This window comes from Methylosinus sporium (genome assembly GCF_003113265.1).
GTDB lineage: Bacteria > Pseudomonadota > Alphaproteobacteria > Rhizobiales > Beijerinckiaceae > Methylosinus > Methylosinus sporium.
The window spans coordinates 1-85,569 of sequence record NZ_PUIV01000014.1 but is presented as its reverse complement, the minus strand read 5'-3'; the positions used below and the strand labels follow the sequence as shown (position 1 = coordinate 85,569).

Annotated in this window: 81 protein-coding genes, 3 tRNA genes and 2 pseudogenes; 32 read left to right on the top strand and 54 right to left on the bottom strand. The window is 65.4% G+C overall.

What is annotated here, in order from left to right; all coding sequences use genetic code 11:
- Positions 1 to 140: 140 nt before the first annotated feature.
- Both tnpC and C5689_RS10880 read left to right on the top strand, forming a co-directional pair.
- Positions 141 to 1,754: an IS66 family transposase gene (tnpC, locus tag C5689_RS10885; protein ID WP_108917293.1), complete on the top strand. Its 1,614-nt coding sequence runs from the start codon at positions 141 to 143 to the stop codon at positions 1,752 to 1,754.
- A 2-nt stretch (positions 1,755 to 1,756) separates the two neighbouring features.
- Positions 1,757 to 1,989, top strand: a pseudogene (locus tag C5689_RS10880) (hypothetical protein).
- Between the two features lie 43 nt (positions 1,990 to 2,032).
- On the opposite strand, the pseudogene C5689_RS10875 reads toward C5689_RS10880, so the two are convergent.
- The 3 genes and pseudogenes from C5689_RS10875 to C5689_RS10865 all read right to left on the bottom strand — a co-directional run.
- Positions 2,033 to 2,290 (bottom strand): annotated as a pseudogene (locus C5689_RS10875) (AAA family ATPase); the annotation flags it as partial.
- Between the two features lie 22 nt (positions 2,291 to 2,312).
- Entirely contained in the window at positions 2,313 to 3,176 is an 864-nt protein-coding gene (locus tag C5689_RS10870) for a polyphosphate kinase 2 family protein (RefSeq protein WP_108917291.1), read from the bottom strand.
- 4 nt (positions 3,177 to 3,180) lie between these two features.
- Positions 3,181 to 5,838, bottom strand: coding sequence for a plasma-membrane proton-efflux P-type ATPase (locus C5689_RS10865; RefSeq protein WP_244594668.1), 2,658 nt, complete (start codon positions 5,836 to 5,838; stop codon positions 3,181 to 3,183).
- Positions 5,839 to 6,078: 240 nt separating this feature from the next.
- Here C5689_RS10865 and C5689_RS10860 point away from each other — a divergent pair, with 240 nt between their 5' ends.
- Together C5689_RS10860 and C5689_RS10855 are read left to right on the top strand one after the other, a co-directional pair.
- The gene (locus C5689_RS10860; protein ID WP_108917290.1) at positions 6,079 to 7,995 is read left to right on the top strand and encodes a glycosyltransferase family 2 protein; all 1,917 of its coding nucleotides are present in this window, start codon (positions 6,079 to 6,081) and stop codon (positions 7,993 to 7,995) included.
- Positions 7,996 to 8,008: 13 nt separating this feature from the next.
- Positions 8,009 to 9,256 (top strand): glycosyltransferase family 4 protein, encoded by a 1,248-nt coding sequence (locus C5689_RS10855; protein ID WP_108917302.1) that lies wholly within the window; start codon positions 8,009 to 8,011, stop codon positions 9,254 to 9,256.
- 330 nt (positions 9,257 to 9,586) lie between these two features.
- Here the strand turns inward: C5689_RS10855 and C5689_RS10850 are convergent, their stop codons facing one another.
- Positions 9,587 to 10,435, bottom strand: coding sequence for an outer membrane protein (locus C5689_RS10850; RefSeq protein WP_167398712.1), 849 nt, complete (start codon positions 10,433 to 10,435; stop codon positions 9,587 to 9,589).
- A gap of 353 nt (positions 10,436 to 10,788) precedes the next feature.
- Here C5689_RS10850 and C5689_RS10845 point away from each other — a divergent pair.
- The 6 genes from C5689_RS10845 (at position 10,789) to C5689_RS10820 (ending at position 17,485) form a co-directional block, all read left to right on the top strand.
- A tRNA-Ser gene (locus C5689_RS10845) sits at positions 10,789 to 10,882 on the top strand.
- A 163-nt stretch (positions 10,883 to 11,045) separates the two neighbouring features.
- A complete protein-coding gene (locus C5689_RS10840) occupies positions 11,046 to 12,347 on the top strand; it encodes a FecR domain-containing protein (RefSeq protein ID WP_108917288.1) in 1,302 nt (433 codons plus the stop codon).
- Positions 12,348 to 12,490: 143 nt separating this feature from the next.
- Positions 12,491 to 13,618, top strand: coding sequence for an FtsH protease activity modulator HflK (gene hflK, locus C5689_RS10835; protein WP_108917287.1), 1,128 nt, complete (start codon positions 12,491 to 12,493; stop codon positions 13,616 to 13,618).
- The gene (gene hflC, locus C5689_RS10830; protein WP_108917286.1) at positions 13,615 to 14,526 is read left to right on the top strand and encodes a protease modulator HflC; all 912 of its coding nucleotides are present in this window, start codon (positions 13,615 to 13,617) and stop codon (positions 14,524 to 14,526) included. The genes hflK and hflC overlap by 4 nt, the downstream gene beginning before the upstream one ends.
- Positions 14,527 to 14,713: 187 nt before the next feature.
- Complete coding sequence (locus C5689_RS10825; protein WP_108917285.1) at positions 14,714 to 16,219, top strand: Do family serine endopeptidase; 1,506 nt, start codon at positions 14,714 to 14,716, stop codon at positions 16,217 to 16,219.
- Positions 16,220 to 16,324: 105 nt separating this feature from the next.
- Positions 16,325 to 17,485, top strand: a complete 1,161-nt coding sequence (locus tag C5689_RS10820; protein ID WP_108917284.1) for a DUF3611 family protein — start codon at positions 16,325 to 16,327, stop codon at positions 17,483 to 17,485.
- Between the two features lie 3 nt (positions 17,486 to 17,488).
- On the opposite strand, the gene serB is transcribed toward C5689_RS10820, so the two are convergent.
- The gene (serB, locus tag C5689_RS10815) at positions 17,489 to 18,388 is read right to left on the bottom strand and encodes a phosphoserine phosphatase SerB (protein ID WP_108917283.1); all 900 of its coding nucleotides are present in this window, start codon (positions 18,386 to 18,388) and stop codon (positions 17,489 to 17,491) included.
- Positions 18,389 to 18,417: 29 nt separating this feature from the next.
- Here serB and miaA point away from each other — a divergent pair, with 29 nt between their 5' ends.
- Complete coding sequence (gene miaA / locus C5689_RS10810; RefSeq protein WP_108917282.1) at positions 18,418 to 19,341, top strand: tRNA (adenosine(37)-N6)-dimethylallyltransferase MiaA; 924 nt, start codon at positions 18,418 to 18,420, stop codon at positions 19,339 to 19,341.
- On the opposite strand, the gene C5689_RS10805 is transcribed toward miaA, so the two are convergent.
- A complete protein-coding gene (locus tag C5689_RS10805) occupies positions 19,328 to 20,491 on the bottom strand; it encodes an MFS transporter (RefSeq protein WP_108917281.1) in 1,164 nt (387 codons plus the stop codon). The two genes, miaA and C5689_RS10805, sit on opposite strands and share 14 nt — an antisense overlap.
- Positions 20,492 to 20,516: 25 nt before the next feature.
- Entirely contained in the window at positions 20,517 to 21,350 is an 834-nt protein-coding gene (locus C5689_RS10800) for an RMD1 family protein (RefSeq protein ID WP_108917280.1), read from the bottom strand.
- Between the two features lie 113 nt (positions 21,351 to 21,463).
- Between C5689_RS10800 and fdxA the strand changes: the two genes are divergently transcribed.
- A complete protein-coding gene (gene fdxA, locus C5689_RS10795) occupies positions 21,464 to 21,802 on the top strand; it encodes a ferredoxin FdxA (RefSeq protein ID WP_108917279.1) in 339 nt (112 codons plus the stop codon).
- Between the two features lie 915 nt (positions 21,803 to 22,717).
- The gene (locus C5689_RS19005) at positions 22,718 to 23,965 is read left to right on the top strand and encodes a CarD family transcriptional regulator (RefSeq protein ID WP_306432203.1); all 1,248 of its coding nucleotides are present in this window, start codon (positions 22,718 to 22,720) and stop codon (positions 23,963 to 23,965) included.
- Positions 23,966 to 24,048: 83 nt separating this feature from the next.
- Here C5689_RS19005 and C5689_RS10785 read toward each other — a convergent pair whose 3' ends face one another.
- From C5689_RS10785 to C5689_RS10775, 3 genes are all read right to left on the bottom strand, one after another.
- Complete coding sequence (locus tag C5689_RS10785) at positions 24,049 to 24,915, bottom strand: RNA polymerase factor sigma-32 (protein WP_108917278.1); 867 nt, start codon at positions 24,913 to 24,915, stop codon at positions 24,049 to 24,051.
- Positions 24,916 to 25,132: 217 nt separating this feature from the next.
- Positions 25,133 to 26,521, bottom strand: a complete 1,389-nt coding sequence (locus C5689_RS10780; protein WP_244594667.1) for a M48 family metalloprotease — start codon at positions 26,519 to 26,521, stop codon at positions 25,133 to 25,135.
- 91 nt (positions 26,522 to 26,612) lie between these two features.
- On the bottom strand, positions 26,613 to 27,407 hold the full coding sequence (locus C5689_RS10775; RefSeq protein ID WP_174800286.1) for a nuclease (SNase): 795 nt from the start codon (positions 27,405 to 27,407) through the stop codon (positions 26,613 to 26,615).
- Between the two features lie 198 nt (positions 27,408 to 27,605).
- On the opposite strand from C5689_RS10775, the gene ybgF reads away from it, so the two are divergent.
- The 3 genes from ybgF to ftsH all read left to right on the top strand — a co-directional run bounded on the left by ybgF (position 27,606) and on the right by ftsH (position 31,846).
- Complete coding sequence (gene ybgF / locus C5689_RS10770; protein WP_108917276.1) at positions 27,606 to 28,679, top strand: tol-pal system protein YbgF; 1,074 nt, start codon at positions 27,606 to 27,608, stop codon at positions 28,677 to 28,679.
- A gap of 25 nt (positions 28,680 to 28,704) precedes the next feature.
- Positions 28,705 to 29,706, top strand: a complete 1,002-nt coding sequence (gene tilS / locus C5689_RS10765; RefSeq protein ID WP_108917275.1) for a tRNA lysidine(34) synthetase TilS — start codon at positions 28,705 to 28,707, stop codon at positions 29,704 to 29,706.
- Positions 29,707 to 29,920: 214 nt separating this feature from the next.
- On the top strand, positions 29,921 to 31,846 hold the full coding sequence (gene ftsH / locus C5689_RS10760) for an ATP-dependent zinc metalloprotease FtsH (RefSeq protein WP_108917274.1): 1,926 nt from the start codon (positions 29,921 to 29,923) through the stop codon (positions 31,844 to 31,846).
- Positions 31,847 to 31,903: 57 nt separating this feature from the next.
- On the opposite strand, the gene C5689_RS10755 is transcribed toward ftsH, so the two are convergent.
- Positions 31,904 to 32,242, bottom strand: coding sequence for a YnfA family protein (locus tag C5689_RS10755; protein ID WP_108917273.1), 339 nt, complete (start codon positions 32,240 to 32,242; stop codon positions 31,904 to 31,906).
- Entirely contained in the window at positions 32,239 to 32,589 is a 351-nt protein-coding gene (arsC, locus tag C5689_RS10750; protein WP_108917272.1) for an arsenate reductase (glutaredoxin), read from the bottom strand. Before arsC ends, C5689_RS10755 begins: the two co-directional genes overlap by 4 nt.
- A 272-nt stretch (positions 32,590 to 32,861) precedes the next feature.
- Here arsC and glmM point away from each other — a divergent pair, with 272 nt between their 5' ends.
- The 7 genes from glmM to C5689_RS10715 all read left to right on the top strand — a co-directional run bounded on the left by glmM (position 32,862) and on the right by C5689_RS10715 (position 39,819).
- Positions 32,862 to 34,211 carry a phosphoglucosamine mutase gene (gene glmM, locus C5689_RS10745; RefSeq protein ID WP_108917271.1) on the top strand — a complete coding sequence of 450 codons (1,350 nt, stop codon included), beginning with the start codon at positions 32,862 to 32,864 and terminating at the stop codon, positions 34,209 to 34,211.
- A 185-nt stretch (positions 34,212 to 34,396) separates the two neighbouring features.
- Positions 34,397 to 35,245 (top strand): outer membrane protein, encoded by an 849-nt coding sequence (locus C5689_RS10740; protein WP_108917270.1) that lies wholly within the window; start codon positions 34,397 to 34,399, stop codon positions 35,243 to 35,245.
- A 144-nt stretch (positions 35,246 to 35,389) separates the two neighbouring features.
- The gene (xseA, locus tag C5689_RS10735; protein ID WP_108917300.1) at positions 35,390 to 36,964 is read left to right on the top strand and encodes an exodeoxyribonuclease VII large subunit; all 1,575 of its coding nucleotides are present in this window, start codon (positions 35,390 to 35,392) and stop codon (positions 36,962 to 36,964) included.
- A 101-nt stretch (positions 36,965 to 37,065) separates the two neighbouring features.
- Positions 37,066 to 37,545: a DUF2948 family protein gene (locus C5689_RS10730; protein WP_108917299.1), complete on the top strand. Its 480-nt coding sequence runs from the start codon at positions 37,066 to 37,068 to the stop codon at positions 37,543 to 37,545.
- 28 nt (positions 37,546 to 37,573) lie between these two features.
- A complete protein-coding gene (hisD, locus tag C5689_RS10725; protein ID WP_108917298.1) occupies positions 37,574 to 38,875 on the top strand; it encodes a histidinol dehydrogenase in 1,302 nt (433 codons plus the stop codon).
- Positions 38,832 to 39,356: a UPF0262 family protein gene (locus C5689_RS10720; RefSeq protein ID WP_425293400.1), complete on the top strand. Its 525-nt coding sequence runs from the start codon at positions 38,832 to 38,834 to the stop codon at positions 39,354 to 39,356. The genes hisD and C5689_RS10720 overlap by 44 nt, the downstream gene beginning before the upstream one ends.
- Before the next feature lie 4 nt (positions 39,357 to 39,360).
- Entirely contained in the window at positions 39,361 to 39,819 is a 459-nt protein-coding gene (locus C5689_RS10715) for an arsenate-mycothiol transferase ArsC (RefSeq protein ID WP_108917268.1), read from the top strand.
- 53 nt (positions 39,820 to 39,872) lie between these two features.
- Here C5689_RS10715 and C5689_RS10710 read toward each other — a convergent pair whose 3' ends face one another.
- On the bottom strand, positions 39,873 to 40,283 hold the full coding sequence (locus tag C5689_RS10710; protein ID WP_108917267.1) for an MAPEG family protein: 411 nt from the start codon (positions 40,281 to 40,283) through the stop codon (positions 39,873 to 39,875).
- 128 nt (positions 40,284 to 40,411) lie between these two features.
- Between C5689_RS10710 and C5689_RS10705 the strand changes: the two genes are divergently transcribed.
- Complete coding sequence (locus C5689_RS10705) at positions 40,412 to 40,858, top strand: winged helix-turn-helix transcriptional regulator (RefSeq protein WP_146188374.1); 447 nt, start codon at positions 40,412 to 40,414, stop codon at positions 40,856 to 40,858.
- On the opposite strand, the gene C5689_RS10700 is transcribed toward C5689_RS10705, so the two are convergent.
- Positions 40,743 to 41,909, bottom strand: coding sequence for an amidase (locus C5689_RS10700; protein WP_167398711.1), 1,167 nt, complete (start codon positions 41,907 to 41,909; stop codon positions 40,743 to 40,745). The two genes, C5689_RS10705 and C5689_RS10700, sit on opposite strands and share 116 nt — an antisense overlap.
- A gap of 131 nt (positions 41,910 to 42,040) precedes the next feature.
- Between C5689_RS10700 and C5689_RS10695 the strand changes: the two genes are divergently transcribed.
- Together C5689_RS10695 and C5689_RS10690 are read left to right on the top strand one after the other, a co-directional pair.
- Complete coding sequence (locus C5689_RS10695) at positions 42,041 to 42,739, top strand: aquaporin (protein WP_108917297.1); 699 nt, start codon at positions 42,041 to 42,043, stop codon at positions 42,737 to 42,739.
- Between the two features lie 85 nt (positions 42,740 to 42,824).
- Positions 42,825 to 43,631: a cyclase family protein gene (locus tag C5689_RS10690; protein WP_108917265.1), complete on the top strand. Its 807-nt coding sequence runs from the start codon at positions 42,825 to 42,827 to the stop codon at positions 43,629 to 43,631.
- A gap of 43 nt (positions 43,632 to 43,674) precedes the next feature.
- Here C5689_RS10690 and C5689_RS10685 read toward each other — a convergent pair whose 3' ends face one another.
- From C5689_RS10685 to C5689_RS10660, 6 genes are all read right to left on the bottom strand, one after another.
- Positions 43,675 to 44,292, bottom strand: coding sequence for a biliverdin-producing heme oxygenase (locus C5689_RS10685; RefSeq protein WP_108917264.1), 618 nt, complete (start codon positions 44,290 to 44,292; stop codon positions 43,675 to 43,677).
- Positions 44,289 to 46,883, bottom strand: a complete 2,595-nt coding sequence (locus C5689_RS10680; protein WP_108917263.1) for an HWE histidine kinase domain-containing protein — start codon at positions 46,881 to 46,883, stop codon at positions 44,289 to 44,291. Before C5689_RS10680 ends, C5689_RS10685 begins: the two co-directional genes overlap by 4 nt.
- Positions 46,884 to 47,103: 220 nt before the next feature.
- On the bottom strand, positions 47,104 to 47,517 hold the full coding sequence (locus C5689_RS10675) for a hypothetical protein (protein ID WP_108917262.1): 414 nt from the start codon (positions 47,515 to 47,517) through the stop codon (positions 47,104 to 47,106).
- A gap of 124 nt (positions 47,518 to 47,641) precedes the next feature.
- Positions 47,642 to 48,103 carry an SRPBCC family protein gene (locus C5689_RS10670; RefSeq protein ID WP_108917261.1) on the bottom strand — a complete coding sequence of 154 codons (462 nt, stop codon included), beginning with the start codon at positions 48,101 to 48,103 and terminating at the stop codon, positions 47,642 to 47,644.
- Between the two features lie 60 nt (positions 48,104 to 48,163).
- Positions 48,164 to 48,502 (bottom strand): Rieske 2Fe-2S domain-containing protein, encoded by a 339-nt coding sequence (locus tag C5689_RS10665; protein WP_108917260.1) that lies wholly within the window; start codon positions 48,500 to 48,502, stop codon positions 48,164 to 48,166.
- Positions 48,503 to 48,622: 120 nt separating this feature from the next.
- On the bottom strand, positions 48,623 to 49,483 hold the full coding sequence (locus C5689_RS10660) for a bifunctional 5,10-methylenetetrahydrofolate dehydrogenase/5,10-methenyltetrahydrofolate cyclohydrolase (protein ID WP_108917259.1): 861 nt from the start codon (positions 49,481 to 49,483) through the stop codon (positions 48,623 to 48,625).
- A 112-nt stretch (positions 49,484 to 49,595) separates the two neighbouring features.
- Here C5689_RS10660 and C5689_RS18225 point away from each other — a divergent pair, with 112 nt between their 5' ends.
- On the top strand, positions 49,596 to 50,159 hold the full coding sequence (locus C5689_RS18225) for a hypothetical protein (RefSeq protein WP_146188373.1): 564 nt from the start codon (positions 49,596 to 49,598) through the stop codon (positions 50,157 to 50,159).
- Between the two features lie 131 nt (positions 50,160 to 50,290).
- On the opposite strand, the gene C5689_RS10650 is transcribed toward C5689_RS18225, so the two are convergent.
- The 6 genes from C5689_RS10650 to C5689_RS10625 form a co-directional block, all read right to left on the bottom strand.
- Positions 50,291 to 51,076, bottom strand: coding sequence for a sulfite exporter TauE/SafE family protein (locus C5689_RS10650; protein ID WP_108917257.1), 786 nt, complete (start codon positions 51,074 to 51,076; stop codon positions 50,291 to 50,293).
- 96 nt (positions 51,077 to 51,172) lie between these two features.
- A complete protein-coding gene (locus C5689_RS10645) occupies positions 51,173 to 52,864 on the bottom strand; it encodes a bifunctional protein tyrosine phosphatase family protein/NAD(P)/FAD-dependent oxidoreductase (protein ID WP_108917256.1) in 1,692 nt (563 codons plus the stop codon).
- 78 nt (positions 52,865 to 52,942) lie between these two features.
- A complete protein-coding gene (locus tag C5689_RS10640) occupies positions 52,943 to 53,146 on the bottom strand; it encodes a YgaP family membrane protein (RefSeq protein ID WP_108917255.1) in 204 nt (67 codons plus the stop codon).
- 32 nt (positions 53,147 to 53,178) lie between these two features.
- A complete protein-coding gene (locus C5689_RS10635; RefSeq protein WP_108917254.1) occupies positions 53,179 to 53,601 on the bottom strand; it encodes a DUF6691 family protein in 423 nt (140 codons plus the stop codon).
- On the bottom strand, positions 53,595 to 54,026 hold the full coding sequence (locus tag C5689_RS10630; protein WP_108917253.1) for a YeeE/YedE family protein: 432 nt from the start codon (positions 54,024 to 54,026) through the stop codon (positions 53,595 to 53,597). The genes C5689_RS10635 and C5689_RS10630 overlap by 7 nt, the downstream gene beginning before the upstream one ends.
- Positions 54,026 to 54,946 (bottom strand): MBL fold metallo-hydrolase, encoded by a 921-nt coding sequence (locus C5689_RS10625; protein ID WP_108917252.1) that lies wholly within the window; start codon positions 54,944 to 54,946, stop codon positions 54,026 to 54,028. Before C5689_RS10625 ends, C5689_RS10630 begins: the two co-directional genes overlap by 1 nt.
- Before the next feature lie 90 nt (positions 54,947 to 55,036).
- Here C5689_RS10625 and C5689_RS10620 point away from each other — a divergent pair, with 90 nt between their 5' ends.
- From C5689_RS10620 to C5689_RS10610, 3 genes are read left to right on the top strand one after another with little or no spacing between them, the layout of a single operon-like run.
- Positions 55,037 to 55,696, top strand: coding sequence for a peroxiredoxin (locus C5689_RS10620; protein ID WP_108917251.1), 660 nt, complete (start codon positions 55,037 to 55,039; stop codon positions 55,694 to 55,696).
- Complete coding sequence (locus tag C5689_RS10615) at positions 55,693 to 56,106, top strand: ArsR/SmtB family transcription factor (protein WP_425293399.1); 414 nt, start codon at positions 55,693 to 55,695, stop codon at positions 56,104 to 56,106. Before C5689_RS10620 ends, C5689_RS10615 begins: the two co-directional genes overlap by 4 nt.
- A 60-nt stretch (positions 56,107 to 56,166) precedes the next feature.
- The gene (locus C5689_RS10610; RefSeq protein WP_108917250.1) at positions 56,167 to 58,224 is read left to right on the top strand and encodes a YgiQ family radical SAM protein; all 2,058 of its coding nucleotides are present in this window, start codon (positions 56,167 to 56,169) and stop codon (positions 58,222 to 58,224) included.
- An 83-nt stretch (positions 58,225 to 58,307) separates the two neighbouring features.
- Here the strand turns inward: C5689_RS10610 and ssb are convergent, their stop codons facing one another.
- From ssb to crcB, 25 genes are all read right to left on the bottom strand, one after another.
- Positions 58,308 to 58,832, bottom strand: coding sequence for a single-stranded DNA-binding protein (gene ssb, locus C5689_RS10605; RefSeq protein ID WP_108917249.1), 525 nt, complete (start codon positions 58,830 to 58,832; stop codon positions 58,308 to 58,310).
- A gap of 180 nt (positions 58,833 to 59,012) precedes the next feature.
- Positions 59,013 to 59,198: a hypothetical protein gene (locus tag C5689_RS10600; protein ID WP_108917248.1), complete on the bottom strand. Its 186-nt coding sequence runs from the start codon at positions 59,196 to 59,198 to the stop codon at positions 59,013 to 59,015.
- A 183-nt stretch (positions 59,199 to 59,381) separates the two neighbouring features.
- Positions 59,382 to 59,457 (bottom strand) — tRNA-Lys (locus C5689_RS10595).
- A 115-nt stretch (positions 59,458 to 59,572) separates the two neighbouring features.
- On the bottom strand, positions 59,573 to 59,806 hold the full coding sequence (locus C5689_RS10590; RefSeq protein ID WP_108917247.1) for a DUF1467 family protein: 234 nt from the start codon (positions 59,804 to 59,806) through the stop codon (positions 59,573 to 59,575).
- Positions 59,807 to 59,853: 47 nt separating this feature from the next.
- Positions 59,854 to 60,258 (bottom strand): methylmalonyl-CoA epimerase, encoded by a 405-nt coding sequence (mce, locus tag C5689_RS10585; protein ID WP_108917246.1) that lies wholly within the window; start codon positions 60,256 to 60,258, stop codon positions 59,854 to 59,856.
- A 40-nt stretch (positions 60,259 to 60,298) separates the two neighbouring features.
- A complete protein-coding gene (locus C5689_RS10580; RefSeq protein WP_108917245.1) occupies positions 60,299 to 61,969 on the bottom strand; it encodes a ribonuclease J in 1,671 nt (556 codons plus the stop codon).
- Positions 61,966 to 62,769, bottom strand: a complete 804-nt coding sequence (locus C5689_RS10575) for a biotin--[acetyl-CoA-carboxylase] ligase (RefSeq protein WP_108917244.1) — start codon at positions 62,767 to 62,769, stop codon at positions 61,966 to 61,968. The genes C5689_RS10580 and C5689_RS10575 overlap by 4 nt, the downstream gene beginning before the upstream one ends.
- 5 nt (positions 62,770 to 62,774) lie before the next feature.
- A complete protein-coding gene (nuoN, locus tag C5689_RS10570; RefSeq protein ID WP_108917295.1) occupies positions 62,775 to 64,208 on the bottom strand; it encodes an NADH-quinone oxidoreductase subunit NuoN in 1,434 nt (477 codons plus the stop codon).
- Positions 64,209 to 64,221: 13 nt separating this feature from the next.
- Positions 64,222 to 65,733 carry an NADH-quinone oxidoreductase subunit M gene (locus tag C5689_RS10565; protein ID WP_108917243.1) on the bottom strand — a complete coding sequence of 504 codons (1,512 nt, stop codon included), beginning with the start codon at positions 65,731 to 65,733 and terminating at the stop codon, positions 64,222 to 64,224.
- Entirely contained in the window at positions 65,733 to 67,784 is a 2,052-nt protein-coding gene (gene nuoL / locus C5689_RS10560) for an NADH-quinone oxidoreductase subunit L (RefSeq protein ID WP_108917242.1), read from the bottom strand. Before nuoL ends, C5689_RS10565 begins: the two co-directional genes overlap by 1 nt.
- A gap of 6 nt (positions 67,785 to 67,790) precedes the next feature.
- A complete protein-coding gene (nuoK, locus tag C5689_RS10555; protein ID WP_018265958.1) occupies positions 67,791 to 68,099 on the bottom strand; it encodes an NADH-quinone oxidoreductase subunit NuoK in 309 nt (102 codons plus the stop codon).
- Positions 68,100 to 68,112: 13 nt separating this feature from the next.
- Positions 68,113 to 68,715 carry an NADH-quinone oxidoreductase subunit J gene (locus C5689_RS10550; protein ID WP_108917241.1) on the bottom strand — a complete coding sequence of 201 codons (603 nt, stop codon included), beginning with the start codon at positions 68,713 to 68,715 and terminating at the stop codon, positions 68,113 to 68,115.
- A gap of 49 nt (positions 68,716 to 68,764) precedes the next feature.
- Positions 68,765 to 69,253, bottom strand: a complete 489-nt coding sequence (nuoI, locus tag C5689_RS10545; RefSeq protein WP_024879553.1) for an NADH-quinone oxidoreductase subunit NuoI — start codon at positions 69,251 to 69,253, stop codon at positions 68,765 to 68,767.
- Positions 69,254 to 69,265: 12 nt separating this feature from the next.
- Positions 69,266 to 70,285 (bottom strand): NADH-quinone oxidoreductase subunit NuoH, encoded by a 1,020-nt coding sequence (gene nuoH / locus C5689_RS10540; RefSeq protein WP_018265961.1) that lies wholly within the window; start codon positions 70,283 to 70,285, stop codon positions 69,266 to 69,268.
- A gap of 10 nt (positions 70,286 to 70,295) precedes the next feature.
- On the bottom strand, positions 70,296 to 72,359 hold the full coding sequence (gene nuoG, locus C5689_RS10535; RefSeq protein ID WP_108917240.1) for an NADH-quinone oxidoreductase subunit NuoG: 2,064 nt from the start codon (positions 72,357 to 72,359) through the stop codon (positions 70,296 to 70,298).
- A 9-nt stretch (positions 72,360 to 72,368) separates the two neighbouring features.
- The gene (nuoF, locus tag C5689_RS10530) at positions 72,369 to 73,673 is read right to left on the bottom strand and encodes an NADH-quinone oxidoreductase subunit NuoF (protein WP_108917239.1); all 1,305 of its coding nucleotides are present in this window, start codon (positions 73,671 to 73,673) and stop codon (positions 72,369 to 72,371) included.
- 7 nt (positions 73,674 to 73,680) lie between these two features.
- Complete coding sequence (nuoE, locus tag C5689_RS10525; RefSeq protein WP_108917238.1) at positions 73,681 to 74,307, bottom strand: NADH-quinone oxidoreductase subunit NuoE; 627 nt, start codon at positions 74,305 to 74,307, stop codon at positions 73,681 to 73,683.
- Positions 74,308 to 74,311: 4 nt separating this feature from the next.
- Entirely contained in the window at positions 74,312 to 74,665 is a 354-nt protein-coding gene (locus tag C5689_RS10520; RefSeq protein ID WP_108917237.1) for a hypothetical protein, read from the bottom strand.
- Positions 74,662 to 75,852 carry an NADH-quinone oxidoreductase subunit D gene (locus C5689_RS10515; protein ID WP_108917236.1) on the bottom strand — a complete coding sequence of 397 codons (1,191 nt, stop codon included), beginning with the start codon at positions 75,850 to 75,852 and terminating at the stop codon, positions 74,662 to 74,664. Before C5689_RS10515 ends, C5689_RS10520 begins: the two co-directional genes overlap by 4 nt.
- A 73-nt stretch (positions 75,853 to 75,925) precedes the next feature.
- Positions 75,926 to 76,528 (bottom strand): NADH-quinone oxidoreductase subunit C, encoded by a 603-nt coding sequence (locus C5689_RS10510; RefSeq protein WP_108917235.1) that lies wholly within the window; start codon positions 76,526 to 76,528, stop codon positions 75,926 to 75,928.
- A 97-nt stretch (positions 76,529 to 76,625) separates the two neighbouring features.
- Positions 76,626 to 77,210, bottom strand: coding sequence for a NuoB/complex I 20 kDa subunit family protein (locus C5689_RS10505; protein WP_018265967.1), 585 nt, complete (start codon positions 77,208 to 77,210; stop codon positions 76,626 to 76,628).
- Positions 77,201 to 77,566 carry an NADH-quinone oxidoreductase subunit A gene (locus tag C5689_RS10500; protein WP_018265968.1) on the bottom strand — a complete coding sequence of 122 codons (366 nt, stop codon included), beginning with the start codon at positions 77,564 to 77,566 and terminating at the stop codon, positions 77,201 to 77,203. The genes C5689_RS10505 and C5689_RS10500 overlap by 10 nt, the downstream gene beginning before the upstream one ends.
- Before the next feature lie 195 nt (positions 77,567 to 77,761).
- Positions 77,762 to 78,583, bottom strand: coding sequence for an ATP12 family chaperone protein (locus C5689_RS10495; protein ID WP_108917294.1), 822 nt, complete (start codon positions 78,581 to 78,583; stop codon positions 77,762 to 77,764).
- Positions 78,584 to 78,609: 26 nt separating this feature from the next.
- A complete protein-coding gene (locus C5689_RS10490; RefSeq protein ID WP_108917234.1) occupies positions 78,610 to 79,713 on the bottom strand; it encodes an RluA family pseudouridine synthase in 1,104 nt (367 codons plus the stop codon).
- Complete coding sequence (gene crcB / locus C5689_RS10485) at positions 79,710 to 80,093, bottom strand: fluoride efflux transporter CrcB (protein WP_108917233.1); 384 nt, start codon at positions 80,091 to 80,093, stop codon at positions 79,710 to 79,712. The genes C5689_RS10490 and crcB overlap by 4 nt, the downstream gene beginning before the upstream one ends.
- 257 nt (positions 80,094 to 80,350) lie before the next feature.
- Between crcB and C5689_RS10480 the strand changes: the two genes are divergently transcribed.
- On the top strand, positions 80,351 to 80,962 hold the full coding sequence (locus C5689_RS10480) for a PilZ domain-containing protein (protein WP_244594665.1): 612 nt from the start codon (positions 80,351 to 80,353) through the stop codon (positions 80,960 to 80,962).
- Positions 80,963 to 81,054: 92 nt separating this feature from the next.
- A tRNA-Arg gene (locus C5689_RS10475) sits at positions 81,055 to 81,131 on the top strand.
- Here the strand turns inward: C5689_RS10475 and C5689_RS10470 are convergent.
- The 3 genes from C5689_RS10470 to C5689_RS18220 form a co-directional block, all read right to left on the bottom strand.
- A complete protein-coding gene (locus C5689_RS10470) occupies positions 81,102 to 82,721 on the bottom strand; it encodes a recombinase family protein (protein WP_108917231.1) in 1,620 nt (539 codons plus the stop codon). The genes C5689_RS10475 and C5689_RS10470 overlap by 30 nt on opposite strands.
- A 1,006-nt stretch (positions 82,722 to 83,727) precedes the next feature.
- Positions 83,728 to 84,585 carry a hypothetical protein gene (locus tag C5689_RS10460; protein ID WP_108917229.1) on the bottom strand — a complete coding sequence of 286 codons (858 nt, stop codon included), beginning with the start codon at positions 84,583 to 84,585 and terminating at the stop codon, positions 83,728 to 83,730.
- Between the two features lie 73 nt (positions 84,586 to 84,658).
- Positions 84,659 to 85,060 carry a hypothetical protein gene (locus C5689_RS18220; RefSeq protein WP_146188372.1) on the bottom strand — a complete coding sequence of 134 codons (402 nt, stop codon included), beginning with the start codon at positions 85,058 to 85,060 and terminating at the stop codon, positions 84,659 to 84,661.
- Positions 85,061 to 85,569: the final 509 nt, after the last annotated feature.

Genomic DNA, 85,569 nt, shown 5'->3' with positions numbered 1-85,569 from the left:
GATGGCCTATATGCTCGAGGGGATCGACTGGCGGAATCCGCAACTCACCTACAGGCCGCAAAGCGCGGGGTGAGAAAAAGCTGGGGTCGACTGCATTTTGGGGCGCTGCAAATCGCACGATTTGTGATTCACTTCGCTTCATGGACGCCGTGAACCAAGCCCTTCTCGACGAAAACGCCGTGCTGAAAGCGCAACTCGCCGTCGCGCTTGCAAAGGCGTCGGAAGACATGGCGCTGATCGCGGCGCAAAAGCTCCAGATCGCCAAATTGCAACGGCAGATCTACGGGCAGAAGTCGGAGCGCTCGGCGCGGCTGCTCGATCAGTTGTCGCTCGAACTCGAAGAGCTGGAAGCGAGCGCGACCGAGGACGAGTTCGCGGCGGAGCGCGCCGTCGCCAAAACGACGACGGTCGCCAGCTTCGAGCGCAAGCGGTCGCAGGAGCGCGACACCTTTCCCGAGCATCTGCCGCGTGAGCGGGTCGTCATCGAAGCTCCGGCGACTTGCGCCTGCTGCGGCGGCGCGCGATTGCGCAAGCTCGGCGAGGATGTGACGCGGACGCTCGAGACGACGCCGCGTCAGTGGAAGGTCGTCGAGACCGTGCGGGAAAAGTTCACCTGCCGCGACTGCGAGAAGATCACCCAGGCGGCGGCGCCATTCCATGTCGTCGCGCGCGGCTGGGCGGGTCCGAGCCTGCTCGCGATGATCGTGTTCGAGAAGTTCGGCCAGCATCAGCCGCTCAACCGCCAGGCCGAGCGCTATGCTCTCGAAGGCGCGCCGATCGCGCTGTCGACCATGGCCGACGCGGTCGGCTCCGTGTGTGCGGCGCTCGATCCGCTGTGGCGTCTCGTCGAGGCGCATGTTCTGGCGGCGGAGCGGCTGCATGGGGACGACACAACCGTGCCCGTGCTGGCGAAGGGCAAGACCGCTGCCGGCCGGTGCTGGGTCTATGTTCGCGATGACGCGCCTTTCGGCGGCGCCGGACCGCCGGCCGCGATCTTTTATTATTCGCGTGATCGTCGCGGGGAACATCCGCAGACTCACTTGTCGGGGTATTCCGGCATCCTGCAAGCGGACGCCTACGACGGCTATAACCGGCTGTATCTGGCGGAGCGCAAGCCCGGCCCGATCCGCGAGGCCGCGTGCTGGGTCCATGCGCGGCGCCCATTCTTCGCCATGGCGGATATCGGCGAGAATGCGCGGCGTAAGGCCGCGGGGAAAAAGGAAATCCCGCTCTCTCCGATCGCCGTCGAGATCGTGCGCCGGATCGACGCGCCGTTTGCGATCGAGAGGTCGATCAACGGCAAGAGCGCCGGGGAACGTCTCGCCGTCCGGCACGCGTCTAGCCGCCCGCTCGTCGATGCGCTGGAAATCTATCTGCGCGAGCAACTCGCCAAACTCTCGCGCGGGCACGATCTCGCCAAGGCGATCCATTACATGCTGAAGAGATGGCCGGCCTTCACGCTGTTCCTCGATGACGGACGCGTATGCTTATCGAACAATGCCGCCGAACGAGGCCTGAGAGGCATCGCCCTTGGCCGGAAAAGCTGGTTGTTCTGCGGTTCCGACCGCGGCGGCCAGCGCGCCGCCGCGATGTACAGCCTCATCATCACCGCCAAGATGAACGGCGTCGATCCGCAGGCCTGGCTCGCCGACGTTCTCTCGCGCATCGCCGGACATCCAGCGCATCGGCTCGATGAACTGCTGCCGTGGAACTGGCGAGCGTCGGCTCCGCGCGGGTCGGCGCTGGCGGCCTGAGCATGCAGGTCAACAAGGTCGATCACGTCACGACCGTCGAGCGCGTCGCAGACGCCTCGGCGAGAGCGTCGACTTCATCCACGATATCGCTCTCGAAATGGACACAGAGGACGGCGTCATCTGGGTCTACGGCATCGGAGACGACGGCGTTCTCGCATTCACCGACTTCGGCATCGAAACTCTCGTCGAGCTCATCGAAATCCACAAAGACCTGAAGGCGCGCGCCGGCGCCTGACGCTTCAGCCTATCCCGCCTGCGGTCCACGCCGGATGCTTACCGACCAGCCCTCGATCGAAAAACACGAGCCCGATCTCGCGACGAGCTCTCTCGCGGTCCTCTATCGCCATTCGCAGGGCGCGACGCGCGAATGCCGCGAGATCGACCCGCGGCAACGCAGCTCCCTCGCCCGCAATTTCCTCGGCGACGATTCTGCGTCCCGGCTCTTCGACCACAGCGAAGCCGCGGCGCGCGAGCTCGGCGAGCAGACTCGATTTGCCGCCGCCCGAGCAGCCCGAAATCACGATAAAACCTCTCATGAAATCCTCGCTTCGGCGATATTCAGCCGCGCCGCCCGGGTCCGCCGTTCTTCGCCTCGGCGACGGCGGCGTGATATTTCTTCGCGATCTGCGCGAGATCGACGCGCGTCGGCGGCAGCTTCAGCCCCATCTCGTCCAGAGTGTCGACCACGATTCGCGAAATGACGAGATCGCGAAACCATTTGTGATTCGACGGAACCACGAACCAGGGCGCCTGCTTCGTGCTCGTGCGCGCCAGCGCCTCCTCATAGGCCTCCACATATTGCGGCCAATATTCGCGCTCCGTGTAATCGCTCTCGCTGATCTTCCAATTGCGCGCCGGATCGTCGAGTCGCTGCTCGAAGCGCGCGAGCTGCTCCTCCGGGCTGATGTGGAGATAGAATTTCAATATTCGCACATTGCCGTCGCGGGTGAGCAGGCTCTCGAAATCATTGATCTCGTCATAGCGCTTCGACCATATGTCGCGAGGAACGAGCTTGTGCACGCGCACCACCAGCACATCCTCGTAATGCGAGCGGTTGAAGATGACGACCTGGCCCTTGGCCGGCGCATGGGCGTGAATACGCCAGAGAAAATCATGGTCGTGCTCGATCGGCGTCGGCTGCTTGAAGCAGGCGACCGAAACGCCTTGCGGATTCATGCCTGAGAACAAATGACGAATAGTGCCGTCCTTGCCGCCGGCGTCGAGCCCTTGCAGCACGATCAGCAGCGCCTGCGAGCCATCGGCATAGAGCAGATATTGCAGCTTCGCCATGCGCTCGACATGTTCCTTGATCTTGGGCAGCGCCTCCTCATGCGATTTGTGCTTGCCCGTAGCGGAAGGATCATAATCGGCGAGGCGGAGCTTCGCACCCGGCTCGACCCTGTATTTGTCACGCCAATCCATTCGCTTACCCTCTGGATGAGGCTGCCTGCCGCGCCAACGCGAGACCGCCGGAGAGCGGGCGCTCGACCGTGGCCACGCTTTTCTCCTGCCGTCTCATACGGTGATCCACGACGCGCGCGACGATCTTGCGCGCCAATCCCAATATGAACATAAAGCCGATGCAATAGGCCCAGACGATGCCGATGAGCCGCAGCGAGATCGGCGGAACGAGCCACCCGAAGTAGCACATGGCCGCGGCGAGGAGCTGCGTCGCTATGATCGCAAAGAGGAGCTTCCAGGCCGGAAAAGGCGGCAGGAAGAACCAGCGCTGCGTGCGCGCGACGAGCAGCAGCAGATGGCCGCCGACGACGAGCTGCAGAAACATCATCGTCTGCAATTGCTGTGGCGAGAACAGCTGCATCGCCTCCCCCAGCGGCTCCCGCGCCAGCGCCCTGACGCCGATGAGCAGCAGGCCGAAGGATTCGACGACGCAGACGAGGCCGAGCACGGTCGCAATGGCGAGCAGCCGCGGCATTCGCCAGCGTATCGGCCGCGGCTCGACCGGCGTATTGTCATAAGCGATGGTCATGATCGGCGCATCGTCGAGCAGCGACATCACGACGATCATCGCGGCGGTGAGCGGCGTAAAGCCCAAAAGCACGCTCGACAGAACGACGACGAACATGATGTCGATGGTCAGAGCGACGCGATAGGTCGTGTAGCTCTCGATTCGGCCGAAAATGCGCCGCGCCTCGTCGATGGCGCTGGAGATGACGGAAAGCCCCGGCGCGGTGATGATGAGCGCCGCAGCGCCGCGCGCAGCGTCGGTGGCGCCGGAAACGGCGACTCCGCAATCGGCCTGCTTCAGCGCCGGCGCGTCATTGACGCCGTCGCCAGTCATGGCGACGAGATGGCCGCGCTGCTGCAACGCTTTCACGATCGCATATTTATGCTCGGGAAAGACGCGCGCGAAGCCGTCCGCCCGCTCGATCGCGTCGACGACATCGGCGGAAAGATGATTGGGATCGAGATCTTTGGGAAAAATATCGGCCGCCGCGACGATATGATCGCCGAGGCCGAGCTGCCGCGCGGTCTCTATCGCTATGGCGGTGTCGTCGCCCGTCACCATTTTCACCACCACGCCCTTGGCGCGAGCGGCGGCGATCGTCACCTTGGAATCGGCGCGCGGCGGATCGAACATGGGCAAAATTCCGAGCAGCCGGAACGTCGCCCCATCGTCCTCCGAGCGCGCCACGGCGAGCGAGCGCGAGCCTTTTTCGGCGAGTTCGTCGACGATTCTTTTCACGCGCTGCGCGATGTCTGCGTCGGCGTGGACGAGATCGACGATCGCCTGCGGCGCGCCTTTCGAGACGATGATCGACTTGCCCTGCGCATCGGTCACCGTCGCCTGCGTGCGCTTGGCGACAGGATCGAAGGGAATGAATTTCGTCATCGAATAGGCGCGGAGCGCGTCCTTGTCCTTCAGCGCGTCGATGCAGGCCGTGTCTATGGCGTCGCGATCCTCGAGCTTGGAGGCGAGCGCAGCGGCGAGAATACAATCCTGCGCGTCCTTGGACTCGAAGAGGATAGGCTCGCTCAGCGTCAGCTGATTCTTGGTCAGCGTGCCGGTCTTGTCGGAGCACAGAATATCGACGCCGGCCATCTCCTCTATCGCCGAGAGCTTGGAGACGATCGCCTTTTCTTTCGACAGAGCCAGCGCGCCGAGCGCCATCGTCACCGAGAACACCGCCGGCATGGCCACCGGAATGGAGGCGACCATCAGCACCAGCACGAACTGAAGAATGGAGAGCGCGTCCGCCATGCTCCAATCATCGGCGACGACGAGATCGCGATAGACCTTCACCGCGACGAGAACCGCCGCGAGCGCCACGGCGACGACGATGAGAAAATCGCCGATCTCGAACATGGCCTTTTGCGCATGGCTCGCTGCGCCCGCGCCGGCGACGAGGCTCGCCGTGCGGCCGAAGAATGTGTTGGCGCCCGTCGCCGTGACGACGCCGATCATCTCGCCCTGCTTCACTATGCTGCCGGAATAGGCCACATCGCCGACCTTTTTGGCGACGGGCAGTGATTCGCCGGTCAGCGCCGCCTGGTCGATGGAGGCGTAATCGCCGGAGACGAGCCGCAGATCGGCCGGCACGACGACGCCGAGCCGGATCTTCACAATGTCGCCCGGCGTCAGCTCGGCCGCGGGCCTCGCGCTCCATTCGCCGTCACGCAGCACGGTGGCTTCCAGCGCGAGGCCTTTCTTCAGCGCCGCCAGCGCATTGGAGGCTTTGCGATCCTGCCAGAATTCGAGCCCGGCGTTGAACAGCAGCAGAGCGAAGATGATGGCGAAATCATTCCAATGGCCGATCAGCGCGGAGACGATCGCCGCCGCCTCGATCATATAGGCCATGGGCCCGGCGAAATAGCCGAGGATCTTGCGCCAGAGGGAGACGCGCTTCTCGGGCAGCGCATTGGGGCCGTAGGCCCGCAGTCGCCGGCGCGCCTCATCCGCGGCGAGCCCGCGTCTCGGATCGACGCCGAGCCGCGTCAGCACTTCGTCCAACGGCATTTTGCCGTAATCGGCGGCCGCCGGCGGAACAGCGGCCGCAGGGCCGGCGGCGGAGCGCGGCGGGAGCGGCCCGGTCGCCAGCGAGGTTCTGGTTGTCAACGACATGGCGTATCTCTTCGAGCCTGTGTCTCGGAACGAATCTCGGAGCGTCGCGGGACAAGAAGCGGGCGCGTCTTTCGCTGACATAGAGCCGAGGCCGCCCGGAAATAGCCTCCGCCTCATGACGAATTGCGCCGCGCGCCACATTAACCATGACGTTGACAAGCCGTCGCACCTCGCTCAAGAGGACGGCTATTCTGGACGGCCTCTCGCGGCGCGGCCTCCAATTCGAGAAGTGGATCACATTTGACGCAGCAGGCAATCGCGCTGACCCCCGCGAAGGACGTGATCGTCCGCGACGAGCGATTCGTCTCTGTCTCGAAAGAGCCCTGGCTTCGAATCGAGGCCGATTTCGGCGCCGGCCCTTTCGTCGAGATGGTTTTCCGCACGAGCCTGCTCGACGATCCGGCGCGGCCCGTGCTGCGCTTCGTGACGCCTGCAGGCGCCATCGACCGCATCCTCCCCGGCCCGGCGGCCGGCGCAGGCGTCTGGATCGGCGCCCTGCCCCGCGGCGCGCGCGAGTTTCTCATCAGCCCGACCAATCGGCCCGGCCCTTTCGGCTTCATGATCGAGAGCCTGCGGCCGGTCGGCCTCGCCGAGGCGCTGATGCGCGTCTGGCGTCGCAGGCCTGCGAAGCTCTGGTCATATTTCCTGCCCACTCTCTTCGGCTATCGCAGCGAGGCCGAGAATGCGCTCGATTGGGCGAGCAATTTCGAGCCGCTCGATGATTTCGAGAATTGGCGCGCGCGCCGCGCCCGCTGCTTCGAACCGACGGGCTTCGACGCGCCGCGCAACGACCCCGCGACGGCGCCGCGCTTTGCGATTCTGCTCCTCGACGCCGGCGCCGCCCCCGACCGAAAGGCGCTCACTCTCGCCTCGATCGAGCGGCAATCCCAACTCCCGTTTCTCCCACTCGCGCGCATCGCGCATAGCGAGGCGGAACTCGTTCCCCTGCTCGCCGAGACGGATTTCGTCGCGGTTCTGCGCGCCGGCGACGAATTGGCCGATCACGCCTTCGCCTCGCTCGCCGAACACATCGCGCGCGCGCCGCACGCCAAGCTGATCTACGCCGACGAACTGCTGCGCACGAAAAACGGACCGAGGCCGAGCTTCACGCCCGATTGGAGCCCTTCGCTCGCGGCGGCGCGCTCCTATTTCGGCCGTTGTGCTTTCTACGCCGCCTCGACGCTGACGGGAAAATCGATCGGCGAGTCGATGCGCGCAGCGCCCTTCCGCCTCGCGCGCGCAGAGATTTCGCATCTGCGCCGCTGGCTGCTGACGCGCGACGAGGAACCGGAAGCGCCGATCGTCGCGCCATCCGCGCCCGCTCGCGCCGAGCCCGCGCCGAGCGTCTCCGTCATCGTGCTGACGCGCGACCGCGCCGATCTTCTTCGCCCCTGCGTCGACAGCATATTGCGCCTCTCGACGCATCCGTCCTTCGAGCTGATCATCGTCGACAATGGCAGCCGCGAGGCGGAGACCTTCGCCACTTTCGAAAAGGTGAAGAAGGACCCGCGCGTGCGCATTCTCTCGCGCCCCGAGCCGTTCAATTTCGCGCGTCTCAACAATGACGCCGCGCGCGCCGCGACCGGCGAGGTCCTCCTCTTTCTCAACAATGATACGGCGATCGTCAGCCCGGACTGGCTCGAGACTCTCTCCCGTCGCGCAATGGCGCCGCAGACGGGCGCCGTCGGCGCGCTGCTGCTCTATCCGGACGGACGCATCCAACATGCGGGCGTCACCCTAGGGCTCGGACAGGACGCCGGACATTTCGGCGCTCTGGTCGCGCCGCAGACGCCGTCATGGCTCGGCCGCGCCGGCCTCGCGCATGAGAGCTCCGCCGTCACCGCCGCCTGCATGGCCGTGGAGCGACGCAAATTCGACGCGGTCGGCGGTTTCGATGCGATCAATCTGCCGATCGAGTTCAACGACGTGGATCTCTGCCTGCGACTCGGCGAGCGCGGCTGGACCGCGCTCTATGATCCGAGCGCGCGGCTGCTGCATTACGAATCGGCGTCGCGCGGCTCGCCCAAGTTTCGTCCGATGAGCGTCTATGCGAAAGAGCGCGACTATTTCCGCGACCGCTGGCGCGCGGTCATTCGCGACGATCCCTATTTTCATCCTGCTTTATCGCTCTATGCGCGCCATCCGGCGCTCTGGTAGAGAAGAAAAGAATATGACGCGCCCGATCGTCTATGACGCCACGCATCTCGTCTCCCTCGGAAGGGCGGCGGGCGCGGCCGGCATCGGGCGTATCGATCTTGCTTTTGCACGCCATTTCGCCGCGCATCCGCGCCTGTCCTGCGCCGCGCATTACGGCGCGCGCGGCCCGCATGTGCTCGCGCCGTCGCGCCTCGCCCGCATCGTCGCCGATGTCGCGCCCGCCGCGCCGGACGCTTCGGCGGAATGGGCGCGGCTGCGCAGCTGGCTGCTCGGCGCGGAGCGCGCGCCCTCCGTCACGGCCCCTGCGCCGCGCGACGCTCTCGGCCAATTTCTCTGGCGCACGCCGCTGCGTCTCGCCAATGACGCGCCGCACGCGCCGCCGCCGAATTCGCTCTATCTGAACATAGGACAGCACGCCTGCGAGTTCCCGTTGCTGTTTCGATGGCTGGAGCGGCGGCCGGACATGCGCGCCGTCTTCTTCGTACACGATCTCCTGCCGCTCGATCGGCCGGAATTCTTCCGCCGCGGCTATGAGGCGCTGTTTCGCAGGCGAATCGACACGATCCTGCGGCACGCCGATGCGCTGCTTGCGATGAGCGAAATCGTCGCCGAACGTCTCGAGCGCGAGACCGCGCGCAAAGGCGCGCGCATTCCGATTCATGTCGAGCCGGCGCCGTCGACGCAAGGCGAGAGCGCGGATGCGAGCGACGAACAGCTCGCGCGCTGCGATTATTTCGTGCTCGTCTCCACGCTGGAGCCGCGCAAGAATCATCTGATGCTGCTCAATGTCTGGCGCGCTCTGGCCGCGGGTCCGCAGCCTGTCCCCAAGCTCGTCCTCGTCGGCGGACGCGGCTGGGAGAATGAGCAGATCGTCGACATGCTGAATCGCTGCGAGGCGATCCGTCCCCATGTGCGCTGGACGAGCGACCTGCCCGCGGCCGCGCTGCGCCGGCTGCTCGCCAACGCCAATGCGCTGCTGATGCCGAGCTTCGCGGAAGGCTACGGCCTGCCGGTGGTCGAGGCGCTCGCGCTCGGAACGCCGGCGATCGTCTCCGACATTCCAGTATTCCGCGAGATCGCGCAGGAGCGCGCGCTCTTCCTTTCGCCCCTCGACGGGCTCGGATGGAAACGCGCCGTGACGGACTTCTGCGCGGCGGCCTCGCCCCACCGTCTCGCCGCCATTGGCGCCGCGCAAAGCTTCTCGGCGCCCGATTGGACCCGCTATTTCGAGCGCATCGAATCTTTTCTCGACTCGCTCTGAGGCGCCAGCCGGGCGAGAAGCCGATCGCCGCCGGCAGGATCGCGGTCGATCACGCGAGGCTCTTCCTACCGAAGCGGACGTTTCGATGAAGCACAGCTAAAGTCTAGCGTCTTTCGTTTTGACGCGTTTCCAACGCCGAACCGGTGTCCACTTCGGCTGGAAACTCTAAAGCGTCAGCGAGCGAGGTTGGACCCGGCTCACGTGACGAAAGCACGGGTCGCCCGAAACAAACAAACCGCCCGAGACGACGACAAGCAAAAAGCCCGGCGCGATACGCCGGGCTTTTCGTACTATTCTCTATTCGCTCGCCTCTATCGGGCGACCGCCAAATCAGTATTTGGCGACGACCGGAGCGGCGGCCGGGCTGAACAGGTTGAAGTGGTAGTTCACGCCGGCGCGAACCACATGGCCGTTGAAGCGGGCCGAGGATGAGGTGGTGGCGACCGGAGTGGGGATGCCCGTGAAGGAGATCACGCTGGAGGTCGAGACCGTGCCGAGATCGTAATAGAGATATTCGACCTTGGCGCTCCACTTCGGCAGGAACAGCCACTCGACGCCGCCGCCGGCCGCCCAGCCCACGCGGGTGTCGGAGAAGGCGCTCGACGAGGTGCCGACGAGACCGCCGACGGCCTGGAACACGCTGCTGCTCAGATTGGCTTGGCCATAGGCGAGACCGCCGGTGCCGTAGACGAGCAGCGAGGGGGTGATCAGATAGCCGAGACGGCCGCGAACGGTGCCGAGATAGTCGATCGACTTCGAAGCGCTGATCGTCGAGGTCAGCGGGCCGAAAGCCGCAACCGAGGACGTGCCGCTGTTGCTGCCGGCGACGCCCTGGATGTCGGCCTCGACGCCCGCGACGAAGGCGTTCGCGAACTGATAGTTATAGCCGATCTGGCCGCCGCCGATGAAGCCGTCGATGCTGGTGCCGAGCAAGCCCGAGCCGGCGATGCCGACGATCGGGTTGAACGGAGCGATCGAGCCCGAGGAGACCGCCACCGAGCTGCTCTCGTCCCAGGTGTAACCCGCGTTCAGGCCGACGTAGAACCCGGTCCACACGGCCGGCGGCGGCGGGGGCGGCAGCAGGGGGGCGGCCTTCTTGGACGGCAGGTCGGCAGCCAACGCCGAGCCCGCGGAGACGGCCAGCGCGAGCGCGGAGGCGGCGAGCAAAGACTTTTTCATCATACGGCCCTCAGTTAGATTTCATGGGTCTTCGATCCGCCGCCGCCGGAACCCCTGGGCGCCCCGCACGATCGATCGCCGACCGCTACAACCCGGCGCAGAGAAGCGCGCCGTCTGTGGTGAATAGCTACGGATCATTGCGTGCGTCGTCAACAAAGGCGGGGCTGTTCGTCCTCCAAATCGCGGTTTTTGTCGAAAGCTGTGTCAATTACGCAACAGTACCGGAGCCCGGCAAAAATAATCTGAGCGCATAAGCGCGCTTGCCAAGAATTTGCCGCTTTGGCATATCTCAACTCGCGCTCGCCGAAGCGCCGAGATTCGGAGCTTCGGAAAGAGCGTCTCAGGACGCCTGCGGAGACGTGGCCGAGAGGCTGAAGGCGGCGGTTTGCTAAACCGTTATAGGGTTGTAAAGCCCTATCGAGGGTTCGAATCCCTCCGTCTCCGCCAGCCCCCTACGCCGCCGGCCCGATGGCGAGCCTCGCGAGGGCGGGCTTCGTCGAGGCTTCATCCCCTTCTGCTTTCCCTCGCGCTGTTGCGCTCAAGCTCATGGTCGGGCTAGATGGGCGCGAGCATTCGCGTATTCCCGTCCCTTTAGAATTTCGGATCAACCATGCGCAGACTTGTCGCCGCCCTCGCGGTCCTCGCCTTTTTCACGTCTTTCTCTCGCGCGGCGCCGAACATCGGCAGCGCCACGGCGATCGAGAAGGACGTGCGCGGCGAATCGGACGGCCGCACGGCGAAGATCGGCGTCGGCGACGCCGTCTATGCCGACGAAGTTCTGTCCACCGGCGCGGAGAGCCGCGGCCGCTTCGTTTTCGACGACCGCACCGATCTTCAGCTCGCCCCGTCCTCCCGCGTCAAGCTGGACAAATTCGTCTATTCCAACGACAAAACCGCCGTCTTCAGCGCCACCAAGGGAGCGCTCCGCTTCATCAGCGCTCCGGCCGGCCACAAGGACTACGAAGTACGCACGCCCAATGCGACGATCGGCGTGCGCGGCACCAGTTTCGCCGTGCGCGTGCGGCTCGGACGCACCGACGCGGTTCTCTATGACGGCGTCATCGAGGTCTGCCCGATCGGCGGCGGCGCCTGTCGAACGCTCGACACACCCTGCACTTTCGTCACTGTCGCGAGCGGCGGCGCGACCGCGCCCGCGGCGCTCGGCTCCGGCGACTGGAGCTTCGACGACAGCTGCAAGGTTCCGGGCCGACGCGCCGGCGAGACGCCGCCGCTCGCTCCGATGACGCCGCCCCCCGCGACTCCGGCCTCGACGGCTTCGCCCATCGACTGGAGCGGCCCCTCCTTCGGATTCGACGCCGGAACCGGCGTCGGCGGCGGCGAATTCGCCGACCCTGTGCCGATGAACGGCGCCGCCTTCCTGGGCGGCTTGCGCTTCGGCTATTCCTTCGCGCTGACCAAGGAGATCATCGCCGGCTTCGAGACCGACGCCTCCTATCGCGGCGATCTCGGCGGCGGCTCCAACGGCCACGCCCAGGCGTCGAGCGCGCGCGGCGGCTACTTCGGCACGGCCCGCATCCGCCTCGGCTATGCCTTCGATCGCCTGCTGGTCTATGGGACGGGCGGCCTCGCCTATGGCCATATCATCGCGCCGCGCAGCTTCTCCGGCTATAATGTGATCGCCGCGCCCTACACTTACGGGACGAATCGCGAGAATCCGTTCCTGCCGGGCTGGACGGTCGGCGCCGGCGCGCAATTCGCGATCACGGACAATGTGTCGGTGCGCGCCGAATATCTCTACGCCAAGCTGCAGCATTATCTCCCGCTCTACGACACCAATACATCCCCGCTCCCTTACGCCACCTGCACGGTGTCGGCGCTGCACAGCATTCGGGTCGGCGTCAATTACGGCTTCTCGCTCAAAGATTTGCTCTCCATCGCGGCGCCGAGATGACGATGACGCGCCGATTGCGCAGGATATTCGGCCGCGCGCGCGTCGCCGCTCATTGCCGAAGCCACGCGCAAAGCCTATAAAACAACAGCGTCCGCCATCGGCGGGCGCGGCCCGACACATTCCTCTTGTTTCGAAGAGTCGATATGCCCTGGAGCAGTCAAGGCGGCGGCCCTCGCAAGCCGAACGACAACGGCCCCTGGGGCCAAGGTCCCTGGGGCGGCGGTCCTTCCGGCGGCGGCGCGCCGCCCGATCTCGAAGAGCTGCTGCGCCGCGGGCAGGACAGCCTGCGCCAAATGCTCCCTTCCGGCCTCGGCGGACGCGGCGTCGCCATTCTCGCGCTGCTGACCGTGCTCGCTTGGCTCGCCAGCGGCTTCTACACGGTCGGCCCCAATGAGGTCGGGCTCAATCTGCTCTTCGGCAAATATCGCGGCAAGACGCAGGCCGGCCTCAATTATAATCTGCCGTCGCCGATCGGGACGGTGATCAAGCTCGCCGTTACCGACCGCAACGCCGTCGATATCGGTTTTCGCGAGCAGCCGACCACGCGCCGCGGTCCGCTCGCGCCGGAGGCGCCGGAAGAGAGCCTCATGCTCACCGGCGACGAGAACATCGCCGACGTCAAATTCCGCGTCTTCTGGCAGATCGATCCGGCGCATCCCGAGGATTACGCCTTCAACGTCGCCAATCCGCCGGCGACGGTGAAGGCGGTCGCCGAAAGCGCCATGCGCGAGATCGTCGGCCAGTCGCAGATCCAGAAAATCCTGACCGCCGACCGCAAATTGATCGAGCCGGCGAGCCAGCAGCTGATGCAGAAAGTGCTGGACGATTATCACAGCGGCGTATTGGTGCTGCAGGTGCTGCTGCTCTCGGTCGATCCGCCGGCCTCGGTCATCGCGGCCTTTCGCGACGTGACCGCGGCGCAGCAGGACCTCCAGAGGCTCGGCAATGAAGCGGAAGCCTATGCGAATCGCGTCGTGCCGGAGGCGCGCGGCGCCTCCGCCCGCATTCTGCAGGAGGCGGAGGCCTATCGTGAGCAGATCGTCGCCGAGGCGCAGGGACAGGCGTCTCGCTTCGACCAGATCTACGATCAATATAAGAAGGCCCCGTCGGTGACGCGCCAGCGTCTCTATCTCGAGACCATGGAACGCGTGCTCGGCGGAGCCGAAAAGGTCATCATCGACGAGGCGCCGGCCGGCGTCTCCGGTGGCGGCTCGGTCGTTCCCTATCTGCCCCTGCCCGGCTTCTCTTCGACGCAAGGAGGCCGCAAGTGAAAGGTTCTCTGGCTTTTTTCGGCGTTATCCTCGCCCTTTTCGCGCTGATCGCGGCGGGCGGCGCGCTGTTCAGCGTCACCCAGACCGAGCAGGCGCTGGTGCTACGATTCGGCGAGCCGGTCGCCGGCCGCGGGCTCATCACCGAGCCCGGCCTGCATTTCAAAATTCCCTTCATCGAGAATGTGATCTTCCTCGACAATCGCATTCTCGACGTCGAGAGCCCCAATCTCGAAGTGCTCGCCTCCGACAATCAACGGCTCGAGGTCGACAGCTTCATCCGCTATCGCATCGTCGATCCGCTGCGCTTCTACCAATCGGTCGGCGGTATCGCCGGCGCCAATAATCAGCTCGCCTCGGTGCTGAACTCCGCCGTGCGGCGCGTGCTGAGCGAGGCCAATCAGCAGCAGATCGTGCGCGACGAGCGCGCCGGGCTGATGGTGAAGATCCGCCAGCAGGCCAATCTCGAGGCGCGCAAATTCGGCGTCGACGTCGTCGACGCCCGCATCCGCCGGGTCGATCTCCCGCAGCAGATTTCGGAGAAGGTCTACGGCCGAATGCAGACCGAGCGCGCGCGCGAGGCGGCCGAGTATCGCGCGCAAGGCGCCGAGCAGGCGCAGAAGATCACCGCCAAGGCCGATCGCGACGTGATCGTGCTCAAGGCCGAGGCGCAGCGCCGCGCCGATCAGCTCAAAGGCGAAGGCGACGCCGAGCGCAACCGCATTTTCGCCGAAGCTTTCGGCCGCGATCCGGACTTCTTCGCCTTTTATCGCTCCATGCAGGCCTATGAAACCGCTTTCAAAGCGGGCGACACCCGCTTTCTCGTCGGGCCGCGCTCGGATTTCTTCCGTTATTTCGGGACGCCATCCGCCGGCAGAGCCGCCGAGGATCAGACGCCGCAAAAGAAATAGAGTCGCGGTCGCGATGGAAATAAGGTACATAAGGTAGGATTTGCGCGAACGCCCAACTCTCGCCGCTTTGCTGGCGGAGTGCGAGCGAAGTCGTGCGACAATCTTCGCAGCATCGTCTATCGCCGGAACCGCAAGTCCCGCTGTCGCCGCGGCGCGAGGCGCCGCCCGGTCTCAGGAGAGCAAGAGTATGACATCTGCCGCGTCCGTTTCGCTACTCACGGCGCTGAGGCGCGCCCTCGCCGCGGGGCTCGTCGGCGCGCTCGTCGCCGGACCGCTGGCGGCGACGCCGGCGCACGCCAAAGGCCCCGACACTCTGGCCGATCTCGCCGCCAATGTCTCGGACGCCGTCGTCAACATCTCCGCGACGCAGACCGTCGACCAGAAGCGCCCGTCAAAGGACGCCGGCCCCGGCGGCCAGCCCTCGACGCCTTTCGACGAATTGTTCGAGGAATTCCTGCGCCGTCGCCAGCAGCAGGGCCAGGGCGCGCCGGAGCTGCCGCGCCAGCGCAAATCCGCCTCGCTCGGCTCCGGCTTCGTCATCGACGCTTCGGGCATCGTCATCACCAATAATCACGTCATCGCCGACGCCAATGAGGTGACGGTCATCTTCACCGACGGGCAGAAGCTCAAGGCCGAGGTGCTCGGCAAGGACCAGAAGGTCGATGTGGCGGTGCTGAAGGTGAAGCCCGAAAAGCCGCTGAAGGCGGTGAAATTCGGCGACAGCGACAAGGCCCGCGTCGGCGATTGGGTGCTCGCCGTCGGCAATCCTTTCGGCCTCGGCGGCTCGGTGACGGCCGGCATTGTCTCGGCCCGCAACCGCAATATCGACAGCGGTCCCTATGACAATTACATCCAGACCGACGCCTCCATCAACAAGGGCAATTCGGGCGGCCCGCTGTTCAACATGGACGGCGAGGTGATCGGCATCAATACGGCGATCCTGTCGCCGTCGGGCGGCTCGGTCGGCATCGGCTTCGCGACGCCGGCCAATACGGTGCAGCCGGTCATCGAGCAGCTGCAGAAATTCGGCGAGACGCGGCGCGGCTGGCTCGGCGTGCGCATTCAGAATGTCGATGACGGCATCGCCGAAAATCTCGGCCTCGGCGCCACGCGCGGCGCGCTGGTCGCGGGCGTCGACGACAAGGGTCCGTCGAAGACGGCGGGGCTGAAGGCCGGCGACGTCATCGTCAAATTCGACGGCAAGCCCATCAAGGAATCGCGCGATCTGCCCAAGCTCGTCGCGGCGACGCCGGTCGGCAAGGACGTAGAGGTCGTCGTCGTCCGCAACGGCAAGGAGCAGACGAAGTCGATCAAGCTCGGCCGTCTCGAGGATGGCGAAAAGGTCGCCTCTCGCGAGGCGCCCAAGAATGAGCAGATCGAAAAGACCGCCGCGCAGAAGGCGCTCGGCCTCGAGCTCTCCTCGCTCTCGGACGAGCTGCGCAGCCGCTTCCAGATAAAAGAGAATGTGAAGAACGGCGTCATCATCACCGGCGTCGATCCGCGCTCCGACGCGGCCGAGAAGCGCCTGCAGGCGGGCGAGATATTGCTCGAAATCAATCAGGAGCCAATCGCCGATCCCGCCGACGCCGTGAAAAAGGTGAAGGCGCTGAAGGACGGCGGCAAGAAATCGGCGCTGCTGATCGTCGCCAACGCCCAGGGCGACACGCATTTCGTCGCTCTGACGCTCGACTGACGACAGCCCCAGGCTTTCGCCTTCGCGAGAGCGCCCTATCTGGCGAAAGAGATCGCCCGCGTCGGAGATCGACGCGGGCGTTTTCGTTTGCCGGACGCTTTTCCCATGCGCTCGATCATCGCCCGCATCAATTTCGTCTCGGTCATCCTGCTCGGCGCGCTCGCGCTGGCGCTCGGATGGCTCGCCGCTCATTCGGAGCGGCCGCTGACGAGCCCTCCATTCGCGCTGCATGTCGCGCTCGGCGTCCTCGCCGGCGCCTTGCTACTCGCGCAGATCGTGCTGCGGCTCGTAGTTCCGCCGCCGACGCTGCCGGCGCGCTGGTCCAAGGGGCGCCGCTGCTCCGCCGCCTCATGCGAATTTCTCATTTATTTCTCGCTCGCGCTGCTGGTCGCGACCGGCGCTCTGTGGGGCTATTTCGGCAGCGCTCCGCTCGAGGTCTTCGGCCACCCCCTGCCCGTTTCGCCCGACGCCGACCCGAGGCTCGCCGATCTTCTCGGACCGGCCTGGACTCGGGCCCTCGGCCTCGCCGGCGCGACAGCCTCGGATGCGTTGCTCGCCGCGCATCGCCTGCTCGGCTATGTCCTCGCGGCTTCGATCGCTCTCACTCTCGCGCTCGGAAGCTTCTCCCGCTTCCGCCCGGAGGCGCCGCCGGCCGAATCGGCGCAGATCGCGCCGGCGCTCGTCGAGCCTTCGCCGACGCAAAGCCTCGCCTCGCGTCTGCGCCTGTTCGGCTGGCTGCAATTCTGGCCGCAGCTCGCTATTGCGCTCGCCAGCGCCGTGCTGCTGCAATTTTCCACATCCGGGCGCGCCTTCAGCCCCAGCCAGACCGGCTATGGCGACGCCATCTATTGGAGCCTCTTCGCGTTTCTGCTGCTCTGCGCGGCGACGGCGCTCGCCTTCTTCTACACGCGCGCGGCGCGCTCCGTGGCGCGGGCCGATTATCTCGGCGTCCATAGACTCACGGCCTTCTGGTTTCTCTCACTCGGATTGCTGATCGGCCTCGCCGGCGTGATCATTTCCTTCGTCGGCCTGTCGCTGAGCGTTTCTCTGCTCGTCGCAAAAACCGTGTCGCAGCCGCCCGGCATCGCCATCACCGATCCGAACAAGATCATCCGCGCGCTGGACGTCTTCGTTCTGCTGGTGAATTTCGCGCTGCTGTTGGCGCATTTCATCGGCGTCGCCATCGCCGCCTTTCTCACCTCGGAGGCGACCCGCGCCCGCTATCGCTTCGCAGTCGCGACCGTTCCGCAGGAAGGTCGCGCCTGACGCTCAACCCTCGACGAAATCCTCCCACCGATAGCCCTGCGCGAAGAGCAGCGCCGAAAGATCGGCGCGATCGACGCGAGCGGCCGCGACCTCCGCCACTTTCGGCTTGGCGTGATAGGCGACGCCGAGGCCGGCCGCCGCGAGCATGTCGAGATCATTGGCGCCGTCGCCGACCGCGAGCGTCGCCTCCGCCGGCAGCGCCAGCGTCTCGCGCAATTCGTCGAGCGCCTCGCGCTTGGCCGCCGCGCCGGCGATCGGCGGCAAGACGATTCCGGTGATGCGCCCCTCGCGCGTCTCCAGCCGATTGGCGCGCGCCTCATGAAAGCCGAGGCCGGCGGCGATGCGCTCGGCGAATGGGGTGAAGCCGCCCGAGACGAGCGCCGTATAAGCGCCATTGGCGCGCATGGTCGCGATCAGCCGCCGCGCGCCCGGCGTGAAGCTGATGCGCTCGGCGAATATCGTCTCGATGATCGAGACCGGCAGGCCCGCGAGCAGAGCGACCCGCTCGCGCAGCGCCGGCTCGAACTCCAGCTCGCCGCGCATGGCGCGTTCGGTGATCTTCGCGATGCGCTCGCGAATGCCGGCGAATTCGGCCAGCTCGTCGACGCATTCCTGGCCGATCATGGTCGAATCCATATCGGCGACGAGGAGACGCTTGCGCCGACCGGCCTTCGGCTGAACGATCACATCGGCGCCGGCTGCGCTCGCAGCGGCCTGAAGCGCGAGACGCAAATCCGGCAGCGCCTCTGGCGCGAGCGGAAAAGCGACATCGCAGGCGACGCCGTTCTCCAGCCAATCCAGCGCGCCGGGGGGCGCAAAGGCGCGCACGGCCTCGGCCGTCAGCGGCGGGCCGCTGGCGCCGGCGATGAAAGTCGCGACATGTTCGACAGAGGCTTTTGACATTTCGCTCGTTTTGTCGTTGCGAAGGGCCGATGACGAGACGCGCCATTCTCATCGCAGGCCCGACGGCGAGCGGCAAGTCCGCTCTCGCGCTCGCCGTGGCGCGCCGCATCGGCGGCGCCGTGGTCAACGCCGATTCGATGCAGGTCTATCGCGACCTGCGCATTTTGACCGCGCGCCCGACGTTGGAGGAAGAGCGCAGCGTCCGCCATGAGCTGTTCGGCCATGTCGACGCCGCCGTGAATTATTCCGTCGGCCGCTGGCTCGAGGATTTTCGCCTGCTGCTCGAAAAGCTGGCGCAGGAGGGCGTCACGCCTGTCGTCGCCGGCGGAACGGGCATGTATTACAAGGCCGCGCTCTACGGCCTCTCGGACATTCCGCAAGTCCCGCCCGAGATTCGCGAGAAAATCCGCGCCGAGGCGGAAGGCCGAGCGCCGGAATATCTTCACGCACGGCTGTCGGAGCGCGATCCCGAGACCGCGGCGAAGCTTCGGCCCTCAGATCCGCAGCGCATATTGCGCGCGCTGGAAGTGCTCGAGGCGACCGGAAAGCCGCTCGCCTCCTTCCAGGGAGCGCGCATGGCCTCGCTGCTCGATCCGTCGCAATGCCTCGCCTTCTTCCTCGCGCCGGAGCGCGAGGAGCTTTATCGGCGCATAGACGCGCGCTTCGACGATATGCTGCGCGAAGGCGCGCTCGCGGAGGTGGAGGCGATGGGCGCGCGCGGTCTCGACCCCGCTCTGCCGGCCATGCGCGCGCATGGGGCGCCGCATCTGCTGCGCTATTTGCGCGGCGAGCTGACGCTCGAGGAGGCGGCATTGCAGGGCAAGCTCGACACGCGTCATTATTCGAAACGGCAATTCACCTTCGCGCGCCACCAGCTGCCGTCGTTCCGCTGGATCGCGCCCGGAGAGACGGACGCGGCCGTCGAAGAGGCGGCGCGTTTCAACGGCTGGTAGGCGCGCGGCGCTCGGCGAGATTGGCGACGACGAGCAGCGTCGCGCCGATCAGCGATATTCCGCCGATCAGCGCGAAAAAGGCCCCGAGCCCGCTCGGCGCCAGCGCGCCGAACAGGAAGGACGTCGAGAAAATGCCGAGGTTGAGCAGGCTCGCGTGATAGGAATTGATCGTGCCGCGAAACTGCGCCGACATTCCGCTGAGCCGGGCGTGATGCAGCGGCCCGCCGCAGCCATAGCCGAATGCCCAGGGCAGTCCGATGAGCGCGAGCTGCGCGACCGAGCCGGCCGGCAGGGCGAAAGCGAAAACGCCGGCCGAGGCGGCGAGGCAGGCGATGGGCAGCGCCCTATAGGAGAGAAGCCTGCGCACGAGAGGCCCGGCGAGATTGCCGGCGATGGTGACGAGGCCGAAAAAGCCCGCCAATAGGCCGGCGTCGGTGGGCGAGAGCGCCAGCTTGCGCGCCGCGACATCCGCGACGACGACGCCGAAGCCCGCCACCGAGCCCAGCCAGAAATAGCTCGCCGCCAGCCGTCGCAGGACGCCGGGCGTCGCCAGAGCGCCCCTATGGGTGGCGACGAAGGAGACGACCCCGCCGCCATGCGAGCGGCCGGGCCGAAAGGCCGCCGAGACCGCCACAAAGGCGAGCGCCGCCAGCAGCGCCAGAAGATAATAGGCGTAGCGCCAGCCGAAACGATCGGCGATCCATCCGGCGATGGAGGGCGTGACGACGAAGGCCGACATCAGCCCGATAAAAACGCGCGCCGTGCGGACGTCGACCTCCTCCGGCGAAGAGGAATCAGCGACGAAGGACAGGGAATTGGGCTGCACGAAAGCGCCGCAGAGGCCGGCGAGGCCGCTGAGCGCTATGGCCACGGAGAGATTGGAGGAATTGGCCAGCCCGGCGCTGAACAGCGCGAAGCCGAGCAGCCCTGCCTGCAGCGGCCGCTTGCGGCCGAAGCGATCGGACAAAGGCCCGGCGATAATGGCGAAGCCGGCATAGGCGAGGCCATAGGCCGCCGGCAGATAGGCGATGGCGGCCGGCGCGACGCCGAAATCCGGGGCCATCGCGGTCATCAGCGGCCCGGCGACCACCTCCGCCGAGCCGACCAGAAACAGAGCCGCGGCCAGAATGGAGAGCTGGCCGAAGGTCACGCGCGCGCCTCCGGCATGAGTGCTCTCAATGCGCCCGCTGCACGAAGATCTGGAACAGAGTGAGCAGGATTTCCGCGAGGATCAGCACAATGATCGTCGCCTCCAGCCGCACCGCGCGATCGACGTCGATGATCTCGGTCAGAATGCGGGCCGTCTCGCCAATGACCTCGATCTTGGTCTTCAGCGTGTGACTGCGCGCCTCGAGCTCATATTCGTCCTCGAGCCTCGTGTAGAGACGCTCCAGATCGGGCCGGTCCCAGAGCACGTCTGGCTTGTCCTCCACGGCCACGCGGCCGGAGACGCGATGCTGCACCAGCAGCGTCTGGCCGATGAGCTCGAGCATGGCGCGGCGGCGCCATGGCGGACGCCCCTTGCTGGCGAGATCGGCGGCGAAAGGCTCGATCGTGTCGAAGACGGCGTTGACGCGCCGCTCGTCGCGGGCGAGCGCCACGCTCTTGGCCAGAGCATCCGCCACCACCAGCAGCCGCTCGCCGGAGGCGTCGCGGATCGCGAGACGGCCATTGGCGAGCGTCTTGTCGTCGCTGTCGGGCGTGATCTCGAGCACCAATGTCTCGTCGTCGCGACGCGTGGCGGCGCCGGCGACACGGGCGCCGACCTTGGCGAGCGTCTCGTCCTCCTCGAGCGGCGACAGGCCGAACAGCACGGCGACGCCGAATCGGTAGAGCACGACGAAGCCCGCCTGCCCCGCCGGAAAGGCGAGCGGCGAGGTGGAGACGAGATCGGCGCGCTCGAGCCCGCCCGTGTCGATTCGCTCGCCGAGCAGCAACGCCCGCGCCGTCAAGCAACGCGCCCCCGGCAAGGCCGTGGCGCCCTCGGGCGCCGATTCGATTTCCGCCATAGACTGATTCCCTTCCAACGCCTCGCAGGATATCATGCGCGCCGCGCGGGCCGGGAGGCCGCTTGCAACCCATTCTCAAAAACGCTAGCAAGCCCGCGGATCGAGGACCCCCCATGCCTTATGTCGTCACGGAAAACTGTATCAAGTGCAAATATATGGATTGCGTCGAAGTCTGTCCCGTGGACTGCTTCTACGAAGGCGCCAACATGCTGGTGATCCATCCGGACGAATGTATCGACTGCGGCGTGTGCGAGCCCGAATGCCCGGCCGAGGCGATCAAGCCCGACACCGAGCCGGACCTCGAGAAATGGATGGCGCTGAACGCCGAATACGCTCAGACTTGGCCCAATGTCACGGTCAAGCGCGAGCCGCCGGCCGACGCCAAGGAATGGGACGGCAAGCCCGGCAAGCTGGAGGCGCATTTCTCGCCCGAGCCCGGCGAAGGCGACTGACGCCGCGCCGTCCACAACCTCCGCGCCGTCGAAATCGTTAAGAGATTCAACGGCTGCTCCCCGGCCGATCGTAACCATGCGGAAAGGCGCCGACGCCTTTCCTTTGATTTCTGCCGTACCACATGATATACAGAACATTAAGACTTAACTTTCGGGCGCGCAGGGCTCGAACGTCGCGGCGCCCCGATCGGAGATAAACCCGCGACGTCGAGAATGGGCAAAGATGGCGGCGATGCGCCCGCCAGCGTCGGCTCTATATTGTGAAGCGTCGGACTTTCGCCAGCCGAACCATGCGCGATCATTGGCGCTATCCTGGCCGGGGCGCAATGAGCCCCTTCGGTCACGAGGCTTCGTCCCGTCTCCACAGCGGGACAATAGAAGGAGTATCCGCGTATGCCCTCGTCCAGCAAGAAGACCGCAAAGAATCGCAAGGCGTCCGTCGCCGGAGCGCGACGCGGCGCTGAGGGCAAAACGGCGCGGACGGCCGCAGCTTCCGAGACGCGGACCCAAAGGTCGGCTAGCGCGACCGCCGCAGGCAAGACGTCGAAGACCACGGCTTCCACCAAGACTACTTCGGGCAAGACGGCTTCGGGAAAGACGGCTTCGGGAAAGAGCGTTTCCGCCAAGACCGCGGCCGCCAAGACCGCGAAAACGAGCGCGCGTACAGCCGCCGCGGCGGGGAAGACAGCCGCCAAACCCGCGCGGACGAGCGTCGGCGCAGGAGCCGCGCCTTCGGCCGGCCGCAAGTCTTCTGGGGGTCGCTCGGCGGCGAGCGCCGAGCGCGGCTCCGCCAGAACGCAGAAAACCGCCTCCTCTCGGACGCGCGCCGCCGCCAAGACCGCCGCCAAAGCCAGCGCGGCTCGGTCTGGAGCGGCGAAATCCATCGCGGCGCGAAGCGCCAAGACCGCCGCCGAAGTGACCCAGAATAGCGCCAAGACCGCGGCTTCGGCCAAGACCACCATCGCCAAGGCGGCCATCGCCAAGATCGCGGTCGCCAAGGCCGCCGTCGCCGAAGCGCCGGCGCGGGCGCGCGCCAGCGCCACCCGCAGCAGCGAAGCCAAGCGCAGCGGCGAGGTTGCGTGCGCGACGGAGCGCCGCATCGAGATCGAGGCGACCCAAAAGACCGCGCCGAGCGTCGAAGCGACGCGTGTCGAGACCATCCGCCCGCAGACCTCCTCGGAGGCTCCGCAGACGCATCAGACTTCAATCGCCGTTGCGGCCGGCGTAACCGGGGAGACGAGAATCACCACGCCCTTGCGCCAGAGCGCGACCAATATCGATATCGAGCACTCCGACGTCGTCTCTCCGAGCGCCGCCCCCGATGCGGGCGCGAGCGGGGGGAATGCGACGGCGGCCGTTTCAACTCCAGCTTCGAGCGAAACCATTCCAGTGCCAAAACAGACACAAGGAAAGGCGGTCAACGCCAAATCTTCGCCGGCGCCCAGAGCCCCCGCCGCTCCCACGAGCGCAGCGGCGAGCTCGGCCCTTTCGCCCAAGGCCATCGTCGCCGCGCGCGCCGCGGCTGCGGCCCCCATCAAACCGCCGACGCCCGCCGCGAAGGCGAAGACATCGGCGCAGAAGCTCGGGTTCAAGACGAACGAATTCATCGTCTATCCGGCGCATGGCGTCGGACAGATCATCGCGATCGAGACGCAGGAAGTGGCCGGCTTCAGCCTCGAGCTGTTCGTCGTCAGCTTCATCAAGGACAAGATGACGTTGAAGGTGCCGACCAGCAAGGTCGCCGCCGTGGGAATGCGCAAGCTGGCCGAGAACGAGGTCGTCGACAAGGCGCTCTCCACGCTGAGCGGCCGCGCGCGCGTCAAGCGCACAATGTGGTCGCGTCGCGCCCAGGAGTATGAGGCCAAGATCAATTCGGGCGATCTCGTCACCATCGCCGAGGTGGTGCGAGACCTCTATCGGTCCGACACGCAGCCGGAGCAGTCCTATTCGGAGCGTCAGCTCTATGAGGCGGCGCTCGACCGCATGGCGCGCGAGGTCGCAGCAGTGCGCAAGCTCATCGATTCGGAATCGCTCAAGCTGATCGAATCCTTCCTGCAGAAGGGCCCGCGCCGCGGCGGTCCCAAGGGCGGCGATGACGCCGACGCCAGTGACGACGCCGGCGAAGAGGGCGAAGAGGACGACGTGGAAGAGCGCGCCGCCTGACATCGCGCGCAATCTCGAACGCAAAAGAAAAAACGCGGCCCCGAACGGGGCCGCGTTTTTTCTTTCGAGCCGGCGGAGCCGCGTCATTCGGCCGGCGTCGCCGTCTCCTGGGCTTTGGTCAGCGCCTTGCGCAGCTTGCACAATGCGCGATTCTCGATCTGGCGGACGCGCTCCTTCGATATTCCGAGGCGATCGCCGAGCGACTCCAACGTAACGAGAGTCTCGCTGAGCCGCCGTTCCTGCACGATGCGCAGCTCGCGCTCGGACAGAAGCGTCAACGCATCGGCGAGCCAGCGTGCGCGACGCCCGGAATCGACGCGATCCTCGACCACCTCGTCGGGCAGCGGCCGATCGTCGACGAGAAAATCCATGCGCTCGGCCGATGTCGAGGAATCGTCCTCGACCAATTGGCTGTTGAGCGAGACATCGGAGCCGGCGAGACGCGAGTTCATCAGCTCCACATCGGCGCGCGAGACGCCGATGGCGCCGGCGATGGCCTGGAAAGCGTCGCCCGCTTCCGACTGCGGCGCATGTGCGAGCTTGGCGCGAAGCCGGCGAAGATTGAAGAATAGCGCCTTTTGCGAGGAGCTGGTGCCGCCGCGCACGATCGACCAGTTGCGCAGCACATAATCCTGAATGGACGCGCGAATCCACCAGGTCGCATAAGTGGAGAAGCGCACGTCGCGCTCCGGCGCGAAACGCGCGGCGGCCTCGAGCAGGCCGACATGCCCTTCTTGCACGAGATCGGCGACGGGCAGCCCGTAATGACGGAAGCGCACAGCGAGCGCGATCACCAGCCGCATATGAGCGGAGGCGAGCTTATCCAGAGCATCCGTATCCTTATTGTCCTTCCACGCGATGGCCAGACGTTTTTCTTCTTCGCGTTCTAGAAAGGGCGCATCCATCGCCGCCTTCACGAGTTCGCGTCCGACTCCGGGCAAATAAGCCATTCTCGCTCTCCGGGGTGGCTGTCGCGCGCGATCGAGGCTTCGATCGAAAGATCGATCGAATGAGAAGCGCTGCGACGATGCCTCGATTGAGGAGAACTCCCAGACGGTCACGCGACCGGCGGCTGCGCGATCGGCGCCCTGCCTGTCCGCCCCCCCGGGAATTCTAAGGCTTACAACATTTTCGAAGCGCGACGGTTCCATCGCGGACGCGCGTTTCTCACTCGACGACGAGCTTATATCTCTCGCCCGGCGTGAGACGGCCACCATGCTCGAGGCCGTTCAGCAATTGGAAATATTCGAGCGGACGATTGGGAACGACCATGCGCTGCGCCATGGATTCCGCAGTGTCCTCTGCGCCCGCGCTCACGATGGAGAGACGCAGCGGGCGCACATCGAGCGACTCTTCCCAGCTCGAGCGTCGGAATGTGGCGACGGAAGCGGCGAAACGTCGCTCCGCCTCCGCGTCGAGCGCGCGCACGGCGAAAATCAGCCGATAGAATTCATCGTCGATCTGAATGACCGCGAGCTTGAAATTCCATTCACCGGCGCGCGCGCTGGCGACCACCGCCGGCAATCCGTTGACGTCGATGCGCTTCATCGACGAGCGCAACAGCCCGTCGACCCAGCCGGATTCGACATAGGCTTCGATCGTCTTGCCGACCGGCGCGCGTACGCGATCGAGCCGCAGCGCCTCGTCGTCGCCCTCCTTCACGCCGAAGACGGCCTCGCTCGAATTCTCGAGCAGAAAGCCTTCCGGCGCGACGAAGGTGAAGCGCAGCCGCGGATGCGCGAATTTGCGGCCGCGCACGAAGCCGTCATTGGGATCGTCGCCATAAGCGAGGCCGTTGATCGCGGCGAGATAGCCCTCGCGATCACGCGTTCCGACGCCGGGGGCGCTGATCTGCCGCGCCGCCGCCACCGCCTTGGCGATGCGATCGGGCGTCGAGGGATGCGTCGCCAATATGTCGAGGTCGGGCGCTTTCTTCTTGCCGTACAGCACGGCGCGCAGCTCCGCGGATTTGCCGAGCGCCGCGAGAAAGCGCGAGGCGCCATACGGATCGAAGCCGGCGCGCGCCACCACGCGCACGCCGATCGCGTCCGCCTCCAGCTCCTGTAGGCGCGAGAAGCTCGCGAACGACAGACGCTGCGAGGCGCGCACGTCGTCGCTCTTCTGCTTGCTCTGAATGACGGCCGCGGCCTGGCTGATGACCTCCGCCTCACGCTCGCGCTCGGCGCGAAGCGCGCTGTGGCGCGCGCTCACATGGGCGATCTCATGCGCCATCACGGCGGCCGCCTCCGAGGCGTCGCCGGCGAGGGCGAGAAGGCCGCGCGTCACATAGAGATTGCCGCTCGGCAGAGCAAAAGCGTTCACCACCGGCGTGTTGAGGATCGTCACCTTATAGGCGGCCTGGCCCGGCGTGTCGCTCGCCTGCGCGAGCTTGACCAAAATCTCGTCGAGATAGCGCTCGGCCGACAAAAAGCGATATTCGCCGCCGAATTGCGCGACGAGATCCTTGTGCTCGGCAGTCGAGGGCTGCTCGCCGCCGACGGTGCGCGGCACGGCCGGCGGCAATCGCGCTTGCGACGCGGCTCCGCCATTGAGCATTTCGCCCTGCCGCTCGAGCTGGGCGCAGCCGGAAAGACCGAAAGCCAGCGAAGCCGCGAGCGCGGCGACACGCGCGCCGCTCCGCCCCGCCTCAGGGCCGGCCGAGCGCGCCGGGGCGTTCGTCGCCGAGGAGCTCGATCTGCGCCGGAGAGAGAAGCTCCATGCGCGGTCCAAAAGCTGTGTCAATCAATCCTCGCACGCGCACCCGCCGCCCCGTGAGCATTCTGGGCGACGTTCCGGCCCGCGTGAATGTCTCGAGATTGCGTTTCCAGATCACGACAGCGAAATCTCCCCGGCGCGGCCCGAAATTCAGATAGAGAGAGCCTCCGGTCTCGCCGATCTTGCCGACGACGCCCTCCACCAGAACCATGCCCTTTTGTTCGACGAGCGTTTCGGGTCGAGCGGCGTCGACGATGTGATACTCGCCCGAGGCCCAAAGTCCAAGCTTTCGTCCACGCGCCTGCGCCTCCGCGGCGAGCAGCCCATTGCGGCAGGCGAATGCGGCCGGATCGGGGCGAAAGCGTGCGAGCCCCGCGGCGATCGTCGCTTGCGCGAGCGAGATCAGCGGCGCCTCGTCCCCCTCCCCTTCGACGAACAGCCCGGCGGCGACCTCGCCCCAGCGATTCGGCGCCGCCGTCGCGGTGGAGAGGAAGACCAGCCGGCCGGCCGAAAGACGCTCGGAGAGAAAGCGCCGCAAATCCTCCCGCGCCGCCTCCCGCGACGGAAATTCGACGCCGGCGAGCGTCAGACGGCGCCCGTCCATGGTCGCCAGGTCGAGCTCCGCGCCAACGGACGCGATCTCGACCGGAGCGCCGGCCTCCGGCGCGCAGACGCCGGCCGCCTCCTGCGCATGGGCCAGGGACGCCGCAAAAGCGGCACAGATCACGAAAAAAACGGCTGGGCGACGACGACACGTCATGCGGACCGGCTATGGAGAAAGACGGCGAAACGATAGCGAGAGTAGCCGCGAAGAAAACGCTTCGCCACAACTCGCGCGACCTTCGCCGCGGCTTCGTCAAACTTTGGCCGAAACCGGGCTTATGCTACGCCTCGTCCCATACGGCTCCCCGCGAATGATTCCGCCATGAAGCTTTCGTCACGTTCCATTTTCGTCGGCGCCGTCCTCGGCGTCGTAATGGCCGCCGGCGCGGCCTTCGCGGCCGAGCCCGAAAATAACGGACCGCGCCTCGACAAGATCGGCCAGGGCCTTCAGAACATCGGCCAGAATATCGGCCGCCGTCTCGATGTGACGCAATTGTTCGGCCATCGCGACCCGGAGGAGGACGCCGCCGGACGCGAGGCCAGCGCGGCGAGCGTCCGCATCGACCGGCTCGAAAATCAGATCCGCTCGCTCAACGGTCTCGTCGAGGAGTTGCAGCACAGCGTGCGGCGGCTGGAAGATCAGCTGCGCCGTTCGCAGGAGAACGCCGCCGGCCTGCCGCCCGCCGCCGGATCGGCGCCGCCGCGCGCCGTCGCCGCGCCGGAGGCGCCGCCGCCCGGCCCGGGCGCAGGCTCCCCTGTCGGGCAGCGGCGCGGCGACGCTTTCGACCCCAGCCTCAACCCGAATGCTCCCGGCGCGCCACGCCCCATCGGCGCGACTCCGCCGAGCGCGCCGCTTCCGGCGGGCGGAGTCGGCACCTCGGATCTGCGTTCGCCCGGCGCTCCGCTCGATCTGACGCACGGGCGTCTCGGCGAAGCGCCGCCGCCGGCCGCGCCAGCGCCAGCGCCGCCCGCCGCGACCTCGGCTGCGCTCTCGCCGGCCGTCACCCCGCCGCAAACGCCGAGAGACGAGTTCGACCTCGCCGTCTCCAAACTGCGTCAAGGCGAATATGAAGCCGCCGAAACGGGTTTCGCCGGCTTCCTCACCCGCAACCCGAAGAGCCGTCTCGCGCCGCAAGCGATCTTCAACCTGGGCGAGAGCTATTTTTTGCGGAAGCGCTATCGCGAGGCGGCGGAGAAATTTCTCGAGATCACGGCCAAACATGCGAGCTCGCCGCAGGGGCCGGAGGCCATGCTGAGGCTCGGCCAATCGCTGCATGAGATCGGCGCCAATGAGCAGGCCTGCGCCTCATTCGGCGAAATTGCGGTGAAATATCCGGGCGCCCCGGCGCGGGTGAAAGAAATCGCTCAGCAAGAAAGTAAGAAGGTGCGATGCTGACGGGCGCTCTCGTCTGAATCGCTTCATGCCCGTCGAACCGCCCCTTCCCGATCCCGCCGACGCGCTGGCGCCGCTCGCCGCTCATGAAACGTTGCTGCTCGCCGTTTCCGGCGGGCCGGATTCCATCGCTCTGATGCTGCTCGCCGCGAGTTGGCCGCTCGCGGCGCAGAAGCGCATCGAGATCGCCACTGTCGACCATGGGCTGCGCGCCGAAGCGGCGCGGGAGGCGGCGCAAGTCGGCGACTGGGCGCGCGCGCGCGGATTTGTTCATCATATTCTTCGATGGCAGGGGAAAAAGCCGACGACGCGCATTCAAGAGCGCGCGCGGGAGGCGCGCTATCGCCTGCTCTGCGCCTGCGCGAGAGAGATCGGCGCGAGCGCCATCGTCACCGCCCATCACGCCGACGATCAGGCGGAGACCGTGCTGTTCCGTCTGACCCGCGGCAGCGGAACGGCCGGCCTCGCCGCAATGGCCGCGGAGTCGCGCATAGAAGAGCAGCCGCTGCTGCGGCCGCTGCTGCGCTTTAGCAAAGCGGAGCTGGAAAATGTCTGCGCCGTCGCCGGACAGGATTTCGTCAGCGATCCTTCCAATGAGAATCCCGCCTATGCCCGCGTGCGGCTGCGGCGTCTCGCCGCCACTCTCGCGGCGGAAGGACTGGACTCTAAAGCTCTGCTGCGCCTTTCCGCCCGCGCCGCGCGCGCCGAAGAAGCGCTCGCCTGGAGCGCCGAGCGCGCTGCGCTGGAGCTGCCGGCCGAACGCGCGACGAAACGATTCCACGTCGCGGCCGCGGCCTTGCGCGCTCTGCCGCGCGAGCTGCTGCTGCGCCTGCTCGCAGCGGAGATCGCGCGCATCGGCGGCGGCGAGCCGCGGCTCGAGCGTCTGGAGCGCGCAGGGGAAGGGCTCGCCGCGGCGCTCGCGGCCGAAAGGCGCTTCAAAACAACGCTGGGCGGCGCCATTGTGACATTGGAGGGCGACGCCGTCGCCATCGCGCCCGAGCCGCCGCGACGGCGCGCCGAAATCACCTGACGGCCGCAAAAAAGCCACTCCGTTTCGATCGTATGACGTTTCGATCGAAGGGTCTCGTCGACACGCGCGCCGTTCGCTCGGAAGCGCTCGAGGCGCTCTCTCGGAAGCGCGCGAGGCGCTCTCTTGGCAATCGCTTCCGACGCGCCTAGATTACAGGAAACGACTTTCGTTTTCCGGGATGGCTCGGGCGGAATCGTCATTCGCAAGGTTCGACATGAACGCAAACTTCAGGAACATCGCTCTTTGGGCGATCATCGGGCTGCTCGTCGTGGCGCTCGTCATGCTGTTCCAGCAGCCGGGTCAGCGGACTCCGATCCGCGATATCAGCTTCAGCGAATTGCTCACGCAGATCGACCAGGGGCGCGTCCATGACGTGACCATCGCCGGCAATGAGATCAGCGGACATTTCTCCGACAATCGGCCGTTCTCGACCTATGCGCCCAATGATCCCTCGCTGGTGCAGCGCCTGACCGCGAAGAATGTCGCCATCAGCGCGCGTCCGCCGGCCGACGGCAACAGCTGGCTGATGACTCTGCTCATCAACGGCCTACCGCTCATCGCCTTTCTCGGCGTGTGGATTTTCCTGTCGCGCCAGATGCAGGGCGCCGGCGGCCGCGCGCTCGGCTTCGGCAAGTCCAAGGCCAAGCTGCTGACGGAAACGCAGGGCCGCGTCACTTTCGAGGATGTCGCCGGCGTCGACGAGGCCAAGGAAGACCTCCAGGAGATCGTCGAATTCCTGCGTGATCCGCAGAAGTTCCAGCGTCTCGGCGGCCGCATTCCGCGCGGCGTGCTGCTCGTCGGCCCGCCCGGCACCGGCAAGACTCTTCTCGCCCGCGCCATCGCCGGCGAGGCCAACGTCCCCTTCTTCACCATCTCGGGCTCCGACTTCGTCGAAATGTTCGTCGGCGTCGGCGCGAGCCGCGTGCGCGACATGTTCGAGCAGGCCAAGAAGAACGCGCCTTGCATCATCTTCGTCGACGAGATCGACGCCGTCGGTCGTCATCGCGGCGCCGGCTTAGGGGGCGGCAATGACGAGCGCGAGCAGACGCTGAACCAGTTGCTCGTCGAGATGGACGGCTTCGAGGCCAATGAGGGCATCATCCTCATCGCCGCGACCAACCGCCCCGACGTGCTCGATCCCGCGCTGATGCGTCCCGGCCGCTTCGATCGCCAGATCAATGTGCCGAACCCCGACTTCATCGGCCGCGAGAAGATCCTCAAGGTTCATGCCCGCAAAGTGCCGCTGGCGCCGGATGTGGATCTGAAGGTCGTCGCGCGCGGCACGCCGGGCTTCTCGGGCGCCGATCTGATGAATCTCGTCAATGAGGCGGCGCTGCTGGCTGCAAGACGCAGCAAGCGCATCGTCACGCGACAGGAGTTCGAGGATTCGCGCGACAAGATCATGATGGGCGCCGAGCGTCGCACTCTGGTGATGACGGAGGAGGAGAAGCGCCTCACCGCATTCCACGAGGGCGGCCATGCGCTGGTGCAGCTCAACATGCCGGGCTCCATCCCGATCCACAAGGCGACGATCATCCCGCGCGGCCGCGCGCTGGGCATGGTGCAGGGCCTGCCGGAGCGCGACCAGATCTCGCAGAGCTTCGAGCAATTGAAGGCTATGCTGGCTCTGGCGATGGGCGGACGCGTGGCGGAAGAGCTGGTGTTCGGCCGCGACAAGGTGACCTCGGGCGCGGCGAGCGACATTCAGCAATGCACGCGCATCGCCCGCGCGATGGTGACGCAGCTCGGTTTCTCGGACAAGCTCGGCACGGTGGCCTATGCCGATCCGCAGCAGGAGCAGTTCCTCGGCTATTCGATCGGCCGCACGCAGACCCTCTCGGAGGCGACGCAGCAGACGATCGACGCGGAAGTGCGGCGCCTGGTGCAGGAAGGCTATGAGGACGCGCGGCGCATTCTGACCGAGAAGCGCGGCGATCTCGACGTGCTGGCCAATGGCCTTCTGGAGTTCGAGACGCTGACCGGCGACGAGATGATCGGCCTGCTGCAGGGCAAGCGCCCGGTGCGCGAGGATGTGCCGCCCGCGGCCCCGCCGGCGCGCCCCTCGCCCGTGCCCTCGACCGGCCGCACGCGGCCCTCGCCCGAGCCGGACGCCGGCGGGCTGGAGCCGCATCCGGTCTGATCGACGGACCCGATTTCAAACAAAAGCCCGGCGCGAACCGCCGGGCTTTTTTTGCGCTCAGCCGCGCGGGCCGAGAAGAATGAGCACGGCGCCGATGAGGCAGATCGTCGCGCCTATCGCATCCCAGCGATCCGGCCGCACGCCCTCCACCGCCCAGAGCCAGAGCACCGAGGCGGCGATATAGACGCCGCCATAGGCCGCATAGGCGCGGCCGGCGGCCTCCGTCTCCACGCGGGTGAGCAAAGCGGCGAAAGCGAAAAGCGAGAGCGCGCCGGGCGCGAGCCAGAACGCCGATTTGCCGAGCCGCGCGACAGCCCAGAAGGCGAAGCAGCCGCCGATTTCCGCGAAGGCGGCGCCGACATAGGCGAGCAGCGTCGCCGCGCCGACCCCGCTCACGCGAGCAGCGCCTCGACGGCCTCCGGCGGCCGGCACAGAGCGGCCTTGTCGCCGATGACGACGATCGGCCGCTCGATCAAGACGGGATGCTTCTCGATCGCATCGAAGATCGCCTCGTCCGTCACCGAAGCATCGCCGAGGCCGAGCTCCGCGTAAGGCGTACCGCGCTCGCGGAGAATGTCGCGCACGCTTTTCCCCATTTGCTTCAGCAGCGCCTTCAGCGTCTTTCGGTCCGGCGGCGTCTTCAGATATTGCACGATCTCGGGCTCGAGCCCGGCCTCCTTCAGCCGCGCGAGCACCTTGCGAGACGTGCCGCAGGCGGGATTGTGATAGATGACGACCTTCATCGAGCCCCCCGGATCATGTTAGCGTGGCGCGAGCATAGCCCCGCCGCCGGAAGGGCGAAACCGGGCCATACGCACAGACCACAGGGCGAGAAAGGCGATGGAAGCAGCCAATATGAGAAGCGATATTTCTTCATATCCTTTTCCGATGATGCGCGTAGGGACGGATTTCGTCCGAAAACGCCCATAATCTCGAGGTCGATTGGCGCCGCGGCGGCGGCGCTCGCGCCTTTCCGGCGTCGCCGCCCCCGCCGTTTCTCGGAGAACGACAAGCAATGACGCGCAGCTATTTCGGTACGGACGGCATCCGCGGACGCGCCAATCAGAAGATCACGCCCGAGCTCGCGCTCAAGGTCGGCCAGGCCGCCGGCCTCGTGTTCAACCGCGAGAGCGAGAGACGCCATCGCGTCGTCATCGGCAAGGACACGCGGCTCTCCGGCTATATGATCGAATATGCGCTGGTCGCCGGCTTCACCTCGGTCGGCATGGACGTTCTGCTGCTCGGCCCCATGCCGACGCCGGCTGTGGCCATGCTGACGCGCTCCATGCGCGCCGATCTCGGCGTGATGATCTCCGCCTCGCACAATCTCTTCGAGGACAATGGCATCAAGCTGTTCGGCCCGGACGCCTTCAAGCTCACCGACGAGACGGAAGCCGAGATCGAGAAGCTCATCGACCGCGATCTGACCAGCCGCCTCGCCGGCCCGCAGCAATTCGGCCGCGCCAAGCGCGTCGAGGATGTGCGCGCCCGCTATATCGAATACGCCAAGCGCACGCTGCCGCGGAACATGAGCTTCGAGGGATTGCGCGTCGTGCTCGATTGCGCCAATGGCGCCGCTTATAAGGTCGCGCCGGAAGCTCTCTGGGAGCTCGGCGCCGAGGTCATCACCATCGGCGACCAGCCGGACGGCTTCAACATCAATCGCGACGTCGGCTCGACCGCCCCGCAGGCGCTGCGCGACAAGGTGCGCGAGATGCGCGCCGATGTGGGCATAGCGCTCGACGGCGACGCCGACCGCGTCATCATGGTGGACGAGCTCGGCCATGTCATCGACGGCGATCAGCTGATGGCCGTCGTCGCGCGCAGCTGGCGCGACGACGGCCTGCTCGCCAAGCCCGGCGTCGTCGCGACCATCATGTCCAATCTCGGCTTCGAGCGCCATTTGCAAGGGCTCGGATTGACGCTCGAGCGCACCGCCGTCGGCGACCGCTATGTCATCGAGCGGATGCGCGAGCTCGGCTACAATCTCGGCGGCGAGCAATCGGGCCATGTGATCCTCTCCGATTACAGCACGACCGGCGACGGGCTCGTGACCGCCATGCAGGCGCTCGCCGCGGTGAAGAAACTCGGCCGCCGCGTGAGCGAGGTGTGCCGCTGCTTCGAGCCGCTGCCGCAAGTGCTGAAGAATGTGCGCGCGCGCGGCGCGAAGGCGCTGGAGCAGGAGCGCGTCATCGCCGCCATCGAGGCGGGACGGCGGCGCCTGGAAGGCTCCGGGCGCCTCGTCATCCGCCCCTCCGGCACGGAGCCTGTCATTCGCGTGATGGGCGAAGGCGACGACCCCGAGATCGTCGTCAGCGTCGTGGACGATATTTGCGACGCGCTGACCCGGGCCGAGGCGGCGTGAAGAGCGAATAGCGAATAGGGTTTTGGGAGTAGCGAGCAGCCGATTTGCTACTCGCTACTGCCGCTCGACTACGTACATCGCCAGTAAGGTTAACTCCACTTTAAGCGTTCTCCCTCAATCTTCCTTCACATTGGCGCCAGCCAAGGGTCCGCGCCGCGGTCCTCTATCGTGAAGGGAAGACATTAATGGGCAAGACGAGAGCCCTCTTCATAGCGGCCGCATTCGCTTCCGCCATGACCATGAGCTTCAGCGCATTCGCCGCCGATCTTCTGCTGCCGCCGCCTCCGCCGATCGAGCCGCCGCCGCCCGCCGATTTCGGCGGCTGGTATCTGCGCGGCGATGTGGGCGTCGGCGTCAATCAGATTTCCGAGCTTCGCTCGACCTTCAGCCCCACCGTCCTGGTGCCGGCGCCGCAGTTCGATCAATATTCGATCGGCGACAGCGCTTTCGCGGGCGGCGGCGTCGGCTATCAGATCAACAATTGGTTCCGCGTCGACGTGACGGGCGAATATCGCACCGCCTCCAACTATCGCGCCACGCAGAGCTACGCCAACATCTTCGGCCTCGCCTGCGGCGCGCGCTGCTACGACATCTACAGCGCGCAGCACAGCGCCGCAGTCTTCCTGGCCAATGGCTATGTCGATCTCGGCACCTGGTACGGGATCACGCCCTTCGTCGGCGGCGGCGTCGGCGTCGCGGTCAATTGGCTGAACAATCTCTATGATCTCTCGGCGCAGCCGGCCGGCGGCTTCGGCATCGCCCAGGACGCCACCAAGACCAATTTTGCCTGGGCCGTGATGGCGGGCCTCGCCTATAACATCACGCCCAATTTCAAGGTCGAGCTCGGCTATCGCTATCTCGACATGGGCAAGTTCCAGACCAATGTCATCGGCTGCCTCGCCGCCGGCTGCGCGGGCGAGCGCCAGACCTTCCAGCTCGCCTCGCACGACATTCGCCTCGGCTTCCGCTACGCGCTGATGGCGCCGGCGCCGATGCTGATGGCGCCTCCCGGCCCGCTGGTCCGCAAATACTGACTTTCGGCCTCTTCTTCCGAAACCTCAGGGCGCGCGGCTCGCGAGAGCCTCGCGCCTTTTGTTTTGCGCGTGCGCCGTCGCAATCCTCTGGACGAGCGCCCGGTCCCCCTCGCGAGACGGCGCAAAATCGGCCATATCTCGTCCATGGCCAAGCGTCCCGCCAAATCCCCAGCCCCCGAGGGCGACGATCCCGCCCCGCCGATCGCCGCCGGGCCGAATGTGCCGGAGCTGTCCGTCTCCGAGCTCGCCAATGCCTTGAAGCGCACGGTGGAGGATCGCTTCGGCCATGTGCGCGTGCGCGGCGAGATCACCAATTATCGGGGGCCGCATTCCTCGGGCCATGTCTATTTCAGCCTCAAGGACCAGAACGCCCGTCTCGACGCCGTGATCTGGAAGATGACCTTCCTGCGCCTGCGCGTGAAGCCGCAGGAGGGGCTGGAAGTCGTCGCCACCGGCAAGATCAGCACGTTTCCGGGCAAATCCTCCTATCAGATCGTCATCGAAACTCTGGAGCCGGCCGGCGCCGGCGCGCTGATGGCGCTGCTCGACGAGCGGCGCAAGCGCCTCGCCGCCGAGGGACTGTTCGACGCCGAGCGCAAAAAGCTCCTGCCCTTCCTGCCCCTCGTCGTGGGCGTCGTCACCTCGCCGACCGGCGCGGTGATTCGCGACATATTGCATCGGCTGCTGGATCGTTTTCCGCGCCGCGTGCTCGTCTGGCCGGTGCGCGTGCAGGGGGAGACCTGCGCCGCGGAAGTCGCCGCGGCGATCGACGGCTTCAACGCTCTGCCCCCCGGCGGCCCGATTCCGCGGCCGGATGTGCTGATCGTCGCGCGCGGCGGCGGCTCGCTCGAGGATTTGTTCGGCTTCAATGAGGAAATCGTGGTGCGCGCGGCGGCGGCGAGCGCCATTCCGCTGGTCTCGGCCATCGGCCATGAGACCGACACGACTCTCATCGATTTCGTCGCCGATCTGCGCGCGCCCACTCCCACAGGCGCCGCAGAAAAATGCGTGCCGGTGCGCGCCGAGCTGGTGGAGCATACGGCGACGCTCGCCCGCCGCCTCGCGGGTGCGGAACGGCGGCTTCTGGACGCCAATCGGCGGCAGCTCGCCTCGTTGCAGCGCATGCTGCCCGCGGGCGCGCAATTGCTGCTCGCGCCCGCCCAACGCGCCGATCGCGCCGGCGAGCGGCTGCGCGGCAATCTACGCCGCGCGCTGGACGGCCGCCGCCTCGCTCTCTCGCGCGTCTCCCATGTGCTCGCCCGCCATTCGCCGCAGGCGGAGCTGGCGCGCGCCTCCGAACGGCTGAAGGGCCTCCAGGCGCGCCTGCGGCAGGGCCTCGCCGCCCGCCTCGCCCTCTCCCGCCGGGAGGCCGAGGGCGCGCAAAGACGGCTCGACCATGCCGAGCAACGGCTGCGCTCGGCCTTCATCCGCATAATCGACGAGCGGCAGGCGCGGCTCGAGCGGCTCGATCAGCTACGCGAGACGCTCGGCTATGAGCAGGTGCTCGCGCGCGGCTTCGCCCTGGTGCGCGACGAGACGGGCGCACTGCTGCGGCAGGCGGCCGACATCGCGCCGGGCCAGAGGCTGGATGTGCAATTTTCCGACGGCCATATCGCCGCGCAAGCGGAATCCGGCGGCACGTCGCCCGCTCCGGCCCCTACCGCACGGCCGAAGCGCGGAAAAGACAAGGGCGGCGGCGACCAGGGCTCACTCTTTTGAAACCACGCGGCAAACTTCCACTCGACGTGCGCCATCGCCTCAGCGGCGCGGTTGCACAGCGAAACGGCGCTCGCCATATGCTCGAACAGGAGGCCCGCTCCATGTTCAAGCGCTCGTCATCGCCACAGCACGATGGTCTGAGGCTCCAGGCAATGGACGCCGAGGACCTCTCCTGCCTCTCCGCCCTGCTTCAGGACGCGCTGGTCCGCGTCGGCGATATCGCCTTTCTGCCCGAGCAGCGTCGCTTCGCCTTTCTCGGCTGCCGCTATGATTGGGCCGCCGCCGAGCAGGGCAAACGCGAGCGCTGCCATTCCGGCGTGCATTTCGACGGGGTGCGGCGGGTCCGTCAGCTCAAAATCGCCCGCGACCGGCCCGAGGCGATTTTGGAGCTGCTGGCCGTCACTTTCGAGCCCGCCGTCGAGCCCCCCGGTGGCGTGGTGACGCTGATTTTCGCCGGCGGAGCGGCGATTTCCTTGGACGTGGAGTGCGTCGAGGCCCGCCTCCAGGACCTCGGTCCGCGCTGGGCCGCGAAAGCCTGTCCGTCACATGAGCTTGACGAAGACGGCGAGGGAAGGTCATGACAACCGGAAATACCGGTTGGAGAAGAACATGACTTGGCGATTGGATGCGTCGGCGGCGGATTTCGAGGAGCGCTTCACCGCGCTGCTGGCGACGAAGCGCGAGGCCGCCCAGGACGTCGACGACACCGTCCGCGGCATTATCGAGGATGTGGCCGCCCGCGGCGACCCGGCGCTGATCGATTATTCCAAGCGCTTCGACCATATCGACCTCGCCGAGACCGGCATTGCGCTGACGAAAGCCGAGATCGACGCGGCCGAGGCCAAGGTCCCGAAGGAGACGCTGGCCGCCCTCGATCTCGCCCACGCCCGCATCAAAGCCTTCCACGAGCGCCAGCGGCCGCAGGACCTGCGCTATAAGGACGAGGCCGGCGTCGAGCTCGGCTGGCGCTGGAGCGCGCTCGAATCGGTCGGCCTCTATGTGCCGGGCGGCACCGCCTCCTACCCCTCCTCCGTGCTGATGAACGCCGTGCCGGCCAAGGTGGCCGGCGTCGATCGTCTGGTGATGGTGGTCCCCGCCCCGCATGGGGTGATCGACCCGCTGGTGCTGGCCGCCGCCAAGCGCGCCGGCGTCGACGAGGTCTATCGCGTCGGCGGCGCGCAGGCCGTCGCGGCGCTGGCCTATGGCACCAAGTCCATTCGCCCCGTGGCCAAGATCGTCGGTCCCGGCAACGCCTGGGTGGCGGCCGCCAAGCGCCGCGTCTTCGGCCTCGTCGGCATAGACATGATCGCCGGCCCTTCGGAAATTCTGGTGCTCGCCGATAAGACCGCCAATCCCGATTGGGTGGCGATCGATCTGCTCGCCCAGGCGGAGCATGACGAATCGGCGCAGTCGATCCTCATCACCGACGATCCTTCCTTCGCCGACGCGGCCGCCGCCGCCGTCGAGCGCCAGCTGGCGACGCTCTCGCGCTTCGAGATCGCCTCCAAGAGCTGGCGCGACTATGGCGCGATCATCGTGACCAAGAACCTCTCCGACTCCATTCCGCTCGCCGACCGCATCGCCGCCGAGCATTTGGAAATCGTCTCGGAAGACGCCGAGGAGCTGGCCGCCAAGGTGCGCAACGCGGGCGCGATCTTCATCGGCGCCTATACGCCGGAGGCGATCGGCGATTATGTCGGCGGCTCCAATCACGTTCTGCCGACGGCGCGCTCGGCGCGCTTCTCGTCGGGCCTCAGCGTGCTGGATTTCGTGAAGCGCACGTCGATCTTGAAATGCGACGCCGCCTCGCTGAAGGAGATCGGCCCCGCCGCCGTCGCTCTGGGCGACGCCGAGCGGCTGCAGGCACATGCGCGCTCTGTGGCCGTGCGCCTCGATCAGCGCGGGGCGTGAGGTGTCGACAAGCGCGACCAAGCGGCTGATCTCCGTCACGCTCGATGAGGCATCCATCGGGCGCGGCACGGCGGATCAGGAGCATGAGCGCGCCATCGCCATCTATGATCTCATCGAGGACAACAGCTTCGCGCTGGAAGGACATGACGGCGGGCCTTACGCCCTCGTCATCGCCCTGCATGACGCCAAGCTCGTCTTCGACGTGCGCGACGAGGCAGGCGTCACGATCGTCACGCATATTTTGTCGCTGACGCCCTTCAAGCGCCTGCTTAAAGACTATTTTCTGGTTTGCGAGACCTATTACGCCGCGATCCGCACCGCGACGCCGAGCCGGATCGAGGCGATCGACATGGGCCGGCGCGGGCTGCACAATGAAGGCGCGGCCCTGCTCGCCGAACGGCTGAAGGGCAAGATCGACTGCGATTCGGACACCGCGCGCCGCCTCTTCACGCTGGTCACGGCCCTGCATTGGAAGGGCTGAGCCCATGCCGGAGGGAGGCGGACACGTATCGCGGCCGAGCGCCGTGCTGTTCGCCTGCACGCAAAACGCCGTGCGCTCGCCCATGGCGGAGGCGCTGGGGCGTCATTATTTCGGCCGCGAGATCTATTTCGCCTCCGCGGGCCTCAAACGCGGCGAGAGCGACCCTTTCGCCATCGCCGCGATGGACGAGATCGGCGTCGACATCTCTCGCCACAAGCCGCACACTTTCGAGGATTTGGAAGATTCCAACTTCGATCTGATCGTCACTTTGTCGCCGGAGTCGCATCACAAGGCGCTGGAATTCACGCGCGCCATGGCGGTCGATGTCGTCTATTGGCCGACGCTCGACGCCACCGCGACCAGCGGCTCACGCGAGACGATCATGGAGTCCTATCGCGCCGTGCGGGATTCGCTGGCCAAGCGCATTTTGAAGCTGCTGTCGGTGGAGCATGGATCGGATTGAGGCCCCCTCGTCTTCGTGGCGTGATGCGCCACGAAGACACGAAGGCCACGAGATCACCCACGCGCCAGAATAGCGAAGAGCAGCGTGAGCTGACAGAAGAAACCGATGAGAAACATCGGCGTGCGCACCCACGGCAGGCCGAGCGTGTAGACGACATAATGCGCGGCGCGCGAGGCGAAGAACAAGAGCGCTGCGAGCGCCGTCGCCGCCGTGCCGCCGCCGATGATCTGAATCGTCAATGCGAGCACGGCGAAGACGACGAGATTTTCGATCATATTCGTATGGGCGTTCTTGGCGCGCTGCGCCCATGGCGCCTTGGTTGCGACATCACGCAGCGGATCGCTGAATGTCGCGATCGGCCCCAGCTCCAAAATGCGCTGCAGAATATAGGGAATCCACAAGACCGAGGCGAGGCCGGCGGTCAGCACGGTCCAATAGAGCTCGGGAGAAATTGCGTTGGTCATAGTGTGTCGCGCTCCTCTAGGATCAAAGACGCCGCGAAGGTAGCGAAACGCTTTTCATTGGTGAAGTACGCAGAAATTTCGCATATACAGACATATACCGCCTATACGGCAATATTGGATACTACCCCATGCGCAAGCAGCGGCACGTAGAATATGACGAATGCCCGATCGAGGGCGCGATGGATATCATCGGCGGCAAATGGAAGCCGTCGATCCTCTTTCGTCTCGCCGATGGAACCAAGCGCTTTTCCGAATTGCAGCGGCTGCTGAAAACGATCACGCAGCGCACGCTCACCCAGCAATTGCGCGATCTCGAGCGTGATCGCATGATCTCGCGCCACGTCTATGCGGAAGTGCCGCCGCGCGTGGAATACAGCCTCACCGAGCGCGGCCGCTCGCTGGAGCCGGTGCTGGCGCTCTTGTTCCGCTGGGGCGTCGACAATGTGCTGGCGGAAAAGGCTACAGCCCCGAAAGCCCCCGCGCCGCGGCGATCAGCCGACGGTCCGACCAGCGCGGGCCGATCAACGAAATCGCGAGCGGCGGCGCGCCCGCGGGCCGCGAAAGCGGAACGCTGATCTGCGGCAGGCCGAAGAAGCTGGCGAAGAGAAACGTGCGGAACATCTGATAGCGCTTGGCGTCGAGCGCTTCCTCGCTCTCGCCCAGCCGCGGCGAGACGAAAGGCGTCGTCGGAACGACGATGAGGCTATTCTCGCCGAACATGGCCGCGACGCGCGCGCGCGCATCGCGCCGAAACGCGTCGGCCGCGGCTTTGGCGGCAGGCGTCACTTTCGACGCCATGTCGAAGCGCTGCGCTATGCCGGGACCGAATTGCGGATGTTCCGCCGCGATCCAGGCGCCATGCGCGCCCCAGGCCTCATAGGCCTGGAGATTGCGGAAATGACGCAGCGACTCGGCCCAGAATTCCTCGCCCAATGTTACGTCTCGCTCGGAAAATCCTTGCGCGACGATGGCCCGCGCCGGCGCCATGGCCGCGGCGGTCTCGGCGTCGCATTGCGCGAAAGTCTCGCCGAGGAAGACGGCCTCGTCGAATGCGCCTTGCGTGAGATCGCGCGGCAGCAGCGCGTCGCCGACCCGCGCCATGAGATCGATATCGCGCGCGAACCAGCCGATGACGTCGAGCGAGGCGGCGAGCGGAACGACGCCATTCACGCAAATCGCGCCATGCGAGGAGCGAAATCCGTAAATTCCGCAAAAAGCCGCCGGCGCGCGGCAGGAGCCTGCCGTATCCGTGCCCAGCGCGAAATCGGCGAGGCCCGCCGCGACAGCCGCCGCCGAGCCGGAGGAGGAGCCGCCCGGATGGCGATCCGGCGCAGCGGGATTTTTTGGCGTTCCGTAATGGGCGTTGGCGCCCAGCAGGCTATAGGCCATCTCGTCCATATGCGCCTTGCCGACCAGCCGCGCGCCGCAGGCGAGCAGCCGATCGACGACGGGCGCGTTGATGGCGGCGGGCGCATGAGTCGCCGCCCATGTCGGCTGGCCATTGGCGGAGACGAGGCCCTCGACGTCGATGTTCTCCTTGACGACGAAGCGCGCGCCCGAAAGCGGCCCCTGCGCCGACGCCGAAACATCGAGCGAATGCGTCAAAGCGGACGAAGAGCCCGACATTCCGTTTCCTCCCATCGAGCGCCGCGCGATTATTCATTTCCAGTTCATCGGCGATGCCGATTTTCGACGGTGATCCGACTTTTGCAAGATGCGGATTCGATTTTCACGAAACGACAGGTGCGGAAATGACAATCAAGAAATATGTCGCCGAGGCGATCGGCGCAGGCGCTCTGGTGCTGCTCGGATGCGGCTCGGTGACGCTCGGCGAGCTCGGCGGCGTGCTGAGCTCGACGCAAGGGATCGGCCCGCTCGCCGTGCTGCCCATCGCCTTCGCCTTCGGCCTCACTGTGACGGCATTCGCTTATGGCATAGGTCCAGTCTCGGGCTGCCACATCAATCCGGCTGTCTCGATCGGCGTCTGGTCCGCGGGACGGCTCTCGACGCTCAATCTCATCGGCTACATCATCGCGCAATGTCTCGGCGCCATCGCCGGCGCGGCGATCCTCTACGCAATATTGAAAGGCCGCGAAGGCGGATATGACGTCGCCGCCGCCGGCCTCGGCCAGAATGGATGGAGCAATATTTCGACGACCTCGGCCTTTCTGGCGGAATTCGTCGGCACATTCCTGTTTCTGGTCGTCATCCTCGGCGCGACCTCGACCAATGGCGGCACCGCCTCGGCTGGCGTGGCCATCGGCCTCGCCCTCGTCGTCATCCATATCGCGCTCATTCGTGTGACCGGCACCTCCGTCAATCCGGCGCGCTCGCTCGGCCCGGCGGTGTTCGTCGGCGGCAAGGCTCTGGAGCAGCTCTGGCTGTTCTTCGCGGCGCCGTTGCTCGGCGGGCTGACGGCCGGCCTGCTGTTCCGCTGGCGTAGCCTGGAGCCCTGATGACGGAATCGCTCCGGCCTCCACACGATTGAGCCGGAGCTTTCGCGTATGGCAGGATCGCTTCTCTTTGCGAGGAGATCGATCGATGGCGCATCACCCGATCCGCGGCTTGGTCCTGGCCGCTTTTCTCTCATCCATGATCGCGGCGCCGGCCTTCGGCCAGAGCCTCGATCTCTCCAAATCGACCATCGTCGATCTCACCCATTCCTTCGACGCCAAAACCATTTATTGGCCGACCTCGCCCTCGGGCTTCGAGCTCAAATCACTGCACAATGGCCTCACCGAGCGCGGCTATTTCTACGCCGCGAACAGCTTCTGCTCGCCCGAGCATGGCGGCACGCATCTCGACGCGCCATTGCATTTCGCGCAAGGCCATTGGACGAACGCCGAAATTCCCGTCGATCGCTTCGTCGGGCCCGCCTTCGTCATCGATGTGAGCGCCAAGGCCGCCGCCAATCCCGATTACACGCTGACGCCGGAAGACATAGCGGAATGGGAGGAAGCGCATGGGCGCATTCCACAAGGCGCGATCGTGCTGCTGCGCACCGGCTGGAGCGCGCGCTGGAGCGACCGCAAGGCCTATCTCGGCGATGACACGCCCGGCGACGCGACGCATCTGCATTTCCCCGGCTATGGCGCGCAGGCGGCGGCGCTGCTCGTCGTCGATCGCCGCGCCAAGCTCATCGGCATAGACACGGCTAGCGTCGACAATGGCCCGTCGCAGGATTTTCTGGTGCATCGAATCGTCGCCGGCGCCGACGCCGCCGGGCTCGAGAATCTCGATAATCTCGACAAATTGCCGGCGACCGGCGCGGTGGTCTTCGCTCTGCCGATGAAGATTTCCGGCGGCACCGGCGGCCCGGCGCGCGTCGTCGCCGTCGTGGCGAAATAGGCGCGACCGGAGCTGCTGGTCTCGCTCCGTCGCCAAGAGCGCTCTATTTGCCCGGCGCGCCGCGCAGGGCGATCGGCGAGGTCGGCGTGAAACTCTGATCGGCGAGCCAATGCTCGATCGCCTCGAAGCTCGCCCGCGCGCCGTCGATCATCTCCGGCAGCAGGCCGCGCGATGCGCCCTCTTCCAGCGCCGCGCAGCATTCGCGCCAGCCTCCTGCATCGGAGAGGAAGCGCCGGCCGCGAGCGGAGCCGGCGCCGAGCAGCGGATCGAGCGCGGCGGAAAGGCGCGCCGCGCCCAAGGTCGCGCCTTCGCGCATGTAGAACGCGCCGAGCCATTCGCCCGGACTGCGCAGCGCGGGAGACTCCGCCATCGGCAAGCTAGCGATTGCGGCGCCATCGGCGCCGAGATCGATGAGATCGCGCGCCAGCAGATGCGCCCGCGCGCCGATGCGCGCATCGACGCCATGGCGCAGCGCCGCCTCGATCAGCGCCCGCTCGAACGGCAGATGAAATCCATAGAGCCGCGCCAACAGTCGCAAATATTGCGTCGGCGTGATCTCTCCCGCCGCGAGCGCCGCCAGCGCGGGATAATCGTGAAGCCGCAGATGCGCGGCGCGCGTCGCGCTGCGCAGCGCCGCGCGCGCCGGCGAGACAATGCTCATGTCCGCCCCGCCTTTTGGGGCGAAGCGCTGTGGGCCATGACGCGCGACAGCGCGCCGACGAGCTCCTCCGCCGCATAAGGCTTGGTCACGACGGGACGGCCCGCAAATCGCGAAGGCGTCACGGCGCGATTCGCAAATCCCGTGGTGAAGACGAAGGGGACATGCGCCTCCGCGAGCGCGTCGGCGACCGGCCATACGGGCTCGCCGTCGAGGTCTATGTCGAGCAGAGCGACGTCGCAATCATGCCGCAGCGCCGCGCGCAGCCCATCCCAGACAGTCGCGCAGCTCTGCGCGATCTCCATTCCCCATTCCTCGAGCAACTCGCGGACCGACAGCGCGACGAGCGCCGCATCCTCGACCAGCAGCACGCGGCGACGCGCGAGCGCCGCCGGCTCGACCGCGGCGGCGGAACGCGGGTGCCTCTCGCTCTCCTGCGGGCCTTTGGCGAAAGCGATCTGCGACACGGGAATGCGGATGCGGCATTCTACTCCCGTCGCCGGAAAGCGCAGCTCCGCCTCGCCGCCGAGATCGATCGCCATCGTGCGCTCGATCAGCATACGCCCGAAACCCGATCGCTTCGGCGGCGCCGTCGGCGGGCCGCCGCTCTCCTTCCAGGTCAGCGTCAGCCGCTTCTCGCCCTTTTCGCGGCGGCGGCGCCATTCGACGCGCACGCGGCCGCCCGGCGTCGACAGCGCGCCATATTTGGCGGCGTTCGTCGTGAGCTCGTGAATCGCCATGCTGACGGCGAGCGCCGCCTTCGGCTTCAAGGCCACGGGCTCGCCGTCGATGCGGCAGGCGCTCTCCCTCCCCTGGCGAAAAGGCGCGAGCTCGTCCTCGACAATAGCGCGCAGCGACAGTCCCTCCCATCGGCTCTGCGTCAACAGCGTCTGCACGCGCGCCATCGTCGAGAGCCGGCTCTGCAGCGTCGCGTTGAATTCCTCGAGCGAAGCGGCGGAGCGCGCGGTGAAGCGCACCAGCGATTGGATCACCGACAATATGTTCTTGGCGCGATGCTCGAGCTCGGCCATCAGAAAATGCTGATGCGCCTGCGCCGCCTGCCGCTCGCGCACGGCGAGGTCGAGCGCATGGACGAAGACTTCGAGGATCGCCGAGCGCAGCGATCGCGCGATTTCGATCTCCGTGTCGCTCCAGGCCGACGATTGCAGGCGCGCGGTCTCGTCCCAGGCTTCGAAAGAGGCGCGCGGCGTCAGCGTCTCGCCATCCATCGCGACCGCCTCGGCCGGATTTCCGGCCCAGCGGACCAGCTGCCGCAGCTCGCCGCGAAAAAACAGCACATAATCCTTCGGCGTGCGCGAGATGGCGATGGCGAGCACGCCGGAGGCGACGTCGCAAAAGGCCTCGGCCGGAGCATAGGACAAAGGCAGACGATCGCTGACGAAGAGGCCCTGTTTCGACTGCGCGTGAATCCAGCTCAGCAGCGCGCCGATCTCCTGCGTCGACGGCGTGCGGCCGAGCGTCGCGCATTCCCCCTCGACGACGACCGCGCAGCCGTCGGCCTCGATCAGATCGAGCAGATCGGGCTTACCCTCGAGCAGAGCGCCGGCGAGATCGGCGCGACCCGACAGCGCGCCGACCAGCCGGCTCTGGACCTCGCCGGCGCGCATACGCCGCTTCGCCGTCTCGGCCTCGATGCGGCTCTGGAACTCGAGTGAGATCATCTGCGCGAATAATTCGCAGGCCGCGCGCCGGCGCAGATCGATGAAATGCGGCGTGCGATGGTGACAGGCCACGAGGCCGAACAGCTCGCCGCCGACGACGATCGACAAGGACATGGAAGCGCGAACCCCCATATTGGCGAGATAGCGCAAATGCACCGGCGAAACGCTGCGGAGCACGCTATGGCTGAGATCGAGCGGCCGCCCGGTCGCGGGCGAGAGCGCCGGCTCGATCGGCGCCGGCGTGTAGCGGACGTCGGGAATGAGGCGCAGCCAATTGGTGAGATAGAGCCTGCGCGCCTGCTGCGGAATGTCCGAGGCCGGAAAGCGCAGGCCGAGATAGGATGGGCAGCCCTCGGCCGCCGCCTCGGCGATCACGCTCCCCGAGCGGTCCGGAAAAAAGCGATAGACCATGACATGGTCGAAGCCGGTGGCGAGCGCCGTTTCCCGCGCCACCGCCTCGGCGTAGGTCTCCAACGTCTCGGCCGCCGCCGTCGCGGCGAGCATTTTCTGCACGAGTCCGAGCGGATCGCTCTCGACGCCGTCGCGCCGCGGCTCCAGCTCGACGAGAATGACGCCATCGCCGAGATGGACGACGCCCTCGAGCGCGAGCGCGCCATCGCCGGCCTCAGTCTCGAAGGCGAGACAGGAGCGCGGCCCGGCGGCGTCGGCGGCGAGCCGCGTCAATCGCGTCGCCGCCACGGCGCCGAGCCGCGCCTCGACGTTCTGGCCGATCAGCGCGCTATGCGGCGCGCCGAGCAGCGCCTGCGTGTCCCCGGCGATCTGGGCGATGCGCATATCGTTCGGATCGAGAGCCAGCAGCACGCCATGCGGCTGGATCGCGCCCGGCGCATGGATCGGCTCCCGATCGCAGATCGATAGGTCGACGCGCTCCGAGGCGTCTACTGGCGTCATCGCGTCGCCGCTCCAGCGTCATGTCTGCGATAGGCAGCCATATAAGGCCGGAAGCCTCGGCTCGTAGGGGGCCGGCGAAGCTCTCACGGTGAATCGAAATTAACCATTGAGACCCGAGCAGGACTGGATTTCGATGCGCTTCATGTCGGCAGAAATTTTCGCGCGGATGGAGCGGTCGATCTGACGGCGACCGGCTCGACGCCGGCCAAAGCGAGCGGCCTCAGCCGTTCGGCCAGAGAAATTTCGAGAAGCCCGGAATCGTATCGGTGATCGTCTGCAGCTCGGCGCGGCCGACTGCCTGCTCGGCGAGCACGAACACCGCTTTGGCGAGCTTTTGCAGCTGCGCGGCGGAAAGCCCCATGCTGGTCAGCCGCGAGGTCAGCTCGATCACGTCTTTTTGATTTTTCCCGACCAGAGTCCCGAGGCCGCCGAGCGCCAATCCGAGCAGGCCGCGACGCGGGGCGGCGAGCGCCTCCGCCACGGCCTCGCGGCCGCCGGGCACGCGCGCGATCAGCTCGCCGCCGATGGCGGCGTCACGCGTCTCCAGAAACGCGAAAATATGGCCGATCGCCAGACGGGCGGTCGGCGCCGATATGCCGACGTAATTGCCGACAGATGCAGCGATCTCCTCCATATGCCCCCCGTCGGTCGATCGCGCCGAGAGCGGCGCGTCGCTGATTTTACGTGCGGACGCGCCTTTACGCCACCCACCGGGAGCCCGGCCCGAGGTCGGACCCCGTGTGTCTGGGCTCGTTGCGTCAGGGCTCGTGCTCGAGGAGGTCGGGAATGCGCTTGGCGAGGCTGCGCATCACGCTGTCCGCGCCCTTGAGCATGATGTCATAGAGCGCGTCGGAGGTCGGATCGGTAGAGATCCCCTCCTGGACGAAGTGGAAATGCGTGCCGCCATTCGGCAGGGCGGAGATCGTCCAGGTGACGGTCACATCCATATAGTGACCGAAGCCCTTGAGCTCCTCATGGCCGCCCTTCCAGCGGAAGCCGAGCTTCTCGCCGGGGACGACCTCGAGCACCTTGCATTGGAATTCTCCGTCCCAACGCTCGATCGGGCGACTCCAAATGGTGAAGGAATGTCCGACCTCGGGCCGGATGTCATTGGGGAAAAACCAGACGGCGAGCCATTCCGAATCCGTCATGGCGCGCCAGACTGCGTCGACCGGATGCTCGAAATCTTTCTCGGTCGTGATGCTTCGCGTCTCGGGCACGGCTGTCGCTCCTGTTTCAGAATTAGAAGCAACAACCCTGCCAAAGCGCCCGGCGACGGCTCACGCCGGGGCGCGCGCCGCCTTCGCCGGGCCGAGATCGACCTGAATCTCGTCGCCCTCGATCTTCAGCTCGTAAGGATGCAGGGCGTTGCGCACGAGATGCGTCACGCATTTGCCATTGACGCCGTCGAAGCCCCAATTGTGATAATTGCAGAGCACGGTCTTGCCGTCGAAACTGGCTTCATTGAGCGGCATGTCGGCATGTGGACAGCGGCCGCGAAAAGCCTTCAGCTCGCCGCCGGCCGGCCAGACCAGCAGGACGCTCTTGCGGCCGGCCTGAAACAGGCCCATGGCCCCTTCGCTCACGGCGCTGGTGTTGCAGATAAAGGTGAACGCCATCGGGATCGCCCTCGTTTCAAGAAGCTTCCCGCCACGACACGCAAGTTGCGGACCAGAGCCGATCCGGCCGGCGCCGCCCGCTCTCGCGAGCGCGCGCCTTCCAGCCCCGGAGCTTATCGGTCACAGTCGATGCGCCGCCTCGGCGTGCGCGATCAGCGCCAAGAGATTTTCGAGAATGAGGACGGAGGTCAGCGGGCCGACGCCGCCGGGAACCGCCGTGAGGCGAATGTCGAAACCCTCGAGCGCAGCACCGTCCACATCGCCGGCGAGCTTGCCGTCGATGAAGCCGACGCCGGCGTCGACGACGAGCTGGCCTTCGGAGAAATAGTCGCGCCCGAAGAAATGCGGACGGCCGGTCGCGACGAAGACGATGTCCGCCGCGCGCGAGAATTTCGGAATGTCCTGCGTCGCCGAATGGCAGACCGTGACGGTGGCGCCGGCGTTGACCAGCATATTGGCGAGCGGCTTGCCGACTGTGCGGCCGCGGCCGATGACGACGACAGTTTTGCCCGCGAGCGGCTCCTGCGTCTCCGCCAGCGCGATGCAGGCGCGCGGCGTCGCCGGCGCGATGAAGCGCTGATGCGGTCCGTTCTGCAGCAGCGCGCCGAGATTGCCGACCGAGAGGCCGTCGACGTCCTTATGCGCCGGGACGAGATTGGTCACGTCGATCTCGTCGACCTCGGGCTTGGACGACATGACGACAATGACGCCGTGAATATCGGGCCGCGCGCAGAGCGCACGCATATGCATCGCGATTTCTCCGTAAGAGCCGGCATGGGAGAGATCGACGCCCTCGAAATCGGCGCCGACTTCCTCGGCGTGCTTGCGCTTGACGGCGACATAGCTCAGAGCCGCCGGATCGGCCGAGCAGACGACGGCCGCGAGCTTGGGGACGACGCCGCGCGCCCTCAGCGCGCCGATCGCTTCGACGAGCGCCGCCTTGCGCGCGGCGACGATTTCTCTGCTGTAGATTTTCTGCATCGGTGAACGCCTTTCGCCGCCCTCGGCCCCCGTCGGACAAATCCCGACAAGCGCAGTCTAGCGGCCGCCTCTCGCGCCGTCGTCGCCATCGCGCGGCGAGCGCCGCATCATAATGCCGCAAGCGCCCGAACGCGCCGAATGCGACGCGCCCGATGCGATCGTTTCCCCGATCTCCTCCGATCGAAGGATTTGGAGGCACGGCGCTTGCGATACCGTACGAACGATCGTCGACGCGTCCCATTTTGGAAGCGGCGGGATCACGCGTTCTTGTAAAAAAATGCGTAATTCCAATGCATTGAGAGTCTCGCGTTGTGGAGCTCTCGACCGCGCCAAAACGATACAGATGACATCGACGATGACCAAAAAAAACGAGCCCTCGATCAATTTCGGGCGAGATCCGACGCGCGCGCGCCGGCGTCAACTCCCTCCCCTTTCCGACGAGCAAGCGCAAAAGTCGTCGCTCGGCGAGCCGCTCGCGGACAAGCTGCGGCACGTTCGCGCGATCCTTCGCGCTGTCGAAGAATCGCGGGAGCACACTCTCTCGACGAAGCGTCTCTTCGAACCCACGGCAATCGATTGTCTCAAGCAGCTGGTCGAAGCGCTCGACAAAAACGAAGGCGTCGAAGCCGCCCTCGTCGATGCGCGCACGATTTTGAAGACGGCGGGAATGGGCTGAGCGGGATCTGCGCCGAGCAGGCGCGACCGCCCGGCGAAGGTCGCGCTGCGGCCGCGCCTTCCAGAGAATGCCTGTGATGGAACGACGAGTCGGCGGCGTGAGAGGCGCGGCCGAAATCGTCTTCTCGCGCCTCATCTCGCGATGAGCTGCGAGTTGAACAGCGTGTAGGCGGCGACGGCGAAGACGACGATCGAGAAGGCGACGGTGAGCTGCCCCGTCTTCTTCGAGAGGCGTCGCGCCATAGCCGCGCCCATCAGCGTTCCCATCGCGCCGCTGGCGATGATGACGATCGCGAGCAGCCAGTCTATGAGGCCGGAGACCGCGTAAGTCGCCGCCGTCGTCAGGCCGAAGACGGTGACGGCGACGAGCGACGTGCCGACGGCGTTGATCATCGGCATTCCGGTCGAGCCGACGAGGCCCGGCACGACGAGCACGCCGCCGCCTATGCCGAAAAAGCCCGAGAACAATCCCGTGACGAGTCCGAAGGAGGCGACGCGCGGCGCGCGCTCCACCGTGCATTCGACAGCGGCGTCGCCCGCGGCGCCGCGCCTGCGCAGCATCATCACGCCGGTCATGATCATCGCCAGAGCAAAGAGAAACAGCAGTCGCTGTCCGTCGAAGCTCTTGCCGATCGTCGAGCCGACGACGGCCCCCAGCATTCCGGCCGCAGCGTATATGCCGCCGCAGCGCCATTTCACCGAGCCCGAGCGCGCATGATTCCACAGGCTGAAGGCCGCATTGACGGCGACCGCGAATGCGCTGGTGCCGATCGCCACATGCGGATCCTTCACGCCGACCACATAGACCAGCAGCGGCACGGCGAGCACCGAGCCGCCGCCGCCGATGAGGCCGAGCGTGAAGCCGATGGCGGCGCCGCAGCCGGCGCCGATCACATATTGAATGAGCTCGAGTTGCACATCGCCCTCGTCATGTCGCGAATTTCCACCTTCTCCCCGCGAGCGGGGAGAAGGATGCGGCGCAGATTGCGCGAAGCGATCTGTCGGACGCCCTCGTCATTCGGCGGGCTGCTCGCCCTTCTCGATCATATGCGGAGCGCAGAGCCATTCCTGGCCCTTGAGCATCACGCTCCAATAGATCGGCGGCAGCAGCCGCTCCTTCAGGAACCACGCCGCGCGCGACGGCCGCGTGCCGTCGATCAGCCATTTGGGGAAGCTCGGCAGCAGCTTGCCGCCATAGCCGAACTCGGCGAGCACGATCTTGCCGCGCTCCACTGTGAGCGGACAGGAGCCATAGCCGTCATATCCGACATGCGGCGCCTTGCCGTCGAGAACCGAGAGCACATTGATGGCGACGACCGGCGCCTGCTTGCGCGCGGCGGCCGCCGTCTTGGCGTTGGTCGTCGCTATGGCGTCGCCGAGCGCGAAGACATTGCCGTAGCGCGTATGGCGCAGCGACTCGGGATCGACGGCGATGAAGCCGCTCTCTGCGGCCAGCGGACTTTTGGCGACGAAATCAGGCGCGCGCTGCGGCGGCACGGCGTGCATCATCGCAAAATCGCGCTCGACGCGAATGATCGCGCCATTGGCGTCCTTCTCCTCGAAGGTCGCGATCTTGCCCGGACCGTCGACGGCGACGAGCTTGGATTCGAGGCGCAGATCGATGCCGTAACGCTTCACATATTCCATCAGCGCCGGCACATAGGCCGGCACGCCGAACAGCACGGGGCCGGCGTTGTGGAACTCGACCTCTATGTTGGAGAGCGCGCCAGCGCGCCGCCATGCGTCGCAGGAGAGATACATCGCCTTTTGCGGCGCGCCCGCGCATTTGATCGGAATCGGTGGCTGCGTGAACAGCGCGCGTCCGCCGCGCAGAGTCTGCGCGAGGTAATGCGTGTAGGGCGCGAGATCGGCGCGATAATTAGAGGTGACGCCATTCTTGCCGAGCGTTTCGACGAGACCGGGAATGGCCTCCCAATCGAGCTTTATGCCAGGCGAGACGACGAGCGCGCGATAGCGCAGGCGCGAGCCGTCGTCGAGCACGACCTCATCGGAATCGGGCGCGAATTCGGCAACGGATTTCTTGATCCAGATGGCCTTGTCGGGAATGACCGAGGCCATCGAACGCTTCGTCACTTCCGGCTTGAACACGCCGGCGCCGACGAGGGTGAATCCGGGCTGATAATAATGAACATCGGCCGGCTCGACGATGGCGACGGAGAGCGAGGGCCGACGCTTCAAAAGGCTCGCCGTCGCGGCGACGCCGCCGCTGCCGCCGCCGACGATCACCACATCATAGGAGCCAGGACCGCGGTCGCCGGCCGGCGCGCCGCCACGCGCGATAATGCGCGTCTTCCACGGCTCGAGATCGACGCCGGCCTCTTTCGCCGCGGAAAGAACCGTCTCGGCGCCGAGCGGCATGGCCCGCGACAGCGCCCATAATGCGCTCGCGCGCCTGCCGCTCTTGCAATAGCCGAGCGCGGGACCGCCCGCAGTCGCGAGCGCGCCGGCGAAATCGGCGACGGAAGCGTCGTCTATGTTCGAGGGCGTCACCGGAACATGCCTCGCCGAAAGACCATGCTTCGCCGCCCATTCGGCGACGTCGTGGAAATTGGGCTGGCCCTGCTCCTCATCGTCGGGACGACAATCGACGACGAGACGAAACCCGTCGCGCGCGGCGCGCTCGACATCGGCTTCGGAGATCTGCGGCGAAACGGAGAAAGCGGACGATAATTTCGTAAAGCTCATGACGGTGCGTTCCTCTTTTTTTGTTCGCTTTTTTGGGTGTGTGTCGGGGAGAAGCTGCGACCAGCGGAGCGCGTCGGTTCAGACGCGCTTGCAGGTCGAGATTCCGAAGAGACGATAGGCGGGGCAGAAGGAGACGATGCTGGTCGCCAAGGCGATGATCGCCACAACGCCGAGCGCGATGGCGAGGCCGCCGGAGAGCGCGCCGAGCCAATAGGCCAATGCAATGGCGGCGACGATGACGAGACGGAAAATGCGGTCTAATGTTCCGACATTCCTGGTCATGACTCGGGCCTTTCGTTCGAGCGCTCGGGCTTTCACATTTTCTGCGCGGTGAGGCGCTGCAGAACCATTCCGAGCGCCATGGCCGCGACGAAGGGCGCGACAGCGAGCGGCGCGAGGGCGAGATCGGCGAGCGCAGGACCGGGACAAAGGCCGGCGACGCCCCATCCGAGACCGAAGATCGCCGCGCCCGAAACGAGGCGCACGTCGATCGGCGAGGTCGGCGGCAGATCGAAGCTCTCGGCGGCGAGCGGGCGCTCCAGCCGGCGCATGACGCGCCAAGCGATCGCCATTGGCGCGAGCGCGCCGATCATGACGAAAGCGAGCGTCGGATCGAAAGCGCCGAAGACATCGAGAAAGCCGCGCACGCGCGCCGGATCGGCCATGCCGGAAACGGCGAGGCCGAGGCCGAAGATCGCGCCGCTGAGAAGGCCGAGGAGAGTGGAGCTTTTCACCATGCGAGCCCCGCCGCATTCATCGCCGCCACCGTCGCCGCCGCGACGCTCATGAACACTCCCGTCGCGACGAGCGAGCGTTTGGAGAGGCGCGACAGGCCGCAGACGCCATGGCCGCTGGTGCAGCCGGAGCCGAGCCGCGCGCCATAGCCGACGAGCAGCCCGCCGATCAGCAACATCGCCAGCGGCGGAAAGCGCATCTCGATCGGCCCCGTGAGAAGAACGAGCGCCCCCGCGCCGAGCGGCAGGCCGACGACGAAGCCCGCGGCCAGACCATCCGGCCCGCAGGCCTTGGTGAGGCCGATCGTGCGGGCGAAGAGACCGCTAACGCCGGCGATGCGCCCGGCTGCGAGCAGCATGATCGACGCGCTCGCGCCGATCATCAGCCCGCCGGCGAGACCCTGCGTCATCGAGGAGAGAAGCGTCATCAGAACACGTCCAAGGGGAGCTTGAGATAGCGCGCGCCATTGTCCTCCGGCGGCGGCAGACGACCGCCGCGCACATTCACCTGCACGGAGGGCAGGATCAGATGCGGCAGGTCCAAGGTCGCGTCGCGATGCGTGCGCATCTCGACGAATTCGTCCTCGCCGATTCCATCATGCACATGGACATTGCCCTTGCGCTCGGCGCCGACCGTCGTCTCCCATGCGTATGTGTCGCGGTTCGGCGCCTTATAGTCGTGGCAGAGGAACAGCCGCGTCTCGTCCGGCAGCGCCATCAGCCGACGGATCGAGCGATAGAGCGCGCGGGCGTCGCCGCCCGGAAAATCGGCGCGCGCCGTGCCATAGTCGGGCATGAAAAGCGTGTCGCCGACAAAGGCCGCATCGCCGATCACATAGGCGACATCGGCCGGCGTATGACCGGGCACATGCAGCGTGATCGCAGGAATCTCGCCGATCGCGAAACTCTCGCCATCGTCGAACAGATGATCGAATTGCGAGCCGTCGCGGGCGAACTCCGTCCCGAAGTTGAAGACCTTGCCGAATACGTTCTGAACCGTAGTGATCTCGCGGCCGATCGCGAGCTTGCCGCCGAGCTTGGTCTGGAGATAAGGCGCCGCCGAGAGATGATCGGCATGGGCGTGGGTTTCCAGCAGCCAGTCGATCATCAGACTTTCACGATTCACGTAAGCGATGATCTCATCTGCGCCCTTGGTCGAGGTGCGGCCGGACGCCGCATCGAAATTCAGCACGCTGTCGACGATCGCCGCATGGCGGGTCGCTGGATCGTAGACGACGTGAGACGCTGTGAAGGTCGGCTCGTCGAAGAAGGTCTCGACCTGGACCGACGGCCGTTTCGCGGCGGCGAGGATCTGTTCCCCGGCCCGCTCGAGCGCTGCATCCATCATGGCAACCTCCCCTTTAATTTCATGATTACATTATTTATGTAATTATATAGTCTGCTTGTGTCAAGCGAGGAATGGAGGCATTTGAAAGCCATGGAAAAAGAACCGATTCCGGCTCCGACGACGGCCGCGCGGGCGCTGCGCGTCGGCGATCTCGCGCCGGTTTTTCAGGCGCGCTCCACCGGCGGCGACATTCGTCTCGATCAGTTCCGCGGCCGCTGGCTGATCTTCTTCTCGCATCCGGCGGATTTCACGCCGGTCTGCACCAGCGAATTCGTGGCGCTGGCGCGCGCCGCGCCGCGATTCGAGGAGGTGGGCTGCGCGCTGCTGGGGCTCTCGGTCGACAGCCTCTATTCGCATCTCGCCTGGGTGCGGGCGATCCGCGACCTTTTCGGCGTCGCCGTCCCCTTCCCCATCGTCGAGGACCCGACCATGACCATTGGTCGCGCCTATGGAATGTTGGACGAGACCGCCCGAGATTCCTCGGCGATGCGCGCGACCTATTACATCGACCCGGAAGGAATCGTGCGGGCGCTCACTTGGTATCCGCTGACGGTCGGGCGTTCGGTGGAGGAGATGCTGCGCCTCGTCACGGCGCTGAAGAAGGCCGCCTCCGGCGAGGTGATGACGCCGGAGGGCTGGACGCCCGGCGGCGATCTTCTGCTGCCGCCGACCAGCGCCGCGCAAGAGGCGCTCGCGCCCGGCGCGACCGACAGCTGGTTCTATCGGACTTGCAAAGATTCAGGCAAATGACCACACTCCAAATGACTGCACTCTACCAATCGCGCGAGCGCGCCAATGAGGCCGCCGAAAGGCTGAAGATTTTCGCGCAGCCGCAGCGGCTGATGATCCTGTCCTATCTCCTCGCCGGCGAGCACACGGTCGGCGAGATCGAAGCCGCGACGGCGATTCAGCAGCCGGCTCTGAGCCAGCAGCTCGCCGAGCTGCGCCGCGCCGAGCTGGTGGAGACGCGCCGCGCCGCCAAGCAGGTCTTCTACCGCCTAGCCGATGCGAAGGTGACGCTCTGCGTCAAATGCGTCGAGGCGATCTTCGAAGGCGCCGCCGATCCGCAAGGCGCCCTCGCCGAGGCGCTGCGCGCGCCGCAGGTCGAGCGCGAGCCGCCGGGCAAGGCCGGCGCCGCGGCCTTCGCGAAGATCGTGTAGCGAGGGCCGGGGTGTCAGACTCCTCGCATCCGGCCCGCCTTCCATGATATTCACGAGACCATGACGAAAGCCGCCGAAAATCGAGGCGCGGCCAAGCCGCTGTTCTCCTATCGCAAACATTGGGCGCATCGCTTCGGCGTCGCGCCTTTTCTGCCCATGTCGCGCGCCGAAATGGAGACGCTCGGCTGGGACAGCTGCGACATCGTCCTCGTCACGGGCGACGCCTATATCGACCATCCGAGCTTCGGCATGGCCATCATCGGCCGCCTGCTCGAGGCGCAGGGCTTTCGCGTCGGCATCATCGCCCAGCCGGATTGGCGCGACGCTTCCGCCTTCCGCGCGCTCGGCAAGCCCAATCTCTTCTTCGGCGTCACCAGCGGCAACATGGATTCGATGGTGAACCGCTACACCTCCGACCGGCGGCTGCGGCACAATGATTCCTACACGCCCGGCGGCGAAGGCGGCAAAAGGCCGGATCGCGCCGTCATCGTCTACGCCCAGCGCTGCCGCGAGGCTTTTCCCGATGCGCCAATATTGCTCGGCGGCATAGAGGCCTCGCTGCGGCGCATCGCCCATTACGACTATTGGTCCGACAAGGTCCGCCGCTCCATCCTCTTCGACGCCAAGGCCGATTTGCTGCTTTATGGCAATGCCGAGCGCGCACTGGTCGAGGTTGCGCATCGCATCGCCAAGCGTGGCATGGCGCAGGATTTCTCCGATATCCGCGGCGTCGCCTTCACGCGCGACGCCACGTCCGAAGGCTGGCTCGAGGCCTCGGCCGAGGACATTGACGAGCCCGACGAAGGCCGCATCCGCAAGGATGCGCAGAGCGAGACTGTCGTCATTCGCCTGCCCGCTTTCGAGCAGGTCGCCAATGACCCCGAATCCTACGCCCGCGCCTCGCGCGTGCTGCATCGAGAGAGCAATCCGGGCAATGCGCGGCCGCTGACGCAGCGTCATGGAACGCGCGATATTTGGCTCACCGCGCCGCCCATTCCGCTGACCATGGCGGAGATGGACGGCGTCTATGATCTGCCCTTTGCGCGCGCGCCGCATCCCTCCTACACGCAGCCTATCCCTGCATGGGAGATGATCCGTCATTCGGTGACGATCATGCGCGGCTGCTTCGGCGGCTGCTCCTTCTGCTCCATCACCGAGCATGAGGGACGCATCATCCAATCGCGCTCGGAAGGATCGATCCTCAAAGAGATCGAGACGATCCGCGACCAGACCGAAGGTTTCACCGGCATCATCTCCGACATTGGCGGGCCGACGGCGAATATGTATCGCCTCGCCTGCAAGGATCGCGAGACCGAGGCGCTGTGCCGGCGGCCCTCCTGCGTCTATCCGGATATTTGCAAGAATCTCGAGACGAGCCACGACGCGCTGATCCAGCTCTATCGCAAGGCGCGCGCGCTTCCCGGCGTCAAGAAAGTGATGGTAGCCTCGGGCGTGCGCTATGATCTCGCGGTGAAGAGCCCGGCCTATGTGCGCGAACTGGTCGAGCATCATGTCGGCGGCTATCTCAAAATCGCGCCCGAACATACGGAGAGCGGCCCGCTCTCCAAGATGATGAAGCCGGGCATTGGCTCCTACGACCGCTTCAAGCGTCTGTTCGACGCGGCGGCGCAGGCGGCCAAGAAGCAATATTTCCTCATCCCCTATTTCATCGCCGCGCATCCGGGCACCAGCGACGAAGACATGATGAATTTGGCGCTATGGCTGAAGAAGAACGGCTATCGCGCCGATCAGGTGCAGACCTATCTGCCGTCGCCCATGGCGCTGTCGACGGCCATGTATCATTCGGGCTTCAATCCGCTGAAGCCGGTGCGCCGCGGCGCGTCGGAGAAGGTCGACGCCGTGAAGGGCCTGCGCCAGCGCCGCCTGCACAAGGCCTTTCTGCGCTATCACGATCCCGAGAATTGGCCGGTGCTGCGCGAGGCGCTGAAAGCCATGGGCCGCGCCGATCTCATCGGCCCCGGCAAGCATCATCTCGTGCCGGGCTGGCAACCGGTGGGAACAGGCAAGGCCGGCGAAGGCCGCCGCATAGGCCAGAAGAGCGCGCGGCCGCAGTCGCGGGAATTCCGGACGAATGGGCTGCGCTCGCGGAGCTCATAGAGATTTCGAGCGCCCCCTCCCCTGCTTCGCGGGAGAGGGAGCAGATCCGCCCTTCATCGAGGGCTCGCGATCTCCCTCCGGACTCAGAACGGAATATCGTCGTCAAGCTGATCCGACAGACGCCCACCGCCGCCGGCCGGCGCCGGAGAGCGCTCGGCGGGCACGCGCTCCATCGGCGAGGAGCGGCCGAAGCTGGAGCCGCCGCCGCTCGACTGATAGCCGCCGCCGCCACCCTCGTCCTCGCCGCGGCCGCCGCCCTTGCTGTCGAGCAGAGTCAGCTCGCCGCGGAAACGCTGCAGCACCACGTCGGTCGCGCGGCGCTGAATGCCGTCCTTGTCCTGATATTCGCGCGTTTGCAGCTGGCCCTCGAGATAGATCTTGGAGCCCTTGCGGCAATATTGCTCGGCGATCTTCCCCAAATTCTCGTTGAAGATAGACACATTGTGCCACTCCGTGCGGTCCTTGCGCTCGCCTGTGTTGCGGTCGCGCCAGGATTCCGTCGTCGCCACGGAGAAAGAGACGACGCGGTCGCCCGAGGGCAGCGTGCGCACTTCAGGGTCACGCCCGAGATTGCCGACCAATATGACCTTGTTGACGCTGCCCGCCATGACCCTCTCCGCCTTGATGATGCTCGCGGCACCTTAGTCCGAAACGCGCGAGCGCGAAGGCGTTCCGCCGCCTTGTCCACAATTCACGCGATGTTCTTTTTTTGTTCTAACACCTCCCGCCATGACGCGCAACGCCCCCCGCCTCCTGTCGTCTCCACCGCAGCGAAGAACACGCCCAGGCTAATTCGCCGTCCTCGGGCGGCTCAGCGCGTAAGCCAAAAGGCCGACGCCGATCAGCATGGCGGCGGCAATCGCCGAGGCCGGCCGCATGATCAGAGCGGAGACCATGATGCCTGTCGTCGTCGTCAGAAACACGATGGCGGCGCATAGCTCGGGAAGCTTCCCGGGCGCGAGGCCATGGCGCATTTCTTGTCGAAACCAGCCGATGACGACAGCTCCTGCCGAAAGACTCAGCGTGACGCCGGCGAATTCCAGCAGATCGCGAAGTCCTGCGCTCCAAATGACGATGAGGCCGAGCGCCGTCTGCGCCAGCGAACCGAGAGTCGGGGCGACGCCCCAGCGGGGCGGATCTCTATGTCTTTGCTATTGTGGTGAGCGCGATGGGACTCGAACCCATGACCCTCTGATTAAAAGTCAGATGCTCTACCGACTGAGCTACGCGCTCGCTGGAATTTCGCTTCGAGCCGCGGGGCGCGCCCGCGCGGTTCGTCGTCACCCCGCGGCTCGACCCCTACCTGTTGGCGAGGGGCCGGTCAACCCCGGCTCGAGCGGATCGCTCTTCAGGCCATCCATTTCACATAGAGCACGAAGAGCCAGAACAAGATCGCCGAGACGATCGTCGTCACGACAGCCTTGATCCACAGCTTGGGAGCCACGGGCGCGCCCGGATCCCCTCCCGTCGGCGTGTCGTCCTCCTCTTCCGAGGAGCGGATGCCGAAAGGAAGGATCGCGAACAGCACGATCCACCATATCGTGAGGTAGATCGCTACGGCGAGCGGCGTCGTAAATGGCAAAATCCGCGCTCCTCGACCTCGCGCCGGGCCTTTCGGCCCTCGCTCGTTCAGGCCTGCTCGAGCTCGACCAAGGCCCCGTTGAAATCCTTCGGATGCAGGAAGAGCACCGGCTTGCCATGGGCGCCGATCTTCGGCTCGCCATCGCCCAGCACGCGCGCGCCGGAGGCTTTCAGCTGGTCGCGCGCCTTCAGAATATCATCCACCTCATAGCAGAGATGATGAATGCCGCCGGCCGGATTTTTGGCGACGAAGCCGGCGATCGGCGACGCTTCGCCGAGCGGCTGCAGCAGCTCGATCTTGGTGTTGGGCAGCTCGACGAAGACGACCGTGACGCCGTGCTCGGGAAGAGACTCCGGCTCGGAGACCTTTGCGCCGAGCGTATTTTTATATGTCGCCGTCGCCGCCGCGAGGTCCGAGACGGCGATGGCCACATGATTCAAGCGTCCGATCATGACGTTTCCCTGAAATTTCTCCAGGGACCTAAATGCGTCATCACGCCTCGATGATCAATACATGCACTTGCGGTTTCTTGCCCCACACCGCATTGACGCTGGCCCGCACGGCGCGCTCGACCGCCGTCGCGGCGGCGTCGAAATCCCGCCGTTTCTGCCGTGGCAGATTGTCGAAGGTGCGGAAGATGGCGTCGTCCACCACCTCGCCCATGTCCGCGCCGTCGCGCCCCTTCTTCGGTAGGCCGGAGATCAGAACATCCGGATCGCCGACGAGATCGCCGCGCTTGTCGATGGCGAGCGCCAGCGACACCACGCCGGAGAAGCTCAGACGCGCGCGCTCGCGCACGGCGCCGTCATCCTCCGAGACGAGCACGTCGCCGTCCTTCAGCAGGCGCCCCGTCGGCGCCTTGGCGACCACGCCGGGCTCCCCCGGAAACAGACGCACAATGTCGCCATTGCGGGCGCCGATGGTGCGCTCCACCCCGCGCGCCTTGGCGAAAGCAGCATGGACGGAGAGATGATGCCCCTCGCCATGCGCCGGCACCGATATGCGCGGCCGCACCCAATCATAGAGCTGCGCGACCTCGCCGCGACGCGGATGGCCGGAGCAATGGACGAGATGGTCGTGATCGGTGATGACCTCGACGCCCTGGTCGCAGAGCTTGTTGACGACGCGATGCACCTCGCGCGTGTTGCCCGGTATGGCGCGCGAGGAGAAGATGACCGTATCGCCGGAGACGAGCTTGATGACCGGATGCTCCTTCTCGGCGACGCGCGCCATGGCCGCACGCGGCTCGCCCTGACTGCCCGTCGCCAGCACGACGATTTTGTCGCGCGGCAGGGCCGTGAACATGTCGAGCGAGAGAAACGGCGGCAGTCCGTCGAGAAAGCCGCATTCGCGCGAGACCTGAATGACGCGCTCCATGGCGCGGCCGGCGACGACGACGCTGCGCCCGGCCGCCTGCGCCGCCTCCGCCACGGCGCGGATGCGCGCGACATTGGAGGCGAAGGTCGTCACCAGCACGCGCTCCTTGGCGTCGCCGATGAGCTTGCGCAGCGTCTGCGCCACATCGCTCTCGGAGAAGCTGTCGCCCTCGCGCAGAATATTGGTCGAATCGCAGATGAGCGCGTCGACGCCTTCATCGCCGAGCGCCCGGAAACGCGCCGCGTCGATGCGGTGGCCGACGCCCGGCTCCGGGTCGATCTTCCAGTCGCCGGTGTGAATGGCGAGCCCGACCGGCGTGCGGATCGCCAGCGCATTGGCTTCCGGAATGGAATGCGCCACGGCGACGAATTCGACATCGAAAGGACCAATGTCGAGGCGCTGGCCCGTCGCCACAGTGACGACCTCTATATTAGGCGAGCCCGCCTCCTGCAGACGCCGCGCCTCCAAAAGGCTCGCGGCGAAACGAGTAGCATAGACCGTGCAGCCGAGTTTGGGCCAGAGGAAGGAGAGCGCCCCGATGTGGTCCTCATGGGCGTGGGTGATTACCAGCCCGACCAGATCGCGGCGGATCTTTTCCACGAAAGTGACGTCCGGCATCAAGAGATCGACGCCCGGCAGTTCCGGCCCCGGAAAGGCGAGGCCGCAATCGACCATCAGCCATTTGCGGGTCTTCGGCGGGCCGAACCCGTAGAGAGCGGCGTTCATGCCGATCTCGCCGAGACCGCCCAAAGGCGCAAAGACGAATTCGCTCACTTCCTCATTCATCGGCCACGCTCCGGCTCGGGCCGGGCCGCCGCGAGGGCCGGCAAGAAGATGTCTCCCGCTTCTATGGCGCGACGGCCGCTGCGGGTCGAAATAATCAGGCGCCCGTCGGCGTCTATGGTCTCGAAAAGGCCCGACACCGTCTCGCGTGGAAGACGCGCCTCGATCTCCCCGCCCAATCCCGCCGCATGGCCGAGCCAGCGCTCGCGAAGCGCCGCGAAGCCGGAGCCGCCCGCCCAGAGGGCCAGCGTCTCCTCCATTTTGTCGGAGAGCAAAGCAAACAGCGCGCCGGCCGAAGGACCGCCCAATCGCGACAAATCGCTCGCCGGATAGGGCAGATCGGCGGGCGAGGCGACGCAATTGACCCCTATGCCGATGACGCAGCCGAAGGGCGCGCCCTGCCCCGCTGGCTGAACGCCCTCGAGAAGAACGCCCGCCAGCTTCTCGCCGTCCAGCAGCACATCATTCGGCCATTTCAACGCGAGCCGATCGACCGCGCCGGTCGCCTCGATCAATGCGCCGATCGTCGCGAGGCCAGCCGCAAAGCCGAGCTGCGGCGCGAGCGCCGCCGGCCCAAAGCCGGAGACGAGCAGGCTCGCATGGAGATTTCCGGTCAGTGAGCTCCAGCTGCGGCCGAGGCGGCCGCGCCCCTTGGTCTGGCGCGCGGCGACGATCCACAAGGGACCGGCGTCGCCCGCCTCGCCGCGACGCTTGGCTTCGTCGTTGGTCGAGTCGATTTCGCTGTAAATCTCGAGACGAACTCCGCGCGAGAGCGCGCGGTCGCCGAGCCTCGCGCCCTCCATCGGGCTCAGAACAGCGACTTGGCGGCGGCCGTCGCGGCCTCGACCACGGGAGCCGGATAGAGCCAGAAGCCGAGCAGGAACACGGTCGACACCGCCAGCACGGCGCGCAGCGACAGAGGCGATTGATCGAAAGCCGGCGCCGGCTCGTCGAAATAGATCACCTTGACGACACGCAAATAATAGAAGGCGGAGATCGCGCTCGCCAGCACGCCGATGATGGCGAGCGGATAGAGCCCGGCGTCCACCGCCGCCAGCAGCACGTAATATTTCGCGAAGAAGCCGGCGAGCGGCGGCACGCCCGCGAGCGAGAACATCAGCATGGCGAGGAAGAAGGCCGCCGTGCCATTATTGCGGGAGAGGCCCGAGAGATCGCTGATCTTCTCGACCGGACGACCCTCGACGCGCATCTGCAGAATGGCGGCGAAGGCGCCGAGCGTCATCACCAGATAGATGGCGAGATAGATCGCGACGCCGCGCACGCCCGCCTCATTGCCGGCGGCGAGGCCGACTAGAGCGAAGCCCATATGGCCGATCGAGGAATAGGCCATCAGGCGCTTGATGCTGGTCTGGCCGATCGCCGCAAAGGAGCCGAGCAGCATGGAGGCGATGGCGAGGAAGATCACGATCTGCTGCCACTGCCCGACAATGCCCGGAAAGGCCGTGAAGACGATGCGCGTGGTGATCGCCACGGCGGCCATCTTCGGCGCCGAGGCGAAAAAGGCGGTGACCGGCGTCGGCGCGCCCTCATAGACGTCCGGCGTCCACATATGGAAAGGCGCTGCCGACATTTTGAAGGCGAGGCCGGCCAGCACGAAAACGAGGCCGAAAATCACGCCGAGCGGCGGCGCGCCAGTGATCGCCTTGGCGATGCCGTCGAAGGAGATCGTCCCCGAGAAGCCGTAGAGCAGCGAGGCGCCATAGAGCAGCATTCCCGAGGAAAGCGCGCCGAGCACGAAATATTTGAGGCCGGCTTCCGAGGCGCGGGCGTCGTCGCGATCGAAGGCGGCGGCGACATAGAGCGCGAGCGACATCAGCTCTATGCCGAGATAGAGCGCGATGAGATTATCCGCCGAGACGAGCAGCAGCATGCCGATCGTCGACAGCACAACCAGCACCGGAAACTCGAAATTGCCGAGCTTGGCGCGCTGCAGATAGTCCCGCGACATCAGTACGGTGACGAGCGAGCCGACCAGCGTCAGCACTTTGACGAAGCGCGCGAAAGCGTCGTCGACGAAGGCGCCCTCGAAGAGCGAGGCTTCCGACGTCTGGCCGAAGAACAGCGCCAGAATGGCGAGGCCGAGCAGCCCCGCCGCGAGTTCGTTGACGAGGCCGAAGGCGCGCGTCCCGCGCCAGGCGCCGATGAGAATCAGCGCCAATACGCCGAGGGCGAGGATGGTTTCCGGCAGGAAGTGATGCGCAAGGGCGGTTGAGAACGACATCGTCAGCGACCGATCATTGAGCGGCCTGGGCGACGACATGCGCCGCATTGGCCAGGGCCGTGTGAGATTGCAGAAGATTGGCGACGGAAGCCGCGGACGCCTCGAGGATCGGCCCCGGCCGCACGCCGTAATAGAGGGTGAGCGCGATCAGCGGCACGAAGAGGACGAGCTCTCGCGCCGAGAGGTCGCTGATCGTCTGCAGCGACGGCTTCTCGAGCGCGCCGAAGACCACGCGGCGATAGAGATAGAGCGCGTAAGCCGCCGACAGGACGACGCCCGAAGTCGCGAACAGCGCCACCCAGCTATTGGCGACGAAGGCCCCGGCGAGCGTCAGAAACTCGCCGACGAAGCCGGAGGTACCCGGCAGGCCGACATTCGCCATGGTGAAGATCATGAAGGTGACGGCGTAGAGCGGCATGCGATTGACGAGGCCGCCATAGGCCGCGATCTCGCGCGTGTGCATGCGGTCGTAGATCACGCCGACGCAGAGGAAGAGCGCGCCGGAGACGAAGCCATGCGAGATCATCAGGAACATAGCGCCCTGCACGCCCTGCGTCGTCAGGGTGAACAGGCCCATTGTGACGAAGCCCATATGCGCGATCGACGAATAGGCGATGAGCTTCTTTATGTCCTCCTGCACCAACGCGACCAGTGAGGTGTAGATGACGGCGATTACCGACAGCGCATAGACGAGCGGCGCGAAATAGGCCGACGCGTCTGGGAACATGGGCAGAGAGAAGCGGATGAAGCCATAGCCGCCCATTTTCAGAAGAATGGCGGCGAGGATCACCGAGCCCGCGGTCGGCGCCTCGACGTGGGCGTCCGGCAGCCAAGTGTGGACCGGCCACATGGGCATCTTAACCGCGAAGGAGGCGAAGAAGGCGAGCCACAGCCAGATCTGCATCGACGGCGGGAATTTCGTCTCGAGCAGAATGGCGATGTCCGTCGTGCCCGTTTTGCCATAGATCGCCAGAATGGCGATGAGCATCAGCAGCGAGCCGGCGAGCGTATAGAGGAAGAATTTGAAGCTCGCATAGACGCGCCGCTTGCCGCCCCAAATGCCGATGATGAGGAACATCGGAATGAGGCCGCCCTCGAAGAAGAGATAGAAGAGCACGAGATCGAGCGCGCAGAACACGCCGATCATCAGCGTCTCGAGGACGAGGAAGGCGACGAGATATTCCTTCAAGCGAAACTTCACCGACTCCCAAGAGGCGAGAATGGCGAAGGGCGTCAGGAAGGTCGTCAGCAGCACGAAGGGAATGGAGAAGCCGTCCACGCCCATTTTATAGGTGAGGCCGGCGCCGAACCAGGCCCTCTCCTCGACGAGCTGGAAAGCCGCGCTCGCCGTGTCGAAACGCCCCCAGACGACGAGCGAAAGCAGGAAGACGACGATCGTCGTCAGCAGCGCCGCCCATTTGGCGTTGCGAAGCGTCGCCTCGCTCTCGCCCTTCAGCGTGAGGATGAAGGCCGCGCCGACCAGCGGCAGAAAAGTGAGGCCGGTGAGAATGCCGAAGCCGAACATCAGCGCAGACCTCCTGCGACGAACCAGGTGACGACCGCCGCGACGCCGATCAGCATGGCGAAGGCGTAGTGATAGACATAGCCGGTCTGCAGCTTCACCGCGAGGCGAGCGCCGTCGACGACGCGCGCTGCAATGCCGTCGGGGCCGAGCCCGTCGATGATGCGGCCGTCGCCGCCCTTCCACAGCAGCCGACCGAGCGCGAAGGCGGGACGCACGAAGATCGCGTCATAGAGCTCGTCGAAATACCATTTGTTGAGCAGGAAACGGTAGAGCCGCGGAAAGGCGTGCGCGATCTTCTGCGCCGTGCCCGGCGCCAGCTGATAGACGAAGAAAGCGCCGAGGAAGCCGAGGATCATCATCACCGTCGCGGCATAGGACACCCAATGCGGGATCTCATGCATGGCGTGGAGAATGTGATTGTCGTGGCCGGTATAGAGCGCGCCCTTCCAGAACTCGTCATAGCCATGGCCGGCGAAATCGCCCATGAACACGGCGCCCGCCGCCACCGCTCCCACCGCCAGAACAGCGAGCGGGATCAGCATGACGATCGGCGACTCGTGCGGCGCATGATGGCCGTGGCCATGATCGTCATGGGCATGATCGTCATGACCATGGGCGTGAGCGTCCGCATGCGTGTGATCGTCATGGCCATGCGCGGCACGAGCGTCCGCATGAGACTCCTTCGCCTTGCCGAAGAAGGTCATGAAGACGAGACGCCAGGAATAGAAGGAGGTGAGGCCCGCCGCGACCACCGTGGAGATGAAGGCGAGATAAGCGACGCTGCGATGCTCGCCGGCGGCGAAGGCCGCCTCGATGATGGCGTCCTTGGAGAAGAAGCCGGCGAAGCCGAGCTCCGTCCCCGGAATGCCGACGCCGGTCAGCGCCAGAGTGCCGATCGTCATCATGGCGAAGGTGAAGGGAATCTTGTTCCACAGGCCGCCCATGTTCCGCATGTCCTGCTCGTGATGCATCGCATGGATGACCGAGCCGGCGCCCAGGAACAGCAGCGCCTTGAAGAAGGCGTGGGTGAAGAGATGGAACACGCCGAGCGAATAGGCGCCGACGCCTTCCGCCACGAACATATAGCCGAGCTGCGAGCAGGTCGAATAGGCGATGACGCGCTTTATGTCGTTCTGCACGAGGCCGATCGTCGCTGCGAAAAAGGCGGTGATCGCGCCGATCAGCGTGACGAAAGCCAGCGTGTCCGGCGCATATTCGAAGATCGGCGACAGGCGCGCGACCATGAACACGCCGGCGGTCACCATTGTCGCGGCATGGATGAGGGCGGAGACCGGCGTCGGGCCTTCCATCGCGTCCGGCAGCCAGGTGTGCAGCAGGAATTGCGCGGATTTGCCCATCGCGCCGATGAACAGCAGGAAGGTCGCGAGCGTCAACGCGTCGAAATCGGCGCCGAACACATGGATCTTATGGCCCGCGATGCCCGGAACGGCGGCGAACACCTGCTCGAAGCTCAAGGATTGCGTGAGCTGGAAGACGAGGAAAATGCCGAGCGCGAAGCCGAAGTCGCCGACGCGGTTGACGACGAAGGCCTTGATGGCCGCGGCATTGGCCGACGGCTTCTGATACCAGAAGCCGATGAGAAGGTAGGAGGCGAGACCGACGCCCTCCCAGCCGAAGAACATCTGCACGAGATTATCGGCCGTCACCAGCGAGAGCATGGCGAAGGTGAAGAGCGACAGATAGGCGAAGAAGCGCGGACGACTCGGATCCTCGTGCATATAGCCGATCGAATAGAAATGCACGAGCGCCGAGACGGTGTTCACGACGACGAGCATCACGGCGGTCAGCGAGTCGACGCGCAAGGCCCAATCGACGCTGAGCTTGCCCGAGGTGAACCAATTGGCGAGCACTGGCGCGCTGGCGTGGCCGTGGCCGAGCGCCACATCGAAGAACACGATCCAGGAGAAGCCGGCCGCGATGAACAGCAGCGTCGTCGTCACGAGCTCGGACGCGCGCGCGCCGATGCGCCGCCCGAACAGGCCCGCGATGAGAAAGCCGATGAGCGGCAGAAAGACGATTGCTTGGATCATCGGCGCTCAGCCCTTCAGAGAGTTGATGTCCTCGACCGCGATCGTGCCGCGGTTGCGGAAATAGGTGACGAGAATGGCGAGGCCGATGGCCGCCTCCGCCGCCGCCACCGTGAGGATGAACAGAGCGAAGACCTGGCCGGTCAGATCGCCGAGCGAGGCCGAGAAGGCCACGAGGTTGATGTTCACCGCCAGCAGGATCAGCTCCACCGACATCAAGATGATGATGATGTTCTTGCGGTTGAGGATGATGCCGGCGACGCCGAGCGTGAACACGATCGCCGAGACGACGAGATAATGGGTGAGGTCGACGACCATTGCTGCGATCCCCTCAGACGCCTGCCCGTGAGGGCACTTTCTTGATCTCGATGACATTGTCGCGCGTGCGCGCGTTCTGCTCCTCGATCTTCTGCCGCTTGACGCCGGGACGATGATGCAGCGTCAGCACGATCGCGCCGATCATGGCGGTGAGCAGCACCAACGCCGAAGCCTGGAAGAAGAGGAAATATTTGGTGTAGAGCACCTGACCGAGCGCCGCCGTGTTCGACACGCCGGCGACGATCGGAGCCGCGGCGGCCTCTTTCGCGCCGGGCGCGCTCTGCCAGCCGAGCGCGACGAGGCCGAGCTCGCCGAGCACCACGGCTCCGACGGCCGCGCCGACCGGCAAATGCTTGCTGAAGCCCTGGCGCAGCTCGGCGAAATCGACGTCCAGCATCATCACCACGAAGAGGAACAACACAGCGACCGCGCCGACATAGACGACGACGAGGATCATGGCGAGGAATTCGGCCCCGGCGAGCAGGAAAAGCCCCGCGCCATTGACGAAGGCGAGGATGAGATAGAGCACCGAATGAACCGGATTGCGCGAGACGATCACCGCGAAAGCCGATGCGATCAGCACCGCCGAGAAAAGATAGAAGAATGCCACAGCCACTTTGTCGTCCTCTCTCGAGCGTCTCGTTGCGTCCGGCTCTCGTGCGTTCTCAGCGATAAGGGGCGTCGAGCGCGATGTTGCGCGCGATCTCGCGCTCCCAGCGGGCGCCATTCTCGAGCAGGCGCTCCTTATTGTAGTAGAGCTCCTCGCGCGTCTCGACGGCGAACTCCTGGTTCGGTCCCTCGACGATGGCGTCCACCGGGCAGGCCTCCTGGCAGAAGCCGCAATAGATGCATTTCACCATGTCGATGTCGTAGCGCGTCGTGCGGCGAGTGCCGTCATTGCGGCGCGGACCGGCCTCGATGGTGATGGCCTGCGCGGGGCAGATCGCCTCGCAGAGCTTGCAGGCGATGCAGCGCTCCTCGCCATTGGGGTAGCGGCGCAGCGCATGCTCGCCGCGAAAGCGCGGCGAGATCGGGTTCTTCTCATGCGGATAGTTGAGCGTCGCCTTCGGCTTGAAGAAGTAGCGCATCGACAGGAAGAAGGCGGCGATGAACTCAGTGAGGAAGAGCGACTTGGCCGCTTGATCGAGCTTCATGACGTCACTCCCTTAGTTCGCGCCCGCCGAGCCGGCGAATTGGAGAATGCCGGCGACGACGATGACCATGACGAGCGAGATGGGCAGGAACACCTTCCAGCCGAGCCGCATGAGCTGGTCGTAGCGATAGCGCGGCACGAAGGCCTTCACCATGGCGAAGAAGAAGAAGAAGAATGTGACCTTGAGGACGAACCAGATCACGCCCGGGATTAGAGTGAAGGGCGCGATATTCACCGGCGGCAGCCAGCCGCCGAAGAAGAGGATCGTCAGCAAGGCGCACATGGTCAGGATCGCCACATATTCGCCGAGCATGAACAGCATGTAGGGCGTCGCCGAATATTCGATCATGAAGCCCGCGACCAGCTCCGACTCGGCTTCCACCAAGTCGAAGGGCGGGCGGTTCGTCTCGGCCAGCGCCGAGATGAAGAAGATGATGAACATCGGCAGCAGGCGCAGCCAATACCAGCCGAGAATGCCGTATTGCGAATCCTGCGCGCGCACGATCTCGGTGAGATTGAGCGAGCCGGCGCAGAGCAGAACGGTGATGATGACGAAGCCGATCGAGACTTCGTAGGACACCATTTGCGCGGCCGAGCGCAGCGCCGACAGGAAGGGATATTTGGAGTTCGACGCCCAGCCGCCCATGATGATGCCATAGACGCCGAGCGAGGAGATGGCGAAAATATAGAGAATGCCGACATTGAGATCGGCGACCGCCCAGCCGTCATTGACGGGGATGACCGCCCAGGCGGCGACGGCGAGCATGGCCGTGACGAAAGGCGCGAGCAGGAACACGCCCTTATTGGCCGTGTCCGGGATCACCGGCTCCTTCAACACGAATTTGAGCATGTCGGCGAAGCTCTGGAGCAAGCCCCAGGGTCCGACGACATTGGGCCCGCGGCGCAGCTGCACGGCGGCCCAGACCTTGCGGTCGATGTAGATCGCATAGGCGAGATAGACCAGCAGAACGACCGTCAGAACGACGCTCTTCACGATGATCAGGAGAAGGTTCAGCAGCCAGCCGTCGATCACGTCCTTGCTCCTATTCCGCCGCTTGCTTCAGTCGATCCAGCGCCAGCGCCGAACATTCCGCCATTGTGGCCGAGGCGCGCGCGATCGGATTGGTGAGATAGAAATCCGTGATCGCAGGCGCGAAATCGTCCTTCCACGCGGTCGCCGGCTGCAGCGCCACCGCTTCGAGATCGGCCGCCGAGGCGGAGCCGATCTGATCGAGCCGCAGGAGATGCGGATGCGCCTCGCCGAGCTTGGCGCGCAGCTGCTTTTGCGAGTCGAAGGGCAGCGGCGCGCCGAGAGCGCCGGAGAGCGCGCGCAGAATCGCCCAATCCTCGCGGGCGTCGCCCGGCGGGAAGGTCGCGCGCAGCGCCTCCTGCACACGGCCTTCCGTGTTCACATAGAGGCCAAACTTCTCCGTATAGGCCGCGCCCGGGAGAATGACGTCGGCGCGATGCGCGCCCTTGTCGCCATGCGTGCCGATATAGACGACGAAAGCGCCCGGCTCGATCGCGATTTCATCGGCGCCGAGATTGAAGACGAGATCGAGCACGCCGGCCTTCGCTATGTCCGCCGCGTCGAGGCCGCCCTGCCCCGGCGTGAAGCCGAGATCGAGCGCGCCGACGCGCGCAGCCGCGGTGTGCAGAACGCTGAAGCCGTTCCAGCCCTCAGACAGACCGCCGTGTTTCCTGGCGGCCTGAGCGGCGAGCGCCAGAATGGCGCGGCCGTCGGGACGCGTCAGCGCGCCCTGACCGATCAGCACGATGCGCTTGGCGGAGGCCGTCGGCGCGCTTTCGATGAAGCGCGCCAGAGCGTCCGGGCCGGCGCCGAGATAATCGTAGTCGTAAGTCAGATCCGCCTGCTCGCCGATCGCCGAGATGAGGAAATCGCCCTTCAGCCAGCGCTTGCGGATGCGCGCGTTGAGCACGGGCGCTTCCTTACGCGGATTGGAGCCGACGATCAGCAGCGAATCCGCCTCGTCGATTCCAGCGATGGACGCGTTGAAGAGATAGGAGGCGCGGCCGAAGCGCGGATCGAGCTTGCTCCCGTCCTGGCGCGCGTCGAGATTGGCGCTGCCGCGTCCCTCGACGAGAAGCTTCAGCGCGAAGATTTCCTCGAGCGCGGCGAGATCGCCGACGAGGGCGCCGATCTTCTCCGCTTTCGTCGCCTTGGTCTTGGCGGCCACAGTTCCGAGCGCTTCCTGCCAGCTGGCCGGACGCAGGCGTCCATTCTCGCGAATATAAGGACGGTCGAGGCGCTGCGCCTTCAGTCCGTCGACGACCTGTCGGGTCTTGTCGGAGATCCACTCCTCATTCACCGCCTCGTTGAGGCGCGGCAGAATGCGGATCACCTCACGGCCGCGCGCGTCGACGCGGATGGCGGAGCCCAGCGCATCCTGCACGTCGATCGTCTCGGTCTTTTGATACTCCCAGGGACGCGCGCGAAAATTCTGCGGCTTGGGCAGAAGCGCGCCGACGGGACAGAGATCGGTCACATTGCCCTGCAGCTCAGACGTCATCGCCGTCTGCAGATAAGTGGTGATCTCCATATCCTCGCCGCGGCCGATCGCGCCCATGTCGCTGGTGCCGGCGATCTCCGCCGTGAAGCGCACGCAGCGGGTGCAATGGATGCAGCGGGTCATCGCCGTCTTGACGAGCGGACCGATATATTTGTCCTCGACCGCGCGCTTGTTCTCGGCATAGCGCGAGCTGTCGCCGCCGAAGGCCAGCGCCTGATCCTGCAGATCACATTCGCCGCCCTGATCGCAGATCGGACAGTCGAGCGGATGATTGACGAGCAGGAACTCCATCACGCCTTCGCGCGCCTTCTTCACCATGGGGGATTTGGTGAAGACTTCCGGCGGCGCGCCGTCGGGGCCGGGACGCAGATCTTTGACCGCGATGGCGCAGGAGGCCTGCGGCTTCGGCGGGCCGCCCTTCACCTCGACGAGACACATGCGGCAATTGCCGGCGATCGACAGACGCTCGTGGAAGCAGAAGCGCGGCACCTCGGCGCCGGCCTCCTCGCAGGCCTGCAGCAGCGTATATTCGGCCGGAACGTCGACCTCGACGCCATCGACGAGAATTCTGGTCATTGGAATGCCCTACTCCGCCGCCACGCGCACCGGATCGGGATGCGGATTGGCCGCATAACGATCGATGCGCTTCTCGATTTCGCCACGGAAATGATTGATGAGGCCCTGGATCGGCCAGGCCGCCGCATCGCCGAGCGCGCAGATCGTATGTCCCTCGATCTGCTTCGACACGTCGAACAGCATGTCGATCTCGCGCTTGTGGGCGCGGCCTTCCGCCATTCTCGTGACGACGCGCCACATCCAGCCCGTGCCTTCGCGGCAGGGCGTGCATTGGCCGCAGCTCTCATGCTTGTAGAAATACGAGATGCGGGCGATGGCGCGGATGATGTCGGTCGACTTGTCCATCACGATGACCGCCGCCGTGCCGAGGCCGGAGCCGAGCTTGACGAGGCTGTCGAAATCCATCGGACAGTCGATGATCTGATCCGCCGGCACGAGCCGCACCGAGGAGCCGCCGGGAATGACGGCGAGAAGATTGTCCGAACCGCCGCGCACGCCGCCGCAATGGCGATCGATCAGCTCGCGGAAGGGAATGGACATGGCCTCTTCCACATTGCACGGCTTGTTCACATGGCCGGAGATGGAAAAGAGCTTAGTGCCCGTGTTGTTGGGCTTGCCGATGCCGGCGAACCAGCTCGCGCCGCGGCGCAGAATTGTCGGCGCGACGGCGATGGATTCGACATTATTGACCGTCGTCGGGCAGCCATAGAGGCCGACATTGGCCGGGAACGGCGGCTTCAGGCGCGGCATGCCCTTCTTGCCCTCGAGGCTCTCGATCAGCGCCGTCTCCTCGCCGCAGATGTAAGCGCCGGCGCCGTGATGGACGTAGAGGTCGAAGGGATAGCCGTGAATATTGTCTTTGCCGATGAGCCGCGCCTCATAGGCCTCGTCGATCGCCTTCTGCAGCGCGATCCGCTCGGCGATGAACTCGCCGCGCACATAGATGTAGGAGGCGTGCGCGCCCATGGCGAAGGAGGCGATCAGCGCGCCCTCGATCAGCGTCTGCGGATCATTGCGCATGATCTCGCGATCCTTGCAGGTGCCCGGCTCCGACTCGTCGGCGTTGATGACGAGATAGGAGGGACGCGCGGGATCGGGCGTCTTGGGCATGAAGGACCATTTGAGGCCGGTGGAGAAGCCGGCGCCGCCGCGCCCGCGCAGCCCCGAATCCTTCATTTCCTGAATGATCTTGTCGCGGCCGAGCGCCAGCAGCGCCTTGGTGTTGTCCCATGCGCCGCGCGAGCGCGCTCCGGCGAGGCTCTTGTCGCCTATGCCATAGAGATTGGTGAAAATGCGGTCCTTGTCGGCGAGCATGGGTCGTTCACTCCGCCTGCGCTTTGGCGCCGTCGCCGTAGAAGGATGTCAGGCTCGTCAGCGCGCCCGCCGGCTCCGAGGAGACGCGGCCCGTCTGTGAGCCGATCTTCACCGGCCGGCCGGCGGCGAGATCGTCGAGCAGCTTCTCGAAATTCTCAGCCGTCAAATCTTCGTAATAGTCGTCGTTGATCTGCACCATCGGCGCATTGCAACACGCGCCGAGGCACTCGACCTCGAGCCAGGAGAACAGCCCGTCCGCCGTCACATGACGCTGCGGACCGACCCGGCGCTCGAGCACGGCGATCAGCTCGTCGGAGCCGCGCAGCATGCAAGGAGTGGTGCCGCAGAGCTGGACATAGAATTTACCCACCGGCTCGAGATTGAACATCGTGTAGAAGGTCGCGATCTCGAGCACGCGAATATACGGCATGCCGAGCGTGTCCGCGACTTTCTCGATCGCCTTCTGCGGCAGCCAATAGTCGTTCTGCTTCTGCGCCTGCCACAGGGCCGGCACGACCATGGAAGCCTGACGGCCGTCCGGATATTTGGCGATCTGCGCCTCGAGCCACGCCTTGTTCTCGGGCGTGAACTCGAAGCTCGCGGGCTGCTCTTCGGCGAGACGACGCACGGACATAGTGTCAGTTCCGTTTCTTTGTCGGGGCGCCGGAACGCCACCGAGCATTGAATTCACGAATGGTTTCGCAGAACCAATCGGTTTTTACGAAGTCGCGCTCGGGATGCTCGCTCCTCAGCTTCGCCGACTGCGGGCCGCCCCCCGACAACGACGAACACATGCAGCTTCCGTTCGTATACCAGGAAACTTCCCATTGCCCGCCCGACTCCGGGTCGTCGCCCATGGCGTTACCGTCGTAGACGAATGACGTCGGCAGGTCGCCGAGCCGTTCGAAACGCCGACACGAGCCGCGACTCGCGATCGCCTGCACAGTCGCTCCGAGCGACAGATACGTAGCCATCATCGCAGCGCCGATCACCGATCGACCTCCCCGAAGACGATATCGAGCGAACCAAGGATCGCCGAGACGTCGGCGAGCAAATGGTCCTTGCAGAGAAAATCCATGGCTTGCAGATGCGCGAAGCCCGGCGCGCGGATCTTGCAGCGATAGGGCTTGTCGCCGCCGTCGGAGACGAGATAGACGCCGAACTCGCCCTTGGGCGCCTCGACAGCGGCATAAACCTCGCCGGCCGGCACTTTGAAGCCTTCCGTATAGAGCTTGAAGTGGTGGATCAGCGCCTCCATCGAGCGCTTCATCTCGGCGCGGGGCGGCGAGCAGATCTTATTGTTCACGGTCGCCACCGGGCCGCGATTCTCGGCCTTCAGCAGCTTCTCGACGCATTGCTTCATGATGTAGGTCGACTGGCGCATCTCTTCCATGCGGATCACCGCGCGGTCGTAGCAGTCGCCATTCTTGCCGACGGGAATGTCGAACTCCATCTCCTCGTAGCAATCATAGGGACGCGCCTTGCGCAGATCCCAGGGCGCGCCGGAGCCGCGCACCATCACACCGGAGAAGCCGAATTTCCACGCGTCCTCCAGCGAGATGACGCCGATGTCGGCGTTGCGCTGCTTGAAGATGCGGTTGCCGATGAACAGCTCGTCGAGATCGTCGAGAACCTTCAGGAACGGATCGCAGAACGCGCCTATATCCTCGACGAGCCGATCCGGCAGATCGCGGGCGACGCCGCCGGGACGGAAATAATTGGCGTGCATCCGCGCGCCGCACGCCCGCTCGTAGAAGACCATGAGCTTCTCGCGCTCTTCATAGCCCCAGAGCGGCGGCGTCAGCGCGCCGACGTCCATGGCCTGCGCGGTGACGTTGAGCAGGTGCGAGAGAAGACGGCCGATCTCCGCATAGAGCACGCGAATGAGCTGACCGCGGCGCGGAACCTCGACTTCGAGCAGTTGCTCTATGCCGAGACAGAAAGCGTGCTCCTGATTCATCGGCGAGCAATAGTCGAGCCGATCGAAATAAGGCACGTTCTGCAGATAGGTGCGCGCCTCCATCAGCTTCTCTGTGCCACGATGCAGAAAACCGACATGCGGATCGCAGCGCTCGACCACCTCGCCGTCGAGCTCGAGAATCAGACGCAGCACGCCATGCGCCGCCGGATGCTGCGGGCCGAAGTTGAGGTTGAAGTTGCGGAGGCTCTGGTCGTTCATCGGTGGTGTCCCGTGCGGGCGAAGAGCGAATAGCGAAGACTGCGGAGAGCGCCGATGTTCACGACGGGCGCTCTCACTTGCTCGCCTTCTCGTCACCGGGGAGATCGTATTGAACGCCCTCCCAAGGCGAGAGGAAATCGAACTTCCGATATTCCTGGGTGAGATTCAGGGGCTCATAGACGACCCGCTTGCGCTCGTCGTCGTAGCGCACCTCGAGATAGCCGGACATCGGGAAATCCTTGCGCAGCGGATGACCGTCGAAGCCGTAGTCGGTCATGATGCGGCGAAGATCCGGATGGCCGTCGAACAGCACGCCGAAGAGATCATAGGTCTCGCGCTCGAACCAGTCGGCGCCCGGATAGAGGCTGGTCAACGAGGCGACGGGCGTCTCCTCGTCGGTCTGCGTCTTCACGCGGATGCGCTGATTATGCTTGGGCGAGAGGAGGTGCAGCACCACGTCGAAACGCAGGTCTCTCTCCGGATAATCGGCTGCGGTGATGTCGGTGAAGCTGACGAAGAGAAGCTCGGGATCGTCGCGCAGCACGCGCGCGGCGTCGAGCCAGCGCGAGCGCTCCACTTCCACGGTGAGCTCGCCATAGGCGATCTTGAGGCCCTTCACCACGCCCGGCAGGGCCGCGGCGACCTTCTCGCCGAGCTTTTCGAGTTCCGCGCTCATTTCTCACCCTCGCGTCATGAGAAACCAACCGCGCAGGGCGCGTCGGCTCGCATCGCACTCTTCGTTTTTGCGCGCGCTCCCGAGGAGGCGCGAAATGTCACCGCTCGATCGTGCCACTCCGGCGAATCTTCTTTTGCAGAAGCAGAACGCCATAGACGAGCGCTTCGGCCGAAGGCGGACAGCCGGGGACATAGATATCGACGGGAATGATTCGATCGCAGCCGCGCACCACCGAATAGGAATAGTGGTAATAGCCGCCGCCATTGGCGCAGGAGCCCATGGAGATGACGTAGCGCGGCTCCGGCATCTGGTCGTAGACCTTGCGCAGCGCCGGGGCCATTTTGTTGGTCAGCGTGCCGGCGATGATGATGACGTCCGACTGGCGCGGGCTGGCGCGCGGCGCAAAGCCGAAGCGCTCGAGATCGTAGCGCGGCATGGCCGCCTGGATCATCTCGACCGCGCAGCAGGCCAGACCGAAGGTCATCCACATCAGCGAGCCGGTGCGCGCCCAATTGATGAGATCATCGGTGGCGGTGACGAGAAAGCCCTTGTCGGCGAGCTCGTCATTGAGGCCGAGATAGAAGGGATCGTCCGCGCCCACCGGCTTGCCGGTGCGCGGATCGACGAGACCCTTGGCGGAGGGCGCGACGAGCGTCGGGCTCTGGCGAGTGATCAATCCCATTCGAGCGCTCCCTTGCGCCATTCATAGACGAAGCCGACGGTCAGCACGCCGAGGAAGAACATCATCGACCAGAAACCGAAGCTGCCCGCCTCCTTGAAGGCCACCGCCCAGGGAAAGAGAAAAGCGACCTCGAGGTCGAAGACGATGAAGAGCAGAGCGACGAGATAGAAGCGCACGTCGAATTTCATGCGCGCGTCGCCGAAAGGATTGAAGCCGCACTCATAGGCGGAGAGCTTCTCCGGATCCGGCGCCTTGAAGGCGACCAGGAAGGGGAGAACGAGCAGAGCGCCGGCGATGATCGCCGCGAGGGCGATGAAGATCACGAGCGGCAAATATTGTTCGAGCAGGCTCGGCATGGCGATGTCCGACGTTTGCGGCTGGGGCGGCGATGTGACGCGGGGCGGGAGCCCCGGGCGCCGTCTGACCGCGCGTTCCGTAACCCAGCGTATAGGTCAAAGCAAGAGCCGAGCGCGTCTTTACCGAAGGGATTGGGCGCGCGGACCTTACGCCCGCCCGCCCCCGGCGGAAAAATGCCCGTCGGCGCCTGTCGATCAGGCGGCGCCGCTGAAGAATTCGATGATCCGGGCGGCGGCCTTCATCTCCGCGAATCGCCGCGCCCGCCTTTCCATGGCCTCGTCGTCGGCGCCCCAGGCCTTGATCTGATGGTCCTCGTCGACGTGGGCGGCCGCCCAGGCCGCCTCCGCGTCCATCTCGCCCAGCGCGACGGCGAGCGCGATGAGGCAGGAGCCGGTGAGCGTCGTCATGGCGTGCAGCGCCGCGAGGCGGAAAGGCGCCTCCGCCCCCCGCCCCGCATAGGCGCGCACAGCCTCCGCCACCGCCGCCGTCGCCTCCGGCGCCTGAGCGACGAACATGACGCCTGAGGTCACGGTGAGATCGGCGCCGAGCCGCTCCCTGGCGAAGGCGAGCAGCGGGTCCCAGGCGGCCGCCTGCGCCGCGGCGAGGCCCGCCGGCTCCTCGGCGCGATAGCTCACGAGGTCGGAGCCCGCATATTTGGCGACGTCGGCGGCGACCTCCTCGAGCCGGTCGGCGACCCCGTCGATCGCCGAATTGATGAGCCGTGTCAAAGGCATGTAAGTCGGATTGAGTCTTTCGCCCTGCGCTCCCCATTCCTCGGCGAGCGCCGATGTCAAAGGCGAGGACGGGGTCGTCAAAATGCGGCGAGCCGGCGTCTTGACCGTCCTCCCATCCAGCAGCACGGCATAGCCGCCTTCTGCCTCGCCGACGCCGGCCGACTGATAGAAGCGCTTCGGAAGCTCCGGGCGGGCGCCCCTCTGCACCGCGTTGCGCAGCGGATTGCGCTCCTCATCGGGCACGAACAGGCCGTCGGCGAGATTTTCGCTTTCCTTCGACATTGCGCTCTCCTCGGGCGTATCGGGGCTCACGCGTCCGGCGCGGACAATATGGGATCGTCCTGCCCAACATCGAAGCCGAAGAATTCCCAGCTCGCCTTCATATGCGGCGACAGCGGCGCGGTGACGTCGAGCGTCCCGCCCTTGGGATGCGGCAGAATCAGCCGCCGCGCCAAAAGATGCAGCTTTGGCTCGAGCTCTGCGGGCATGGCGCGCATCGGATCGCGGCGGCGCACCTCGTCCTCCGGCCTGTGGCCATATTTGGGATCGCCGAAAATCGGGCAGCCGATCGCCTCCGCATGGGCGCGGAGCTGATGCGTACGGCCGGTCAAGGGCTTCATCGACAGCCAGGCGCAGCGTGGCGCCGCCTTGTCGACGATGGCGTAATAGGTCAGCGAATGCTGCGCCCCCTCGTCCCCGTGACGGGCGACGCGCATCTTCTCCCGGGCGTCGGCAGGCTCTGCGGCGCGCCGCTCGCCGTTGCGGCGGGAGCGCTCGTCGACCATATCCGCGCCCTTGGCGAGATAGAGCGAGACCCGCCCCTGCGACGGCTTCGGCACGCCCTCCACCAGCGCCCAGTAAATTTTGTGCGCCTGCCGCGAGCGGAAAATTTCCCCGAGATCGGCGGCGGTGCGCCTGTTCTTGGCGATCAGCAGCACGCCGGAGGTGTCGCGATCGAGCCGATGCACCAGCACCGGCCGCTTGTCGCCCACCGCGAGCGATTCGAGCATTCCGTCTATATGCCGCTTCATGCCCGAGCCGCCCTGCACGGCGAGGCCATAAGGCTTGTTCAGGACGAGGAGATGCGCGTCCTCGAATAATGTCATCTCGGCGAGCGCGCGGGCGTCCTCGGGCCGCGCCCGCATCACCGCCGGCGCCGCGACCGTCTCCAGCTTGAGCGGCGGCACGCGAATCTTCTGATTTTGCTCGAGCCGAGTGGATGTGTCGACGCGCTTGCCGTCGACACGCACCTCGCCCTTGCGACAGATTTTGGCGAGATGGGACAGAGCCAGCGCCGGAAAGCGCCGCTTGAACCAGCGGTCGAGGCGCAGCCCGGCCTCGTCCTCCTCGACGATCAGCGTCTGCACCGGGGTCGATTGCGATTGCGGCGCCTGCGCCACGGCCGCGCTCATGTCAGCGCCCTCAACAGATAGAGTCCGAGAAACAACGCCATGATCGACAGGCCGACCGAGCCGCCGATATAGGCCGCGGCGCCGAGCGTCTCGCCCCGCTCGATCAGAGTGACTGCGTCCAAGGAAAAGGCCGAGAATGTCGTATAGCCGCCGAGCACGCCCGTGGTCACGAAGAGCCGCATCTGTTGCGTCCAGCCCGCCCCCGCCTTGAAAGCGAAATAGCCGGCGGCCAGCCCCATGGCGAAAGAGCCAGTGACGTTTATGAGAAAAACGCCCCAGGGCAATTGCGCGCCGAGCCAGCGCTGACAGCCGATATTGACGGAATGTCGCAGAACTCCGCCCAATCCGGCCCCGAGAAAGATGATGAGAAGCGTGCGCATGACCGCCTTCTATCGCAAGCTCGCGCCGGCGTCACGGATGGCGACGCCGCCAATTGCGCAGCTTCGATTCAAGCCCGATTTACGTATCGCCGCTATAGTGCTTAATCTAATGCGCAGGGCGGCGTGCCGCCTTCTGGCTGAAACTGACTGAAGCAATTGAGTTTTCTAAATCTTTGTCGGTCGTAGAGCGGCCGCAACTCGTCAGCGCTCCGGTCCATGCGCGACTGGCGAGCGCCCGCGCATGTGGAGCGACGGCCTTGAGACGACCAGATTTGCGCCCCAAGATCGGGGCGGCGCAACTCGCCGCCGAGACGATCGCCGAGCCGCGGTTCGACGGCCGCTTTTCGCTGCCGCCGGACCATCGCCGCTACGCCTGCCGCACCATCGACATGTCGGCGGAGATCGTGGCCTTGCGCAGCGATTTCCGGCCCACGGTCGGCGATCGGATCGCGCTCGATCTCGACCGCTGGGGCCGTTTCGACGGCGCGGTGATTCGCCTCTTCGAAGGCGGCTTCACCGTGGATCTCGAAGTGGCGGATCAGCCGCGGGCCCATGTGGCGATGCAATTCGCCTGGCTGACGCGGCATTTCGCGCCGGACGCCACGCGATGCCGCGCGCATGAGCGGCTGCGGCCCAAGCAGCGTTTCACGACCTTCACCGTGGCGCAGGTGACTCTGCCCTGCGAGATCGTCGATCTGTCGCGCAGCGGCGCGTCGCTGAGGACCGCGGTTCAGGTTCCGCCCGGCGAGAAGGTGACGATCGGCAAAAGGACGCAGGCAGAGGTCATTCGCCAGACCGAAGACGGTTTCGCGGTCCGCTTCCGCCGTCTTTTGCCGCTCGATATGTTCGATGAGGATATCGACCTGTAAACCCGCTCAAAACGGATAAAATGCCCGAAAGTGACTCCTCGAGCGATTGCAGGCCTCGCGCTCTTGCGATAGTGAAGATAAAAAGCCCTCACGCGCCCGTAGCTCAGCTGGATAGAGCGCTGCCCTCCGAAGGCAGAGGTCAGGGGTTCGAATCCCTTCGGGCGCGCCATTCCTGAACAGTAATGGGCACCATGCCACCGCCATCGAACGGCGAGCCCGAGGCGACGCGGGAACGCAGCCGGTCATGGCGACCGCGGATCAGGGCGACTTCCGGCCCGACGCGGATCTCGTCGACAAAAAGTCGAAGATAGGTCTTCCGGAACGGGATCTCTCCCGCCGTGATGGCGTCGCGCATCACAGCGCCAAAAGCCACGACCTTGTCCGGCGTGATGTCGACTCCGCTGACGCGCCGGGCCACAATGCGCTCTTTCGCCACGGCCGCGACGTCCCGGTCAGTCGTGGCCTTGGCGATACGAGACGCGAACTGCGCGTCCGAAGCGTCCACGATTCCCTTTTCGATCGCCTCGTGAAGACGGTCGAGTCGCAGCTTGGCCTCCGCGAGTTCGGCTTCGACGCGAAGCATCTCCCCCCGATCTCGGCTGTCGACTTCCTGCATCCGATCGCCGATTTCCCGCAAAAGATTTTCGAGGCGGCTCGGCTCCAGCACGCGCTCGCACAACGCCGAAGTGACCGCCTCGTCGAGCCGCTCCATGCGGACGGAAAGCCCGGAGCACGCCGCTTTGCCGCGCGCCTGGGCGTTCGCGCAAGAATAGTATCGATAGCGTCCCGACTTGCCCGTCCGGATCGTCATGGCGGAGCCGCATTCCGCGCAACGCGCCATGCCTGTGAGAAGAATGGGCCCGCTCACCGTCTGCGGCGGACTGACCTTCGGGTTCTTCGAACGGAGGATTTCCTGAACGGCGCTCCACTGATCGACGGAGACGATCGGCGGAACGGCGACCTCCACGATCTCGTCCTCACTGCGTTTGGCGCGGGTTCGCGAGTCGGACCGATTATATTGATGCACGCCCTTGTAGGTGGAGCGCGTGAGGAGTTGGTGGAGGGGCCCGATATGCCAAAAATTGCCGTTTCGGGTTCGGTAGCCATTGTGGTTCAGGTACGTGACGATCTTTTTGACGCCGAGCGGACCCGATTTTCCAACGCCCTTCGAGGCGAGATCAAATATGCGACGCACCACCGGCGCCTCGACTTCGTCCACCTCCAGCTTCTTCTTCTGCTTTTTTCCGCGTACCTCGGCGACGATGGTCTTGTAGCCATAGGGCGGGGCCGCGCCGTTCCAAAATCCTTCCTTCGCATTGGCGACCATGGTCCGGCGGACGTGCTTCGCGTTCTCCTTCGAGCCATACTCGTCAAAAATGGCGAACACCTGCCTGATCATGCTGCCCGCGTCATCGTTTCCGGTGGGCTGCGTTATCGAGCGATATTGTATGCCATTCGCCCGCAAGCCCCTGACGGTGAGCTCAAGAATCGCTGCGTCACGGAAAAATCGCGAGAAAGAGTGTACCACGACGGCGTCGAATGGGCGTGGAATCGAATTCGCGTCCGCGAGCAGGCGCTGGAGTTCGGCCCTCTCGTCGGTCCTCCCGCTGACGCCTCGCTCGATATATTCTTCGACGATCACCTCTCCCCGCGCATCGCAGTCCGATCGGACGGCGCGCTGCTGATCTTCGAGAGAAAGCCCCTCCTTGGCTTGGCGCTGCGTCGACACTCGGTAATATGCGGCTACTCTCACCGTCATTTCCGATCAACCTCGTTTCTCGGCGAAATGTTCTTTACCTCGACCGCCGCGTCCTCGGCTTGCACCGACGTATTCGATATATGGTAGCTCCCCTGGAAGATCGCCCGAATTTCGCCAGCGAGGCCCATCATAATATAGTCAATCTCCTCCGTCGAAATCTCGAGGCGCGTTTCGGAAGACCATCTCGCTCGGGGCGGAGGTTGTCGCCGATCAGTGATTTTTCGGGGCGAGGACACGACGACGTTTTCCGGATTCGACAATTCCGGCTATCATCGTCGTCACGAGATCGGACGGTCCCCACTTAATTCGGAAATGGGCAGATTTTTCGTTCTGGACGCATAATGTCAGGCACGAGGCGACAAATGGCGATTATAGACAAAAATGTGTCCATGCCGCGGTCGATATTTGAGGCAAAAAATTTAATTTCTAATCCACACATCCTCGCAATATTTATTACTGGAGATATTGATTACTTTAAGCGCATCAAACAGCCGGAACTACTCTGGCAGATACGGCAAGCTTTGCGGCCCGGCGTCACATATATTGCAATATCTGAGCCCCCTCGCCGAGGCGGCCCGGGCAATCGGGGAGTTCGAACGTCGTGGGCGCCGGCCGGCCTCTGACAGAGGAGCAGCGGAGATCATCGCGCAATACGGTCTCCGCGCTATAGCGCATCAGTTCAATGGCATCGACGACCCGGCACTATCGGCTTGCCTGGAGCTTTTGCCGAGCAAAATCGTCAGCGAACTTGCGCCCGCTGACGATCAGATACTGCCGCAAATACCGCGGCTATTGACGCCGGGATCGACCCACGATCCTGGCTAATAGGCCCATCACGCCAGCGAAGAGCGCAAGCCACGCCTCGCGTCGACCTTGCTGCCTCCCCTGCCGATAACCTTCTCGCCAGGCCGCCAGATCGATCCGTCGTTCCCGTATCCGAATGATTTCCGCCAGGATGACCGCGCGGTCATCGTCGACGAACCACGGAAGCATTGTCGCGAGCATGTCACTTCTCGCCGTCGTCAACGCCTCTGCGAGTTGGAGCCGATCTCGACCGACGCGCTGGAGCCGATCCAACTTCCGAGGCGTCGCGAAAAGGAAGCACCTTTTGTAGCGAGGCCACCGCATCGTAGACATATTTCGCAATGTCGCCGCGGACGTGACGCGCGACAGCTCCCGGAAGGTGTGTGACGGCGAGCAGATCGGTGTCAGACAAGCGGGCGAATCCGAGCGGCGTCAAGGCCGATGCATCCAGTGCGGCCAGCGCCCGCGGCAAAAGCCGCGGCAAACGGAAAAATTCTCCGGCCGTAATGAGCGGTGACAGTTGCTCGTCGTAAGCCTCCCGTGCTTTCGAATTCGTGATTTCCTCCCAGGACGCGCCATCCTGGCAGAGGCAGACCAGCGCCCGAGCTCCTGGAAATGCTTCGCGCAACTGCCTGAGCGTCCTGCATCCCAGTGTGATCGCTTCCGGGTCGGTCGTCGTCGGAACGACGATCGTCACTTCTGTGCCTGACTGAGCCAGAAAAGTGCCCGTTTCCGCCGCGGCGATGCAGTCGGCGACGCGGGACGGGAGGTTAGCCCCGATTTCCACCAGGACGAGCCTCGATGCGGAATCGCGCAACGCGTCGTCCAAGGGCGCGAGTGCTACCGCATCTGCGAGATCGTCTTGCCGCAACGTCTCCGTGCTGGGCATCGCGATCGTCGCGACCAGGCCTCGAAAAAGGACCGGCAACCGTCCCTGCCGATCAACCTGAAAAATTTGCACCGGTTGCCCACTCGCGAGTGCCGCGTCAGCGATCACGGTAGTCACGGCGGTTTTCCTGCATCCGCCTTTCTCATTAGCAACGATGACCAACTTCATCATAACGCTCCATCCGTTGCGCAGTTCATTCTGCGTCGCGGCAAGATGCGTCGAGGAAAGTCAGCCCATTCCCCACTTAATTCGATTCATCTCCGAATTCATGGATTCTCGTACGGCGCAACGCCAGCTCTTCGATGCGGCCGAGCGACGGCGGCACCATCGACGTGGGTTCGATATTGTTCTTGTATACGAGGCCCGCGTTAGGAGCACGCGGCGTAGGCTCGAAATCCGGCCCCGGAATAGCGGCTCCTCCACGACGCCGCTTGCGCCCCATCATCCCTCGTAACGTATCGGCAGTGATCGCTGACCCTCCAGCAGATTCCAGCACAAGAGACAGCTCGTCGGCGATTTGGAGCCAAGTCGCGTCGACGCGGGCCCTCCAAATCAAACCGGCAATGATACCGAGCGCCACCGACAGCCGACGTGGGCCATACACAGAATGCAGCGCCTCCAGAAATCGGTCACGAAGCTCGTTCATCGCGTAACCCACTAAAGTTGCAGTTGATTTTAGTTCACCGACCTCCCGTGGCCGGCGCCTTCACATATGGCGAGACGCCACTCGACAGGTCCCCCACTTAATTCGATCCTATGGAATGGACTTGAGGGCGCATGCCACTGGTTCGACGGGAAAGCACGCTCGACCGCGGCTCATTACATGGCCTACGCCCATGGGCTTATGGGCACGCGGAGGCCGGCACCGACAAGAAATTTGGGACGAAAAAGAAGCCGCGCGTGGGGGACATCGTAAGGCTCAATGAATTGATTCAATCGCCGCGGTGGCCTTTCTCGCCTGCGTCGAATAGCCGTCACCATAGCAACTGGAATCGGCCGACCAATGGACCAACCCACTTCACAGGACTGAACTCCCCCTGTCCCAGCAAATCATGTGGATCATGCCCCTTGGAGAGGTGTAGCAGCGGCGCTCGGACGCGCGGAGCGGAGGCCGTAGGCCGACGCGCAGCGCGTCCGAGCGCCGCTGGGCGGTCA

Excerpts from the sequence above, each read along its gene's own strand:
- arsC (WP_108917272.1), bottom strand. The coding sequence starts at position 32,589 with ATGAAGGTCGTCATCTATCACAATCCCGCCTGCGGCACGTCTCGCAAG.
- C5689_RS10575 (WP_108917244.1), bottom strand. The coding sequence starts at position 62,769 with ATGGAGGGCGCGAGGCTCGGCGACCGCGCGCTCTCGCGCGGAGTTCGT.
- nuoN (WP_108917295.1), bottom strand. The coding sequence starts at position 64,208 with ATGTCGTTCTCAACCGCCCTTGCGCATCACTTCCTGCCGGAAACCATC.
- tilS (WP_108917275.1), top strand. The coding sequence starts at position 28,705 with ATGCCCGTCGAACCGCCCCTTCCCGATCCCGCCGACGCGCTGGCGCCG.
- glmM (WP_108917271.1), top strand. The coding sequence starts at position 32,862 with ATGACGCGCAGCTATTTCGGTACGGACGGCATCCGCGGACGCGCCAAT.
- C5689_RS10580 (WP_108917245.1), bottom strand. The coding sequence starts at position 61,969 with ATGAATGAGGAAGTGAGCGAATTCGTCTTTGCGCCTTTGGGCGGTCTC.
- C5689_RS10700 (WP_167398711.1), bottom strand. The coding sequence starts at position 41,909 with ATGTCGGGCTCTTCGTCCGCTTTGACGCATTCGCTCGATGTTTCGGCG.
- C5689_RS10675 (WP_108917262.1), bottom strand. The coding sequence starts at position 47,517 with ATGGAGGAGATCGCTGCATCTGTCGGCAATTACGTCGGCATATCGGCG.
- C5689_RS10785 (WP_108917278.1), bottom strand. The coding sequence starts at position 24,915 with ATGGCTTATTTGCCCGGAGTCGGACGCGAACTCGTGAAGGCGGCGATG.
- hflK (WP_108917287.1), top strand. The coding sequence starts at position 12,491 with ATGCCCTGGAGCAGTCAAGGCGGCGGCCCTCGCAAGCCGAACGACAAC.
- C5689_RS10825 (WP_108917285.1), top strand. The coding sequence starts at position 14,714 with ATGACATCTGCCGCGTCCGTTTCGCTACTCACGGCGCTGAGGCGCGCC.
- C5689_RS10510 (WP_108917235.1), bottom strand. The coding sequence starts at position 76,528 with ATGAGCGCGGAACTCGAAAAGCTCGGCGAGAAGGTCGCCGCGGCCCTG.
- C5689_RS10685 (WP_108917264.1), bottom strand. The coding sequence starts at position 44,292 with ATGAGCATTGTCTCGCCGGCGCGCGCGGCGCTGCGCAGCGCGACGCGC.
- C5689_RS10820 (WP_108917284.1), top strand. The coding sequence starts at position 16,325 with ATGCGCTCGATCATCGCCCGCATCAATTTCGTCTCGGTCATCCTGCTC.
- C5689_RS10610 (WP_108917250.1), top strand. The coding sequence starts at position 56,167 with ATGACGAAAGCCGCCGAAAATCGAGGCGCGGCCAAGCCGCTGTTCTCC.
- nuoK (WP_018265958.1), bottom strand. The coding sequence starts at position 68,099 with ATGGTCGTCGACCTCACCCATTATCTCGTCGTCTCGGCGATCGTGTTC.
- C5689_RS10640 (WP_108917255.1), bottom strand. The coding sequence starts at position 53,146 with ATGACCAGGAATGTCGGAACATTAGACCGCATTTTCCGTCTCGTCATC.
- C5689_RS10865 (WP_244594668.1), bottom strand. The coding sequence starts at position 5,838 with ATGTCGTTGACAACCAGAACCTCGCTGGCGACCGGGCCGCTCCCGCCG.
- C5689_RS10665 (WP_108917260.1), bottom strand. The coding sequence starts at position 48,502 with ATGGCGTTCACCTTTATCTGCAACACCAGCGCCGTGAGCGAAGGGGCC.
- C5689_RS10730 (WP_108917299.1), top strand. The coding sequence starts at position 37,066 with ATGTTCAAGCGCTCGTCATCGCCACAGCACGATGGTCTGAGGCTCCAG.
- nuoG (WP_108917240.1), bottom strand. The coding sequence starts at position 72,359 with ATGACCAGAATTCTCGTCGATGGCGTCGAGGTCGACGTTCCGGCCGAA.
- nuoL (WP_108917242.1), bottom strand. The coding sequence starts at position 67,784 with ATGATCCAAGCAATCGTCTTTCTGCCGCTCATCGGCTTTCTCATCGCG.
- nuoE (WP_108917238.1), bottom strand. The coding sequence starts at position 74,307 with ATGTCCGTGCGTCGTCTCGCCGAAGAGCAGCCCGCGAGCTTCGAGTTC.
- C5689_RS10490 (WP_108917234.1), bottom strand. The coding sequence starts at position 79,713 with ATGAGCGCGGCCGTGGCGCAGGCGCCGCAATCGCAATCGACCCCGGTG.
- C5689_RS10565 (WP_108917243.1), bottom strand. The coding sequence starts at position 65,733 with ATGTTCGGCTTCGGCATTCTCACCGGCCTCACTTTTCTGCCGCTGGTC.
- C5689_RS10740 (WP_108917270.1), top strand. The coding sequence starts at position 34,397 with ATGGGCAAGACGAGAGCCCTCTTCATAGCGGCCGCATTCGCTTCCGCC.
- C5689_RS10850 (WP_167398712.1), bottom strand. The coding sequence starts at position 10,435 with ATGAAAAAGTCTTTGCTCGCCGCCTCCGCGCTCGCGCTGGCCGTCTCC.
- C5689_RS10620 (WP_108917251.1), top strand. The coding sequence starts at position 55,037 with ATGGAAAAAGAACCGATTCCGGCTCCGACGACGGCCGCGCGGGCGCTG.
- C5689_RS10800 (WP_108917280.1), bottom strand. The coding sequence starts at position 21,350 with ATGGCGGAAATCGAATCGGCGCCCGAGGGCGCCACGGCCTTGCCGGGG.
- C5689_RS10615 (WP_425293399.1), top strand. The coding sequence starts at position 55,693 with ATGACCACACTCCAAATGACTGCACTCTACCAATCGCGCGAGCGCGCC.
- ssb (WP_108917249.1), bottom strand. The coding sequence starts at position 58,832 with ATGGCGGGCAGCGTCAACAAGGTCATATTGGTCGGCAATCTCGGGCGT.
- C5689_RS10495 (WP_108917294.1), bottom strand. The coding sequence starts at position 78,583 with ATGTCGAAGGAAAGCGAAAATCTCGCCGACGGCCTGTTCGTGCCCGAT.
- miaA (WP_108917282.1), top strand. The coding sequence starts at position 18,418 with ATGACGAGACGCGCCATTCTCATCGCAGGCCCGACGGCGAGCGGCAAG.
- C5689_RS10630 (WP_108917253.1), bottom strand. The coding sequence starts at position 54,026 with ATGACGCTTCTCTCCTCGATGACGCAGGGTCTCGCCGGCGGGCTGATG.
- C5689_RS18225 (WP_146188373.1), top strand. The coding sequence starts at position 49,596 with ATGCCGCAAGCGCCCGAACGCGCCGAATGCGACGCGCCCGATGCGATC.
- C5689_RS10680 (WP_108917263.1), bottom strand. The coding sequence starts at position 46,883 with ATGACGCCAGTAGACGCCTCGGAGCGCGTCGACCTATCGATCTGCGAT.
- C5689_RS10870 (WP_108917291.1), bottom strand. The coding sequence starts at position 3,176 with ATGGATTGGCGTGACAAATACAGGGTCGAGCCGGGTGCGAAGCTCCGC.
- C5689_RS18220 (WP_146188372.1), bottom strand. The coding sequence starts at position 85,060 with ATGAACGAGCTTCGTGACCGATTTCTGGAGGCGCTGCATTCTGTGTAT.
- C5689_RS10515 (WP_108917236.1), bottom strand. The coding sequence starts at position 75,852 with ATGAACGACCAGAGCCTCCGCAACTTCAACCTCAACTTCGGCCCGCAG.
- mce (WP_108917246.1), bottom strand. The coding sequence starts at position 60,258 with ATGATCGGACGCTTGAATCATGTGGCCATCGCCGTCTCGGACCTCGCG.
- C5689_RS10705 (WP_146188374.1), top strand. The coding sequence starts at position 40,412 with ATGCGCAAGCAGCGGCACGTAGAATATGACGAATGCCCGATCGAGGGC.
- hisD (WP_108917298.1), top strand. The coding sequence starts at position 37,574 with ATGACTTGGCGATTGGATGCGTCGGCGGCGGATTTCGAGGAGCGCTTC.
- tnpC (WP_108917293.1), top strand. The coding sequence starts at position 141 with ATGGACGCCGTGAACCAAGCCCTTCTCGACGAAAACGCCGTGCTGAAA.
- crcB (WP_108917233.1), bottom strand. The coding sequence starts at position 80,093 with ATGCGCACGCTTCTCATCATCTTTCTCGGGGCCGGATTGGGCGGAGTT.
- C5689_RS10660 (WP_108917259.1), bottom strand. The coding sequence starts at position 49,483 with ATGCAGAAAATCTACAGCAGAGAAATCGTCGCCGCGCGCAAGGCGGCG.
- C5689_RS10645 (WP_108917256.1), bottom strand. The coding sequence starts at position 52,864 with ATGAGCTTTACGAAATTATCGTCCGCTTTCTCCGTTTCGCCGCAGATC.
- ftsH (WP_108917274.1), top strand. The coding sequence starts at position 29,921 with ATGAACGCAAACTTCAGGAACATCGCTCTTTGGGCGATCATCGGGCTG.
- C5689_RS10470 (WP_108917231.1), bottom strand. The coding sequence starts at position 82,721 with ATGACGGTGAGAGTAGCCGCATATTACCGAGTGTCGACGCAGCGCCAA.
- nuoI (WP_024879553.1), bottom strand. The coding sequence starts at position 69,253 with ATGAAGCTCGATCAAGCGGCCAAGTCGCTCTTCCTCACTGAGTTCATC.
- C5689_RS10720 (WP_425293400.1), top strand. The coding sequence starts at position 38,832 with ATGCGCGCTCTGTGGCCGTGCGCCTCGATCAGCGCGGGGCGTGAGGTG.
- C5689_RS10840 (WP_108917288.1), top strand. The coding sequence starts at position 11,046 with ATGCGCAGACTTGTCGCCGCCCTCGCGGTCCTCGCCTTTTTCACGTCT.
- C5689_RS10690 (WP_108917265.1), top strand. The coding sequence starts at position 42,825 with ATGGCGCATCACCCGATCCGCGGCTTGGTCCTGGCCGCTTTTCTCTCA.
- C5689_RS10780 (WP_244594667.1), bottom strand. The coding sequence starts at position 26,521 with ATGCTCAATGGCGGAGCCGCGTCGCAAGCGCGATTGCCGCCGGCCGTG.
- serB (WP_108917283.1), bottom strand. The coding sequence starts at position 18,388 with ATGTCAAAAGCCTCTGTCGAACATGTCGCGACTTTCATCGCCGGCGCC.
- C5689_RS10710 (WP_108917267.1), bottom strand. The coding sequence starts at position 40,283 with ATGACCAACGCAATTTCTCCCGAGCTCTATTGGACCGTGCTGACCGCC.
- nuoF (WP_108917239.1), bottom strand. The coding sequence starts at position 73,673 with ATGCTCGCCGACAAGGACCGCATTTTCACCAATCTCTATGGCATAGGC.
- fdxA (WP_108917279.1), top strand. The coding sequence starts at position 21,464 with ATGCCTTATGTCGTCACGGAAAACTGTATCAAGTGCAAATATATGGAT.
- C5689_RS10855 (WP_108917302.1), top strand. The coding sequence starts at position 8,009 with ATGACGCGCCCGATCGTCTATGACGCCACGCATCTCGTCTCCCTCGGA.
- C5689_RS10715 (WP_108917268.1), top strand. The coding sequence starts at position 39,361 with ATGCCGGAGGGAGGCGGACACGTATCGCGGCCGAGCGCCGTGCTGTTC.
- xseA (WP_108917300.1), top strand. The coding sequence starts at position 35,390 with ATGGCCAAGCGTCCCGCCAAATCCCCAGCCCCCGAGGGCGACGATCCC.
- C5689_RS10460 (WP_108917229.1), bottom strand. The coding sequence starts at position 84,585 with ATGATGAAGTTGGTCATCGTTGCTAATGAGAAAGGCGGATGCAGGAAA.
- C5689_RS10500 (WP_018265968.1), bottom strand. The coding sequence starts at position 77,566 with ATGCCGAGCCTGCTCGAACAATATTTGCCGCTCGTGATCTTCATCGCC.
- C5689_RS10625 (WP_108917252.1), bottom strand. The coding sequence starts at position 54,946 with ATGATGGATGCAGCGCTCGAGCGGGCCGGGGAACAGATCCTCGCCGCC.
- C5689_RS10600 (WP_108917248.1), bottom strand. The coding sequence starts at position 59,198 with ATGCGCCATGGCCTCGCGCCCGGGAAGCTTCCCGAGCTATGCGCCGCC.
- ybgF (WP_108917276.1), top strand. The coding sequence starts at position 27,606 with ATGAAGCTTTCGTCACGTTCCATTTTCGTCGGCGCCGTCCTCGGCGTC.
- C5689_RS10505 (WP_018265967.1), bottom strand. The coding sequence starts at position 77,210 with ATGGGATTGATCACTCGCCAGAGCCCGACGCTCGTCGCGCCCTCCGCC.
- C5689_RS10635 (WP_108917254.1), bottom strand. The coding sequence starts at position 53,601 with ATGGTGAAAAGCTCCACTCTCCTCGGCCTTCTCAGCGGCGCGATCTTC.